Origin of the sequence: Tardiphaga sp. 42S5, assembly GCF_034044155.1 — a bacterium.
GTDB classification, from domain to species: domain Bacteria; phylum Pseudomonadota; class Alphaproteobacteria; order Rhizobiales; family Xanthobacteraceae; genus Tardiphaga; species Tardiphaga robiniae.
The window spans coordinates 2,501-115,381 of sequence record NZ_CP139027.1 but is presented as its reverse complement, the minus strand read 5'-3'; the positions used below and the strand labels follow the sequence as shown (position 1 = coordinate 115,381).

Annotated in this window: 104 protein-coding genes, 3 tRNA genes, 2 rRNA genes, 1 pseudogene and 1 riboswitch (2 of these 111 only partly in view); of the genes and pseudogenes, 63 read left to right on the top strand and 47 right to left on the bottom strand. The window is 61.8% G+C overall.

The genetic code is table 11. From position 1 onward, the window contains the following. Positions 1 to 247: the 3' portion of a tRNA-dihydrouridine synthase gene (locus tag SFY93_RS00555; protein ID WP_320445675.1), read on the top strand. It extends 800 nt beyond the left edge of the window; the window shows 247 of its 1,047 coding nt (coding positions 801-1,047); the start codon falls outside the window, past its left edge; its stop codon occupies positions 245 to 247. On the opposite strand, the gene SFY93_RS00550 is transcribed toward SFY93_RS00555, so the two are convergent. Further along, positions 244 to 1,065 (bottom strand): IclR family transcriptional regulator, encoded by an 822-nt coding sequence (locus tag SFY93_RS00550; protein WP_320445674.1) that lies wholly within the window; start codon positions 1,063 to 1,065, stop codon positions 244 to 246. The two genes, SFY93_RS00555 and SFY93_RS00550, sit on opposite strands and share 4 nt — an antisense overlap. Positions 1,066 to 1,282: 217 nt before the next feature. Here SFY93_RS00550 and SFY93_RS00545 point away from each other — a divergent pair, with 217 nt between their 5' ends. The 14 genes from SFY93_RS00545 (at position 1,283) to SFY93_RS00480 (ending at position 15,637) form a co-directional block, all read left to right on the top strand. Next, positions 1,283 to 2,224, top strand: coding sequence for a DUF6282 family protein (locus tag SFY93_RS00545; RefSeq protein ID WP_320445673.1), 942 nt, complete (start codon positions 1,283 to 1,285; stop codon positions 2,222 to 2,224). Positions 2,225 to 2,303: 79 nt separating this feature from the next. Continuing rightward, positions 2,304 to 3,203 (top strand): cupin domain-containing protein, encoded by a 900-nt coding sequence (locus SFY93_RS00540; protein ID WP_320445672.1) that lies wholly within the window; start codon positions 2,304 to 2,306, stop codon positions 3,201 to 3,203. Between the two features lie 39 nt (positions 3,204 to 3,242). Then, positions 3,243 to 4,007 carry an HpcH/HpaI aldolase family protein gene (locus tag SFY93_RS00535; RefSeq protein WP_320445671.1) on the top strand — a complete coding sequence of 255 codons (765 nt, stop codon included), beginning with the start codon at positions 3,243 to 3,245 and terminating at the stop codon, positions 4,005 to 4,007. Positions 4,008 to 4,074: 67 nt separating this feature from the next. Continuing rightward, on the top strand, positions 4,075 to 5,226 hold the full coding sequence (locus tag SFY93_RS00530; protein WP_320445670.1) for an ABC transporter substrate-binding protein: 1,152 nt from the start codon (positions 4,075 to 4,077) through the stop codon (positions 5,224 to 5,226). A gap of 5 nt (positions 5,227 to 5,231) precedes the next feature. Continuing rightward, the gene (locus SFY93_RS00525; RefSeq protein ID WP_320445669.1) at positions 5,232 to 5,951 is read left to right on the top strand and encodes an ABC transporter ATP-binding protein; all 720 of its coding nucleotides are present in this window, start codon (positions 5,232 to 5,234) and stop codon (positions 5,949 to 5,951) included. Then, complete coding sequence (locus SFY93_RS00520) at positions 5,923 to 6,906, top strand: branched-chain amino acid ABC transporter permease (protein ID WP_320445668.1); 984 nt, start codon at positions 5,923 to 5,925, stop codon at positions 6,904 to 6,906. The genes SFY93_RS00525 and SFY93_RS00520 overlap by 29 nt, the downstream gene beginning before the upstream one ends. Before the next feature lie 2 nt (positions 6,907 to 6,908). Next, positions 6,909 to 7,682 carry an ABC transporter ATP-binding protein gene (locus tag SFY93_RS00515; protein ID WP_320445667.1) on the top strand — a complete coding sequence of 258 codons (774 nt, stop codon included), beginning with the start codon at positions 6,909 to 6,911 and terminating at the stop codon, positions 7,680 to 7,682. Further along, positions 7,675 to 8,562 (top strand): branched-chain amino acid ABC transporter permease, encoded by an 888-nt coding sequence (locus tag SFY93_RS00510; RefSeq protein WP_120286760.1) that lies wholly within the window; start codon positions 7,675 to 7,677, stop codon positions 8,560 to 8,562. The genes SFY93_RS00515 and SFY93_RS00510 overlap by 8 nt, the downstream gene beginning before the upstream one ends. Positions 8,563 to 8,592: 30 nt before the next feature. Further along, complete coding sequence (locus tag SFY93_RS00505; protein ID WP_320445666.1) at positions 8,593 to 9,105, top strand: NAD(P)H-dependent oxidoreductase; 513 nt, start codon at positions 8,593 to 8,595, stop codon at positions 9,103 to 9,105. A gap of 181 nt (positions 9,106 to 9,286) precedes the next feature. Next, positions 9,287 to 10,057 (top strand): SDR family NAD(P)-dependent oxidoreductase, encoded by a 771-nt coding sequence (locus tag SFY93_RS00500; RefSeq protein ID WP_320445665.1) that lies wholly within the window; start codon positions 9,287 to 9,289, stop codon positions 10,055 to 10,057. A 500-nt stretch (positions 10,058 to 10,557) separates the two neighbouring features. Beyond that, positions 10,558 to 12,084: a porin gene (locus SFY93_RS00495; protein WP_320445664.1), complete on the top strand. Its 1,527-nt coding sequence runs from the start codon at positions 10,558 to 10,560 to the stop codon at positions 12,082 to 12,084. A 223-nt stretch (positions 12,085 to 12,307) separates the two neighbouring features. Further along, positions 12,308 to 13,276, top strand: a complete 969-nt coding sequence (locus SFY93_RS00490; protein ID WP_320445663.1) for a Bug family tripartite tricarboxylate transporter substrate binding protein — start codon at positions 12,308 to 12,310, stop codon at positions 13,274 to 13,276. Between the two features lie 94 nt (positions 13,277 to 13,370). Continuing rightward, positions 13,371 to 14,132, top strand: a complete 762-nt coding sequence (locus SFY93_RS00485; protein WP_320447656.1) for an SDR family NAD(P)-dependent oxidoreductase — start codon at positions 13,371 to 13,373, stop codon at positions 14,130 to 14,132. Between the two features lie 89 nt (positions 14,133 to 14,221). Continuing rightward, positions 14,222 to 15,637 carry an aldehyde dehydrogenase family protein gene (locus tag SFY93_RS00480; protein WP_320445662.1) on the top strand — a complete coding sequence of 472 codons (1,416 nt, stop codon included), beginning with the start codon at positions 14,222 to 14,224 and terminating at the stop codon, positions 15,635 to 15,637. A 680-nt stretch (positions 15,638 to 16,317) separates the two neighbouring features. Here the strand turns inward: SFY93_RS00480 and SFY93_RS00475 are convergent. The 9 genes from SFY93_RS00475 to SFY93_RS00435 form a co-directional block, all read right to left on the bottom strand. Next, positions 16,318 to 17,358 (bottom strand): DUF1254 domain-containing protein, encoded by a 1,041-nt coding sequence (locus SFY93_RS00475; RefSeq protein WP_414717025.1) that lies wholly within the window; start codon positions 17,356 to 17,358, stop codon positions 16,318 to 16,320. Between the two features lie 189 nt (positions 17,359 to 17,547). Next, on the bottom strand, positions 17,548 to 18,402 hold the full coding sequence (locus SFY93_RS00470) for a hypothetical protein (protein WP_320445660.1): 855 nt from the start codon (positions 18,400 to 18,402) through the stop codon (positions 17,548 to 17,550). A gap of 70 nt (positions 18,403 to 18,472) precedes the next feature. After that, the gene (locus SFY93_RS00465) at positions 18,473 to 19,294 is read right to left on the bottom strand and encodes an acid phosphatase (RefSeq protein ID WP_320445659.1); all 822 of its coding nucleotides are present in this window, start codon (positions 19,292 to 19,294) and stop codon (positions 18,473 to 18,475) included. A 608-nt stretch (positions 19,295 to 19,902) separates the two neighbouring features. Further along, a complete protein-coding gene (locus tag SFY93_RS00460) occupies positions 19,903 to 20,982 on the bottom strand; it encodes a SphA family protein (RefSeq protein ID WP_320445658.1) in 1,080 nt (359 codons plus the stop codon). Between the two features lie 263 nt (positions 20,983 to 21,245). Then, positions 21,246 to 21,569: a hypothetical protein gene (locus SFY93_RS00455; protein ID WP_414717022.1), complete on the bottom strand. Its 324-nt coding sequence runs from the start codon at positions 21,567 to 21,569 to the stop codon at positions 21,246 to 21,248. Beyond that, positions 21,566 to 22,387: a DUF2092 domain-containing protein gene (locus SFY93_RS00450; RefSeq protein ID WP_320445657.1), complete on the bottom strand. Its 822-nt coding sequence runs from the start codon at positions 22,385 to 22,387 to the stop codon at positions 21,566 to 21,568. Before SFY93_RS00450 ends, SFY93_RS00455 begins: the two co-directional genes overlap by 4 nt. A gap of 65 nt (positions 22,388 to 22,452) precedes the next feature. Further along, entirely contained in the window at positions 22,453 to 22,797 is a 345-nt protein-coding gene (locus SFY93_RS00445) for an HdeA/HdeB family chaperone (RefSeq protein WP_320445656.1), read from the bottom strand. 132 nt (positions 22,798 to 22,929) lie between these two features. Then, positions 22,930 to 25,317, bottom strand: a complete 2,388-nt coding sequence (locus SFY93_RS00440; RefSeq protein WP_320445655.1) for an arylsulfatase — start codon at positions 25,315 to 25,317, stop codon at positions 22,930 to 22,932. Continuing rightward, complete coding sequence (locus SFY93_RS00435; protein WP_320445654.1) at positions 25,310 to 26,236, bottom strand: formylglycine-generating enzyme family protein; 927 nt, start codon at positions 26,234 to 26,236, stop codon at positions 25,310 to 25,312. Before SFY93_RS00435 ends, SFY93_RS00440 begins: the two co-directional genes overlap by 8 nt. Positions 26,237 to 26,681: 445 nt before the next feature. Here SFY93_RS00435 and SFY93_RS00430 point away from each other — a divergent pair, with 445 nt between their 5' ends. Further along, positions 26,682 to 27,683, top strand: a complete 1,002-nt coding sequence (locus SFY93_RS00430; RefSeq protein ID WP_320445653.1) for a helix-turn-helix transcriptional regulator — start codon at positions 26,682 to 26,684, stop codon at positions 27,681 to 27,683. A gap of 452 nt (positions 27,684 to 28,135) precedes the next feature. Here SFY93_RS00430 and SFY93_RS00425 read toward each other — a convergent pair whose 3' ends face one another. Genes SFY93_RS00425 through SFY93_RS00405 form a run of 5 tightly spaced genes read right to left on the bottom strand, consistent with a single transcriptional unit; the run spans position 28,136 to position 34,039 of the window. Then, positions 28,136 to 30,616 carry a glycoside hydrolase family 2 protein gene (locus SFY93_RS00425; protein ID WP_320445652.1) on the bottom strand — a complete coding sequence of 827 codons (2,481 nt, stop codon included), beginning with the start codon at positions 30,614 to 30,616 and terminating at the stop codon, positions 28,136 to 28,138. Between the two features lie 33 nt (positions 30,617 to 30,649). Then, positions 30,650 to 31,642, bottom strand: coding sequence for a DUF1839 family protein (locus SFY93_RS00420; RefSeq protein ID WP_320445651.1), 993 nt, complete (start codon positions 31,640 to 31,642; stop codon positions 30,650 to 30,652). 3 nt (positions 31,643 to 31,645) lie between these two features. Next, on the bottom strand, positions 31,646 to 32,554 hold the full coding sequence (locus tag SFY93_RS00415; RefSeq protein ID WP_320447654.1) for an amino acid--[acyl-carrier-protein] ligase: 909 nt from the start codon (positions 32,552 to 32,554) through the stop codon (positions 31,646 to 31,648). Positions 32,555 to 32,580: 26 nt separating this feature from the next. Next, positions 32,581 to 33,789 carry an acyl-CoA dehydrogenase family protein gene (locus tag SFY93_RS00410; protein WP_320445650.1) on the bottom strand — a complete coding sequence of 403 codons (1,209 nt, stop codon included), beginning with the start codon at positions 33,787 to 33,789 and terminating at the stop codon, positions 32,581 to 32,583. Between the two features lie 4 nt (positions 33,790 to 33,793). Then, positions 33,794 to 34,039: an acyl carrier protein gene (locus SFY93_RS00405; RefSeq protein ID WP_184511818.1), complete on the bottom strand. Its 246-nt coding sequence runs from the start codon at positions 34,037 to 34,039 to the stop codon at positions 33,794 to 33,796. Between the two features lie 169 nt (positions 34,040 to 34,208). Here SFY93_RS00405 and SFY93_RS00400 point away from each other — a divergent pair, with 169 nt between their 5' ends. The 4 genes and pseudogenes from SFY93_RS00400 to SFY93_RS00385 all read left to right on the top strand — a co-directional run. Beyond that, complete coding sequence (locus tag SFY93_RS00400; protein ID WP_320445649.1) at positions 34,209 to 34,334, top strand: hypothetical protein; 126 nt, start codon at positions 34,209 to 34,211, stop codon at positions 34,332 to 34,334. Between the two features lie 197 nt (positions 34,335 to 34,531). Then, positions 34,532 to 36,337: a serine aminopeptidase domain-containing protein gene (locus SFY93_RS00395; RefSeq protein WP_320445648.1), complete on the top strand. Its 1,806-nt coding sequence runs from the start codon at positions 34,532 to 34,534 to the stop codon at positions 36,335 to 36,337. 994 nt (positions 36,338 to 37,331) lie between these two features. Continuing rightward, positions 37,332 to 38,524 (top strand): IS3 family transposase gene (locus SFY93_RS00390; protein ID WP_320444660.1). Its coding sequence is split into 2 segments (ribosomal slippage): positions 37,332 to 37,593 and positions 37,593 to 38,524, totalling 1,194 coding nucleotides; the frame shifts between segments, so codons are not numbered across the junction. 21 nt (positions 38,525 to 38,545) lie between these two features. Continuing rightward, positions 38,546 to 39,359 (top strand): annotated as a pseudogene (locus tag SFY93_RS00385) (DUF3363 domain-containing protein); the annotation flags it as partial. A gap of 256 nt (positions 39,360 to 39,615) precedes the next feature. On the opposite strand, the gene SFY93_RS00380 reads toward SFY93_RS00385, so the two are convergent. The 3 genes from SFY93_RS00380 to SFY93_RS00370 form a co-directional block, all read right to left on the bottom strand. Next, positions 39,616 to 40,560: a tyrosine-type recombinase/integrase gene (locus SFY93_RS00380; RefSeq protein ID WP_320445647.1), complete on the bottom strand. Its 945-nt coding sequence runs from the start codon at positions 40,558 to 40,560 to the stop codon at positions 39,616 to 39,618. 1 nt (position 40,561) lies between these two features. Continuing rightward, a complete protein-coding gene (locus SFY93_RS00375; RefSeq protein WP_320445646.1) occupies positions 40,562 to 40,984 on the bottom strand; it encodes an Arm DNA-binding domain-containing protein in 423 nt (140 codons plus the stop codon). A 210-nt stretch (positions 40,985 to 41,194) separates the two neighbouring features. Then, positions 41,195 to 41,279: transfer RNA gene (locus SFY93_RS00370), tRNA-Leu, on the bottom strand. A 177-nt stretch (positions 41,280 to 41,456) separates the two neighbouring features. Here SFY93_RS00370 and SFY93_RS00365 point away from each other — a divergent pair. Continuing rightward, positions 41,457 to 41,996, top strand: a complete 540-nt coding sequence (locus SFY93_RS00365; protein WP_320445645.1) for a disulfide bond formation protein B — start codon at positions 41,457 to 41,459, stop codon at positions 41,994 to 41,996. A gap of 31 nt (positions 41,997 to 42,027) precedes the next feature. Here SFY93_RS00365 and SFY93_RS00360 read toward each other — a convergent pair whose 3' ends face one another. From SFY93_RS00360 to SFY93_RS00350, 3 genes are all read right to left on the bottom strand, one after another. Further along, entirely contained in the window at positions 42,028 to 44,298 is a 2,271-nt protein-coding gene (locus SFY93_RS00360; RefSeq protein WP_320445644.1) for a TonB-dependent siderophore receptor, read from the bottom strand. A gap of 187 nt (positions 44,299 to 44,485) precedes the next feature. After that, entirely contained in the window at positions 44,486 to 45,550 is a 1,065-nt protein-coding gene (locus tag SFY93_RS00355; RefSeq protein ID WP_320445643.1) for an AbrB family protein, read from the bottom strand. Positions 45,551 to 45,665: 115 nt separating this feature from the next. Continuing rightward, a complete protein-coding gene (locus tag SFY93_RS00350) occupies positions 45,666 to 45,941 on the bottom strand; it encodes a PsiF family protein (protein WP_089267649.1) in 276 nt (91 codons plus the stop codon). A gap of 195 nt (positions 45,942 to 46,136) precedes the next feature. On the opposite strand from SFY93_RS00350, the gene SFY93_RS00345 reads away from it, so the two are divergent. The 5 genes from SFY93_RS00345 (at position 46,137) to SFY93_RS00325 (ending at position 49,498) form a co-directional block, all read left to right on the top strand. Continuing rightward, complete coding sequence (locus tag SFY93_RS00345) at positions 46,137 to 46,658, top strand: hypothetical protein (protein WP_320445642.1); 522 nt, start codon at positions 46,137 to 46,139, stop codon at positions 46,656 to 46,658. A 78-nt stretch (positions 46,659 to 46,736) separates the two neighbouring features. Further along, positions 46,737 to 47,120 (top strand): CidA/LrgA family protein, encoded by a 384-nt coding sequence (locus tag SFY93_RS00340; RefSeq protein WP_320445641.1) that lies wholly within the window; start codon positions 46,737 to 46,739, stop codon positions 47,118 to 47,120. After that, entirely contained in the window at positions 47,120 to 47,842 is a 723-nt protein-coding gene (locus SFY93_RS00335; protein ID WP_093757426.1) for an LrgB family protein, read from the top strand. Before SFY93_RS00340 ends, SFY93_RS00335 begins: the two co-directional genes overlap by 1 nt. A gap of 165 nt (positions 47,843 to 48,007) precedes the next feature. Next, positions 48,008 to 48,787 carry a sulfite exporter TauE/SafE family protein gene (locus SFY93_RS00330; protein ID WP_068729255.1) on the top strand — a complete coding sequence of 260 codons (780 nt, stop codon included), beginning with the start codon at positions 48,008 to 48,010 and terminating at the stop codon, positions 48,785 to 48,787. Between the two features lie 33 nt (positions 48,788 to 48,820). Next, on the top strand, positions 48,821 to 49,498 hold the full coding sequence (locus SFY93_RS00325) for a DsbA family protein (protein ID WP_320445640.1): 678 nt from the start codon (positions 48,821 to 48,823) through the stop codon (positions 49,496 to 49,498). A gap of 90 nt (positions 49,499 to 49,588) precedes the next feature. On the opposite strand, the gene SFY93_RS00320 is transcribed toward SFY93_RS00325, so the two are convergent. Beyond that, on the bottom strand, positions 49,589 to 49,804 hold the full coding sequence (locus tag SFY93_RS00320) for a hypothetical protein (protein WP_320445639.1): 216 nt from the start codon (positions 49,802 to 49,804) through the stop codon (positions 49,589 to 49,591). A 135-nt stretch (positions 49,805 to 49,939) separates the two neighbouring features. On the opposite strand from SFY93_RS00320, the gene SFY93_RS00315 reads away from it, so the two are divergent. Then, entirely contained in the window at positions 49,940 to 50,596 is a 657-nt protein-coding gene (locus SFY93_RS00315) for a DNA-3-methyladenine glycosylase family protein (protein WP_320445638.1), read from the top strand. Between the two features lie 38 nt (positions 50,597 to 50,634). Here SFY93_RS00315 and SFY93_RS00310 read toward each other — a convergent pair whose 3' ends face one another. Next, positions 50,635 to 51,054, bottom strand: a complete 420-nt coding sequence (locus SFY93_RS00310; protein ID WP_120287264.1) for a winged helix-turn-helix transcriptional regulator — start codon at positions 51,052 to 51,054, stop codon at positions 50,635 to 50,637. 74 nt (positions 51,055 to 51,128) lie between these two features. Here SFY93_RS00310 and SFY93_RS00305 point away from each other — a divergent pair, with 74 nt between their 5' ends. After that, positions 51,129 to 51,920 carry an SDR family oxidoreductase gene (locus tag SFY93_RS00305; protein WP_320445637.1) on the top strand — a complete coding sequence of 264 codons (792 nt, stop codon included), beginning with the start codon at positions 51,129 to 51,131 and terminating at the stop codon, positions 51,918 to 51,920. A 168-nt stretch (positions 51,921 to 52,088) separates the two neighbouring features. After that, positions 52,089 to 53,120 carry a DUF2855 family protein gene (locus SFY93_RS00300; RefSeq protein ID WP_414717126.1) on the top strand — a complete coding sequence of 344 codons (1,032 nt, stop codon included), beginning with the start codon at positions 52,089 to 52,091 and terminating at the stop codon, positions 53,118 to 53,120. 10 nt (positions 53,121 to 53,130) lie between these two features. Here SFY93_RS00300 and SFY93_RS00295 read toward each other — a convergent pair whose 3' ends face one another. Beyond that, positions 53,131 to 54,885 (bottom strand): chloride channel protein, encoded by a 1,755-nt coding sequence (locus SFY93_RS00295; protein WP_320445635.1) that lies wholly within the window; start codon positions 54,883 to 54,885, stop codon positions 53,131 to 53,133. A 221-nt stretch (positions 54,886 to 55,106) separates the two neighbouring features. Between SFY93_RS00295 and SFY93_RS00290 the strand changes: the two genes are divergently transcribed. Next, on the top strand, positions 55,107 to 55,664 hold the full coding sequence (locus tag SFY93_RS00290) for an HNH endonuclease (protein WP_089267641.1): 558 nt from the start codon (positions 55,107 to 55,109) through the stop codon (positions 55,662 to 55,664). A 32-nt stretch (positions 55,665 to 55,696) separates the two neighbouring features. Here SFY93_RS00290 and SFY93_RS00285 read toward each other — a convergent pair whose 3' ends face one another. Genes SFY93_RS00285 through SFY93_RS00270 form a run of 4 tightly spaced genes read right to left on the bottom strand, consistent with a single transcriptional unit; the run spans position 55,697 to position 59,256 of the window. Next, positions 55,697 to 56,674 (bottom strand): Bug family tripartite tricarboxylate transporter substrate binding protein, encoded by a 978-nt coding sequence (locus SFY93_RS00285; protein ID WP_320445634.1) that lies wholly within the window; start codon positions 56,672 to 56,674, stop codon positions 55,697 to 55,699. Positions 56,675 to 56,731: 57 nt separating this feature from the next. Continuing rightward, on the bottom strand, positions 56,732 to 57,628 hold the full coding sequence (locus SFY93_RS00280) for a polysaccharide deacetylase family protein (RefSeq protein WP_320445633.1): 897 nt from the start codon (positions 57,626 to 57,628) through the stop codon (positions 56,732 to 56,734). A 36-nt stretch (positions 57,629 to 57,664) separates the two neighbouring features. Further along, positions 57,665 to 58,564 (bottom strand): fumarylacetoacetate hydrolase family protein, encoded by a 900-nt coding sequence (locus SFY93_RS00275; RefSeq protein ID WP_320445632.1) that lies wholly within the window; start codon positions 58,562 to 58,564, stop codon positions 57,665 to 57,667. Further along, positions 58,561 to 59,256, bottom strand: a complete 696-nt coding sequence (locus SFY93_RS00270; protein ID WP_320445631.1) for a GntR family transcriptional regulator — start codon at positions 59,254 to 59,256, stop codon at positions 58,561 to 58,563. Before SFY93_RS00270 ends, SFY93_RS00275 begins: the two co-directional genes overlap by 4 nt. 215 nt (positions 59,257 to 59,471) lie before the next feature. On the opposite strand from SFY93_RS00270, the gene SFY93_RS00265 reads away from it, so the two are divergent. Then, on the top strand, positions 59,472 to 60,548 hold the full coding sequence (locus tag SFY93_RS00265; RefSeq protein ID WP_320445630.1) for an alpha/beta hydrolase family protein: 1,077 nt from the start codon (positions 59,472 to 59,474) through the stop codon (positions 60,546 to 60,548). 101 nt (positions 60,549 to 60,649) lie between these two features. After that, positions 60,650 to 61,621: a S1C family serine protease gene (locus SFY93_RS00260; RefSeq protein ID WP_120287257.1), complete on the top strand. Its 972-nt coding sequence runs from the start codon at positions 60,650 to 60,652 to the stop codon at positions 61,619 to 61,621. Positions 61,622 to 61,707: 86 nt separating this feature from the next. Here the strand turns inward: SFY93_RS00260 and SFY93_RS00255 are convergent, their stop codons facing one another. From SFY93_RS00255 to SFY93_RS00240, 4 genes are all read right to left on the bottom strand, one after another. Next, a complete protein-coding gene (locus SFY93_RS00255; RefSeq protein ID WP_320445629.1) occupies positions 61,708 to 62,670 on the bottom strand; it encodes a DUF1775 domain-containing protein in 963 nt (320 codons plus the stop codon). A 44-nt stretch (positions 62,671 to 62,714) separates the two neighbouring features. Further along, the gene (locus tag SFY93_RS00250) at positions 62,715 to 64,916 is read right to left on the bottom strand and encodes a TonB-dependent receptor family protein (RefSeq protein ID WP_320445628.1); all 2,202 of its coding nucleotides are present in this window, start codon (positions 64,914 to 64,916) and stop codon (positions 62,715 to 62,717) included. A 70-nt stretch (positions 64,917 to 64,986) separates the two neighbouring features. Further along, on the bottom strand, positions 64,987 to 65,370 hold the full coding sequence (locus tag SFY93_RS00245) for a DUF2946 family protein (protein WP_320445627.1): 384 nt from the start codon (positions 65,368 to 65,370) through the stop codon (positions 64,987 to 64,989). Between the two features lie 77 nt (positions 65,371 to 65,447). After that, positions 65,448 to 66,335 (bottom strand): cation diffusion facilitator family transporter, encoded by an 888-nt coding sequence (locus tag SFY93_RS00240; protein WP_320445626.1) that lies wholly within the window; start codon positions 66,333 to 66,335, stop codon positions 65,448 to 65,450. 653 nt (positions 66,336 to 66,988) lie between these two features. Here SFY93_RS00240 and SFY93_RS00235 point away from each other — a divergent pair. Further along, the gene (locus tag SFY93_RS00235) at positions 66,989 to 67,573 is read left to right on the top strand and encodes a L,D-transpeptidase (protein WP_320445625.1); all 585 of its coding nucleotides are present in this window, start codon (positions 66,989 to 66,991) and stop codon (positions 67,571 to 67,573) included. Positions 67,574 to 67,737: 164 nt separating this feature from the next. After that, entirely contained in the window at positions 67,738 to 68,799 is a 1,062-nt protein-coding gene (locus tag SFY93_RS00230) for a DUF2252 family protein (protein ID WP_320445624.1), read from the top strand. Between the two features lie 21 nt (positions 68,800 to 68,820). Here the strand turns inward: SFY93_RS00230 and SFY93_RS00225 are convergent, their stop codons facing one another. Beyond that, the gene (locus SFY93_RS00225; protein WP_320445623.1) at positions 68,821 to 69,561 is read right to left on the bottom strand and encodes an SDR family oxidoreductase; all 741 of its coding nucleotides are present in this window, start codon (positions 69,559 to 69,561) and stop codon (positions 68,821 to 68,823) included. Between the two features lie 125 nt (positions 69,562 to 69,686). Here SFY93_RS00225 and SFY93_RS00220 point away from each other — a divergent pair, with 125 nt between their 5' ends. From SFY93_RS00220 to SFY93_RS00210, 3 genes are all read left to right on the top strand, one after another. Next, positions 69,687 to 70,592, top strand: coding sequence for a LysR family transcriptional regulator (locus tag SFY93_RS00220; RefSeq protein WP_320445622.1), 906 nt, complete (start codon positions 69,687 to 69,689; stop codon positions 70,590 to 70,592). After that, a complete protein-coding gene (gene gluQRS / locus SFY93_RS00215) occupies positions 70,589 to 71,479 on the top strand; it encodes a tRNA glutamyl-Q(34) synthetase GluQRS (RefSeq protein WP_320445621.1) in 891 nt (296 codons plus the stop codon). Before SFY93_RS00220 ends, gluQRS begins: the two co-directional genes overlap by 4 nt. Positions 71,480 to 71,569: 90 nt before the next feature. Beyond that, entirely contained in the window at positions 71,570 to 72,832 is a 1,263-nt protein-coding gene (locus SFY93_RS00210; RefSeq protein WP_320445620.1) for an ATP-binding protein, read from the top strand. Here the strand turns inward: SFY93_RS00210 and SFY93_RS00205 are convergent. Beyond that, positions 72,759 to 73,619 carry a YihY/virulence factor BrkB family protein gene (locus SFY93_RS00205; protein WP_210269064.1) on the bottom strand — a complete coding sequence of 287 codons (861 nt, stop codon included), beginning with the start codon at positions 73,617 to 73,619 and terminating at the stop codon, positions 72,759 to 72,761. The genes SFY93_RS00210 and SFY93_RS00205 overlap by 74 nt on opposite strands. A gap of 199 nt (positions 73,620 to 73,818) precedes the next feature. Here SFY93_RS00205 and SFY93_RS00200 point away from each other — a divergent pair, with 199 nt between their 5' ends. From SFY93_RS00200 to SFY93_RS00180, 5 genes are all read left to right on the top strand, one after another. Further along, positions 73,819 to 74,013 carry a twin transmembrane helix small protein gene (locus tag SFY93_RS00200; protein ID WP_068730376.1) on the top strand — a complete coding sequence of 65 codons (195 nt, stop codon included), beginning with the start codon at positions 73,819 to 73,821 and terminating at the stop codon, positions 74,011 to 74,013. Between the two features lie 33 nt (positions 74,014 to 74,046). Continuing rightward, positions 74,047 to 74,619 (top strand): cob(I)yrinic acid a,c-diamide adenosyltransferase, encoded by a 573-nt coding sequence (locus SFY93_RS00195; RefSeq protein ID WP_068729209.1) that lies wholly within the window; start codon positions 74,047 to 74,049, stop codon positions 74,617 to 74,619. A 138-nt stretch (positions 74,620 to 74,757) separates the two neighbouring features. Beyond that, complete coding sequence (locus SFY93_RS00190) at positions 74,758 to 75,507, top strand: electron transfer flavoprotein subunit beta/FixA family protein (protein WP_093757405.1); 750 nt, start codon at positions 74,758 to 74,760, stop codon at positions 75,505 to 75,507. After that, positions 75,507 to 76,442, top strand: coding sequence for an electron transfer flavoprotein subunit alpha/FixB family protein (locus SFY93_RS00185; RefSeq protein ID WP_089267623.1), 936 nt, complete (start codon positions 75,507 to 75,509; stop codon positions 76,440 to 76,442). The genes SFY93_RS00190 and SFY93_RS00185 overlap by 1 nt, the downstream gene beginning before the upstream one ends. 167 nt (positions 76,443 to 76,609) lie before the next feature. Beyond that, on the top strand, positions 76,610 to 77,491 hold the full coding sequence (locus SFY93_RS00180) for a 3-hydroxybutyryl-CoA dehydrogenase (protein ID WP_089267834.1): 882 nt from the start codon (positions 76,610 to 76,612) through the stop codon (positions 77,489 to 77,491). A gap of 256 nt (positions 77,492 to 77,747) precedes the next feature. Here the strand turns inward: SFY93_RS00180 and SFY93_RS00175 are convergent, their stop codons facing one another. Continuing rightward, the gene (locus SFY93_RS00175) at positions 77,748 to 78,131 is read right to left on the bottom strand and encodes a tautomerase family protein (RefSeq protein WP_231079059.1); all 384 of its coding nucleotides are present in this window, start codon (positions 78,129 to 78,131) and stop codon (positions 77,748 to 77,750) included. Between the two features lie 109 nt (positions 78,132 to 78,240). On the opposite strand from SFY93_RS00175, the gene SFY93_RS00170 reads away from it, so the two are divergent. Together SFY93_RS00170 and SFY93_RS00165 are read left to right on the top strand one after the other, a co-directional pair. Continuing rightward, entirely contained in the window at positions 78,241 to 79,092 is an 852-nt protein-coding gene (locus SFY93_RS00170) for a LysR family transcriptional regulator (RefSeq protein ID WP_320445619.1), read from the top strand. Between the two features lie 72 nt (positions 79,093 to 79,164). Beyond that, on the top strand, positions 79,165 to 79,359 hold the full coding sequence (locus tag SFY93_RS00165) for a putative motility protein (RefSeq protein WP_093757402.1): 195 nt from the start codon (positions 79,165 to 79,167) through the stop codon (positions 79,357 to 79,359). Here the strand turns inward: SFY93_RS00165 and SFY93_RS00160 are convergent. Beyond that, a complete protein-coding gene (locus SFY93_RS00160) occupies positions 79,356 to 80,345 on the bottom strand; it encodes an AraC family transcriptional regulator (protein ID WP_320445618.1) in 990 nt (329 codons plus the stop codon). The genes SFY93_RS00165 and SFY93_RS00160 overlap by 4 nt on opposite strands. Positions 80,346 to 80,413: 68 nt before the next feature. Between SFY93_RS00160 and SFY93_RS00155 the strand changes: the two genes are divergently transcribed. Further along, a complete protein-coding gene (locus tag SFY93_RS00155) occupies positions 80,414 to 81,628 on the top strand; it encodes an MFS transporter (RefSeq protein WP_309942803.1) in 1,215 nt (404 codons plus the stop codon). Positions 81,629 to 81,669: 41 nt separating this feature from the next. Here the strand turns inward: SFY93_RS00155 and SFY93_RS00150 are convergent, their stop codons facing one another. The 3 genes from SFY93_RS00150 to tlpA form a co-directional block, all read right to left on the bottom strand. After that, the gene (locus SFY93_RS00150; protein WP_089267617.1) at positions 81,670 to 82,047 is read right to left on the bottom strand and encodes a VOC family protein; all 378 of its coding nucleotides are present in this window, start codon (positions 82,045 to 82,047) and stop codon (positions 81,670 to 81,672) included. Positions 82,048 to 82,066: 19 nt separating this feature from the next. Then, positions 82,067 to 82,426 carry a DUF1428 domain-containing protein gene (locus tag SFY93_RS00145; protein ID WP_089267616.1) on the bottom strand — a complete coding sequence of 120 codons (360 nt, stop codon included), beginning with the start codon at positions 82,424 to 82,426 and terminating at the stop codon, positions 82,067 to 82,069. A gap of 151 nt (positions 82,427 to 82,577) precedes the next feature. After that, positions 82,578 to 83,252, bottom strand: a complete 675-nt coding sequence (tlpA, locus tag SFY93_RS00140) for a thiol:disulfide interchange protein TlpA (protein ID WP_246297386.1) — start codon at positions 83,250 to 83,252, stop codon at positions 82,578 to 82,580. 141 nt (positions 83,253 to 83,393) lie between these two features. Here tlpA and argH point away from each other — a divergent pair, with 141 nt between their 5' ends. The 4 genes from argH to SFY93_RS00120 all read left to right on the top strand — a co-directional run bounded on the left by argH (position 83,394) and on the right by SFY93_RS00120 (position 89,384). Next, on the top strand, positions 83,394 to 84,791 hold the full coding sequence (argH, locus tag SFY93_RS00135; protein ID WP_320447653.1) for an argininosuccinate lyase: 1,398 nt from the start codon (positions 83,394 to 83,396) through the stop codon (positions 84,789 to 84,791). Positions 84,792 to 84,883: 92 nt separating this feature from the next. Then, complete coding sequence (lptM, locus tag SFY93_RS00130) at positions 84,884 to 85,168, top strand: LPS translocon maturation chaperone LptM (protein ID WP_175365989.1); 285 nt, start codon at positions 84,884 to 84,886, stop codon at positions 85,166 to 85,168. Between the two features lie 6 nt (positions 85,169 to 85,174). Beyond that, entirely contained in the window at positions 85,175 to 86,440 is a 1,266-nt protein-coding gene (gene lysA, locus SFY93_RS00125; RefSeq protein ID WP_089267614.1) for a diaminopimelate decarboxylase, read from the top strand. Positions 86,441 to 86,762: 322 nt separating this feature from the next. Continuing rightward, positions 86,763 to 89,384 carry a TIGR02302 family protein gene (locus tag SFY93_RS00120; protein ID WP_320445617.1) on the top strand — a complete coding sequence of 874 codons (2,622 nt, stop codon included), beginning with the start codon at positions 86,763 to 86,765 and terminating at the stop codon, positions 89,382 to 89,384. 175 nt (positions 89,385 to 89,559) lie between these two features. Here the strand turns inward: SFY93_RS00120 and SFY93_RS00115 are convergent, their stop codons facing one another. Together SFY93_RS00115 and SFY93_RS00110 are read right to left on the bottom strand one after the other, a co-directional pair. After that, positions 89,560 to 89,937, bottom strand: coding sequence for a response regulator (locus tag SFY93_RS00115; RefSeq protein ID WP_093757395.1), 378 nt, complete (start codon positions 89,935 to 89,937; stop codon positions 89,560 to 89,562). A gap of 15 nt (positions 89,938 to 89,952) precedes the next feature. Next, positions 89,953 to 90,816, bottom strand: coding sequence for an MJ0042-type zinc finger domain-containing protein (locus SFY93_RS00110; protein ID WP_320445616.1), 864 nt, complete (start codon positions 90,814 to 90,816; stop codon positions 89,953 to 89,955). A 128-nt stretch (positions 90,817 to 90,944) separates the two neighbouring features. On the opposite strand from SFY93_RS00110, the gene ftsE reads away from it, so the two are divergent. From ftsE to SFY93_RS00090, 4 genes are all read left to right on the top strand, one after another. Continuing rightward, entirely contained in the window at positions 90,945 to 91,604 is a 660-nt protein-coding gene (ftsE, locus tag SFY93_RS00105; RefSeq protein ID WP_068729180.1) for a cell division ATP-binding protein FtsE, read from the top strand. After that, a complete protein-coding gene (locus SFY93_RS00100; protein WP_320445615.1) occupies positions 91,597 to 92,568 on the top strand; it encodes a cell division protein FtsX in 972 nt (323 codons plus the stop codon). Before ftsE ends, SFY93_RS00100 begins: the two co-directional genes overlap by 8 nt. An 80-nt stretch (positions 92,569 to 92,648) precedes the next feature. After that, positions 92,649 to 93,374: a YdcF family protein gene (locus SFY93_RS00095; protein WP_093757394.1), complete on the top strand. Its 726-nt coding sequence runs from the start codon at positions 92,649 to 92,651 to the stop codon at positions 93,372 to 93,374. 26 nt (positions 93,375 to 93,400) lie between these two features. Then, entirely contained in the window at positions 93,401 to 94,174 is a 774-nt protein-coding gene (locus SFY93_RS00090) for a lysophospholipid acyltransferase family protein (RefSeq protein ID WP_120287238.1), read from the top strand. A 7-nt stretch (positions 94,175 to 94,181) separates the two neighbouring features. On the opposite strand, the gene SFY93_RS00085 is transcribed toward SFY93_RS00090, so the two are convergent. Then, the gene (locus SFY93_RS00085) at positions 94,182 to 94,739 is read right to left on the bottom strand and encodes a gamma-glutamylcyclotransferase (protein WP_089267609.1); all 558 of its coding nucleotides are present in this window, start codon (positions 94,737 to 94,739) and stop codon (positions 94,182 to 94,184) included. 127 nt (positions 94,740 to 94,866) lie between these two features. Here SFY93_RS00085 and SFY93_RS00080 point away from each other — a divergent pair, with 127 nt between their 5' ends. Next, positions 94,867 to 96,057 (top strand): DUF2125 domain-containing protein, encoded by a 1,191-nt coding sequence (locus SFY93_RS00080; protein ID WP_320445614.1) that lies wholly within the window; start codon positions 94,867 to 94,869, stop codon positions 96,055 to 96,057. Positions 96,058 to 96,296: 239 nt separating this feature from the next. On the opposite strand, the gene SFY93_RS00075 is transcribed toward SFY93_RS00080, so the two are convergent. From SFY93_RS00075 to SFY93_RS00065, 3 genes are read right to left on the bottom strand one after another with little or no spacing between them, the layout of a single operon-like run. Next, positions 96,297 to 97,235: a prephenate/arogenate dehydrogenase family protein gene (locus SFY93_RS00075; protein ID WP_315843993.1), complete on the bottom strand. Its 939-nt coding sequence runs from the start codon at positions 97,233 to 97,235 to the stop codon at positions 96,297 to 96,299. A gap of 1 nt (position 97,236) precedes the next feature. Further along, the gene (hisC, locus tag SFY93_RS00070; protein WP_093757389.1) at positions 97,237 to 98,340 is read right to left on the bottom strand and encodes a histidinol-phosphate transaminase; all 1,104 of its coding nucleotides are present in this window, start codon (positions 98,338 to 98,340) and stop codon (positions 97,237 to 97,239) included. A 26-nt stretch (positions 98,341 to 98,366) separates the two neighbouring features. Beyond that, on the bottom strand, positions 98,367 to 99,218 hold the full coding sequence (locus SFY93_RS00065; protein WP_093757388.1) for a chorismate mutase: 852 nt from the start codon (positions 99,216 to 99,218) through the stop codon (positions 98,367 to 98,369). Between the two features lie 202 nt (positions 99,219 to 99,420). After that, a riboswitch (SAM riboswitch) is annotated at positions 99,421 to 99,500 on the top strand. Positions 99,501 to 99,587: 87 nt separating this feature from the next. On the opposite strand from SFY93_RS00065, the gene metX reads away from it, so the two are divergent. The 3 genes from metX (at position 99,588) to SFY93_RS00050 (ending at position 102,465) form a co-directional block, all read left to right on the top strand. After that, positions 99,588 to 100,790 carry a homoserine O-acetyltransferase MetX gene (gene metX, locus SFY93_RS00060; protein WP_315843990.1) on the top strand — a complete coding sequence of 401 codons (1,203 nt, stop codon included), beginning with the start codon at positions 99,588 to 99,590 and terminating at the stop codon, positions 100,788 to 100,790. A gap of 2 nt (positions 100,791 to 100,792) precedes the next feature. After that, positions 100,793 to 101,479, top strand: a complete 687-nt coding sequence (gene metW / locus SFY93_RS00055; protein WP_231079073.1) for a methionine biosynthesis protein MetW — start codon at positions 100,793 to 100,795, stop codon at positions 101,477 to 101,479. A gap of 341 nt (positions 101,480 to 101,820) precedes the next feature. After that, the gene (locus tag SFY93_RS00050) at positions 101,821 to 102,465 is read left to right on the top strand and encodes a TIGR02594 family protein (protein ID WP_068729161.1); all 645 of its coding nucleotides are present in this window, start codon (positions 101,821 to 101,823) and stop codon (positions 102,463 to 102,465) included. Between the two features lie 6 nt (positions 102,466 to 102,471). Here SFY93_RS00050 and SFY93_RS00045 read toward each other — a convergent pair whose 3' ends face one another. Further along, positions 102,472 to 103,245: an MOSC domain-containing protein gene (locus SFY93_RS00045; protein WP_320445613.1), complete on the bottom strand. Its 774-nt coding sequence runs from the start codon at positions 103,243 to 103,245 to the stop codon at positions 102,472 to 102,474. A gap of 231 nt (positions 103,246 to 103,476) precedes the next feature. On the opposite strand from SFY93_RS00045, the gene clpB reads away from it, so the two are divergent. Further along, on the top strand, positions 103,477 to 106,113 hold the full coding sequence (gene clpB / locus SFY93_RS00040) for an ATP-dependent chaperone ClpB (RefSeq protein ID WP_320445612.1): 2,637 nt from the start codon (positions 103,477 to 103,479) through the stop codon (positions 106,111 to 106,113). Between the two features lie 72 nt (positions 106,114 to 106,185). Next, positions 106,186 to 106,824 carry a Rossmann-fold NAD(P)-binding domain-containing protein gene (locus tag SFY93_RS00035; protein ID WP_320445611.1) on the top strand — a complete coding sequence of 213 codons (639 nt, stop codon included), beginning with the start codon at positions 106,186 to 106,188 and terminating at the stop codon, positions 106,822 to 106,824. Positions 106,825 to 106,920: 96 nt separating this feature from the next. Here the strand turns inward: SFY93_RS00035 and SFY93_RS00030 are convergent, their stop codons facing one another. Further along, positions 106,921 to 108,984, bottom strand: coding sequence for a M23 family metallopeptidase (locus SFY93_RS00030; protein WP_320445610.1), 2,064 nt, complete (start codon positions 108,982 to 108,984; stop codon positions 106,921 to 106,923). An 836-nt stretch (positions 108,985 to 109,820) separates the two neighbouring features. Between SFY93_RS00030 and SFY93_RS00025 the strand changes: the two genes are divergently transcribed. The 4 genes from SFY93_RS00025 to SFY93_RS00010 form a co-directional block, all read left to right on the top strand. After that, positions 109,821 to 111,307, top strand: a 16S ribosomal RNA gene (locus SFY93_RS00025). Positions 111,308 to 111,508: 201 nt separating this feature from the next. Beyond that, positions 111,509 to 111,585: transfer RNA gene (locus SFY93_RS00020), tRNA-Ile, on the top strand. Positions 111,586 to 111,694: 109 nt separating this feature from the next. Next, a tRNA-Ala gene (locus tag SFY93_RS00015) sits at positions 111,695 to 111,770 on the top strand. A 457-nt stretch (positions 111,771 to 112,227) separates the two neighbouring features. Beyond that, positions 112,228 to 112,881, top strand: a 23S ribosomal RNA gene (locus SFY93_RS00010) (it continues 2,166 nt past the right edge of the window). The 16S and 23S rRNA genes sit together here with 2 tRNA genes alongside, the layout of an rRNA operon.

Genomic DNA, 112,881 nt, shown 5'->3' with positions numbered 1-112,881 from the left:
ACGCACCGGTCTCGATGTCGCGCGCATGATGCTCGCCGGCGCCAGCGCGGTGGAGATGGCGTCTGCGGTGATGCTGCGCGGCGCGGCCGTGCTGTCATCCGCGTTGGATGAACTCGACGCTTACCTGCGCGGCAAGCGGATGACCGCCGCCGAACTGGTTGGCAGGGCTGCAGACCAGCGCAAGTCATTCGCCGACATGCCGCTGCGCACCGACAACTGGAGAAAATACATTGCCGATCAGCTTTAACGCGGGCGCGCCGTCCGTGCGCTGCGCTTGACGGGTGGTGGTTGATGAGCGCCGCGGCCGTGCCCGAGCTTGTGCGAGATCTGGCGTGCCGCCTCGATGAGCTGGGCGACGTCGGACGGCCGTGTCTTCTCCGGCAGGACCTGGATCGACGCCACGATGGCGACCGAGGCGATGCAGGCATCCTGCGCGTCGAAGATCGGCGCGGCCACCGCATTCATCCCGATCAAGCTCTGCTCGGGGGCCGTGGCAAAACCAAGACGCACGATCTCCAGATATTCCTGTTCGAGCTTACGGACGGACACGATGGTCTTGTCGGTGAAACGCTGCAAGGGCTGCGCAAGGACGCGCGCCCTCATGGGGCTGGGGGCGAACGCCAACAGGACCTTTCCTTGCGCCGACCCATGGAAGGTCAATTCGCTGCCCGGGCGAACGCCGAGTTCAATCGCCGCCGTCCCCGACAGCTTGTGCAGGATCAACGCGCCGCGCGGCGTCATTTCGGAGAGCACGACGAAATGACCAAGGGCATCACGCAACTGCCGCATTGGTCCTTCCGCGAGCTGGATGAGATCCGCATCCGGCGCATGCCGGGCGAGCAACCGGCCCTTCGGACCGATGCTGTAGCGCGAGGTGCTGGAGTTCTGCGTGAGATACCCGCGGTCGACCAGCGTCTGCAGATGTCGATGCACCGATCCCTTCGTCATGCCCAGACGGTCGGAGATCTGCGTCACGCCCAGTTCATCGTCGGAGAATGCAACGGCTTCCAGTACGTCGATGGCCAGTTGCACGGAGTGGACGCCGGTTGATGCTGAATCGCTCATCGTTTCTCAATTTCGTGTTCGCTTGTGCTGAACAACGTAGCGAACTGGAATGCAAGTGCAATGTGATTGATGCGTTGAGCGTCGCGGGCATATGCCCCGAAACTATTGACACGACCGTGCGCTGACCACTATCTTTAAATGAAACGACGTTCCGCTCTCGCGAACGTCAACGAAATCGACAGTCTTCAAGGCAGTCGGGATAAAGTGCGGTGAGGGAATGACAGAGATAACTGACCCCAAGGTCGAGGCGCGCATCGACGCGTTGCTGAAGGGGGCGATTGATCCGCATGTGCATAGCGGGCCGTCCATCGCACCGCGCGGCATCGACCACGTCACGTTGCTTCAGCAGGCCTCAGAGGCGGGTTTCGCCGCGGTCGTCACCAAGGATCACGACTACAGCGGCGTCATGACGGCCGAGTTGATCCGGCAGCACTTTCCCGAGTTGAAGACAAAGATCTATTCCAGCATCGTGCTCAATAATGTGGTGGGCGGTCTCAATCCCTACGCGGTTGAGCACACCGCTGCGCTGGGTGGCAGGATCGTCTGGCTTCCCACGCTGGCCGCCGCAAACCATCTGCGATGGCAGGCGTCGGCTCAATGGGTGCACCCGGCCTCCACCGAGCGGATGCGACCGGTTACCGCCATTCCGGTGCTGAACGACGACAAGTCGGTACGCGACGACATGAAGGAAATTCTCGATATCGTCGCGCGCAACGACATGGTGCTGGCCAGCGGCCACCTGCATGTCAGCGAGACCTGGGTGATCTTCGAAGAGGCGCAACGCCGGGGCGTCAAGCGTCTGGTGTTCACTCATCCGGAGGACATCGTCGACGCGTCGTTGAATGACGTCAAAGGTATCGCAGCGATGGGCGCCTTCGTCGAGCACTCGCTCTGCATGTTCCTCGACGGCTGCAAGTTCAAGAGCCGCGAGGCCGAGGACCTGCGCGACCAGATCGAGGCTGCGGGTGTGGAGCAGACGATGCTGTGCTCCGACCTTGGCCAGACCGGAACCTTCAGCCCGCTCGACGGATTCCGCCGCGGCATCAGACTTTGCATGGATCTGGGCTACGACGACGATCAGATCCGCAAGATGGTCTCCGGCAACACCGCGCGCGCGCTTGGCATCGAAGCGGATGTAGCTGCGGCGCGGGCCAGTTAGCCTTCCGGACAAGATACAGGCTCAGGCCGGCGCATCGTGAAACGCCGGCTCCCAGAATTGACACCAAGGGAGATTCCACATGTACGACACCACCGATCCGAGGGCCAAGCTTGCGCCCGCAGCCGCAGGCGCCGCGCCGGCAGGTCCTTTCGGTCAGGCCGAATATCTCCGCTTCTACGACGAGCCGCCGCAGGAGGATGGGCCGTCAGGCAGGAGCTGGTATGGGCGCGGGCAGAACTTCCTACTCGTGCATACGGAGGGAAAAGCCGGCGGTGTGCTGGCGCGTGAGGAGCAGCCGGACGAATACGCCGTGCTGTTGTCCGACCCCAAGGTGGCCGTGGAGATCACCACGGCGGAGGGCACGAAGCGCGTCAACGGCCGGTCGCTGGCCTTCGTGCCGCCAGGACGGTCAAGCATCAAGATCATTGAAGCCGGCAAGATCGTTCGCATCTTCACCACGCGGTCGGAGGATCTTGCGGCGAAATGCGCCAATGCAGCATCATATGCCACGGCCAAGCCCTACGTCGCACCGCTGGAGTCGTGGCCCGCGCCGAAAGATGGCTTTCGTCTGCGCGTCTACAGCCTCGACGTGCCGCCGGAGCCGGGCCGCTTCGGTCGTATCTGGCGCTGCACCACCATCATGGTGAACTATCTCGACGGCTATAACGGCCCCCGCGATCCCAGCAAACTGTCGCCGCATCATCACGACGATTTCGAGCAGTGCTCGCTCGCGGTTGAAGGGGAGTTCATTCACCATCTGCGCTGGCCCTGGACGATCAACAAGAAGAACTGGCGCAAGGACGATCACGAACTGTGCAAGACCCCGTCCATCGCAGTCATTCCGCCCCCCTCGATCCACACAACCGAGGCCTGTGGGAGTGACTTCAACCAGCTCGTCGACATCTTCTGTCCGCCGCGGCTCGACTTCTCGCAGAAGCCCGGCTGGATTCTGAACGCCGATGAATATCCGATGCCGTAACCGGCAGTCCACCCAGCAACGGCAACAGGATTATCAAAGATGACAACTGCTTCCACATTCCGGCAGCGCATGCTTGGCGGCCAGAAACTTGTCGGCACGTTTCTGAAGACACCGACCGGTCACGGCACCGAAATCCTCGGCGATATCGGCTATGATTTCGTCGTGATCGATCAGGAGCACGGTCCATTCGATCGCACCAGCAGCGACATCGCGCTGATGGCTGCGCGGGCAACCGACACGCCGGCGCTAGTTCGGGTGCCGGGACCGGAGGCCATTCTCTCGGTGCTGGATTGCGGCGCCACCGGCGTCCTGGTGCCCCATGTGAAGAGCGCGGCCTATGCGCGCGAGGTGGCAGCAATGTTGCGCTATCGCGGTGGCAGCCGCGGCTTTGCGACCAGCACGCGTGCGGGTCGCTATTCCGGCATACCGATGTGGCGACACATTGCGGATTCGGATGCCCGGATGGTGTTCGTAGCCCAGATCGAGGATCCGGTGGCGCTGGACGAGATTGACGCCATCGCCGCCGTCGACGGCGTCGACTCGGTGTTTATCGGGCGGGGCGACCTGACCGCGGCCTTTGGCGATGAATCGAAGGATCCGCCCGATGTGTTGCGCGCAGTCGAACGCATCTCGGAGGCAGCACGCAAGGCCAACAAGCCGATCAGCGTCTATGTTGGCAATGCGAGCGAGGCCGCCTGGCTGAATTCGCTCGGCGCCAACGTCTTCGTGCTCTCGTCGGATCAGGGCTTTCTGCGCCAGGCGGCGACTGCCGCCCTGCGCGATGTCCGGGACAAGGTTGGATGAGCACGCGTTAGATCGATCAATCTGCAATCAGCGCTCAAGCTGAAAAAACAGACAGGGGGACGGAGACATGAGACCACACAAGGCGTCAATTTGCGCCACGCTGTTCGCGCTCGCGCTGGCACTGCCGGCGTCAGCGCAGCAGACGATCAAGATCGGATCGTCGCTGGGTTTGACGGGATACGGGTCGGCGACCGACGGTCACTGGCGTGACGGGATGCAGATCGCCATTGAGGCGGTCAATGCGCAAGGCGGCGTCCTGGGCAAGAAGCTCGAACTGGTGATCGAAGACAACAAGTCGACGCCGCAGCAGGCAGTGGTCGTCTATCGGAAAATGATGACAGACGACAAGGTCACCGCCTTCGACAGCGGCTGCATCTCGGCCGGCAACTTTGCCGCCGCGAGCTTCGTCTCCAGAGCCAAGTTGCCGATGTTTCTCTGTTCCATTCTGCCGCGCCAGCCGGACGAGCAGAAGTGGGCCTTCCAGTTCCTGCCGCCACCCAAATTCGAGGTGGATGCGCGCTATCAGTATCTCAAGGACAAGACCGATATCCGTAAGGTCGGAATCCTCTCCGATCCGAGCCCGTACAGCCTGTTGATGCGCGGCCTAGCGGAAAAGGGCGCCGAGGAATTCGGACTGACCGTCGTGGCCAATGAGTCCTACCAGCAGGACGACGCCGACTTCAGCGTTCAGATCGGGCGCATCAATGCGGCTGGCGCCGGGGCGATCATCATGCTGGGGCAAGGCAATGCGGTGGTAACCGTCGTCAACAACATCCGCAGCCTCGGCCTGACCAAGATGCTGATGCTGGGCAGTATCAACGAGCTCGATATTCTGCTCTCGGCGGGCAAGGTGCTTGGCGACCAGTATCTGGTCCCGTCGCCGCTTATTCAGGTGGCAGCCGACGACATCAAGGTCATCACGGATCCCGCCGCCCGCGCGGCCGCGGAGCCGTTCGTCAAGGCGATGAAGGCGAAGTTCGGCAAGTCCGACAACGCGCAGGCCTCGCGCGCCTGGGACTCGATCATGATGATGGCTGCCGCCATGAAGAAGGCGAATTCGACCGATGGGACGGCCGTACGCGATGCGTTCGAGAAACTCGGCCATTACGACGGTGCGGGCGCGTCCTACGACTTCAGCGCGGAGAACCATATCGGGATTATCAAGAATCCCTACGTGATCGCCTCCGTGAAGGACGGCGTTCTGGTTCTCAAGAAGTGACGGCGATGGCGGACATTGTCCCCCTGATCGCTGTCCGCGATCTGACGGCCCGCTACGGTCATATCGAAGCGCTGCGGTCGACCGCGCTCCATGTGGCGCCCGGTGAGTTCGTGACCATTCTGGGACCGAACGGAGCCGGCAAGACCACCTTGCTTCGCGCCGTCACGCGGCTGATCGCCAGCACCGGGCAGATTGTGTTCAACGGCCGGGATGTCACTCATCTATGCACCCATGAGCTGGCCGGGCTCGGTATCATCATGGTGCAGGAAGGGCGGGGCCTGTTCGGTGACATGAGCGTGCGGGAGAATCTGCAACTCGGCGCCTACAAACTGTCCGGACCGCAGGCCCACAGCGAGCGGCAGCTGGAGAAGGTGTTCTCCCTGTTTCCACGGCTGCGCGAGCGTATCGACCAGACCGCATCGTCCATGTCCGGCGGCGAGCAGCAGATGCTGGCTGTCGGCCGGGCACTGATGGCCGATCCAAAACTGCTCATTCTCGACGAGCCGTCGCTCGGCCTTGCGCCGCGCGTCGCTTCCGAAATCCTGTCGACGCTCGGCGCCCTCAACAAGGAGGGTCTGGGTATCTTGCTGGTCGAGCAGAAAGCGCCGCTGGCGCTCAAGCTCGCCCAGCGCGTTTACATTCTTGCCTCTGGAAGCGTTCGGGCCGAGTTGCCGACGCACGAGATTGAATCGCACCATGACCTTGCTCGCTATTACTTCACCTAAGCCGGTTGCGCGTCTCGACCGGTTCTCCATCGGCCTGCTTGGGGCAGGCGCGCTGCTGTTTGTCGCCGTGCTGATCTATGGCGGCTATCTGCTGACGGTGATGCAGCTCGCGATGATCTATGGCATCTTCTGCCTCGGATTGAATTTCTTCATGGGCTATACGGGGCAGGCCTCGTTCGGCCAGAACGCCTTCGCCTGCATCGGCGGCTATGGCAGCGCCATTCTCTGTGTGCAGTACAACTGGGAGCCTGCGCTTGCCCTGATCGCCTCGATGGGCGTGGCGGGAATAGCCGCGCTGGTGATCGGCTATCCGACGCTGCGTCTGCGCGGCCACTATCTCGCGATGGCGACCTTCGCGCTGGGCCTCATTACCTATGACATCTCGGTCCAGTGGACCAGCCTGACCCAGGGCTATATGGGCTATGCCGGCATTCCACCGCTCGGCATCGGCAGCCTGACCGTCGAGGACGAACGGCTGAAGCTGCTCTGCCTCGGTGGGCTGCTGCTTGTCGGTTTCTGGATCTCGCAGCGCCTGCGCGATTCACGTTTCGGCCGCGGACTGCGCGCCATTTCCGGAAGCGAGAATGGCGCCGCTGCGCTCGGCATTCGCATTTCCCGCTTCAAGCTCATCGCCTTCGTCATCGCCGGATTGTATGCGTCGGCCGCTGGATCGCTGTTCGCGCATACGGTCGGCTTCATCAGTCCCGAAGTGTTCGGCCCGCAGATGGTCATCGTGACCTTCACGATGCTCTATGTCGGAGGCGTCGGCACGCTGATCGGTCCGGTCGTCGGCGCCATTGTTGCATCTCTGCTGCCGGAAATCTTCCGCAGCACCGGCCGCTTCCAGGACATAGCCTACGCGCTGGTGTTGCTGTTGATGCTGATCTATGCGCCCAAGGGCCTGTCGGCACTCGGTGGACTGTTTCGCCCGCGCAAAGACAAAGGGGAGGCGTGAGCATGGCTCTCCTCAAGGTCAAAGGTCTGACCAAGCGTTTCGGCGGGTTGCTTGCCAATAACGAGATCGACCTCGACGTGCCGCAAGGCAGCCTGTTCGCGGTCATCGGCCCGAATGGCGCGGGCAAGACGACATTCTTCAGCATGATCTCCGGCTTCCTCAATTCGACCTCGGGAAGCATCGCCTTCGACGGCCACGACATCACGCGCATGCGCCAGGATCAGATCGCCGCTATGGGGTTGATCCGGACGTTTCAGCTCGTGCAGCTGTTCAAGGGCATGTCCGTCGCCGAGAATGTCGAGGTCGGTTGCCACCTCGCGACCCGCGGGGGCGTCGCCGCGGCACTGCTGCGGCCATCCTGGTTTCGCCGGCAGGAAGCCGAGGTTCACGAGCGGGCGCGCGAACTGCTCGATTTCGTCGGGCTTGGCGCGCAGGCCGATCTCGATGCCGAATTGCTGCCCTATGGTCAACAACGACTGCTCGAAGTCGCACGCGCGCTCGCATCCAAGCCGCGGCTGCTACTGCTCGACGAGCCCGCCGCCGGTCTCAATACGCAGGAGACCGACGCGCTCGCGCACATCATCCAGAAGATCAACCGCCAAGGCACCACGGTGCTGCTGATCGAACACGATGTCGGTCTGGTCACACGGATCGCGCACCGGATTGCGGTGCTCGATTTCGGACGAAAGATCGCCGAAGGCACGCCGGACGAAATCAAGGTCCATCCCGAAGTCATTGCCGCCTATCTCGGCGTAGAGGAGGCAGCCAATGCCTAGCGCAGTCGAACTCGTTCAGAGTCTGGTCAACGGCGTCGGTATCGGACTGATCTACGGACTGGTCGCGATCGGATTTTGCGTCATCTACAATGCCAGCGGTATCGTCAATTTCGCGCAGGGCGTGTTCGTCATGCTCGGCGGCATGTTCGCACATACGCTGCTGACGCAATTCGGCCTGCCGATCTATGTCTCGGCGGTGCTGTCGACAATCCTGGTCGCGGGCATCGGCGTTCTCGTCCAGATCACCATCATCAATCCGATGTGGCGTCGCAAAGCGCCGCTGTTCGCGATCATTCTCGCGACTCTGGCTATCCAGCTTCTGATCGAACAGGTCGTCATTCTCACGCTGGGCGATCAGCCGCGGACCTACCCTGAATTCACATCCGGCGGGCCGTTGAAGATCGGGCCGATCGCGATCGGCTATCAGTTGTTCTGGGTGCTCGGCTGCGGCGCCCTGATGGTGTTCGCTCTGACGCAATTCTTCAACCGCACGCGGATGGGACGCGCTTTGCGGGCCTGTTCGCAGAACCGCGAGGCCGCCGCATTGCTCGGCATTCCCGTCGAGCGCATGCTGATCGTGTCCTTCGCACTCAGTGCAGCGCTGGGCGCCGCCGCCGGCATTCTCATCACGCCAACGCAATATACGGCGTACAGCGTCGGAGGGCCGTTCGGCATCAACGGCTTCATCGCGGCGATCATCGGGGGCTTCGGCAGTGCGCCGGCGGCGCTGATCGGCGGCATCTTCCTTGGCGTCATCCAGTCCGGTGCCATCGTGTTCTTCGGCGCGGGCTTCAAGAACATCGTGGCGCTGACGGTGCTGCTCATCGTGCTGCTGTTTTTCCCCAGTGGGTTGTTCGCCGGCCGGGCCAAGAGCGCCTGATCCAATGATGTCGCTTGTGAGAGTATCGCGATGAACGTCCTGATGATCTATGCGCATCCCGAGCCGACCTCCTTCACGGGTGCCCTGAAGGATGCCGGTGTCGCGACATTGCGGCAGGCCGGCCACGCGGTCGTGGTGTCCGATCTGTATGCCGAACGGTTCGATCCGGTCGCCGGCCGACACGACTTCAATGCCGTGGCGGACGCGGAACGTTTTCACTATCAGACCGAACAGGCCCATGCGCACGGCACCGGCGGTTTCGCGGCCGACCTCGTGCGTGAGCAGCAGCGCCTTCGCGACGCCGATCTTGTCGTCTGGCTCTACCCGATCTGGTGGGGCGGCATGCCGGCCATTCTGAAGGGCTGGTTCGACCGCGTCCTTGCCTTTGGCTTCGCCTATGCCGATGGCCGCCGCTTCGACAGCGGCTTCTTTCCCGACAAGCGCGGTCTGCTGTGCCTCAGCACCGGCGGCACCCGGCAACGGTTCTCGGTTGGCGACGCTTATGGCGTATCCAGACTGTGCTGTGGCCGGCACAGCGCCTGATGATCGAGTATCTTGGCATGACAGCTCTTGAACCGTTCGTCGCTTACGCAGCGCCGCGCGTGGATGCTGAAGGCCGCGAAGTGTATCTGAGGCAATGGAGCCTGCGATTGCAAAAGGCAGTCGAAGACATAGCGCCGCACGCCGGCATCGCAGCAGTAACTCCCACGGAAACAGCCAGGTCATGAGCACCAGCGATCAAGGGCGGCCCGACCGGGATTCGTTGAGCAACAAGGTCGTGCTGGTCACGGGCGGGTCGCGCGGGATGGGAGCTGCGATCGCACGGCGTTTTGCCGGCGCGGGCTGTCGTGTGGCGATCGGCTACCGCAATGAGTCCGCGGCGGCGCATGCGGTACTCGGTGATATCGCCCAGTTGGGGGCACAAGGCATCGGCGTTGCCGGTGACATTTCCAATCCCGACGATGCACGGGCGATGGTCGCACAGGTCATTGCGCGGTTCGGGCATCTCGACATTCTGGTGAACTGCGCCGGTATTGCGGAATATCGGCAGTTCGAGGCGGTCGACCCCGAGCTGTTCCGCGCCACCTTCGATACCAATGTCCTCGGCACGATCGTTGTTATTCAGGCGGCGCTCCCGCATCTGACCGCGCCGGGAGGACGGATCATCAATTTCTCCTCCGCACTCGCTACCCGGCCGATCCCGACCACCTCGATCTATGCGGCCTCCAAGGCGGCGGTTGCTGCCCTGTCGCATGCGCTCGCCAAGGAATTCGGCCCGCGCGGGATCACAGTCAACACGATCGCGCCCGGCGTGATCGAGACCGATATGACGACGCAGATCCTGGCCGAGCGCGGCGCAGGGATCGCGGCGATGACGCCGCTCGGTCGCATCGGGCAGACCGACGACATCGCCGGTGTTGCGCTATTCCTCGCGTCGCCGGAGGCGAAATGGCTCACCGGGCGGACGATCATCGCCGATGGCGGAGTGAGCTGACGGAGCGCGCCAAACAGCAGTCCGCATCCGCTGCGGGATCGAACGACGCCGGTTCGACAATAGTTCGGCGGCATTCATACGTCGACCATAGATGCGCTGCCCTACACGCCCAATGATATCGCCGCGCGCGCGAGCCGCAGCGCGCGGCATCTTGCGGAGCGACTCACTAAATCGATCGCCGGCAATGCCGCAGCGAGGCGATACGATACGAGCTCCATTGGCGGGCTCGCGATCATCGTTCTCGACGTGCGGCGCGCATGCGTTTTGATAGTTGTTCGCGATGACGAAACGACGCCCTTCATTTGTGCGTCAATGCAACGCGAATGACACACTCCGTTCATCATTGACCAGGAATTCGCCGCCGTCGTTGACAGACTGATCATCGCATCAATATCTTATATCAAAACAGCGTTACGCCATCGCGAACAAACAGTGCGAACCGGCGATGCGCGGCGAAGTAAGATTTCACTGAGGAAACGAAGGCAGTTCGGAGGGCGATAATGACGACGACTATCAAGACTCTTGTTCTCGGCTCGGCGGCAGGGATGCTGGCGATCGGCGGTGCACACGCAGCCGATCTTCCTGTGAAGGCCAAGGCGGTCGAGTATGTGAAGATCTGCTCACTTTACGGCGCAGGCTTCTATTACATCTCGGGCACCGACACCTGCATTAAGATCGGCGGTGCACTTCGCATCGATACCGCGTTCAATGCCGCGAGCAACTATGACGTGCCGTACTGGTTCGGCGGCGCTGGCGGCAACAATCTTTACACGAAGGATTATTTCAACACCAAGCCGCGCCTGACGCTGACCACCGATACGCGCACGGCGACCGAATATGGTCTCCTTCGCACATTCTCCAACATTCATTTCGACTTCGCACAGGGACGTGAAAGTATCGCCGGCGGCTTCGTCGAAGTAGACTTCGCGTTCATCCAGTTCGCAGGTTTCACCTTCGGCAAGGCCGTCTCGCAATTCGACCCGCAATGGGCGCTCGCCAAGCCGACCATTGCGTCCGGTTTCTTCGCGGGCTCCAACAATGCGACGGGCATTCCGCAGCTGGCCTATACGGCGTCGTTCGGTAACGGCGTCTCCGGCACCATCTCGCTCGAGAACGCGTCGCCCTATCGCAATGCCGGCCTGTGGAACGTGAACACGTTCATCGTGGCGCCCGGTGCCTCGCAGTTCACCGGTGCATTCTATGGCTCGTCGTCGAACACGTTCCTCGGTAATGCCGCCGGCGGCAACCATATGCCGGACGTCGTCGGCAACCTGCGCCTCGATCAGGCATGGGGCACGCTGCATTTCGCTGCAGCCCTTCATCAGGCGACGGCGCAATACTACACCAATGAACCCTCCGGCCACCCTGACGATGCCTATGGCTTCGCCGTGAGCGGCGCCGTCGAGTTCAAGAACCTGCCAACCGGCGCGGGCGACAGCCTAAAGCTGGAAGCCTCCTACGCCAAGGGCGCCGCGAAATACGTCTTCGCGGGCACCGTCGATACGCTGGGCGGCGGGCGGTTCGCCAAGTTTGATGGCAACACCGTCGGCTTCGGCTACGTTCTCGATGGCATCTATGCGCCCGGCGGCCAGATCGTGCAGAGCTCGGCCTGGGAAGTCAGCGGCTTCTTCGAGCATTACTGGAACCCCGCGTGGCGCACCTCTCTGTTCGCCAACTACAGCCATATCTCTTACGGCGACGCGGGCAACGCTCTGTTGGCAGGGGCATTCGCCTCGACCACGCGGGGCTTCGGCACCAGTTCGTCCTCGGCGGCGGCTTCGTCCGCCGGCGTTCTGTCCGGGACCAGCAACAACTTCGACTTTGCCACCACGCAGGTCGGCACCAGAACAGCCTGGACGCCCGTTCAGAATCTGACGCTCTCGGCGGAATTCATCTACAGCCGCATGGATCAGAGCCTGGGTGGCACCTACACCGGCAACGTCGTGGGCAAGCCAGCCGGCACATCCTACGCCGTGCGCGATCAGAACCTCTACAACGGCGCGGTTCAGATCCTGCGGTCGTTCTGAGCCTGATCGACCACCGGGTCGGTGTTGAAAACAAGAGCCCCCGGCAGACGTGCCGGGGAACTGTTCACGCAAGCGCGTGAGCGAGCCATGCCGTACAGCGGAACGGCGGCACATTCCGCAACTTCGATAGCGGTTTGATTGTAGGACATCGAACAGGGAAAGCGCTGCGGAAGATGGCGCTGAACAAGTGGGCACAGCCTGCATCTTAAAAATCGGAGGAAACATGCGTGCATTGCTAGTCGGCCTGTGCGGTCTCGTGCTCGCCCTGACGCCCATTCACAACGCCGCCGCGCAAGGATGGCCGGAACGGACCGTCACCATGATCGTGCCGTTTCCGGCAGGATCCGCCGTCGATACGCTCGCGCGCGCGGTCGGCCAGGCACTGAGCGAGGCGCTCGGCAAGCAGTTCATCGTCGATAATCGTGCGGGGGCAGGCGGTAGCATTGGCGGTGCGGCCGTGGCCAAGGCGAGCGCTGACGGCTACACGCTTCTGTTCGGCACGCCTGCGCCGATTGCGCTCAACAAGCTGATGTATAAGGGGCTGGCCTATGATTCCGAAAAGGATTTCACGCCGGTCGTTCTCGTCGCTAAGTCCCCGCTCATCGTGACCGCGCGCGCCGACTTTCCAGCGAAGACGTTCGAAGAGCTGATCGCTTATGCGAAGCAGAACCCCGACAAGGTCAATGTGGGACATCCCGGCAACGGCACGCTCGGACACATCACGTCGGAACTGGTGCAGAGGTCCGTCGGCGTCAAGATGACCAACGTGCCGTATCGCGGCACATCACCGCTGATGACAGATTTGCTCGGTGGTCAGATCGATATCGTCATCGACTTCATGCCGACCTATGTACCGCTGGTCACCTCCGGAAAAGTTCAGGCGCTTGCCGTCACGACCAGCCAGCGGGCCGCGCAACTGCCGGCCGTGCCCACAGTGCAGGAGACGGGCTTCAAGGGCTTCGAGGCTTCAGCGTGGTACGCCATGGTCGCGCCGATCGGGACGTCGCCCGAGATCATCGCCAAGTTGAACAGCATCGTGAACAGCTTTCTTCAGAGTGAAAAGGGAAAGGCTATTCTCGGGCAGAATGCATTGCTGGGCGTCGGTGGATCGCCGGACGATCTCAAGGCATTCGTCGCGGCCGAACTCGCCAAGTGGCGCCCGGTAATCGAGGCGGCAAAAATTGCAATGTAGCAAGAGCGAGGCCGGCACCGCGCAGTGCAGTGTTATCCTGCTTGTGCTGGTCCGGGCTCGTCGTCTGACGATCGGGAGTGATTGAGTGACCGACATGATCCGCATCGATGTTCCCGCGCTATCGACTCCCACAGTGGCGCTCGTCACCGGCGGCGGCAGCGGGATTGGCAAGGCGACAGCGGCGCGCCTCGCCGCCAGCGGATCGGCTGTCGTGGTCGGCTACAACAGCCGCAAGGAGCTGGCGGAAGATGTCGTGAGCGGGCTGCAGGGTACCGGGCATCTCGCTCTGCGTATCGCGATCGACGATCCATCCTCTATCGCCGAAGCCGCGGCGCGGGTGGAGAAGGAGTATGGCCGGCTCGATGTACTGGTCAATTGTGGAGGCGCCACGACGCCAGTGCCCGCCAACGATCTTGACGCACTGACCGACGAGATCTTCGACTGGACCGTGACCGTCAACCTGCGGGGGCCTTTCGCTATGGTGCGCGCTTTCCGTCCATTGCTCGAGCGCGGCAGCGGCGCTGCCATTGTGAACATTTCGTCCATTGCCGCCCGCACCGGGCTGGGAAGCAGCCTCGCTTATCTCTCCGCCAAGGCGGGCGTCGACGCGTTGACGATCGCGCTCGCGAAAGTGCTCGCACCCAAAATCCGGGTGTTTTCCATTTCGCCGGCCGGCGTGGATACGGATTTCGTCGCCGGCCGGACGCGGGAACAGTTGCAGCGGGTCGCCGAAAAACTCCCGCTTGCCCGCATCACGACGCCCGACGATGTCGCAAGAGCGGTGATGGCCTGCATCGTCAGCCTGACGAGCTCGACGGGGATCATCGTGCCCGTGGATGAGGGCAGGCACCTCTAAAGCACTCAGCGGCGGGAGTTGCGGCGAGATAGACGGCGGGGCCGCGAGCTCCAAACACAATGGCTATGTAGGCGTTACGGATGGAGAAGATGGACAAGCTGAAGTTCTATATCGACGGCGCCTGGGTGGATCCCGTCACACCGTCAACTCTTGAAGTTTTCAATCCTGCGACGGAGGAGGCCTTCGCGCGGATCAGCCTGGGCTCCCGCCGGGATGTGGACCGGGCCGCGCAGGCCGCCCGCCGCGCCTTCGCGACATATTCCGAAGTGAGCGTGAAAGATCGCCTCGTCTATCTTCAGAAGATCATCGAGGGATTCAGGGCACGTCTGCCGGAACTGGCGCGGATGATGACGCTGGAAATGGGATCACCGATCACCTTTGCGACGGAGCGTCAGGCGACCGTTGCGCTGTTTCATTTCGAGGAAGCTGCGCGCGTGCTTGCGGACTACAGGTTCGAAGAACCGATGGGAGGCGGGGTCGTTCGTCGCGAGCCGATCGGCATCTGCGGCCTGATCACGCCTTGGAACTGGCCGTTGAACCAGGTGGCGTCCAAGGTTGCGCCGGCGCTGGCGGCCGGCTGCACGGTCATTCTCAAGCCCAGCGAGATCGCGCCGCTCAGCTCCATGTTGTTCGCCGAGATTGTGCATGAGGCCGGCATCCCGCCGGGTGTGTTCAATGTGGTGAATGGCGATGGTCCGACGGTGGGCGAGGCGATCGCCGCCCATATCGAGATCGACATGGTGTCGTTCACCGGATCGACAACGGCCGGCGTCCGGGTGGCCAAGCTGGCGGCGGACACCGTCAAGCGCGTCGCGCAGGAGCTGGGCGGCAAGTCCGCCAATATCATCCTTCCGGATGCCGATCTGAAAGCTGCCGTGATACAGGGCGTTCACGCCTGCTACACAAATGCAGGCCAGAATTGCCAGTCGCCCACGCGCATGCTGATTCCCCGCGCGCAGCGCGACGCAGCCTTCGCCGCGGCAAGCGAAGCCGTCGGCAGCATCCGTCTTGGCGATCCGCTCGATCCGGCGTCCACCATGGGCCCCTTGGTGAGCCAGTCACAGTTCGAGAAAGTGCAAGACCTGATCCAGTCCGGAATCGACGAGGGCGCGACCTTGGTAACGGGTGGAACGGGCCGGCCGGCGGGGCTCAATCGCGGATATTACGTTCGTCCCACCGTGTTCGGCGATGTGACGTCGCAAATGAGAATTGCGCGCGAGGAGGTGTTCGGTCCTGTGCTGTCCATCATGAGCTATGATAGCGAGGACGAGGCCGTCGAGATCGCCAATGATACGCCGTTCGGATTGGCGGGATTCGTGCAATCGCGCGACCGCACCCGCGCGCGTGCCGTCGCCAATCGCATCCGCGCAGGACGTGTTTACCTCAACGGCGCCGCGTTCGACCGCAGCCTTCCATTTGGCGGATACAAGCAATCCGGAAATGGGCGCGAGTTCGGGGTTTTCGGCTTCGAAGAATATCTGGAGGTCAAAGCGATCATTGGGTAGCGAAGCCGGCTTCGCCCTCAAAACACGATAGCGGTTCGCCGCAACTAGTCCGCCACGAGGCTGTCGTAGCTCTCGCGGCGCCGCGGTCGCGCGCTTCCTCCAAGTTGGCGCGCGGCCGCACATTTCTTCCCGCGGGGAAAGTTGGGCTTCGACTTTGAGCCCGTGCCCCGCAAATTGGCCGGGTCAGGTCATACGGCCTAAAGGACTAGAGGTGACCTGTGGGCGGCTCTTGGCGGATTGTGTTGAAAAAGTCCTTTTTGACTGATGATTGAAGAATCCCAGGACCGCTCGTGCGTCTCGCGAGTTAGGATGTGAGGAACCTCATCGGCTAATGTAAAAGCGACCATCGGCGCTCGCATCGATTCGACAGCGTCTTGCAGTCGCGGAGGTCGCCAACAGGTGACACATGCTCGATTTTGGAAGTCGTTCGATTTTCGACTTTTTCAACAGTACCGGCGCAAAGCGGACGTCGTTCCGTCAAGGTGCGGACGCGTCCGAACCGACTCAATTCATAACGGCGTGGTGTGCGTGCGGGGAAAAGTCGCCGCGCGAGGCGCCCCGTCAGTCTGGATGTAGCGAACCAGTTCTCTAAGACGGATCGATTGTCCCGTTACAGTCGTATTTTGTCTATCGCTTTGTCCGCGCGCGCCCTCGCCAGGTCGCCGCATGCCCGATAAGTCTCAGTTTAAAGGCTTGGCCTCCGGAAGTTTCCACTTGCCGCTAACGATGGGCTGTTCAGGGCGATAAAGCCGTATGGTGTAGTTCCAGCCCTCAACGATCGGCAGGCAGTTCGGGATCTTGCCGTCACAGCCGCCGAACTGGACTTTGACCGAGCCGTCCGCATTTTTCTTCGCGGTGATGTTGTTGATCGAATAGGCATTGTAGGCGTTTTTCTCGAAGAAGCCTTTTGCGTTGTAGACGCTGATCGACCAGAAAGCCTTCACCGGCACGGTCTTTGGCACATCGAGGGTGTAGACCGTTTTGCCGTCGTTCTTCGCGGGAGTGAAACTCGGATACATGGCGTCCTTTTCCGGAATGCCACCCCAACCGGAGGCCGTGCCAATCAAGTGCTGGATCGGATCGACCTGGCCATGGGCTCCAAATGCACCGTGATACGACGTCTGATATTTTGCCAGCGCGAGCAGCGCATTGCGGATGTCGGTTAGCTTCTCCTGATCCCAGTTTGGAAGGTCCAGCGTGCCTGTCTTCTTCTGGCTGACCTTGATGGCATCCTGAAGTTTGTGGACCTCGGCGAGATCCTTTGGATCGTTGGGATCAACCAGCGTTCGGACAGCGACAAAGGCGTATCGCGTACCAACTGATTTCTGCGTCAGCGTCACCGGCTTCGTGCCATAGGCGACGATTGGCAGGTAGTGGTCCTGATCGACCACCATCATCGACATATAGCGCTTGCCCGTGTCGGGCAGCGAGAGCGTTACGGGCCCGCCAGCAAGATCAAACACCGCAAATGAGTACAGCGTATCCCGGTTCATTCGGATCACCGCTTGTCTGTCGATGGATACAGGCTCCCGCGAGTGCTGGAATTTGCCGAGTCCGCCGATGGCCGTTGCATTCACCGCGAGGTAGCGGTCGGTCTCGGCGCGGGCAAAATTATCGACGGTGACAGGCAGTTTGCCGTCCAGAGCCTGGGCGAACGCTCCTCCGGCCAGCGCGACCGAAGCCAATGCGAAACCAATCCCAACCGAGCGAAACATCGACATACCTCTTCATTCAATCTGACTGGCGACGCAGGGGGCATTCCACAGGCGCGGCACCTTGAAGCTTAAATGCCATCCAAGCGATCAACGCGTAATCGGTAGGCACTGCCTCCGAGCGTTTCGAGCATCTCGGATCACTTGTCTTGCCATTTCGCGCCAATGGACATCCGACCCCGCGTGGGGGGGCGCTGGCTAGTTCTGCGTCAGATAAAGCGGCGTCCTGAACGTCAATTGATAAGACGGCAGCGGGATCCATTGGATCTGCACCATCAAACCGAACAAGCGATTGTCGTTGTCGTCCATTCGGTCGAGGTCAAGGCGTAGGACGGGCTGGGTAAAGGGCTGGATCAGCGTTCGGTTCAGGAGTTCAACGCCGCCGAATGATTGCACGCCGACGCGGGCGGACGCTTTCCAGTTGCTCGGCCACTGATAGTAGCCACCGGCATATCCGATCATGCCCGGACGGACCTCCGCCGAGGCGCTTTGGATCGCGACGCGGGTGTCCTGGAAGCCAAGGAGAAGTCCCCTCGTCTGATCCTCGTCCAATGCATAGTCGAACTCGATGACGTTGTTGAAATTCGTCGTCGCGAACGGTCCACTCGGCAGCGATTGAGTGATGGTCGATTGCACGGTGATGGTGGGGAGCATGCCGCCGTTTTGTCTGTAGATATCGGCCTGAAAGCCAACGTTCCAGCTCGCGACGTCGATATCCGTCCAGCCGCCGAGTGGCATCGTGTTTGCGTTCACGGAAACACCGCCATAGACCGACACCCGATCGTTTAAGTCGACGGTCAGCGGGATATCGACCGTGACCGCGTGCACCGTCGGCAATTTTATATGGGTCGGCACGGTCGACGGCGTGTGACCGGCCGCAAGGGCGATCGCCCCCAGAACTGAAAACAGCGACGTGTTGCCGAAACCGATTCCGATCGCGCCGCCGGGGGCTGTCGCATAGGTGGTGCGGAGATCCAGATAGACGCTTGGCGCGGTGAATTGGGTCACCTGATCGGTGTCGTCCTTGCCGAAGGCAGCATCGGTCGCGCCCAAGCAAACGGCGCAAACCAGAAGCCATCCATAAATCGGTCGAAGACGCCGGCTGCTCAAGGTCAAGGCCCGCTTATTGCGTGGACAAGGCAGTTGTCTCGGCCGCACAAACCGGCGCAGCGCGCCTCGCCTTTGCTACCTTCACCTCCACCTTCGCAGCTTTGAGCTCGGCAAGGAAGGTCACGTTGGTCTGCAACCGCGAGACAGTCGCCGCTCCCATGATGCGGCCCGCATCGACATCGCTCTGCCAATGCGCATCGCAGATCACGCGGCTCTGGCCGAAAGCGATGCCGCGCGTGAACAACTCATTGGAGCGCTCGGGATTGATCTGCGCGAAGACGAGGGCCCATCCCCAGCCCGCAGCCGTGTGGCCCGACGGATAGGAGCCATCCCCTCGCAGGATCGCTTCCTGATCCGCCCGGCATGTGGCTTCGCTGTGAACGACGAAGGGGCGGGTGCGGTTGTACTTGTTCTTCACGCCATAGGTCGACAGGCCGAAGTCGGACAGCATCTTCTGCATCATGGCATAGAGGCGCGGGGTCTGTTCCTTGTCGATCTTGATCCCCATCGCGCAGGAAAAATTATTGGCGGCCTGCGGGAAAGTAAGATCGGCGTCGGCGGAGGCCTGCTTCCAGCGGTCGGTGCCGCGCAGGGGGAGCGTTGCCTTGCGTGCTTCTTCGTCCCTGGCAAGCGCGGCCGAATCCTGCTCGGGGGGCGCACCGAGCAGGACCAGGCTGTTCGGCAGCTCGGACGGCTTCAGATAACCGGGCGCTATCTTGAAATGGGGATCGGTGACCTTCGATTGGGCTTCGTTCGATTGCGCGACGGCCTGCCCGCAAATCAAAAGCAGCACGAAGATGGATGCGCCTGCGGATCGAACCAGGTTTGCGGTCATGGATAGTCCCTATTCATTTCAAGAGTGCGGGGATCATCAGGCGACTGAGTTTCCTCGAATGCGGGTTCCCGCCATCTGACCGAGCCGCCCCTTAGAAGGTAAGTCAGAGCCGCCGATCAAAAACGGTAGGTTGCTGCAATGATCAGTGCTCTGAACATGGTTGCCACCTGACTTTTTCGGCACAACCAGTTGCCCCGTGAAAAAGCAATCGAAGCGGAGGCGGTAAAGATTGTGGTTCCAGTTTAATTGTCGGAATCCTTGGGAAGGCAGAAGCAAAGCCGGGTCGGTGCCGACGTTCCGTGGAGCGGATTGTTCGCGGACGCCGATGCCTGCGTCCGGCCCGATTGCCTCTGATCGACAGGCGAATCCTATCCGGTCATTTCGTGCAGACGAAGGCCAACCGTCTTGCCACTTCGCGCCAATCGCGACCGGTCAAGCCATTTAGTGATCTCTACGTCCCGCTGATGTGTGCTCCATAAACGGCGGCATTGAGTTCTTCGAAATTTGTGAGCCGGTGTGTCCTGACTGATATGCCCGTCATCAATCCTATCCATCGTTCCTCAGAACATCGACAAAGAACAAGCCTGGAGGCTTCCCAGTTGAAGGAGCTAGAATTTGGTTTTTATCGAGCGCCCATCGGCGAGCGCCATTGCATTGGTATCCAACGCGACGGGCACAGACACGGTAAAGTATCCGGCAGTGCCTTCCATGCGGTTCACGGCATCGAATTCACGATAGATTTTCAGGCGCGTTGAAATCGGGAGCTTCCCGACCTCGAACGTGTACCCAATCGAGCCGCCGAGTGCGATGACACGACCTTCAAAGGCGCCCAGCCTCGCGCCTGTTCCGGAGTCCGCCGTCAGTTGCTGGTAATAGTAACCGACGAGCCCGAGCGTGAATTCCTTGGTGATGTATTTGGTTGCTGCCCATTCGAGGTGGAATTCATCGCCACTCTTGTAGTCGGTCGCCGTGTTGGTCTGGTTGAAGGTGACGCCCACCGCGGCGGAGAGATCCCAGCCAATGGCAGAATCTAGCCATGTGAAAGTGCCGAAGACGTCGAGCGCGGGTCTGTTCAGCGAGGCGTTCGACAGTTGACCGGCGACATACGTTCCGGACGGGATCACACCGCCGACGCCGAGCTGCCAGTGAAAATTGCCCGACTGCCACCCGACAAAGGACTGGAGGAAGAAGTCGCCGAGGTTAGCATTCTTGTCCGTCACGCCGACACCGATCGGCCCGAAGCGCGGCGAGTTCACCAGCAGATTTGCATTCACGCGCGGCTCACCAACGGGCACCGTCAACGAGAATGCGAGATTGCCGCCGAGAATCTTGGCAGGTGTAACCCAGAGTGTTGTTGGCAATTCGATCCAGCTCTGGGCCGAGACATCTGCAACGAGAAGACCACCGGTCGGCAGAGTTCGACCGCCGCTGAGTTTGCCGTCGTAATAATAGAAGTCGTTCTGAAAGAAGACGCCGGGCGGCGGCGTAATGCCTGCGCCGGTTGCGTGTGACCCGAGGAGGGAGACACTTACGCCGCCCTCGGCTGCTATGACTGGCGTTTGTGACCAGCACAGCATGGCGCTGGCAGCGACCGTCATCGTCAAAGAGAAGCGCATCAACAAACTCCGCGTAGCAAAACAGCACAAATCAAAACTGGATCGACATACGCGCAAATCGATATTCGTCACACCGAATTCCCGCGCTACTTACATTATTCGCAGGGTGTTGCGTTTACATCGAAAGCTACACCACGCTAAGGGACCCGATCTTAAATCGGGCCATTCCAGCACAAACGCATTCGCTCTGAGACGGGATGCGTCAAAAAGCTGGAGCGCTTTCCGATGGGAACGCGCTCCAGCATTTTCAGGAACGTTGAGAACACCGTAGCAGTCACTGTTCGACGTGGATCGACAACAACGGCCTGCTGAAAGAGCTCTCGGTCTGAGTGCGATCAGTAGCACCGGTTATAGATTCGGCCGTAGGCGTCGACCGCCTGAACGCAAGCGGGTGGCGCGGCGACGACGGCTGCACCCGCAACTGCTCCGCCTACGATGGCTCCACCAACGACGGCTCCACCCACGATGGCTCGGCGCGTCGTTCGCCGTGCGACGCCGGCGTAACTCAGGGGTGTGAGCGGAGCTCCGATAAGTGCCTCCGCCGAGGTCATGAAGGTACCGCCACGCGTGAACGACGCCTGTTCGCTGACCGACAGACACAGGATGGCCATGCTCGTTCCGAGGGCGATTTTCAGCAGCTTGCTTTTCAATCCAGTCATTTCTTCTCTCCGCTGGGGCTGATTCCTGGGGGAATCTCATCGATATGGCCGAGATCCTGAAGCTCGCGCTTCTTCATGTCTGCGCTCGGCTTGAAAGAGAATGCATCGGTAGTGGTATCGGGGCTCGTTTTCCAGCTGCTAATTCGGAGCGTGTACTGAGGCGCGCCTGTCACCGTTTTGGTGGTGATGATGTATTTGCGCGGAATCGGCGTCGCGCCTGGTTCTATCCAGATCTGCCAGTCGGCATCCGGCGTACGGAAAGCCAGGTGTTCACACTCATGGCCGTCGATGACGCCTCTGCCGATATGCTTGGCGTCATAGACTCCATCCATCAAGGCTGCATAGGAATTGGCGAGAAGAAGATCGGCACCCGGCGCCTCGATGCCGGACTTGTCACGAATGCGGTCGACAAGCTGGTCGATCGTACCGGGGGCTGGCATCTGCCCGTAGACTTTGCGGGCATGATCGGAAACGGTGAAATTGGCGCCATCGTAGACGAGCTCAACGTCGGCGTAGCCGCCGGTCCGTGTCACGCGGAGCTTGTCCGGCCGATGGAGGGTGAGTTGCCCGGAACTGGCAAACTGAATCTTCTGCATGTCCGGGGTCATGATCTCGATATCGGAATCGTACGATATCGAAACATTCTTTTGATTCGCGATGTAGTCGGACATCGCGCGCAGGATCGATGCAGCATCATCCGCGTGGGCAGCGCCAGCTCCGATGCATGTCGCAGATAAACCCGACGCGATCAGGAGTGTGGCAACAGAGCGGATCGAACGGCGCGCCGCATTCAAGGGCGTTCTGGATTGGCTTTTCAAGAGATGATTCCTGTTAATTGTTAGTTAGCTGGGCCGACAAGTCGGAATGATGGGGAGACCAACATTCATTTGGCAGTGCGGACCTTTTCAGCCTTCAGAAGAACATCGATGGCCTTGATGATCGTCGTGCCTTGATTGGCCTTGCAGTAGACGATCAATTCGTGAATGCCTTCTCGAACTCTAGGCAAGTTGATGGAAGACTTCTTTCCGAGGCCATTGTACCAACCGCTGTACCAAACGCCGAGAAAGTTCGCGTCTTCCTGATACGTTCCGGCAAGTTGCGCGCAAGTCAGCTTCTGCACGTTGATGTAACCATCCGCATCGGCATAGGCCTTCAGTTCGGTTTGGGCTTGAGCCGAGCCCAGCGGTACTGCGCACGCAACAGCAAGAACAAAAGCAAGTTGCTTCATAATTGAACGTTCCTTTCGAGATTCAGCAGGCGTTATCTGCAGGGGTAGTGAAGTTCGCTCTCGACCGGGAGCAGCGAACACCTTCGATCTCCGCTCCCAGTCGACGATTACTCGACGTGGTCAAACGACCACTCAGTTCAGATACTCAACCCGTAGACGATTGATCTTTCCGTTGAACGCAAATGGCTTGCGGTCGAAATACGCGAGCGAGACGGGGGAATAGCTGTCCCGGCCGACGTCGAAGGCATCGTTGGCGGTAAAGCTACCTGGTGCCGCGCGTGGGACACGGCCCTTGCTGACTTCTTTGCCGTCAACGCGGACGACGATGTCGAGAGACGCGGGGCGGGCGCCGCTGGCCTTGCGCGTTGTTTCGACCTCGATCTTGACCTTCCCGGTCGGGAGCGGGGCTGACGTCTCCAGCTGCGTCCGTTCGATCTCGAACAGATTATACTCGTAGTGGAGCTTCCCGTCCTCGACCCACAGGGCGATGCCGCCCGAGACGGCGCCAAGCGCGTAGAGCACGCCCTTCGAGCCGGGCTGTAGATCCGCATCGATGGTGACGAGGTTGCTACGCGATCCGAGCTTCGGCGCGGTGAACTCGGGAACGCCGACGACCTCCTGCGTGAAGCTGAACGACTTGGCGGGATTGGACGGTGCGTCCTCCGGGTGGAAGATCGCGGACCATAGCGCGCCGCCCACCGGATAGACCTTATTATCTTTCGCGCTTACCTCGAAAGCCTTCTTCAGCTCGTCGAGCTTGCCAGGATTGGCGGCGGCGACGTCCTTCGCCTGCGAAAAATCCTTCCTGAGATCATGGAGTTCCCAGACATCGTTCTTCGGCGACCATGTCATGATCGAGGGATCGACGCCCGCTTGCCAAGGCGCTCTCGGCCCGAATGTCGAGGCGATCCACCCGTCCTTGTAGTAGGCGCGACTCCCCATGACCTCGAAATACTGCTCTTTCTTGTGGTCCGGTGCCGTCGGGGACACGAAGGAATAGGTCATGCTGGTGCCGTCGAGCGGATCCTGGCTGACGCTGTCGACGAGCTTCGGCGGCGTGATGCGCAGGATGTCGTAGATCGTCGGCACGATATCGTTGACGTGATGGAATTGCGGACGCGGCGTCTTGTCCGCCTTGATCTTGCTCGGCCAGGAAACGGCGAGCGGCGTGCGGGTGCCGCCAAAATGCGCGGCGATCAGCTTTGTCGACCGATGGGGCGTGGAGCCGGCCCAGGCCCAGCCGGCATGGTACATGTTGTCCACCTTGGGCGACCCGAGCATGTCCAGGCCGCCGAGCTCGTTCATGGTGCGGATATGGTCCTTGATCTCGGACGGAATACCGTTCTGCGCCAGGAGCTCGCTGATCGTGCCGTTCTGGCCTTCCGCGCTCGAGCCGTTATCGCCCCAGATGTAGAAGACGAGCGTGTTGTCGCGGATGCCGAGTTCGTCCAAAGCATCGATCAATCGGCCGGCCTGCGCATCGGCGTGTTCGGTATATCCGGCGAACACTTCCATGAGCCGACGCTGAAATGGCTTTTCGTCCTCGGGAATGTCAGCCCATGCGGCCAGCGTCTTCGGCCGCGGCGTCAGCTCGGTGTCCTTCGGAATCCAGCCGAGTTCCCTCTGGCGGGCGAAGACGCGTTCGCGCATGACGTCCCAGCCTTCGTCGAACTTGCCCTTATATTTGTCCGCCCAGTCCTTGAAGATGTGATGCGGGCCATGGGAGGCGCCGGGGGCCCAATACATGAAGAAGGGCCGATCCGGCGTCAGCGCGCGGACCTGCTTCATCCATGAGACGGCCTTGTCGGTCATGTCTTCGGTGAAGTGGTACTCCTTCTTCCCTTCGGACGGATTCACCCGGACTGTGTTTTCGACGACCGCAGGCTCCCATTGCGAGGATTCTCCGGCAAGGAAACCGTAGAAGTAGTTGAAGCCGATCCCCTGGCCGGCCGGCCAGTTCGTATAGGGGCCGACCGCCGTGGTCTCGTTGGCCGGCGTGTTGTGCCATTTTCCGAAGGCGCTCGTCGCATAACCGTAATAGCCGAGGACCTTCGCCGCGGTCGCCGATGTGCGCGGGATCCGGCCAGAATAGCCGTCCCAGTCGTTCGCCAGTTCGGTGATCTGGCCGGAGCCGACGCGATGGTGATTGCGCCCGGTCAGCAGGGCCGCGCGGGTGGGTGAGCACATCGCGGCATTGTGGAAGCGGTTATAGGTGATCCCGTCTCCGGCAACGCGGCTCAGCGTCCGTGTATCGATCACGCCGCCGAAGGTGCTCGGAAGCGCCGGACCGACGTCGTCAAGCATGATCACGACGATGTTCGGCGCGTTGGCCGGGAGATGCGACTTCACCGGCAGGGGGCTGTAGGTCGACTCCGCGATCGTCGGTCCGGCTTTGCTCCCTGAGGGCTTCGGCGGAAACGGCAGCGTTTCCTGGGCGACAGCAGACGTTGCCAACAACAGGAGAGTCGTGCTCACGCCCAACCAGCGTGCCCTGAGATGGTTATTAAGAGGCTTATTCATTCGATTCTCCGTTTCGAACAATGCATCTGAACCCGACATGACTTGTCGAAGTATCGATTGCTTCTGGATGGCGAGCTGCAGGCCGATAGCGGCGGCAATAATTCGGAGCGCATAGATGCGAGCCGCCTTTGAGGACCTTCCGCGGGATTTTTATTTCGGGAAGACATGGATCGTAGCTGGCTGACTCATGCCCGCCGCGAGGATTGCTGGGCACGCAGCAAGCTTTCGTCGTGTCTGCTTCGTGCTGCGCGGAGTACCAGTCGGACGTCCACTCCCAGACGTTTCCGATCATGTCGTAGAGGCCGTATCCGTTAGGTGGAAAAGCCTTCACAGGCGACGTGCGGGCGTATCCGTCCTGGTTATGATTGACTGTCGGAAACGACCCTTGCCAGGTATTGGCCATATGCCGGCCATCGGGGATGAGCTCCGATCCCCATGCGAATTCGGCCTGTTCGAGGCCTCCTCTGGCGGCGAACTCCCACTCGGCTTCTGTAGGAAGATCCTTGCCCTTCCATCGTGCGTAGGCCAGCGCGTCCTGGTGGGTGACGTGGACGACAGGATGATCATCTCGTCCCTCGATGCTGCTAACCAGACCATAGGGACGGCGCCAGTTGGCACCCTCGAGAAACGACCACCACTGCGACCAGTCATCGAGACCGACACGCCCGGTCGGCTCGCGAAAAACCAGCGAGCCCGCATACAACATCTCCGGCAATATGCCGGGATAGTCTTTTGGATCGGGCACGGATTCGGCAACCGTGCGATATCCGGTTGCGGCCACGAACTCGGCAAACTGAGTATTGGTGACGGGAGTCTCGTCAATGAAGAACCCATCGACACTGACGCGGTGAGCCGGCCTCTCTTCGGGGTAGTGCCGATCCGAACCCATCCAGAACGTTCCGGCACTCACGAAGATCATGCCGTCTCGCACACGCTCCGATCGCAAATCCGTCTGAGCCGTTTCGGCGCAGGTCAGCGTTCTCAATATGGTGGTTCCAGTTTACTTGTCGGATTCATTGGGAAGGTGGAAGCAAAGCCGGGCCGGTGCCGACGTTCCGTGGGCGGAATCTCTAGGGAAGCCGGGGCCTGCGCCCGGCCCGGTTGCCTTCCGATTGACAGGCGAACCCTGTCCGGATCATTTCGTGCAGACGAAGGCCCGTGGTCTTGCCACTTCGCGCCAATCGCAACCGATCAGGTCATTTGCAGGTGACTTCTTGCCGCATGCACACGACGCGGCGACCGCTGCAATTCAAGGCCGACAGGTGCCGGCAAGAGAACGGTGACATTCTCCGAGCTTGCCAGTAGCGATTCCAATGAAATTGTGGCTGATGCAAAGTGCCTACTGATGATCGCGACGAGACCCAATGGCTAACATCCCTTTGACGCGCTGCCAGTTTCTTCTGCCCTTCGTCGGGATTCTCGATGAGACCGGTGCGCCGACGAGTTCGCTCCTGACCAAGTTTCGGCTTCCGTCGTCTCTGGTCGACAAGAGCGATCTCTATGTCCCGCTGATGCCGGCCATCCGTTTCATGGAAACCGCCCGGAGAAGCCAGGGCATTGAAGAATTCGGCTTCCTGGCCAGCCAGCGGCTGCATTTCTCCCATATGCGGGAGAAAACGCGGGCCCTGATCGCGCACTCCCCGACATTGCTCGTTGCGCTGCGGCACGCCTGCACATGGGCGCCGCGGGAGGATACGATCCTGAGCATGTGGATCGAGCACGATGACGATCACGTGCGGATCTGCAGCAGGCTCGCCGGGACAAACGGGCTCCTGCATATGGAGCACCCGCAATGGATCCAGAACATTTTCCCCATACACATCGTTCGGCAGTTCGCAGGGCCGGACTGGATGCCGGCGACGATCGCCTTCGAAGCGCGCTACACGCCGAGTTCTGCAACGCAGTCCTTGTGGCCCAATGTGCGATTTCTGTCAGGCCAGCATGCCGCGTGGATCGACGTGCCGATCTCACACCTCAGTTTCTCGAACCACCGGAAAGACGTGAGCCCTGCGCCGCATGATCACGAGGACGGCCCTTCCGGCTACGACATCGTTGAGCTGCTGAAACTGATGCTGCCGTCCTATCTGGACGACGGAATTCCGGCTCTTGCTGAAGTCGCTGAAATGGCGGGCGTCAGCACACGCAGCTTTCAGCGCAAGCTCGCGCATGTGGGCCTGAGCTATTCTGATCTGCTCGACACCGTCAGATATGAGAATGCGAGCAAGCTTTTGCGTGACACCAATTCCAAGATTATCGATATCGCATTTTCTTCCGGCTACACGGATCCGGCACACTTCAGCCGCGCCTTCCGCCGAATTTCCGGTGTGACGCCGCGCCGGTTTCGCGAGCAATCGCGATCTGGATAAGGTGCATATTATCTGGGCGTTTCGCGCCCGAAGGATAATGGCAACGGCTATCATCAAAGCGCGACCGACGCCCTGATTCCTATTTGGTCAGGAAAGATGCTTGTTTGCCGTCGGATTTTCTCGGCCGTTAACGTGATGGACGCTCCGATCTGGCCCTTCAGCCACTGGACGAAAGTTCCCACCTTGCGTCTGAACCGCGGCGGCTGCCTGATTCACAGCGAACAATGTCCGGTACTGGCGCAAAGGAGACGCTAGTAGTGCTGGTCATCCATGGGACCGGTCTTGGCTTCCAATTCGATGTCATTCGCACAGATGCCCAGTTCCTGAATAACGTTTCCGCTCGCGGCCGGTCGAGGCTTGAAGGAGCACCTGGCGGCTGCTGGCGGTACAAATTTTCGGATGAAACCTCTTGGCTGAGAACTGGATGCCGACACCAATGGACCAATGCGAAGTCAGTATTCGACTTCAGTTAGCAGAGTGAGCGCAGAAACTCTCCCCGATGGGCGCAAATGGTGGGCCGAACGCACGCGCGGTGCCAAGCGCACGATCTTGCGATGCCCGAACGCTAAATGGAAATAATTGTCGTCGGGCAGGAATTTGTTGTCCGCGATTTCAACAAAACGCGTCGCCGTGACGGCTTGCAGGTCGAGAAAGAAACCGGCGTCGTCTTCACCAAGCACCACGCCAATCGTCTGGTCAACCGCCGACGTCGGGGGGCAAAGAAAATGAAAGGCCTCTCGAGGTTGATCGGAGTCCTCGGCTGCGAACGTTGCATGCACGGTGTCATGCGCGGCTGGCCCAAAGCGATAGCAGTGACCGGCGTCGAAGAACCGGTCGAACATCTCGAACGCCCCGAATGAAAGCCCGGCATGCGGTGCGATGGTCACATTGCGCACCGCTTCGATCACCGGCGTCTTGCCGTCTCTCAGGCAACGCAAGGTCAATTTGCCGGTGGCGGCCCGCGGCGTGTCGTTGACGAGATGCAGATTGAGCCCGTTGGTGCCTTCGTCAGTGATCGACAAGCGCAGCGGCTGCGAGGCGCGGCGCAGGGCGTAGAAGGCCGATTTCGGACGGCCGTCGGAATCCAGCAGGCCCCAGCCTGCGCCGGGCCGCAGATCGCGCCACAGCCATATCAGTGCGCCAGCCGTAGTGGAGGCTGGACGGCGCCATTCGTCGATCGTCCGTTCGATGACCTCGGCTGTGATCGCGCGCGATAGCTGGCGCCAGCGCTTGGGTTCGCTGGAGCGCAGGCTGCGGCCGTCTTCGTTCCACAGCGCCTGAAGATAATGCTCGCGCACATCGTCGAAATCCCAAGACGCGCCTCCGTCGCGCGGGACGCCGGCGAGCCAGCGTTCCGGATTGCTGACAGGATCGAGCCGATGGCTAGCGAAGTGACGATCGTCCGGCAGGTTGGCGAAAGCGAGACACTCGGAGGCAAAGCGGACATTGGCGCGGCGCGCATCGTCGAGGGGCCGCAAATATGCGCCAACGCCGTAATAATGCGACGGGCCTGCCTCGGCCACGAAGGGCAGGGCGCCGCCCGACGGCGAACCCGGCACATAGGCGACGTGGCTGAAGCCTGCCAGAACCTCGGGAATGACGGTTTCCGCCAGCGGGACGTCGCGCATTTCGCGCGGCAGGCCCATCATCGCAGCTTGCTGACCAACCTCACTGCCGCCTGATATCACGACCAATGACGGCGACGCGCTCAAGCGGCTAACGACTGTCGTGATTTCGCTGCGGATGACTTCAGCAAAGGCCACATCCGACGGGTAATCAAAATTGGCCATCATGACGTCCTGCCAGACCATGATGCCGAGCCGGTCGCAGAGGTAGTGGAAATCCGGGGTCTCATAGACCATGGTCCCGCTGAGACGGACCATGTTGAGGCCAGCACCTTGCACCAGGCCAAGGTCCCGCGCGTAATCCGCCTCGGATGCCTGCAGGCTGACCACGTCGATCGGCGTCCAGCATGCGCCGCGGCAAAAAATGCGGACGCCGTTCACATGCAGGGTGAAGCCATGTCCGTCCGGCCCGCGGTCGACCGCGATCCGGCGAAATCCAACCTCGCCGACATCGATCCGGACGGCACCGATGTCGATGGTCACCACATGGAGCGTCGGGCTACCATGGGTGTGAGGCCACCACAGCTCCACATCGGGGATCCGCAGTGTGCCCTGCCAACGCGCTGCACCGGCCGGCGGCGCTTCCGTATCGAGCGGCCTCAGCAGCGCCTCCGCCCCGGCGCAGTGCAGGACCGGCGTCACGCCTTCGGCCACTCCCGACAGATCGAGCGCGAGCGTCAGAACGCCTTCGGTGTCGTCGAGCCGGCTGCGCAGATCGACATTGTCGGCGCGAACAATTCCCTCTTCGATCAGCAGCACAGACCGGTATGGGCCGGCCACATCGACGGGCGGGCACCATCCGGGCATGTGCCCGATCAGCGTGGTGCGCAGGAACCGCAGCCGTGGCTCCTCGATCATCATCGTTTTCCAGCGTGGCCGAGGACCTTTCGTTCCTGCCAACGCGCCGCGGAGGCTCCTGAAGGCGATATGCATCCAATGCTCACCGCCGAGCACAATCTCGGCCTCATACGGCTCGAACATCGAGCTCCCGGTCAGGATGAGCCTGCCATCGAGGAAAACCTCGGCGAATGTGGCGAGGCCCTCGAACCGCAGCTTGCGCCTGCCGTTTCCACTGACCCGGAGCCGGTACCAGACGTCCTTGTCATGCAGCGGCTGAGCGTCAATGAGGCTCCATTGCCCGAGGGCCCGCAGCGCGCCCGAGACCGTTCCAGGGACGATCGCGGGCAACCAGACGGCTTCACTCAACCCGCTGGGCTCCTGCCATGCGTGAGGGAGCGACAGCGTCAGTTCCCAGCCGCTGTCGAGCGGCTGAACCTTGCGTCCCGTCATGGCGCGGATGTCGGTCATGGCAATCAACAGGCCGATCAGGTCACAGAGAAATCATGCCGCGGCGCCGCGAACCGCGAAACTGTTCATGAGGCTGTCGAGGGCGATATCGTAGTGGGTCGCGAGCTGGCGGATGGTATCCGCCACATCCGGAACCTTGCCGCGGGCTGAGGCGCGGGCGAATTGAAACTGCATGATCTTGGTGCCGCCGGCGATCGCCTCCGCGGCCAGCCTGGCGCGCTCCAGCGCCGGGTCACCGTGCTCCTGTAACCACGCCAGATAGGTCGCGAGCAGTTCGAAATTCGCACCGGCCTGACGTAATGTACTGAAGGCGTAGGTGTGAAACCACTCGGGAGGCCGTCCAATCAGCCGGCCGATGTCGGCACCGATCACGTCGCCCCATGCGGTAAATGGATTCCGCGCCGGACGGCGACGCAGGTGCTGCGCCAGCAACGTGCGAGACATCTCGATCTGCTTATGGGCAGAAGACGCCGGACCGAACTTGATGAATTCGACGTAAGGGAAAAGCGGCAGGCCGTTGTCACGCACAGGCCGTAACAGCGCCTCGAAGTCTTCGCCTTCGAGACGGAAGTATCCGCCATTGTGAAAGTAATCGAGCCGGCGGTCGACCGAATCCAGGACGTTGACGCCGATGGTCGTTTTGCTGTGACTGTGACGATAGGTGATGCCGCGGGTATCCGGCAGGTAGTAAGAATCGACCTCGATCAGCGGCAGACGGCCCCGCGTCAACTGCACGCGCGCGTGATCTTCCAGCTGATCGAAGATCGCGAGCTCCAGAATCTCGACGCCGTACAACAGCGCGAGATCGGCGGCTGGGATCTTGAAAAACGTGAACTGGTCGCCCTCGTAATCCTGCGCGACCGTGAAAGCCAGCGCCGCCCGGGGATCATGCCCGCGTCGGGCCAGTACTTCGATCAGCAGATCGACGTAGCAGTTCGTCTCAGGCCAGTTGCGCGCAGGATCATGCAGCCCGTGACGAACATAGGTTGCGGGATCCAGTCCATCGATGGCGCAGGCCGTTTGCAAGGCCTAGCCCCACAGCACGCGGCGGACATCCGCGGGCCACGCGTCGACCTTGGTGCCGTGGTGACGGAACAGCGCCAGCGCCGTCCGCTCCAGGCCGAAGCCGACGCAGGCGGAGTGCGCGACCTCGCCGTCCGCGAAGTGCATGCCCCACAGGCTGCCGAAATGGTTCTGGTGATAGTTGAACGACAGACACGCCGTCGGATCTTCATCGCTCGCGACTGGAATTAGCAACTCAAATTTCAGACCCTGGTCGCGCTGACTCGACGCCATGACGCGGCCAGTGCGCCCGAAGAACGGATCGTTGGCCACATCGATAACGCAAGGCAGGCCCAACGAAGCGATAAGCTTTTCGCCGCGCTCGAGCCAAGTGGCCCGGAAAGATGTCACTTCGTCGGCCGTGCCGATGCGGACGAATTCGCGCATCCGGAACAGCTGCATCCGCGCCGGATCCTTCGAGGGCTCATGGCGGAAGCAGTATGACTTGAGATCGAACAGCCGACCGCCTTCCGGCACCGGACCTTCCGCCGCGACAGTAGGATAAAGCGGGTAGCAGGCAGCCGGCGTCAGCGCGACTTCCGTCGCATCCTGCATCTCGGTCCAGTCTTCGCCCCGCTCGATCATGCCGACGAGCTTGGCATGGTCGGCGTTATCGCCCATGAAAGAGTGGACGCAGCCGGCCAATTGCGGAAAGCTCTTCAGGTAACCGGCTTTCACAAGATTCTTGCGTGGCATGCCTGGCGGAAAATGAATCCGCGTCGCCTGATCGCCGACGGCTATTTTCGTCACCGCGGCTTCGAACCCGTCGATGACCTCTTCGAACACACCGGCGCGGCCATAGAGGCCATCGACGCCGGTCCTGATCAGAATCGACTCGTCGAACAGGGCGTCGAGAAATGCTTCCGGACTTTGCATGGCTTTAACAGGCGCGTTCATCACCATTACTCCAGATCTGAGTCAAATCGGCTCGCGACCACGAGGCCAGCGGTGTTGGCGAGGATGCGATCGTTAGCCACCATCAGCGGCGCCGACAGCACATCCCTGAGATGGCGGCCGACCGAGAATGGACCGTCGTTGCGATAGCCGGCGATGCCCGTCACCATCAGCGCTTCACGTACGATGTCGACGGCCATGGTCGAAGCCATGACCTTAAGATTGTTCATTTCGATCGCGAGATTGATCGAGCTGAGATCGTCTTCGTTGCGCTTCGCAGTCTCGAACCGATTAATATGGGCGACGAGCGTGGACTTGAACGTCTGCAATTTGGCGGTGGCCTCGGTCAGTCGAGCCGCGCCTGGGAGCGGCCCCGCGAAATCGGACGGCACGCGCCGCGCCGTTGCTCGAACCGAGGCGTGCGCACGCGACAAAGCATCGGTCGCGATCCCGAACCAGACGCTCGCCCACAGCACATGCGCGGTGGCCAGCATGGACTGCACTGCGATCTCGTGGAACGGCTTCGGAAAGATCTGATCGACTCCGGCCGTTGCCGTCAGCAGGAAACCCTCGGAGCAGGTGGCGCGCATGCCGAGCGTATTCCACTCAGCGGTGCGCTGAAGTTGATAGTCGCCACGCCGCAGCGCGATCAGGACCTGATCGGACCCGATCGACGCCGGACCGCGCCGCGCGGTCGCCATGATGATATCGGCTTCCGCGGCATAAGACAGGACACTTGCCTGCTTTGTCAGCGAAACCCGATCACCCGTCGTCTCGATCGCGCAATTCGATATCCGCAGATCGCCGCCGATGCCAGCCTCCGTGGTCGACGACGCGATCAGTAGCTGCTTGACAGCTACATCGCGCATGAGCGCGCGATGATATTCGGTTTGCATCCCATGGGCGACCAGGCTCGATAGCTTGATCTGATGCATGGCGTAAATCATGCCGCTGGCGCCGCACGCGCCCGCGAGAATCGCGCAAAGATTGGCAATCTTGCGCAATTCCAATTCCTGGCCACCAAGACTTCTAGGTACCATCAAGCCGAGCATCTCGTTACGACGAAGAGCTTCGAATGTCTGCGCTGGAAACGTCGCGGTTAGGTCCGCAAGAGCGGCATTTGGCGAAGCAACCTCGATGGCAACCCGCCGCATCGCGTCACGCCAGGACACGGCTTCGGGCACGTCAATGCCTTGCTTCACCGCGTTCGGGATCATGACCCTAGACTTTCTCAGAGACGAGCTGTTCGACAGCAGCAATCAACCCACCAAGCGTCGCAAATGTCTTTCGAGTCAGCAGACTGTTTGGAAATTCGATATCGAATTCTTCCTCGATGGCCATCATCAGCTGAACTGAACCGAACGATGTCATGCCCGCATCGAACAGATTGTCCTGGTCGGATAAGCCATCGACTGGAACGGGAAGTAGGTTCAGCGATCCGACAATGGTGCGGACACGGTCACGCATGAAGTTTCTCCAACGCTACAAAAAGTCCATCGCTTCGCCAGGGGATGCGAGCGGCTCATAGTGATATGGACGAGTTATCAATCAAAGGTGGAGAGGATCGTAATAAGCCTCAAATGCAAAAGACCGTTCCGGCGTCAAGCTTAACGAAATGAAGATATAATCACGCAAAATGGACGCTTTCGTCGATCCTGGCGCGGTTGCTGCGGTCGCGATTATTGGTCGGGTGCTTTCGAGCAACGGCGTCGATATCAAGATCAGCGGGTTCAAGTCGATCGCGCGAGATAGCGAACCATGATTAGCAAATAGCTAACTATCGGCGGCAATGTACCGCGCCGAGTACACGTTAATGATGGTACACGATATCGAATGGCACCTTCGTCGCCCCTGAGTTAAGAAATTGGCATCCGGCAAGGGCGACTGCTTAGCAGCGAAAATATCCATTTGCTGGCGCCATTCGGCTAACGAACAGAAAACTGTAATAGTTTCAAGATCATGACATCCCGATATGGCGCACCTGTAACGTTTGATAATTTCGGCGGCTTTTATCACGCGGGCTGTATTGACCGATGCGGGCGCAAGGCGGTGCTGCTGCTCGCACCGGTCGGATATGAGGAATTGTGTAACCGAGCCACATGGAGTGCTTTGGCCGAGTACATTGCCGCGGCAGGTCATGCATGCCTTAGATTCGATTATCCCGGCACGGCAGATGCAATCGATCTCGCTGCCGACCCCGAAGGCATCTCTGACTGGTTTGTTGCTGCCCGTCAGTGCGTTGCATTCTTGCGGGAATACAATCCAGGCATCGAACTCGTTCTGGTCGGACAAGGTCTTGGCGCTAGTCTGGCCGCCCAACTCGGAACCGAGCTACCCGACGTCGCAGCTACGATCATGATGGCGCCGGTCGTCAAAGGCCGCGCCTATCTTCGTGAACTTCAGGCCTGGTCGCGCATGCTGACCGACGGGATGGGTATCGGGCCCGACCCGTCTGACAACGGCTACAGCGTCGCTGGCATTCCACTGGCAAGCAGCCGCGCCGCAGCCATCAAAACTATCGATCTTACTCGGACAACTGAGCCTCCCGCCGCACGGGTCCTTTTGGTTGAGCGCAGTCAAATGTCCCGCGACAGCTCAATCGGCAACCACCTGAAGACGCTCGGAGCCGATGTTTCGTCCATCGACTACGAGGGGTATGAAAATATCCTGCAAAATCCAAGTTTGGCTGGTCCACAGCTCGGTACGCTGACACGCATCGTGTCATGGATCGACAATCTCGGGCATTCTCCAATCGCGGGCGCCAACTGTTCTGCCAAAGTGGTAGGGCCCGCACGGCCAATCGTCGGACCTCACTATGAGGAGTTACCGGTTCGGTTTGGGCCAGACGAGCGGCTCTTCGGAGTCTTCTGTCGGCCGCTCGGTCGAAGGCCTTCAGCTATCGCAGTGCTCGCCAATTCGGGGCGCGACTATCACATCGGCTGGGGTCGCGCGGCAGTAGAGCAGGCTCGCGCCCTCGCGGAGCGCGGGATCGCTTCGTTGAGAATCGACGCCGGCGGTATAGGCGACAGTGCGGCGTCGGCATGCGCGCCGGCCGAAGTACTTTATTCGGAAGAGCAAACTGCTGACCTGCGTTACGCGATCGACTATGTAGAGAAGCTCGATGCCGGCCCGATCGCCTTGGTAGGACGCTGCAGTGGTGCTTATGCCGCGTTCCAGGCTGCGGTGCAAGATGTGCGCGTTCGCAATGTCATCGCCATCAATATCATGCGTTTTGTCTGGGACCCACGGGAAACCGTCGCTGAAGCCTTGTTATCTGCCCATCGCACCATCGGCGGGTCTGTTGCGATGTTGTTTAGCAAGCGAAGCCTGAGACGACTACTGTCAGGCAATTTGCGCGTCAAAGCTCCGGTTATCTTTTTCTCCAAACGCCTTCTTCGAACTGTCTCATTGATAGTCAGCCACATCCCGGGCCGGGCCGGCCAGAAGCTCTACAGCGAGGGTCATCGCCGTTTCCAAATTCTCGAAAGTCGCGGCGTTCGTCTAGCGATGTTATTTTCGGAAGGAGATCACGCGCTGGGCGAATTCCGCACGTATATGGGAAGAAGAGGTGCGCGGCTACGCCGCTATCCGAAGGCTTCGGTTTCGATAATCCCTGATGCCGACCACGATTTCACCCACTCGGCGGCGCGCGCGCGACTAACGAGCGCCCTGTGCGACGTGCTCGCGGCGCCTTCGTCACCGCCATCCCGCGAACAGCACCGTCAGGCTTCCAAGTTTCCCTCGAGATCTCTCTTGCGCCGCTAACGTTTCTCGACTGCTTTGCAGTGCCTCACCTCTCTCAGCGAGCAGTCGAGGATTATTACAAAGCGATATCCCAGGGACATCTCAGTCAGGATGATCTGGTGCGGCCTCAGGTCGGGCGCGGCTATGCCTATCTTAGCCTAGCGGTCTCCATCTTGAACGGATAGACCAGACAGACAATGCAGTCCGTAACTACGAAGCTGCCTTAAAACTGAAGCCATTAGGCAGCGTGCTTGCAAAGAAATTGCGGGCCATGACAGCAAATGAATCGATTCCAACTAGCGTCGACTTAGTCAGCAGCAGCATAGCAGTAGGAAAGCATCGACCTTGAATTTACTACTGACCTTCGTCTCTGCATGATCGACCTCCATCTTTATGAGACACGTAAACTGGTGTCGATCAAACTGGTAACAGTTCACGCACGCGTTTGTGCGTTGACGCTTGGTAAAGATTGTGCCGGCGCCACCGATTTGTGTCGGTCTGATGAAATCTAATGCCGGTACTACAATTCTTTATCGGTTATTCACCGCGCCGTCCGATTGAGAGCTGCATGCCTGCCGCGCTCTTGACGAAGCCGTGCGACTACCTCTCATTGCGGAATGAAGCGATGATCCGCGATCGTGATGATGCTTAATGCGGGATGATCACGCTCTAACAATAGAAATTTTCTAAAGGGACGTGACATGCCTGCCTCCGCTCCACTTCCATACTCAACAGTAGTATCGTTAAGTGCTTTCGACATGATCGACAGCATGGGAACCAATACAAACATCGCTTATCAGATTGGAGGGACAACGGCCGCAGATTTACCAAATAGGGATGGTGAGATCGAGCTAATTAACGCGTTAAAATATCTCGGCATCCATCACATTCGTAATGCTGGCTTGGACGTGAATCCAAACGAGAACGCAGGCACTTCCTATGGCCTCCCCCCTGAGAAGTGGTCCGGTTTGAGAGTTAGAGTTTCGGCTATTTTGGGCTTTGAAAGGAGCACGGAATGGCACGGAAACACTACACGGCAGAGCAGATCATCGGGATGTTGCGCGAAGCTGAGGTTCGGCTTTCACAGGGTGAGAAGACCGGTGCGATCTGCCGCAGCCTCGGGATATCGGAGCAGAGTTACTACCGCTGGCGTCGTGAGTATGGCGGTCTGAAGATGACCCAGGCAGCACGGCTGAAAGCGTTGGAGAAGGAGAACGCGCGGCTCAGGAAAGCGGTCTCCAATCTGACGCTGGACGCGCTGATCCTGAAGGAAGTCGTCGAGGGAAAGTACTGAGCCCTTCCCGACGTCGTGCTGGCGTAGCCCATGTCTGTGCGGCGCTCGGTGTGTCCGAGCGTCGTGCATGTCGTGTGACTGGCCAGCACCGCTCGACCCCGCGCCGGCGTTTGCAGCCACGATCCGATGAGAAGCGCCTGACGGCGGATATCGTCCGGCTGGCTTCGAACTATGGTCGCTATGGCTATCGCCGCATCACAGCCCTGCTTCGTCAGGAAGGCTGGACGGTAAATGCCAAGCGGGTGGAGCGCATCTGGCGTCGAGAGGGGCTGAAAGTGCCGCACCGACAGCCGAAACGTGGCCGTCTATGGCTGAACGATGGATCGTGTGTTCGACTGCGTCCACGCTATCGCGGTCACGTCTGGAGCTATGACTTCGTGGCTGACCGCACCCACGACGGCAAGGCCTTCCGCATGCTGACGGTGATCGATGAGTTCAGCCGTGAGTGCTTGGCGATCCACGTCCAGCGTCAGATCCGAAGCGACGACGTGCTGGCGGTGTTGACCGATCTGTTCGCTCGGCATGGTCCGCCGGCGCATATCCGGTCAGACAATGGCGCCGAATTTACCGCCATTACTGTTCGCGAATGGCTGGGCCGCATCGGCGTCAAGACGCTCTACATCGAGCCAGGATCACCTTGGGAGAATGGATACTGCGAGAGCTTCAACGGCAAGCTTCGCGACGAACTGCTCAACGGGGAAATCTTCTACACACTGAAGGAGGCTCAGATCCTGATCGAGAACTGGCGGCAGCACTACAACACGATCAGGCCGCACAGCTCACTCGGCTATGTACCGCCGACACCGCAAGCCATCTTGCCTCGTGCGGCCAGCATCCTCTACGCTCCACCACGCTCAGCCAATCTCGGCGACTACAACCGCCGGAGCTCTAACTTATCCAGCGGACCTCCCTAATGGGGCAGGCCAGTCGCCGCATCCGCCGCAGACCTCGTGATCTCGCGAGACTACATCAGCCAGGGCCTGCGCTCGCGCGCCAAGGAATTGGGGTCTATCGAGCTTGGTCCGAAGCCCGAGCACGAGATCCGCAACGCCCTGAAAAAGGAAATCGTGGCCGAACGCTGAACGCGGCTCGACGTCGAGATCCGCCTGGCCGCCGATGAGACCGGCGCCATCGACCTGCGTCTCGAAAATCCCGGCGCGGCCGACCCCGAAATCCGCCGCCTGATGATCGGGCGGCTCCAGCGCCTGGAAAAGATGGGCCTTGCCGCGCCTGCCGGCCCCGGTGAATGGATGATCGGACTAGAGGCCGAGCGCAACCTTCGCGGTCTCGGCATGCGCGGCGACATCATCAAGACGATGCACCACGCCTCTACAGAGCGCGGGGAGGCCCGCGGTGTTGCCGACTATGTAATCGATAGTGAGAAGCCGGGATCGCCGATCGTCGGCCGGCTGGTCGACAGGGGGACTCCATGACGAGCTGACGGGCGAGACCTATGCCGTGATCGATGGCACGGACGGACGTGCCCACCACGTTCGCTTCCGAGGCATCGAGGCGTTCGAGCACGCGCCGCCCATCGGAGGGATCGTCGAGGTCCGCCGCTTCGGAGGCCCGGACGGTGCGCGCCCGACGTTAGTGCTCGCCAACCGTTCCGATCTTGACCTCAATCAGCAGGTTACCGCGTCAGGTGCGACCTGGATCGACCATCGTCTCGTCGAGCGCGATCCGATGCCGCTCGCCATGGGCGGGTTTGGTCGCGAAGCGCGCGACGCCATTCAGGCTCGTCTTGAAGATTGTTCTCTTCGACAACGACGCCCGACCAGACGGTATCGATAAGTTGGTCCTTTGACACCAGCTCGCCGTCGGCTTGCACAAGCACCCAAGAGGACATCGAAGGCGCGCGTGTTGATGTCGACCTTTGCGCCCTCGCGCAAGAGTAGGCGTAATCTCGGGAAAATGCTGTAGCGTCCAGCGGTCAATCTGCGCCGAAGTGTCAGACCCGGCGCGCGTAGCTGTGGCGTTCACCTAGGCGGAAAAGCGCAGAGCATCAGGCATGCGTGCCGCGCCTTATCGGCATTACCTTCTTGGGATCGAGCCAGTGGTCGATCCGATCAGCCCAATGCTGCATCAGCTTCGTGCGCGAGCCGATTAGCGCGAGCGGTCCGTGCTTCTTGTAGAGCCCTTCCACAGTCGAGTTATCGAGATGCGCGAGCTGCAGCTCGACGACATCGCCATCCCAAGCCTTGGCGTCCTTGATCTCTTCGTGGTGAGACAGGGTCGAGAAGGTGGTCCGAAATCCGTGGGCACAATGATCAGTCTTTGTGTCAATGCCAAGCAGCCGCAAGCGCTTGTTGAGCGTGTTGTTGGAGAGCGGTGAGTCCTTCGAACAGGAAAACGCGTACCGACGATGGCCGGTCAGCTTCTGAACGCTGCGCAGGATTGCGAGTGCCTGTCGCGACAAAGGGACGACATGGTCCCAGCCGGTCTTCATTTTGGCGGGTGGAATAGTCCAGCGTGCGGCATCCCAGTCGACCTCGCTCCACTCCATTTCATTGACCATGCCGGGGCGGGGAATGGTGAGCGCATCGAAGCGCAAGGCAAGGCCAACAACGTCATTAAATCTCGCTCTCGTCCACGGGGCGCTGATGAGCTTGAAGACGTGCGTCACGTCGCGCGGTTCGGTGACGCCGGGACGTGGCGTCGAGATGTTGGCAATCATCTGCCCATTCAGGTTGCGGAATGGATTGTAGCCGTCTCCTTCGACATCGGCATAGTCGCAGATTTGCTCACCGATGCTGCGCACACGGTCCCGGGTTTCCAGCTTTCCCTCGGCTTCGTATGAACGCATGAAAGCGAGTACGTCCGGACGCTTGATGTCCTGCCTGTTTAGCTTGCCAAAGCGATCCTTGACGTAGCCTACGCGCAGCTCGAGCACCTCGATGGTCTTGGGATCGCGCACCGCGACGATCCTGCCGCGTTTGACTTTCTCCACCTTACTTCTTCGCGAGCCACTCGTCGGCCCATTGCTCGAAAGGCCGGGCGGCCGCCTGCCTGTGCTTGTCGAGCTGCTTCTCGGTGCTCGGGTCTTTGCCTTCCTTGAGCAGATCTTTGGCTTTGTCGCGCTCGCGCCGCGCGTCTGCGAGCGAGAACGTGCCATCTCTGCCGTTGCCGTAAGGGCCGATGGAGTAGGTTTTTTGACGGCTGTAGAAGCGATAGCTCATCCGCCAGAGCTTGGATGCAGCGTTGCCTGGCCTGCTTTTGTCCGGGGTGACGAAGAGGTAGAGACCGCCGCCGGTCACGTCGGAAATCTTGGCGGGGCTCCACGCGCCCTTGTCGAATTTCGGTCGGGCGGAGCGGCAGTCGACGTCGGTCCTGATCTGCTTGGGGGTAGCGCACGCGCCGTCGTTCTTGGCCATCTGCTCAATTCCCTCGTTCGGAATAGCGAATTTCGCCGTAAACGTTTGTTCTCCCGATACCAACAAAAATACCAACAAATCGGACGGCTGGGATGGGACGAGAACAAACGGTGTCGAACAGCAAAGTACGCTGAAGTGCCTATTTTCAAGGGTTTCCGAGCACTGCGCGGACGGTTGCGAACGCTTTAGAACGGGCTTGAACAGCCTAGTTGGTGCCCCTGGCCGGAATCGAACCAGCACTCCTTGCGGAACTCGATTTTGAGTCGAGCGCGTCTACCAATTCCGCCACAGGGGCCTTCGGACGCCGGCCGGAGACCGGGGGCGCGAAGCGGGCGGAATATAGCGGGCGCGGGCGGCGGGTCAACCTGCGGTTTGGCCGATAGAGCCGCCGCGCACACTCCAGTGTGATCGGGGCCGCCTCGACAGGGTGCGTGCCCCGGGATAGGACGCAACAGCCACTCCGGAGAGCACCGTGACTGCCCAGACCGCACACACTTCCACGCCCGCGTCCGGGTCGTCGAACCCGGCGCTGGTCGCCGCACTGGCGGTCGGCCTGATTGCATTGGCGACGCTGGCGGGGGCCTGGTTCTTCCAGCTGGTGCTGGATATCCGGCCGTGCCCGCTCTGCCTCGAACAGCGCTATGCCTATTATCTCGCGATCCCGCTGGCGGTGCTGGTGGCGATTGTTGCCGCCAGGGACGCGCCGCGCGGCCTGGTTGTGACCGGCCTCGTTGTGCTGGCGCTGGCGGCGCTCGCCAATGCGGTGCTCGGCGGTTATCACGCCGGCGTCGAATGGACATTCTGGCAGGGTCCGACGGACTGTTCGGGTCCGGTGGTCGATCTCGGCAAGGCGGGCAGCCTGCTGGAGCGCCTCGACACCGTGAAGGTGATTCGCTGCGACGAGGTGCAGTGGCGTTTCCTGGGCCTGTCGCTGGCCGGCTACAATGTGCTGATCTCGCTGGCGATGGCGGCGATCGCACTGTGGGGCGCCGGCAAGACCGCACGGCGCTGATCCGCCGCCGGTCCTGCCCGCTGGGGCACCGCTACCAGCGATAGCGCAGCATACCGATCACTGTGCGACCCTGGCTCAAATAGCAGTAGCCGGAATTGCAGACCGCAACCTGTTCGTCGGCGACGTTGTTGGCGTTGATTGAGGCCTGATAGCCCGTAAACTTCGGTCCAAGCTTGGCGAAATCGTAACGCGCGGCCAGATCGAACAGCGTATAGCCGTTGTTGCGTGAGGTGTTGTCGTTCGACGTCCAGGTCGCGTCGATGTAACGGACACCGGCACCGAGACCTAAGCCCTCGAGCGAACCGTTCAGGAAGGTGTAGTTCATCCAGCTCGATGCGGTGTGCTTCGGCGTCACCGCAGGGGTCTTGCCGAGTTCCGACGCGATCGAGCTCCTGGTGATTTCTGCGTCGGAATAGGTGTAGGCCGTCACCGTTTCGAGTTCCGGCGTGAGCCGTGCGCGTGCCTCGAATTCGAAGCCCTGCACGCGGATCTCGCCGACCGAGGCGTAATAGGCGATGCCGTTGACATAGCCGGCGAGCTTGGCGGCGTTCTTCTCCTTGAGGTCGTAGATCGACGCCGTGAGCAGCACATCGGGCCGTGGCTGATACTTCACGCCGCCTTCGATTTGTTCGCCTTCGGATGGCGCCAGCACGATGCCGTCGAGGCCGAGTGAGGTCTCCGGCTGGAATGAGGTCGCATAGCTCACATAGGGCGCGATGCCGTTCTCGAAGTGATAGAGCAGGCCGGCGCTGTAGGAGAACGCGTTGTCGTTGCGCGCGCCTGTGACGGCGCCCGTATAGGAATTGATTTGCGTGCGATCGGTCCAGTCCTGACGGCCGCTGACCGACAGGTGCCAGTTGCCGAGTCGCATCTGGTCCTGCAGATAGACGCCGACCTGTTCCTGCGTCGAACGCGAACCGGACGTATAATCCGGGGTTGGCCCTGCAATGCCGTAGACGGGATTCAGGATGTTGAGCGCATAGCCGGGATTCACCGCGCCCAGGCCGAGCTTGAAGTCCCAGGTATTGTGATCGTAATTCACGCCGAACAGTGTGCGGTGGACGACCGGGCCGGTGGCGAAGTCGGCCTGCAGCGCATTGTCGGTTTGCCAGCTCGTCTGGTCATCGCCGACGGCTACGGCACCGCGGTCATAGACGGTCGATGTTGGCGTCGCGAAGCTGCCGCTGACATAGCGCGATTCCGCATGCAGCACGCCGAACCGCGTGTGCTGGCGGAACGTGAAGACGTCGTCGAAGCGGTGCTCGAGCTTGTAGCCAACCTGCGCCTGCTGCTGCCGCAGATAGTCGTATTTCGGATCGCTCGATCGCAGCTTGATGGTCGCGCCGTTGACGTTCACCAGCTGGCCGTCGCGATTGAGCATGGCGACGCTGGCGTCGGTTTCGTCCTTCTGCAAGATGGCATAGCCGGTCAGCGTGGTGTCGATGGTCGGTCGCCAGGTGATCGATGGCGCCAGCATCAGCCGCTCATCGGCGATGTCGTAATTGGTCTCGCCGGCGCGGCCGAGGCCCACCAGGCGGTACAGCAGCGACTTGTCGGAACTGGCACCGCCGATGTCGAACGCCGTTTGCATGCGGCCATAGGTGCCGCCTTCTAATGAAATCTCGTTGACCTGATTCTCGACCGGGAATTTCGATCGGCGATCGACGAGGCCGCCGGGGACGGACTGTCCATAGAGCACGGCAGCCGGGCCCTTGATCACCTCGACGCTGTTAAGCTGATAGGGTTCGGTCCGGAATGTGGTGAAGCCGGAGGGGAACTGCTTCAGTCCGTCGCGGAAGTCGCCGAGCGTCGTCGTCGAGAAGCCGCGGACATAGATCTGATCGAAACGCGGATCGTAGCCGAAGCCGCCGGTGGTGACGCCGGCTGTGTAACGAACCGCCTCCGGAATGCTGGTGACGCCGCGATCATCGAGTTCCTTGCGGTCGATGACGCTCACCGAACGCGGCGTATCGATCAGCGGCGTATTCGTCTTCGACGCCGAACTAGCCTGACCTGCGACATAGCTGTTGTTGTCGGCGCTATAGATGCGCTCATTAACCGATGGCGCGGGTGAAATCTGCGGTGTCGTCGTGCGTGTGCGCCGTGTTGCGCGTGCCGATGTCTGAGATCTCGTTGCTGTCGTGCTGCGTGCGCGCTGCTGGGGCTGCGGAGCATCCACCGTGACTGGCGGCAGGCTGGCCTGCGCGAATGCGTCACGCGGAAGTTCGATTGCCAATGCCATCACACTGACGGTGCAAAGCAGTGCAGTCTGCTTCGTCGATTTTCTTGTTCTCAATTTCATTTCAACGCCTCGATGATACTGGTCACGCCAGCTTGATCGAGCGTCTAACTTGATTGGTTCTGTGACGCACTACGATGCGCGGTAGAATATATCTAGACCTTGCAACGCAGGCATCTGCGTCGCTGCAAGGCGCTCACATCGTTAGACCGATTCTATTATTTCGATCGATGTCTGCGACGACTGAAGATCAATCGTCGATATCGTCCTGCGCCTTGCCGAACAGATGCACGATGCCGGGCGTGACGATCGAGACATAGATGAAGCGCGACAGATGATGCGCGCCGACGAACACCGGATCGATATGCAGCGTCAGCGCCAGTGCGAGCATGGCGTCCATGGCGCCGGGCGCGAAAGCGACGACGACATCGCTCAGTTTCACAGTCGTGGTCAGCGCGATGATCGTCACGAACACGGCCGAGATCGCGATGGCGACCGCGAATGAGCCGAGCGCCGCCCAGACGTGGCTGAGAATAGTGCGCGGCGAGATCTTGCCGAAGCGCGAGCCGATGAGGCTGCCGATGCCGACGAGAGCCGTGATATAGGCCCATTGCGGCAGCGTGCCGTGGACCCAGCCGGTGCCATGCAACACCGATGAGGCCATCATCGCGCCGAACATCCAGCTTGCTGGAAATTTGATCCAGCGCATGAACAGCGCGACGGCGACGGCCGCAGCGGCGAGTTCGGCAAGCGCCAGCGGCGAGGCTTCCGGTCCGCGCGATGGCAGCGGGCCGTGACCCATCAGGCCAGTGGCGGCGAGCAGCAGCGGGACCATGCCGGTCAGGATGATGACGCGAAAAATCTGCACGACGGCGATGCCCGGCACGTCGGCATTGCGCTCGGTGGCCAGCATGATGATCTGCGACAGCGCACCGGGGCTGCCAGCCAGCAGCGCGGAGGTGCGGTCCCAGCCATGGACGCGCTGCAGATAGATGCTGCTGCCGAAGGTGGCGCAGAACGTGGCCAGCGCCAGCAGTGCGATGGTCACCGGATAGGCGCTGAGATTGTGCACCATCTCCGGCGACACCATCGAGCCGAGCGACAGGCCCAGTGTCATCAGGATGACATGGGCCATCGGCTGCGGCAGGCCCACCGGGCGTCCGAGGATGCCGTAAGCGGCGACCGCAATCATCGCGCCGGAGATCAGCCCGCCCGGCAATTCCGCCCAATAGAATAGCGCGCCGCCGGTCGTGCCGATGACGAGGGTCTCAAGGGTGGTGCGGATCTGAAGGGAGCTGGGAAGAGAGATGGCCATTTGCACAGAAAGCTGAAGGAGCCCGCTTTATGGCAAAGTCCGCACCTGTCGACAAATGCAGTGTGGTCTACCTGTCCCTCGCTTTCCGGGCGAGGGACAGGCGGATGACGAGAGTTTAGTTCGGTTTCGTGGTCTTCTTGCATTCCGAACGGAATTTACGGCGCTCGGTGCCATGCAGGCCCTTGGCGTCGGCCTGTTTCGAACATTCGAGTGACGCTGCGGTGCGTGGTTTCTCGGCTGTCTTGTCCGCAGGCGCCATCTTCTCGGCGGGGGCCGCCTTGGCGGGCGCAGTCTTGGTTGCCGCCGGCGCAGGTGTCTGAGCGGTGGCCGCGCCGACCAGGAGGAAGGAGGCGACGGCAGCGGTAGCTAGGCTGGAAGCGAATCGGATCATGGCAGCACCTCGAATTGAACAGGGAGGACAGGGTGGGCGCGCCGGGCTGAACGGCAGGTGAATGAGTTGAAATATATCTGACAGTGCGATCACGATAATTTTTCGCGGGGAGCTGCGATGTCGTTGCCACATGCAGCGGTAGCGATAGGATGCCGTCGTCTACTTTTACTTTGTGTAGCAAAGGGAGAGAATGCCATGACAATGCCCGTCAAATTTGCCTGCGCGATTGCAATGTCCAGTTTTGCTCTGCTCGCCTTCAGTCCGGCCCATGCACTCACCGCGACTGAATGCAGTGCAAAATATCAGGCGGCCAAGACCGCCGGCACGCTGAACGGCCAGAAATGGAATGACTTCCGCAAAGCCGAATGCGGGACCGATGCCGCTGCGACGACGCCCGCCGCTGCGCCTGCTGCAACCGCGGCGCCGAAGGCTGCCGAAGCCAAACCTGCTGAAGCCAAGCCCGCGGCGGCTCCCAAACCTGCTGCAGCCCCCAAGCCGGCAGCGACGACAGCTGCGGCTCCGGCAGGCCCTGCCACCTTCCCGTCGGTGGTCGATCCGAAATACGCCAAGGAGACGGCTGGCAAGGCGCGGATGCACACCTGCGTGGATCAGTACAATGCCAACAAGGCCGCGAATGCCAATGGCGGCATGAAGTGGATCGAAAAAGGCGGCGGCTACTACAGCGAATGCACCAAGAAGCTGAAGGGTGCCGCCTGATCGGATCAGCCGCGCGCTGGGGTTGATCGACATCAGTTGCTTCGCGGGCGATAACGATCCGTCACCCGCGGAGTCCCCATGATTGCCAGTCTTTCCCTGATCCTGCTGTGCCAACTCGCCGGCGAGATTGCCGTGCGCGCTTTTGCATGGCCGGTGCCCGGCCCGGTGCTCGGCATGCTGTTGCTGCTCGTCCTGTTGTTGCTGCGTGACCGTGCCGTGCTGTTCGCGCAGGGGCCGCTGCAGGGCGGCGGCGTGGAGAATGCCGCGAGGGGCCTGCTCGCGCATCTGTCGCTGATGTTCATTCCAGCCGGTGTCGGCGTGGTGCAGAAGCTCGATCTGCTGGCCGAGCATGGCACCGCCATCGTCGGCGTTCTGGCGATTTCGGTGGTGATCACGCTGCTGGTGACGGTGGCGACGTTCCTCATCATCAGCCGGGTCATGACACGCGGGCGGAGCGCGTGATGACCGCCAATCCGTTCTCACTCTGGGTCTATCTCTCGCAGCAGCCGCTGCTCTGGCTGACCGTGACGCTGCTGGTCTATGCGACGGCCGATGCGCTGTCGCTGGCGACCGGCCGGCATCCATTCGCCAATCCGGTGTTCCACTCGATGTGGATCATCGCCGTGTTCCTGCTGCTGACCGGGACGTCCTACACGACCTATTTCAGCGGTGCGCAATTCGTGCACTTCCTGCTCGGTCCGGCGACCGTGGCGCTCGCGGTGCCACTCTATGAGAATCGCAAGGTCGTGGCGGCAGCGATCGTGCCGATGCTCGCCGCGCTGGTGGTCGGCTGTGCCACGGCGATCGTCTCGGTCGTGTTGCTCGCAAAGGCCTTCGGCCTGCCGAACAACGTGGTGCTGTCGCTGGCGCCGAAGTCGGTCACCGCCGGCGTCGCCATGGGCATCAGCGAGTCGCTCGGCGCTGACGCGTCGCTGACCGCCGTGGCCGTGGTGCTCACAGGCATCATGGGGGCGATCATCGTCACGCCGATGATGAACCGCATGGGCATCACCGATTATCGCGCCCGCGGCTTTGCCGTCGGCCTTGCCTCGCACGGCATCGGCACCGCACGGGCTTTTCAGGTGGATGCCGTGGCCGGCGTCTTTGCGGGCATTGCCATGAGCCTGAATGCGCTGGTGACCTCTCTGCTGGTTCCGCTTGCCGTTACCCTGCTGGTGCGCTGATGGTCACGACAGCGTTTTCCCGGCAGGCGGATTTGTGATGCCGGCTGCATGGAGCCGCGCCGGAAAGGTCATTATGGTCACGCCGTTGCGCGCATGATCCGAACAAGTGGACACTGATTTTTTCGAAAGATCATGCTCAGATGAGAAGATGAGAATCAGCCGTTCATGATGACTGTGATGCAGGGGGCGCTCGGCCTGGCTTCGGGCGCACTGGTCGGCTTCTCGCTCGGCCTGGTTGGTGGCGGCGGCTCGATCCTCGCTGTGCCGCTGATGGTCTATGTCGTCGGCGTGCCTGAGCCGCATGTCGCGATCGGCACCAGCGCCATTGCGGTCGCGGCCAATGCGGCGGTCAATCTCGGCAATCATGCGCGTGGCGGCAATGTGCACTGGTCCTGCGCGCTGGTGTTTGCTGCTGCAGGAATCGCCGGTGCGCTCGGAGGCTCGATTCTCGGCAAGCAGGTGGACGGGCAGAATTTGCTGGCGCTGTTCGCGGTCCTGATGCTGGTGATCGCCGTGCTGATGCTGAAGACGCGCGCCCAAGTCGGCGAGCACCGGGTTGAGATCAGCATGTCGAACACGCCTTCGCTGCTTGCGCTGGGTCTTGTCACCGGCGCGCTGTCCGGCTTCTTCGGAATCGGTGGCGGCTTTCTGATCGTGCCGGCGCTGATGGCGGCCACGGGCATGTCGATCATGAGTGCGATCTCGTCATCGCTGGTGGCGGTCACCGCATTCGGTCTCACCACGGCATCGAGCTATGCCTGGTCCGGGCTGATCTCCTGGAAACTTGCGCTGGTGTTCATTCTGGGTGGTCTGCTCGGCGGACTGTTGGGAACCAGCCTGGCGCGGCATCTGTCGCTGCGGCGGGGCGCGTTGAATACCGTTTTTGCGTCTATCATTATCGTCGTGGCGCTCTATATGTTGGCCCGCAACATCTACATCACCTGAGCGCTGGCGCATGATGCGTCTTCGGAGAACATCATGACCGCCGCAACCCGCGAGACCTCGAAGACCGCCACGACGCGCCGCGCTGCGCTCGGGCTTTTCGGTGGCGCCATGCTGCTCGGCGCCTCCGGCAAGGTGCTCGCGGCATCTGGTGCCGCCAAAGACGAAGACGTCCTTAACGAAGCCGCGGTACTCCGCGATCCGGACATCCCGGCCGCAGGTAACCCGAAGGGCGACATCACCATCGTCGAATATTTCGACTACCAATGCCCCTATTGCCGCAAGATCGCCCCCGACCTGCGCGCCTTGGTGAAGGAAGACGGCAAGGTTCGCTTGGTATCGAAGGATTGGCCGATCCTGGGGCCGGTGTCGGTCTATGCGGCCCGTCTCGTGCTCGCTGCCAGATACCAGAACAAGTTCATCGAGGCGCAGGACGCCCTGATCAGCCTCGATACCAAACTGACCGAGGCGATCGCGCGTGATCGGCTCGCCAAGGCCGGTATCGATGTCGATCGCGCCGTCGCCGATCTGCAGAAAAATCAGGATGCGATCGTTGCCAAGCTGAAGCAGATCGATGAGCAGGCGACGGCTTTCGGCTTCAACGGAACGCCATCCTTTATCGTCGGCAAGTTCCGCATTCCCGGCCCGATCACCAAAGAACAATTCGTTCTCGCGATCGCCGATGCGCGTAAGGCCGCGGCTGCGAAGAAGTAAAAGTCGGCACGTTCAAGACAGAAAAATGCCCCCGCTCATCGGCGAGGGCATCTTTGATCGGCGTAACCAGTCTTCTCGTTGCTGATGTGCTTACGACTTCACCTGCGAGGTGAGCTTGGCCCAATCCTGCTTGGTGCGCGTCTTCAGTGCTTCCCACTCATTGGCAGCAACATCCCAGTTGACGATCGTCCGGCGCTCCTGCGCCGTCTGGCCGTTCGCCACTGACGAGGTCGACATCGAATCGTAGATGTAAACGCCGATGCACAGGATCAGTGCACCCAGGATCATTCCAAAAAACGTCCGCATAGCGGTAGCCTCCATTGAACCCAAACAACGCGACGTCCGGGGCTTTGGTTCCCGGTTGCATGGTGCGCTATTGCCGCAGCGCATTCATTGGCAGCATTGATCTTGCGGTCACGCCGTGGTGATCCTTGGGGGATCATGACCGTTCATCTTACCGATCAATCCGTGCTCGACGACGCCGTTATGGAGCTGGTGAAGCTCGACCCGCGGCTGAAACCGATCCTGGCCATGGCCGGGATGCCGGCGCTGCGGCAACGCGCGCCGGGCTTCGAAGGGCTTGCGCAGATCGTCTGCGGGCAGCAGGTCTCGGTGGCATCGGCTTCGGCGATCTGGGGCCGCGTCTCCGGCGCCTTCTCGCCATTCGATCATCATGCCATCCGCAAGGCGCGCACCGATCGTCTGGGTCGGCTTGGCCTGTCGGCGGCGAAGATCAAGACGCTGAAAGCGCTGGCGCGTGAACTCGTCGAGGAGCGGTTGAATCTCGATGTGCTCGCCGAGGAAGACGCCGACGCCGCGCATAACACGCTGGTCGCATTGCACGGCATCGGTCCGTGGACGGCCGACGTCTATCTGCTGTTTTGTCTCGGCCATGGCGACGCATGGCCGGCGGGCGATGTCGCCATTCAGGAATCGATCAAGGTCGGGCTCGGTCTCAAGGAGCGGCCGACCGTGAAGCAGATGGCGCCGCTGGCAGAACCATGGCGTCCGCTGCGCGGTGCGGCGGCGCATCTGTGGTGGGCTTACTATCACGCCATCAAGAAGCGCGAAGGTGTGATCGGCAAACCGGCGAGGTGAACACGTCGCGGGCCGCGGCATCGACTGCGCGGGCCAGGCTATTCCTCGGCAGGAGGCAAGGTGGATGTCCCTATGGCAGATACTGCGGCGTCGGACGCTGGCTTCCATACGAACCATGTGAGCAGTGCGTCGAGCGAAGGGCAAAGAGATTCGCCCCAATCCGTTAGCGCATATTCAACCTTCGGCGGCACCTGCGCATGCACGACGCGTCGAACAATGCCGTCGGCCTCGAGCTGCCGCAATTGCTGCGCGAGCATCTTCTGCGAGGCCGCAGGGATTGCGCGTTCGAGTTCAGAGAAGCGCAAAATTCGGCCGCCGAACAGACGAAACAGGATTTCCAGCTTCCAGCGTCCGCCGATCATCTTCAGCGACTGCTCGATCCCGTCCGATGCGGTCGTCGCAGTCCACGGTTCCTTACCTGGAGGTAAGCCCCCCACTTTCTCGTGCGTTCTTGTCATTCGGCAAACATATCCGCATTTCCCTCGCAGACAATGTGCCGCGCTGTGCGGATGTGAAAATGAGGAACTGGACGATGACAAATCATCAGGCGGGCGGCGAACTCGCTGGCAAGCGGGCGCTCGTGACCGGTGGGACCAAAGGTATTGGTGCAGCCGTCGTCGCGTGTCTGCTGGCACAGGGTGCAGTGGTGCTCACGACAGCGCGCAACAGGCCGGCCGGCATGCCGGACCATACCGGCTTCGTCGTTGCTGACGTTGCCACCGCCGACGGGTGCACGGCGCTCGCCGACGCGGTCCTGAAGAGCCTCGGTGGCATCGATATCATTGTCCACGTGGTTGGCGGGTCGTCCGCGTCTGCGGGCGGTTTCGCAAAGCTTGATGACGCCGCCTGGCAGCGCGCAATGGACCTGAATCTCTATGCTGCCGTCCGACTGGATCGCGCTCTGTTGCCGTCGATGCTGGAGCAGAAATCCGGCGTGATCATTCATGTCACTTCGATCCAGCGTGTGCTGCCGTTGCACGATGCCACGATGGCCTACGCGGCAGCGAAAGCGGCACTCGGAAACTACAGCAAGGCGCTATCAAAGGAAGTTGGCCCGAAAGGCATCCGCGTGGTGCGCGTCTCGCCGGGCTGGGTGGAAACCGAGGCCGCCGTCGGGCTGGTGCAGACGATCGCCGACGAGAACAGCACCGATTATGAGGGCGCGCAGAGAATGCTGATGGATTCGCTCGGCGGTATTCCGCTCGGACGTCCGGCCAGGCCGCACGAAGTCGGGGACCTCGTGGCATTTCTGGCATCGCCGCGCGCGGCGTCAATCACCGGTGCCGAATTCGTGATCGACGGCGGCACGGTTCCCACGGTGTAGTCGAACAGTGTTTGAAACGGACGTTGTTTTAAACAACTTCGCTGTCGCAAAACAGACATCGCGCGCAGGAATGATCGCAGCAGCAAAGCGCTGCAGAGTTCGAACATGAGCACGTATACGCAATTCAATATTTCCAAGACTGATTTTGAAAGTACGACGCTTCGACAGATGTCGCTGCCGAGGCTCGACGAACTATCCGACGACTGCCTTCTAGTTGAGGTCGAACGCTTCGCCTTCACCGCCAACAATATCACTTATGCGATGCTGGGCGATGTCATGAAATACTGGCAGTTGTTCAAGGCGCCTGACGGCTTCGGCAACATTCCGGTCTGGGGTTTTGGCAGGGTGATCGCGTCGATGCACCCGCAGATCGCCGAAGGCGAGCGGCTGTTCGGCTATTTCCCGATGGCCTCGCATCTGGTGATCGAGGCCGCGGATGTCAGCAAGCGCGGCCTGCGCGACGGCGCGGCGCATCGGCAGGGCGTGGCGCCGGTCTACAATGCCTATGCGCGGGTGACCGATGATCCGGCCTTTGCCGGGCGCAATGGCGACTATCAGGCGCTGCTGCGGCCGCTCTTCATGCTCTCGTTCCTGGTCGATGATTTTCTCGCCGAGGAGGCCTTTTTCGGTGCACGCACTGTCATTCTCTCCAGTGCTTCCAGCAAGACAGCCTTCGGTCTCGCGGATCTGCTGCACAGCAAGCGCAAGCCGGTTCGTGTGATCGGACTCACATCAACGGGCAACGCCGATTTCGTGCGGTCGCTCGGCTGCTACGACGATGTCGTGCTCTACGATCATATCGATACGCTGCCCGCCGATCAGCCGGTGGCCTTCGTCGATATGGCCGGGAATGCCGACCTGCGCGGCCGGCTGCATCGGCATCTCAAGGACAAACTCGTCTATAGCGGGCGCGTCGGGCTCACCCATCAGGACGCAGCGGTGGATGAGGAGCTTCCCGGCGCCAAGCCCGCATGGTTCTTCGCGCCCGATCAGATCCGCAAGCGCGCGAAGGAATGGGGGCCGGGCGGCATCGATAGCCGGTTCAACGCGGCGTGGTCTCGATTCCTGCCGCTGCTGGAACAGTCGCTCACGGTTGCCGAGAGCCGTGGCCCTGTCGCCGTCGAGAATATCTATCGCGATACACTGGCCGGCCGGGTGCCGCCCGATCAGGGGCATATGCTGTCGCTCGCGGACGGCTAACGGCGGACCATCACATCTCGCCGAGGGCTTCGCGGCGGCGCTGCTCGGACTCTTCGGCGTAGCGCCGTGTCGCGTGGGCTTCCGAGAGCGTGCCGAGCACGCGATGGCTTTCGGCCTCGACCACCGCCAGCGATTCCGCTTCGGCGCCCTCGAATACCACCATGGCGTCGCGGATGTTCATGTCCGGATGCAGGACGACGTCGCGACAATGCAGCAGGCTGTCGAGCCGGAACGCCGTCACGTCAGGCGAATGCGCTTCAGCGACGATGGCGAGGCCGACATAGCGGCCTTCGGGATCGACGGCGACGACTTGGGTCTTCGAGCCGAGCGGGAACTTCTCGCGGAATTCGTCGAGCGGCATGGTGGAGTCGACGGTCGGGACGTCCGGGCGCAGTAGACGCTTGACGGTGAGATCGCGGATCCAGCCCACGTCGGCGGCGCTGCGGATGGTCTCGCCGCGCAGATGCAGGCGCCACGTGGCGAAGGAGTAGCCGAACAGCTCGCGCGTCAGCTGGGTGGAGATGATGACGGCCACCAGCACCGCAGTGGTGAGCCAGAGATTGCCGGTGGATTCGAGTGCGATGAACGACATGGTGAGCGGGCCGCCGATCACCGAGGCCGACAGCGCGCTCATGCCGATGATCGTGTAGACGGCGGGATCGATGGTGAAGCCGGCGCCGATCGCATTGAAGCCGACCGCGAACAGATGGCCGCCGAGCGCGCCGAGAAACAGCGTGGCAAAAAACAGACCGCCACGAAAACCGGTGCCGAGCGAGACGATCGAGGCGAGCGTTTTCAGCGCCATCACGAAGGCCACCAATGCGACCGGATAGGCCGTCATGCCGCCGAAATGCAGCGCGCCGTGTCCGGATGCCATGACCTGCGGCGTCAGCAGCGCCATCAAGCCGACCAGCAGGCCGCCCAGCGCTGGGCGCAACGGCGGCCACAATTTGATTTTGGTGAGCAGCGCTTCGGTCCAGGCGACGACGCGCATGATGCCGATGCCGAAGGTCGCGGCGAACACGCCGAGCAAGGCCGCCACTGCGAGATCGTGACCGAGCACGTCGCCGAACCGGCCGGCAACGACGCCAAGCGACAACGGATCGAAGGCATGGGCTACGAAATAGCCAATTACTGCGGCGATGCCGACCGGCATCAGGCTCGCCGATGTGTAGCCGCCGATCACCAGTTCAAAGGCATAGAATGCGCCGGCCAGCGGCGCACCGAATGCGCCGGCAATGGCAGCTGCCGCACCGCAGCCGACCATCACGCGCTGGTCGCCGCGACGCAGGTGGAAGGCGCGCCCGATGGAGGCACCGAGCCCGCTGGCGAGCTGGGTGTAGCCGGCCTCGAGGCCGACCGAGGCTCCGACGCCGCTGGACCACACGGTTTGCAGCGCTACGATGATGCTGCCGCGGAACGACATCCGCCCCCCATGGAGCGCGTTGGCCTCGATGGGGTCGACCTCGCGGGCCGGTCGCCAGCGCAAAAGCCACAGGAAGGCGACGCCCAGCAGCAGCCCGCCAAAGGTGGGAACCAGAATCGCGCGCACCGGATCAATCCAGAACTGGCTGGAGAGCCGCTGGCCCCATTCCAGATTGAACAACACGGCGTGAAGGACACTGACCGCAGCGCTCATGGCGGCCACCACGAGACCGCCGATCACGCCGATCAGCGCTGCCAGAATCGCAAGGCTGGTTTCATGCGCACGGACAAAGGCGCGCAGCCGTTGCGGGGCCTCGAGATAGCGGGAGGAAGGGACCATCGGGCAGCGTCCGGTATTTGCGGCCGCGAACCGGGCGCGCGCCACGGGGTTTAGCGGCAGGCGCTGCGACAGACCACCCGCAGTTCCCAGAAAAGCGACCCAACGCGGCGCTTTTGTGAGGGGATAAGGTCTGCCCTATGCCCTTCACAACCCTGTCACGCTGCCTGTAGTATGTGGAGACAGGTTGCTTCGCAGCCATATGTGGGGGTCAGGAGCGTTACTTGAACGCACATGTCTCGCAAGGCGGTTGGCCGGTTCTGGTCCTCAATGCGGACTTCCGGCCGCTGAGTTACTACCCACTGTCGCTGTGGTCGTGGCAAGACGCGATCAAGGCAGTGTTTCTCGACCGTGTGAATATCGTAGAGCACTACGATCACGCGGTGCGGAGTCCTTCGTTCGAATTTCAGCTGCCCAGCGTGGTGTCGCTGAAGTCGTTCGTGAAGCCGACGACGCATCCCGCCTTCACCCGGTTCAACGTTTTCCTGCGCGACCGCTTCTCCTGCCAGTATTGCGGCTCGCATGACGATCTGACCTTCGATCATATCATTCCACGCTCCAAGGGCGGCCAGACCACCTGGGAGAACGTTGTTGCGGCCTGTTCGCCTTGCAATCTGCGCAAGGGCAACATGACCACGCAGCAGGCGCGCATGTTCCCGCGCCAAACGGCGTTCGCGCCGACGGTGCACCAGCTGCATCGCAACGGCCGGCTGTTTCCGCCGAACTATCTGCACGGCAGCTGGCTGGACTATCTCTATTGGGATACGGAACTGGATCCGTAGGGGCGTCGGGCGCTACTACTACGCCTAGGTCGCTATTCCTGCTTCAGCTCGAGCTTGCGGATGATATCGCCCCATTTGGTGATCTCTCCGCGCACATAGGTCTGGGAGTCGGTCACAGAACCGCCAACAGCCGCGAAGCCGATGCGGTCGAATTGTTCGCGAACACCTGCATCTGCAAGCGTCTTGTTCACGTCGGCGTTGAGCTTGTCGATGATTGCCTGCGGCGTCTTGGCCGGCACCAGGAATGCCACCCAGGTTGCATCCTCGTCGTCACTCAGTCCGAGCTCGCGCGCGGTCGGGACATCCGGAAGCGATGGCATGCGCTCGCGGCTTGTCACGGCCAGCGCCTTGACCTGTTTGCCCTTCACCAGCTCCATCGCCGCGGGCAAGGCGACACTGGCCAGAGGCGTGTGACCGCCCATCACCGCATTTAGCGCGGGACCTGCACCCGTGAACGGCGCATGCACGATGTTGGCCTTGGCGTTGAGCCTGAATATTTTTTCGGCCGACAGATGCGGCGTGGTGCCGACACCGGCGGTGCCATAAGTGAAGTTTTCCTTGGCGGCAGAGGCGATCACCTCGCGCAGGGTCGATGCTGTGAGACTAGGCGCGCCGACGATCAGATTGGGCGTGGTCGCCGCGACCACCACGGTCTTGAATTCGTCCGGCGAATAACCGGCCTTTGCCGACAGGCTCGGATTGACGGCGAATGCGCTTGTCGTCACCAGCACGGTATAGCCGTTGGGTTCGGCCCTTGCAGCCGCGGCAGCCGCGATATTGCCACCGGCGCCACCGCGATTCTCGATAACGACGGGTTCGCGCCACAGGTCGTTCAGTTTCTGTCCGACAATGCGCGCGATGATATCGGCGGGGCCGCCCGGCGCGAAAGCGACGAGCAGGCGCACCGGCTGCGCCGGGTAGGGCTGTTGGGCGACGGCGGGACCGATCGCCGTCAGCAGCGCAGCGGTGATCACGACCGCGCTGGATGCGCGCTTGAAGAAGTGCGTCATGAGATTCCTCCTCGATGTTTTTTTGGGAGGCTTTTGCGCCTCCTCAACGGGTGTGGTTCAGAACACCTCGTCCTTGAACCACCGGCCCTGCGCCAGCGCGTATTCGGCAATCTCCATACGCGTGCCGATCCAGACATCGTCGCGCTTGCGCGCCAGCTTGATCATGGCGTCGTAAACCCACGCGCCTGCGGGCCGACCGAACACATGGGTATGCGCGGTGACATCGAGCATGAACGGTGCCGCGTCGGCCTGGTTTGCATTGTCGAGGATGGCGCGGAACTGGTCGATCAGCGTCGCCGGCGCATTGCCGTAGCGGATGCTGTGCGGCAGATCGTTCACGTCCATCGTCAGCGGAATGCCGACGATGCGCTGCTCCGGCGCATCTTTCTGCGTGATAATCGAGGGCAGGTCGTCGTCATTGCAGTCGCCGAACCAGACATAGCCTTCCTCAGCGAGCAGCTTTGGCGAAATCAGGCTTCCGGTGCCTCGTGGGCTGATCCATCCTTTCGGACGTTCACCGGTGACGGCGGCGATGAGGTCACCGGTGCGGCGGATATTGGCGCGCTCACCGGCCTCGTCGAAATAGACCGGGATGACATCCATGCCATAGGAATGCGCCACGATCTCGTGACCAGCGGTATGAAGCTCCTTCAGCACGGTCGGGTGGGTTTCGGCCAGCACGCCGTTGACCATGATGCTGGTCTTCACATCGTTCGCGGCAGCGATGCGCGTGAGGCGCTGGATGCCGCGCACGGCGCCGTAGCTTGCCCAGGAATGTGCGTTGGTATCGAAAAAGCCGGGCTGCAACACGTTGCCCATCGGCCCGATGCCCGGCGCCTTGCCGGACGACCAGGCTTCGTAGGCCAGGTTGAAGACGATGCCGATGCGTGCACCATTCGGCCAGCGAAAGTCCGACGTCGCGCGCTGCACGCGAAGTGTCCGGGAATCACTCATGTTGTTGTCCTTGTTTTTGGCGAGTGCGGTGCCGTGTCAGGCCACGATGCTGTTGGACAGGATGCCGATGCCTTCGATCTCGGCTGTGACGCGATCCCCCTTGAGCAGGAAGCGCGGCGGCGTCATCGCATAGCCGACCCCGGACGGAGTTCCGGTGGCGATCACGTCTCCGGGCTCCAGCGTGAGACCGCGCGTCAGATGTTCGATGATGGCCGGAATATCGAAGATCATGCGGCTGGTGCGGCTGTCCTGGCGTACCTCGCCATTGACCGTGCTGAAGATCCTGATGTCGGCAACATTCGGCAGCGCGGACGCATGGACCACAACCGGCCCGAACGGGCAGGAGCGATCGAGGCCCTTGCCTTTGAACCACTGGCCGTAACGGCGTTGCATGTCGCGGCCGGTGATATCGTTGATGATCGAATAGCCAAACACATGATCGAAGGCGTTTTGTGCGGAAATGTTGCTGCCAGGCTTGCCGATGATGACGGCGAGCTCGACCTCGTAATCGAGCTGTTCGGTGACATTGGCATGCTGCGGAACGGTTTCACCTGAAGCGATCACGGCGGTCGGCGGTTTGGTGAAGAATTCCGGCACGCTCGGCAGCGGGGCGGGCGCTTTGCCCTGCGCGCGCATGCCTTCGTCGATATGGTCCTTGTAGTTGCGGCCAACGCAGAAAACGTTCTTTTTCGGCCGCGGAATCGGTGCCATCAGCGTCAGCGATGTCCGCGCAACAAGGTTCGCGGCATTCGCGGTGGATGCGAGATCACGCACGATGGCGAGCCCCGCTTCGCCGGCTTCGGCGAGATCGCCGACATGGCGCGGCGCGGAGGCCTGGCCTGCACCCGGCCACGCCTTTGTCAGATCGAGAACATTGTCATCGATCAAGAGGCCCAGATGCGATCCGTCTGCGGCTGCAAAAGTGAGGAAGATCATGGTGTGGTCTCATTCTGTTCGGGGAGGTCAAATTCTTTCAGCGATGCCGCTGCCTGATCGCGCAGCAAACGGACATGCCGTCGCGCGAGTATTTCCGCGCGGTCGGGGTCGCGCTGTGCGATCGCGTCGATGATGTCATGGTGCTCATGAAACGATTGCGAGCCGCGATTGAGACGCTCGATGAAGCGCAGTCCCGCCATTTTCAGATGGCCGAATGAGTCCCATGTTTTGCCGAGCAGGGCGTTGCCGCTCTCTTTGATCATCAGCGCATGAAAGGCAGTGTTGGCAGCGGCATATTCGGCGGGGCGTGCCAGCGCTCCGGCTTCATCGAAATCGGCGAACACGGCCCGCAGGCGGGGCGCGACATCATTCGCACCGTTGAGGGCCACTTCGCGTGCTGCCAGACCTTCCAGCATTTCCCGGATCGACAGCCATTCGAGATATTCCGGCAGCGATGTCGGCATCAGCCGTGCGCCGCGGCGCGGGCGAAACGTGATCAGCCCTTCCTGCTCAAGCCTGCGCATGGCCTCACGTACGGGCGTCCGACTGACCCCGAGCTCTGCCGCAAGCTCCTCTTCTCGAAGCCGCAAGGGGGCCGTGAGGCCGGCCGCGCGCACCCCCAGCCGAACTTTCAAGGCCGTATAGACCTCGTCTCTCAAATAGGGCCTGGCGGCGATCGGGCTGATGCTCATGAATTTTGTATATGTATACAAAATCGAGAAGTCTATGGTATTTCAATGTTGCGGCGCAGCGATTGTGCCGGATGTGAGTGATCTGGATGATCGGTAACTGGGGCTGACAAATCTCGCCGGGCGCAGATGGCCGCTTTGCCGTCGTATCAGTATGGTCTCTGGCCTCTCGCTCGGTCCCGGGTTGATGGGGCCAAACGATTTGCCCGGAGCTTCCGATGAGCGACATAGTCGTCGACGATATCGTTGTTCTGCTGCCGCCCCTGCTGCAGTCGCTCGAGGCGCTGCAATTTGTTGCGCGCAATCTGCATCCGCCGACTTTCGGTGCCGTCATGGAAGCGGTGGGCGAGCCTGATCAGGCGCTCAAGGCGGTGCGCGCAGAGCTCAACGTATGGCCGGATGATTTTAGCGATCTGCGGGCACATCTCGATGCGGCGAGCGACGCGGCGCTGACAGCCTTTACCGGCTTGCGCGCGGCCCAGCAGCCCGGCGGCGATCTGCCGATGGTGTTTCGTGCATTGCGCCACGCCACGCGCGCGCAGGAATCGCTTTATGCCACGGTGGCGCGGCTGCCGCCTGTGAGTACGTTCTTTCTTCCGCCTGACATGCGCGAGAACACGGCACTGCTTGAACGACTGGCATTGCCTTCGGCAGAGAACACCGGCGTCATTCATGATGGCGAGCCCGGACGTCGCGGCGGTTTCTCGATGTATGTGCCGGAAACCTACACGCCGGATCGTGCCTGGCCGCTGGTGATGGCGTTGCATGGCGGCAGCGGCAACGGCCGGGCTTTCCTGTGGAGCTGGCTGGCCGATGCGCGTAGCTCTGGCGCGATTCTCGTCGCGCCGACGGCGATCGGCAGCACCTGGGCGCTGATGGGCGACGATGCGGATACGCCGAATCTTTCGCGCATTCTTGAACTGGTGCAGTCGCGCTGGCATATCGATCTCGCGCAGCTCCTGCTGACCGGCATGAGCGATGGCGGCACCTTCTGCTATGTCAGCGGCCTCCGCGCCGAGTCGCCCTTCACCCATCTGGCGCCGGTGGCCTCGACCTTCCATCCGCTGATGGCGCAGTTTGCCGATGCAGATCGCCTGCGCGGCCTGCCGATCCATCTCGTTCATGGCCGTCTCGACTGGATGTTTCCGGTGCAGACCGCGCGCGAGGCACAGCAGGCGCTCACGATCGCCGGCGCCGATGTCACCTATCGCGAGATCGACGATCTCAGCCACTGCTATCCGCGCGAGGTCAATGCGGTGCTGCTGGCGTGGCTCGCAAAACGTCCCGGTGCGTAACCAAACGCCGCAGGGCCGCTAAGTTCACAGGCTGGACTTCCACGTCCGCGATCGGTTCTTATATGGCGGGGGCTACCCATCCCGGACAAAGGAGATTTTGCATGCCTTCACTGACCGAGTGGAAAGTGCCCCCGGGTGTGCAGCCGCGTGCTGAGGATTACGGATTCGACCTCGAGCAGGCGCTGGAGGCGGTGGTTGGCCTGCATTGCATCATCCCGGAAGATGCTTTCACGGCAGATACGCTCGGCACCGAGCGCGCCGGCAATGGCGTGCTGATCGGCGACGGCCTTATTCTCACCATCGGCTATCTCATCACCGAGGCCGAAACGATCTGGGTGCATCTCGGCGACGGCCGCGTGGTGCAGGGTACGGCGCTGGGCGTCGATCAGGAAAGCGGTTTCGGACTCGTGCAGGCGCTCGGCGAGATCGACATTGCGCCGCTGCCGCTCGGTGAGTCGGCGAGCGCGAAGATTGGCGATCGCGTGGTGGTCGGCGGCGTTGGCGGACGCACGCGGTCCGTGGCCGGGAAGATCGCCGCGACACAGGAATTCGCCGGCTATTGGGAATACCTGCTCGACGACGCGATTTTCACGCATCCGGCGCATCCGAACTGGGGCGGTGCCGCCCTGATCAACGCCAAGGGCGAGTTGATCGGCATTGGCTCGCTACAGATCGAGCGCGAGCATGGCGGCAAGAACGAACATCTCAACATGGTCGTGCCGATCGATCTGCTGAAGCCGGTCCTCGACGATCTCAAGACCTATGGTCGTGCCAACAAGCCGCCGCGGCCGTGGCTCGGGCTGTATGCCGCCGAGGTCGAGGACAAGGTCGTCGTGGTCGGGATCGCCAGGAAGGGGCCCGCGGCCCGGGCTGAGCTCAAGACCGGCGACGTGATTCTTGCCGTCAACGGTGAGGAGGTATCCGATTCCGTCGAATTCTATCGCGCACTCTGGGCGCTCGGTCCGGCCGGTGTCGACGTGCCGCTGACGCTCTATCGCGGTGGCGATACATTCGATGTCGAATTGGTATCGACGGACCGCTCCAAGATGCTGAAAGCTCCCCGGCTGCACTAACGCCACGATACACACGACCCAATCGCGGCCTTGTCGTAGACATCAGGCGCACCGCAACATGTGCGGTGCGCAGCGTCTCGACGTGATCAGTGCGCGTGTCCGCCACCCGCCGGTGCCGAGGCGCCGACGGCGTTGACGTCGAGCTCGACATCCACCTTGCCGGCTTTCTCGAATTGTAGCTGGACTTTCACCTTGTCGCCTTTGGCGAACGGCTTGGCGAGATCCATCAGCATCAAGTGATAGCCGCCGGGCTCGAGCTTCACGGTGGCGCCGGGCTTGATCTCGAGCCCCTCATTGAGCGGACGCATCTTCATCACGCCATCGGTCACGCTCATCTCATGCACTTCGATGCGGCTGCCGCCGGTGAATGTGCCCCCCAGGAGTTTGTCGCTGGTCTTGCCGTTGTTGGTGATGGTGAGATAGCCGCCGGCCACCTTGGCCGCGGGCGGTGTGGCACGCGTCCAGGGCGTCATGATCATCAGGTCGCCCGTATGAACCATGCCGGTCATCTGCGCCATTGCATCGTGTGGTGATGCCGCGGCAAGGCGCACGGCCGGCGCGGGTGATTTCAGGCTGTGCGGGTCCTGTCCTGCAGCCGGGATCTGCGCCCAGTCTTCCGAACCCTGCTCGCAGCTCTGCAATGTCGGCAGATACAACGGTGCATCGGCCTTCAATGCGGCAGGCAGATAGGCCGAGAATACGAACTCGTCATAGAAGTCGTTGTCGAGCTTCCCGGTCCAGGTGATTTCCTTGACGCCCTCCGACGCCTTCATGCCGTGCATGAAATCGTAGGACTGCGCATAGGCGCCTTTCTTCACGGCGATGGTCCAGCCCGGCTTCGGCATTGGCTTCACCGCGATCATGCCTTCGGGAATCTGCACGGTGATCTTCGTCGTTGGCGAGGCACCGCAGCCATGCGGCACGGCGAGCACCGCGCGATAGGAGCCGCCGACCGTGGCCGGGCCGCTCTGCACGAAGACATGGGCATAAGCAGGCGATGCCACTGCGCCCAGCGCAGTGAGAAGCAACAGCATGGAGCGGTTGGTCATGGAACGTCCTTTCGTGGATTGAAGCATAGCGGAATTCGTCATCTTCACCACCTCGCCTTGACGCCGGCATAGATGGCGCGGCCGGTGCCGGGTTCGAACAGCGGCGATGTCGCGGTGGCCTGATTGAGAATGCTGGCGGAGGCGATGTAACGGGTGTCGAGCACGTTGCGCGCTTCGATATAGCCCGAATATGTGCCGCCATTATCGACGCCGGCTTTCAGGCCGAGCAGCGCATAGGGTTCGGTCTTCAGCGTATTGGCGCTGTCGACATAGTAAGCTTCCGGCACCCATTCGACATTGGGGCCGAGATAGAAGCCGTTGGCGTGCTTGTAGAGCAGTTCCGCGCGCAGATAGTGCCGCGGCGCGCCCGGCAGCAGATTGTTGCCGAAAGTCGCGTCATTGTCGAAGCGGAAGTCGTTGAACGTGTAGGCCATGTTGAGCCAGAGCTTGTCTGGCTGTGGACCTGCGTCGAACATGCCCTTGAACACGGCGATGCCGAGACCGGCCTCGATGCCCTGATGGATGGTGCGATCCGCATTGGTGACGTTGCAATTGCCGAAGGCGCTGTAAATACATTGCAATTCGTCGGTAATGTTAGCGCGATAGCCCGTCAATTCCCATGTCAGGTCTGGCCGTCGTCCACGGGTGCCGATTTCATAGGTCGTCGCACGCTGTGGCCGGATGCTGGTGAAGGGAATCGTCGGGATGCCCGGGCCGTTCGAACTCTCGCCGAAGCTCGGGACTTCGGCACTGCGCGAGATATTCGCGTAAGCCTGCCAGGTCGGATCGATGTTCCAGAGCAATCCGCCCTTAGGGCTCCACAGGTTGAATTCGGTCGAGCCTGATCCGTCGACCCCATTGGGCTTCAAACGATCCTGTCTGTCGCGCGTCGCATAAAGGAATTGCGTGCCACCAATGACAGCGACAGTCGGCAGGAAATAGAACGAATTCTCAGCATAGACCGAGGTGTTCTTCGATCGATCGATGGACGAGAATGTCAGCGCGCCCTTCTGGCCCGCGACATTGACATACTGGTTGTTGTCGATCCTGCCGTTGATCACATTGACGCCGGCGACAAACACGTTGCGATAGCCGCCGATATTGCGGTCGTCGGTGACCTTCGCGAAGCCGCCATAGTCCTGATAGCTGTAGTCCAGATACTGGAAGATCGGATGCATCAGGTGCCGATCGACGCCGAAGACGCCAAAGTCGATCGTAGTATTGTCGAGCCGGATGGTGGTTTTGTTGGCGAGGCGCACCGTGTCGATATTGCGCTGCTGATCACCGGTGAGGTTGCTGGCCGCCGCGGTGGTTGGCGAATTCAGCGCGCTGTCTTTGCTGACCGAGCCGGGAATGCGCTGCCGCACGCTGTTGGCATTGAGATAGAAGCGGGTCTCGAAGTCCGGCGAGAACTGGTAGCCGACATTGCCGCTGACGCGTGTTGCCTCGCCATTGCTGTGATCGCGGAAGCCATCGGCGGATTGCGTCGAGGCCGTGATGAAACCGTCCCACGGACCATTGGCGCCGCCGGTGTTGGCTTGCAGGCGACGGAAGCCGAAGGCGCCCATGTCGACCGACGCGCCGTTCGCGAAAGGATCGCGGCCGGTGGGCGTCACGAAATTGATCGCGCCGCCGAGCGAATTGGCGCCGAAGCGCAATGCGTTGCCGCCCTTGAACACCTCGACATATTTATAGGCGGTCGGGTCGATCTCCTGGAAATCGCCATAGCCGTCGGCGGTGTTGATCGGGATGCCGTCCATATAGAGTTGCACGCCGCGCAGATGGAAATTACGCGACAGGCTCGATCCGCGGATCGACAGGCGGGTGTCGTCGCCCCATTTCGGCTGCGCGAACACGCCCGGCACATAATCGAGCACGTCCTTGATGGTGTTCGACGGCGTCGACGTTCGCCACGCATCCGCTGTCACCAGCGCGACGCCGCCGGGCGTCTGCTGGACCTCGCGGAGTGCCTGCTGCGCGGTGAGCACCGTAAGGGCCCCTGGGACGGTCGGGGCCTGCGCGCCGACAGATGCTGGCGTTGCCGCAGGGGTGCTGCGGGCCGTACGGGCGTTTGGCGCCACGTTGCGTGGCTTGCGCGTGGCTGCAGCGCGCTGCTGGGCGGGTGCATCGACGGTAACCGCCGGAAGCGATGTTGAAAGGGCCGATTGGGCCGACACCGCGCCTGGAATGAGCGCGGCCGCGGATGCGAGCAGGACGCTGCGCAGCCGCATGGAAACGGATAGCATGGGGAAAACTCCACCGGGATTGAACTGAGCAACGCGCGCGCTGATGCGCGGCGTCTGACGGCGTGGAACGTCAGCTCAGGCGCGGCGGCGCGCGGGCCCGGTGGTCGGAGGTTGCTGCTTCCACAACGATGCGATCGTCGAGGGCGGCAACGGGAGCGATCGCGATGGCGATACGCGAGACGAGGAAAGTGGCGGAGGCAGGCGGGGCACCCGGCGCATGGGTGCCGACGCAGACCGGGCAATGCACCGCAGGTGCGCCTGACGTCTTGCCGGTGTCATCAGGGAATGCGGCAAGGTCGGGATGGGTGAGGCAGAGCTCGAAGCCTGCGGCCTGCGCAGTCGGCGATATCGCGGCGAGCAACAGGCTGGACAGCACGACATTGAGCACAAGCGCATAGGCAGCGGCCAAAGATGCCACGGCCCCAAACCAGCGTTTGCGCGAAACATGTGTCACGGGAACGATCCTCGCCTCCCGATTAACACGGGGGCGGAACCTGTCAAAGCCGTTCGTGGAGCGAAGTCACCCGAAATCTAGAGAACGACGATGCCGGAATGCTTGGCCTTGTCGTCGGGTTCGACATGGATGGTGATCAGCGCTTCGCCGATCTCCTGACGGATCGCGGTCTCGAGCTTGTCGCAAATGTCGTGCGCGGCGCTCACGGTGGTCGATCCTGCCACCACCAGATGGAAATCGATAAAGGTCATGCTGCCGGCGCGGCGGGTGCGCAGGTCATGCGCCTCGATCGCGCCGTCGGCATGGGCCGATATGGTCTGCTTGATACTCGCGAGCATGGCTGGCGGAATGGCCTCGTCCATCAATCCGCTGAGCGATTCCTTCATCAGGCCCCAGCCGGCCCACAGGATGTTGAGCGCGACGAGCGCCGCAAGGATCGGATCGAGAATGGCGATGCCCGACAGTGCCGCTACTCCGACGCCGCCGAGAACACCGATTGAAGAATACACGTCGGACAGCAAATGGCGGCCGTCTGCTGCCAGGGCAGGCGAGCGGTGGATGCGACCTTGCCTGATCAGCACCCATGCCCAACCTGCATTGATGACGCTTGCCGCTGCGTTGACGAGTAGTCCGACCCAGGGGGCTTCGACGAGGCGCGGCGTCAGATAGCTTTGATAGGCTTCGCGCAGGATCAGGATCGCGGCGAGCACGATCAGTACGCCTTCGAGCACGGCCGAGAAATATTCAGCCTTATGGTGCCCGTAGGGATGATCGTCGTCTGCCGGTTTCGCGCTCAGCGTGGTCGCAAGCAAAACAACGATGGCTGTCACGACATTAACGATGCTTTCAATCGCATCGGACAGCAGTGCGACGCTGCCAGTCAGATAATAGGCGGCGTATTTCATACCGAGGACCAGCAGGCCAACGGCAATGCTGCCTTGCGCAAGACTGCGAACGCTTGTCATCTGAAAATCTCGTTGGGGTAACGCGAAGTCTCACGCGGCTGTGTGCTCTAATATGCCGATCAGAACGATGCAAGCCGTGAAATCCAGCTGCAAGTGCTTCGCATTATAAGGCGCGTGGACTTCGTCGAGCAGGTCGTCCTTCCAATGGACATGATATCGATCTCGTCATGCGCGTGGCGTTTGTAGCGGTCGTCCGCGCATTGATAGTTGCGGGACGACATCGTGCTGGATCGTGTCGTCATGGCGTGGTCCTCAATGTCGCCGGTCTCAACAAGGCCGGTGAGACCCATGGTGGAGTGTTCCGGCCCGCTTCGGCGGGCATCGCTGCTGCGGTTCCGTGGGAAGGCTCGCGCTGCGCGCCGGCCGACCCTCAAAGGCGATCGATCAACCTGAGGTTATTCGTGAGCCTGCGCGGCTGTGGCGCGATCACCACAGCGGCGCGCAAAGTGCAGTCCAGAGCTGTTCCATGAGCGAAATGACACGCTGTTGAGCCTGATTTGATCGCTCAGCCCTGTATGAGGTGCGGGTCGTCCGGGTTGGACGCGTTGCAGCAAGGGTTGGGAATGACAGGTTTTGGTGGATCACGCGGGCTGCGCCTTCTGGCGCTTTTGATGTTGCCCGCTGTGTTGGCAGGATGTGCAAGCAGCGGGGGGATGATGTCGTCCACCGGCTTTGGCGGTCCGTCCGCCAGCTATGCCGAGTTGAATGACGGCGGGCACACGCTGCCGGCCATCGACGTCTCCGGAATCGATTCGGCGATGCTGCGTCAGCGCGTCGCTTACCGCACCAAGGAGCCCGCAGGCACCATCGTGGTCGATACGGCCGCACGGCATCTCTATCTCGTGGAAGGCGACGGCAAGGCGATGCGCTATGGCATCGGCGTCGGCAAGGCCGGCCTCGCTTTCGCCGGCGCTGCGGTGATCAAGCGCAAGGCCGAGTGGCCGCACTGGAGCCCGACGGAAAACATGATGAACCGCGAACCCGCGCGCTACCGCAAGATGGCGGGCGGCATGGAGGGCGGTATCGATAATCCGCTCGGGCCGCGCGCGATGTATCTCTATCAGGGCGACCGCGACACCATGTTCCGCATTCACGGCACCACCGAGCCCGAGACCATCGGCCACGCCGTCTCAAGCGGCTGCATCCGGCTGATGAATCAGGACATCGTCGATCTCTATAATCGCGTGAAGATCGGCAGCCGCGTGGTGGTGATCCAGAGCGGCCGCGCCGAGTCCTGAGACGCATCTTCGACCGAGAATTCAAAACGCCGGGTGTCTCTGATACCCGGCGTTTTGCGTTCGGCGCTACGAATTTTGCCGTAGCCGGTTTCGTTGCACCGTCTTATGGTGCATCCTGAATTCAATACATCTTTTGATTGTTTTTGAGCGACCGCGAGGCCTAGATGTCTTTTCGCGAAGATAACAGCGCGTATGAGGGTTGGCTGCGTGGCCAGTGCGACGTCGTGGAAAAGGACCTCAGGCTCAAACACAGGCTGATGCGGGAGGACTCCTTCGTCTTTTTGCGTGGCACGTATTTTCGGTGGGCAAGGAAGATCGAAGACCTCTGCCCGACATTATGCGATGCGCCGCATGTCCTGTGCGTCGGCGACGTCCATCTCGAAAACTACGGCACCTGGCGGGACGCCGAAGGGCGGCTGGTCTGGGGCATCAACGATTTCGATGAGGCGGCGAAGATGCCGTATCTGTTCGATCTCGTTCGTCTTACGACCAGCGCGCTGCTTGCGCCGGGCATGAGGCTTGGGAGAGCGCCAATCTCGCGTGCCATTCTCGCCGGCTACCGCAAGGGTCTGGCCGATCCCCATCCGGCTTTATTGGATCAACGCGAATTCTGGATGCGGCCCTATGCCGTTCGCGTGCGCAAGAAGCCGGCGAAGTTCTGGAACGAGGTGAAGAAGTATCCGACCGCCAAGCCGCCTGCAAAGGTCGTCCAGGCACTGAAAAAGTCGCTGAAGGGCGCAACGATCGAGAGATTTGGCAGCCGCGTCGCGGGCACCGGCGGCCTCGGCCGGCCACGATACGTGGCCGTCGCCACTGCGGAAGGCGGTTTCTGCCTGAGGGAGGCAAAAGCGCTCGTCCCTTCGGCATGGCTTTGGGCACATGGTAGCAAGTCGAGCATTTCGCATCTTCACGCCTTGGCGTTTGGACGCTATCGCGCGCCGGATCCGTTTCTGGCCATTGACGGCAAGTTCGTGATCCGCCGGCTGGCGCCGGATTCCCGCAAGATTGAACTCGGCAAGAGTCCGGGCGCCGAGCTGGCCAAGCTGACCACGCAGCTATTGAATGCGATGGGGCAGGATCTCGCTGCCATTCATGTCGCGAGCAAGATCGGCGCAAAAGCGCTGCGCGCCGATCTCAGGAAGCGCCCTCCGGGATGGCTCGGAAAAGCCGCCAAGACCATGTCAGAACTGGTGGAGAGCGACTACCGCGGCTGGAAGAAGAAATGACGCGCGGCAGTCGCTCCGATCTCACACAAGCCCGCCATTGGCGCGCAGCACTTGGGCGTTGATCCAGCCGCCTTCAGGTCCGACCAGGAAAGCAACGGCATTGGCGATGTCCTCGGGTGTGCCGAGACGCTCCATTGGCGTCGCCTTGGCGAAACGCTCGATCAGTTCCGGTGACTTGCCATTGAGGAACAGGTCGGTTGCGGTCGGGCCGGGTGCGATGGCGTTCACGGTAATCGAGCGGCCCCGCATCTCCTTGGCCATGATACCCGTCATGGTTTCGACCGCAGCCTTGGTGGCGGCATAGATGCCGTAGCTCTCGAGCTTGGTGCCAACGACTCCCGTGGAGAAGTTCACAACCCTGCCCCCGTCGCGCAGCCGCTTGGCGGCTTCGCGCATAGTGTTGAAGGTGCCTTTCAGATTGACCGCGATTTGTTGGTCGAACGATGCGTCGTCGGCGTCGGCGAATTTCGCGAGCTTCATGATGCCGGCATTGTTGATCAGCACGTCGATGCCGCCAAAGGCGGTCTCCGCTGCATCGAACATCCCGCGCACAGCGGCGGGATCGCTGACATCGGCCTTGGCGGTAAGCGCGCGGCCACCCGCGGCTTCGATCTTTTGTGCGACGGCCTCGGCCAGCGCGGCATTGCCGGAGTAATTGACGATGACCGTGAAGCCGTCGCGGCCCAGCCGCTCGGCGATGGCTGCACCGATGCCGCGGGATGCGCCCGTCACGATGGCTACCTTGCTGGATTGGTTGGTCATTTCGCTTCTCCTCGATAAGACGGCCGACTGGCAGCGCCGTTCTGATGGGAGAAATCTAGACAGTTTCACTTTCCGGATAATGATGCATTATCTGGCATCACAATCCGGATTTAGCGAACAAAGAGATGGACCGTTTCGAGACGATGCGGGTGTTTACCCGGGTGGTGGAGCGGCGCAGCTTTACGGCGGCAGCCGAAGATCTAGGTCTGCCGCGGTCGACCGTCACCGACGCCGTGAAGCAGATCGAGGCGCGGCTCGGCGTGCGACTGCTCGAGCGCACCACGCGGCTGGTGCGACCGACGCTGGACGGCGAGGCCTATCACCAGCGCTGCCTGACGCTGATTGCCGATCTTGAAGACGCCGAAAGCGCGTTCTGCGGGGCCAAGCCCAAGGGGCCGCTGCGGGTGGATATGAATGGCACGCTGGCGCGTAATTTCGTGCTGCCGCATCTGCCGGACTTTCTCGCCGAATATCCTGATATCCAACTCTATCTCAGCGAGGGCGACCGGCTGGTTGACCTGATCCGCGAGGGCATCGACTGCGTGGTGCGTGTCGGGGAGCTCCGCGACAGCGATATGGTGGCGCGGCGGCTGACCATGATGGACGAAGTCACCTGCGCCGCGCCGTCCTATCTCGCGCGCATGGGCGTGCCTTTGTCCATCGATGCGCTCGAAGGCCATCGCATGGTCGGCTATCACTCCTCGGCGACGGGCGCAGTGCTGCCGCTGGAATTTCAGGACAGCGGCGCGCTGCGTCTTGTCTCCTTGCGGGTGGCGATCACGGTGAACAGCGCGGAAAATTACGTGGCCATGGCGAAACTCGGCTTCGGCCTGGTGCAGGTGCCGCACTATCGGATCAAGGGCGAACTCGCCGATGGCACGCTGGTCGAGGTGCTGCCGCAACATCCGCCGACGCCGTCGCCCGTGTCGCTGCTCTATCCGCGCAATCGCCAGCTCTCGCCGCGGGTGCGTGTGTTCATGGACTGGCTGACGCGTGCTTTCGCGCGCGACCTGATCCAGGCAAACCTGTGATGGCCCCTGTTTTTCGCTTCGCGCCCAGCCCCAACGGCTATCTGCATCTCGGCCATGCCTATTCGGCGCTGCTGAATTTCGATCTGGCGCGTGAGGCCGGTGGCCGGTTGCTGCTGCGGATCGAGGATATCGATGCCACGCGCTGCCGGCCGGAATTCGAGGCGGCGATCTACGAGGATCTTGCTTGGCTCGGCATCGCCTGGGAGATGCCGGTACGGCGACAGTCGCAGCATTTCGCCGACTACCGCGCCGCGACCGAGCGGCTCGCCGCCATGGGACTGCTCTATCCGAGCTTCGAGAGCCGCACCGAGATCGCGCGCATGATCGCGGCCGAAGAAGCGAAAGGCTCATGGCCGCGCGATCCCGACGGTGCGCCTCTCTATCCAGGCATTGCCAGATCGTTGTCGCCGCAGGCTGTCGCCGAACTCAAACGGGCAGATGCCCCGATGGCGCTGCGGCTCGATATGGCCAGAGCCATTGCGGCCAGTGGTTCGCTCGCATGGACCGAGCAGGGCGCAGGCCCGAGTGGCGAGACCGGAGCCGTTGTCGCGCAACCGGATGCCTGGGGTGACGTGATCCTGGCCCGCAAGGAAACGCCGACCAGCTATCATCTCTCGGTCGTCATCGACGATGCGCTGCAGGGCGTGACCCATGTGGTGCGCGGCCAGGATCTGTTCTGGTCGACCAGCGTGCACCGGCTGTTGCAGCAACTGCTCGGCCTGCCGCAACCGGTCTATCGGCACCACCCACTGGTGCGCGATGGCACCGGCGCAAAACTGTCGAAATCGACCGACTCCACCAGCCTGCGGGAGTTGCGGGCCGGGGGCACTACACCAGCGGATATCCGCCGCATGGTCGGGCTACCTGACCCGTCTGCCGCAAGTTAGCCGCAAGAAATTCGCAAGCCGGACCAGGCCCGCGGCGTGACTCCGCGCGCCCCGCCGTGGCATGGTGCCGCCGGGACAGGTGGGCATCATATGGCGCTGACATCGCGCTCTCCGCGCAAGATGCGGACGCGCACCAAGCAAACGCTGAAAAAACGCGTGGCCAAGAAGCGTGCGGCGAAGAAGCCTGCATCGAAGCCACGCGCCAAGCGCAGGTCCCCGCGTGCCGATGCGATGGTGGAAACCGCGCTGGCGGTGTTCGCCCATGAGGTGCGCACGCCGCTGACCGGCATTCTTGCGGTCAGTGATCTGCTGGCCACCTCCGATCTCGATGAACGTGAGCGACGCTGGGTCGAGACGATCAAGGCTGGCGCCGAACATCTGGCGGGTCTCGCGACATTGTTCGTCGATGCGGCGCGCAGCAGCAAATCCAGATTCGAACTGCGGCAGGATTTCTTCGATCTGCGCGCGCTTGCCCGCAACATCGGCGACTCGCTCGCGGGTCGCGCGGCTGCCAAGGGGCTGCTGTCGCGGGTCGCGATCTCCGACAGACTGCCGGTGTTCGTGGTCGGCGATCCCGTGCGGCTGCGCGCGGCGCTGGAAAATCTGATCGACAATGCGGTGAAATTTACCGAACAGGGCAATGTGGCGCTGAAGGTCTCGCCCGTGCGTATGGCCGGCAAGGTCGGCGTATCCTTCACCGTCTCCGATAGCGGCATCGGGCTCACGCTCGCCGAGATCAAGCGGCTGTTCAAACCGTTCTCGCAGGCCAATGTGTCGATCGCATCGCGTTTTGGCGGTGCCGGCCTCGGCCTGTCGTCGGTGAAGCAACTCGCGCGCGCGATGGGTGGCGACATCACTGTGGCGCAGAGCCGCGGTGGTGGGACAGTGTTCACGCTGACGGTCGGCCTCGACAAGACGAGCGGTCCGATCGCCATCATGTCGAGCGCCGATGATGCTGCTTTTGCGCCGGGAGAAACGCTGCGGGTCTTGAGCGTTGAGGACAATCCGTTTGGTCGCGTCGTGCTCAATGCCATTCTCACTGAACTCGGCCATCAGGCCGAGTTCATCGGTCGTGGCGAAGCAGCGGCGGAGCGCGTCGCGCAGGGCACGTTCGATGCGGTGCTCATGGACATGGTGCTGCCGGGTATCGACGGCGTCGAGGCGATCCGGCAGATCCGTGCGCTGAAGGCGCCGCATGGCCGCGTCGCGATCATTGGGGTGTCCGGTCGCAGTGAAGATGAAGCCGCATCGCGTCAGGCGGGCGCCGACGCGTTTCTGATCAAACCGGTGTCTCCGCGGGCGCTAGCGACTGCGCTGCTTGAAGCGAGACGCCGTGGGGCAGCCGCGACTTGATGATGGCGGCATTCAGTTCGCCGCCGAACACGAAGATCGCCGCAATAAAGTACAGAAACACCAGCGCGATAATCACCGATGCCAGGCCGGCATACATCGTCACGTAATTGTTGGCGAAGCGCGCGAGATAGAGGCCGAAGCCGATACCCGAGGCCAGCGACGCCAGCATCGTGAAGATGATGCCCGGCAGGATCTGGCTGAAGGTGCGGCGGCCTGCCGGCAGCCACACATGGAGGATGAACAATGCGATCACCATCGCGACGATGGTGATGCCGTAACGCGCCACCGTCAGCAGCCGCTCGTTGTTCTCGACCATCAGCGGGACATAGCGCCTCACGATTTCCAGCATCAGCGGGCCGAGCACGATCAGGAACGCCATGGCGAGCGCGGTGACGGCAGCGACCAGCGTGTAGCCGATCGACTCCAGCCGCAGCCAGTACCAGCGCCGCAGCTCGATCACCGAGTATGCGCGGTTCAGGGCAACGCGCAGGCTCTCGACGCCGTTGGAGGCGAAATACACTGCGAGCACGAGACCGATGGTGAGCGCGTCGCCGCGGGTGGTGGTCAGCACGTCGTGGATCTGCGAGGACAGGGCGCCGGCCACCTGATCGGGCCAGACCTCCAGCAGCAGGCCGACGGCCTGATCGGCGAGATTCTTGGAGCCGAAAAAGCCGGCCAGCGAGGCCAGCACGATCAGGAACGGAAACAGCGCCATCAGGGTGGAGAGGGCGATATGGCTGGCGATCGCCCAGCCGTCATCGGCAAGAAACGTATAGAAGGCGTCCATCACAACATCGTAGACGGTGCGTATCTGCCCCACGTGCCACCTGGTTCGGGATCGGCCCGGCAAATCACCGGCCCTCATGTTAGCTTCTGATATCTAACGCGAAAAAGCCAGATCGTTGCATTGCGGCGCGCGCGTGACCGCCGCGCCATTTTGACGACTGACGATAGCGCAGCCTGTGACGCAGTGTTATGTAGCCGATATGACATCAACGCTCAGCAACATTATCCTCCCCATCGCGGTCGGCGCCGTTGCGCTGGTCCTGCTGCTCGGCCTGTTCAACATGATGCGCGGCGGCTCGCCGGATCGCTCGCAGAAGCTGATGCGGTGGCGCGTGGTGCTACAATTCGTCGCCATTATCCTCACTATGGCCACCGTCTGGGCGATGGGCCGCTGACGCAAATTCCTTAACTGGCTCTGGATCAATTCGATGGTCGTTCTCAACCGCATCTACACCCGCACCGGCGATGACGGCACGACAGCTCTCGGCACCGGCGAGCGTCGGCCGAAATATGATCTCCGCGTCAGCGCCTATGGAACCGTGGATGAGACCAATGCGGCGATCGGCGTGGTGCGGCTGCATCTCGCCCATGCGCGGTCCTTGGATGCGATGCTCGGGCTGATCCAGAACGATCTGTTCGATCTCGGGGCTGATCTCGCGGTTCCGCAGCGCGAGGGCAAGGCCGAACGGCTGCGCCTGCTGGCGAGTCAGGTCGAGCGGTTGGAGAACGATATTGACATGCTCAACGCGCCGCTGGCCGATCTGACCTCGTTTGTTTTGCCTGGCGGAACACCGGCGGCCGCTCACCTCCATGTAGCCCGGACGATCTGCCGTCGTGCGGAACGGATCATGGTGGAACTCGCCGCTCAGCCCGATGAGCCGGTCTCGGATGCTGGTATCCAGTATATGAACCGGCTGTCGGACTTCCTGTTCGTCGCCAGCCGCTCGCAGAACGACAATGGTGCGGGCGATGTGCTCTGGGTGCCCGGCCAGAACCGGTAATTTCGGCTAAATCGGCTGGCCTAGAGACATTCGATTTTAGGGTCTGGCGCGTTGACCCCGTGTGGCAGGGGCTTTAGGTTCCGCGCCCAAGCTTCCGAGCAAGCTCTGAAACAATAAAACTCACACGAAAGAGGATCGATGAAGGTTCTGGTCGCGGTCAAACGGGTGGTCGATTACAACGTCAAGGTTCGCGTCAAGAGCGACGGATCGGGCGTCGAACTGTCCAACGTCAAGATGTCGATGAATCCGTTCGACGAAATCGCTGTCGAGGAAGCCCTGCGCCTGAAAGAGGCCGGCAAGGCAACCGAAGTGGTGGTGGTGTCGATCGGCCCCGCACAGGCGTCCGAAACCCTCCGCACCGGCCTCGCGATGGGCGCGGACCGTGGCATCCTCGTCAAGGTTGACGGCACCGTCGAGCCGCTCGCCGTGGCGAAGATCCTCAAGGCTGTCGCCGATGAGGAAAAGCCCGGCCTGGTGATCCTCGGCAAACAGGCGATCGACGACGACGCCAACCAGACCGGCCAGATGCTGGCTGCGCTGCTTGGCTGGCCGCAGGCGACCTTCGCCAACAAGCTCGTCATCGAGGGCGACGACGTCACCGTGACCCGTGAAGTCGATGGCGGTCTGCAAACCGTCAAGCTCAAGGGACCGGCGATCGTTACCACCGATCTTCGTCTGAACGAGCCGCGCTACGCATCGCTGCCGAACATCATGAAGGCGAAGAAGAAGCCGATCGACGAGAAGACCGCCGATGGTTACGGCGTCGATATCTCTCCGCGTCTCGAGATCATCAAGACCAGCGAACCGGGCGGCCGCAAGGCCGGCGTCAAGGTCAAGGACGTCGCCGAACTGGTATCGAAACTCAAGACTGAAGCCGGGGTGCTCTAATGCCGACATTGCTGCTTGCCGATCACGACAACGCCACCCTGAAGGATTCCACCAACAAGGCGCTCACCGCTGCCACCCAGATCGGCGGCGAGGTGCACATCCTCGTTGCCGGCCAGAATGCGAAGCCGGCCGCGGAAGCTGCCGCCAAGCTGCAGGGCGTCACCAAGGTACTGCTCGCCGACGACGCGTCCTATGCCCACGACCTCGCCGAGCCGCTGGCCGCGCTGATCGTGTCGCTGGCCCCTGCCTATGACGTGCTGATCGCCGCTGCGACCACGCGCTCGAAGAACGTGATGCCGCGCGTCGCCGCCCTGCTCGACGTGATGCAGGTGTCGGAAATCACCAAGGTGATTGCGCCCGACACCTATGAGCGTCCGATCTATGCCGGTAACGCGATCCAGACCGTAAAGTCCAAGGACGCCAAGAAGGTCATTACGGTGCGTACCTCGACCTTCGGTGCAGCCGGTGAAGGCGGCAGCGCGGCGGTGGAAGACGCCAAGACGGCCGAGAATCCGGGTTTGTCGACCTTCGTCGGCGAGGACATGGCCAAGAGCGATCGTCCGGAACTGACCTCGGCGAAGATCATCGTGTCCGGTGGCCGTGCCATGCAGAGCCGCGAGAACTTTGCCAAATACATCGAGCCGCTCGCCGACAAGCTCGGCGCCGGTGTCGGCGCCTCGCGCGCCGCGGTGGATGCCGGTTATGCCCCGAACGACTGGCAGGTCGGCCAGACCGGCAAGGTCGTGGCTCCGGAGCTGTATATCGCCATCGGCATTTCCGGCGCGATCCAGCATCTCGCCGGCATGAAGGACTCCAAGGTGATCGTCGCGATCAACAAGGACGAAGACGCGCCGATCTTCCAGGTCGCCGATTACGGCCTGGTCGCCGACCTCTACCAGGCCGTGCCGGAGCTGACCGAAGCACTCGGCAAGTAGAGGCCCGCCAGGCAAGGATTTGGCAAATAAGGCCTTGCTGAATTAGGGCTTTGCGCCTCAATTAACGACATCGGCCGGAGTGACTGACTCCGGCCGATATTTTATGTAAAGATAGCTCTCCGAACGCGGCAAGCGCGGGCGGCGTGTTCCCAGAGATGACAAGCAAGATGGCGGTTATGATCAAGAAAGTCGGCGTGATCGGCTCAGGCCAGATGGGCAATGGCATTGCGCATGTGGCTGCATTGGGCGGCCTCGAAGTTGTGCTGAACGATGTCTCTGCCGACCGCCTGAAGTCCGCCATGGCGACGATCAACGGCAACCTGTCGCGTCAGGTGTCGAAGAAGGTCATCACCGAGGATGCACGCAAGGCCGCGCTGGATCGCATCACCTCGTCGGACACGATGGACGGCCTTGCCGATTGCGATCTCGTGATCGAATCCGCCGTCGAGAAGGAAGAGATCAAGCGCAAGATCTTCCACGATCTCTGCGCCGTGCTGAAGCCGGAGGCAATCATCGCCTCCAACACATCGTCGATCTCGATCACGCGCCTCGCCGCGTCGACCGACCGTCCCGAAAAGTTCATCGGCATTCACTTCATGAATCCGGTGCCGTTGATGGAGCTGGTCGAACTGATCCGCGGCATTGCCACCGATGACGCGACCTTCGATGCGTCCAAGGACTTCGTCACGAGGCTCGGCAAGCAGATCGCCGTCTCGGAAGATTTCCCGGCCTTCATCGTCAACCGCATTCTGTTGCCGATGATCAACGAGGCGATCTACACGCTGTATGAAGGTGTCGGCAATGTCGAAGCCATCGATGCTGCGATGAAGCTCGGTGCGCATCACCCGATGGGCCCCCTCGAACTCGCCGACTTCATCGGCCTCGATACGTGCCTGTCGATCATGCAAGTGCTGCATGAAGGCCTCGCCGACTCCAAGTATCGGCCGTGCCCGCTGCTGGTGAAATATGTCGAAGCCGGCTGGCTCGGTCGCAAGACCCAGCGCGGTTTCTATGACTATCGCGGCGAGAAGCCGATCCCGACGCGCTAAGCTTCGCGCGCTGTCCGTTATAGTAAGATTTCGTCATGGCCGGGCTTGTCCCGGCCATCCACGTTTTTGTGGCCAGCAAAATAAGACGTGGATGCCCGCGACATCTAGCGAAGCCGCGCCTCGCGCGGGCATGACGGAGTGCCTGGTTAGATGAGAGCCCGCATCAAGCTCACCGTCGCCGGTACCATCCCGACGATCATCGCCATGCCCATCCCGACTCCGCACAGATGCGCCATCAATGTCTCGCGCTGCGTAATCATGTCACGTACTGCGCCACGCCATTGCCGAACGACCAGTTCTCCGGCAGCACCTCGACGAGGTTGATGAAGACGTCTTCGGGCCGCAGGCCCGGTCTGTCAGTCAACTTCTCGACGATCCGTTTGTAGAGCGCCTGCTTCTGCTCACGCGGACGGGTGTTGCTCACCGTCAACTGGATGATGACGAGGTCATCGGTCCGGCGAATGCCGAGATAATTCGGATCATAGATGAAAGTGCCATCCTCGTGCTCCGAGATGGTGACGAAACGGTCGCCCTCCGGGACGTTGAAGGTCTCGCGCAGCGCCTGGTAGACGCCTTCGGCGATCGCCTCCCGATAGGCGGCGGGCTTGCCCTTCTTCAGTGAAATGCGAACCAGCGGCATGGTGGTCTCCTGTCGTTCAAATCCGATGCAGCAAACCTAATCCCATATTGATCATTGGAAAATCGTATGAAATAATATTTCAATGATGTCATATTGAAATGATTGGCCGATGAAAGCGCTCGATATCGAGGCCGTGCAGGCCTTCGTGCTGGTGGCCGATCTCACCAGCTTCACCCGCGCCGCCGAGGCGATGGGAAGCACGCAGTCGGCGATCAGCCTGAAGATCAAGCGGCTGGAAAGCGGGCTTGGCAAGCGCCTGCTGGAGCGAACGCCGCGGCTGGTGCGCCTGTCGGCGGAGGGGGCGGCTTTTCTGGCCTCCGCGCGAAATCTCGTCGCGGCGCATCAGTCGGCCATTGGCTCATTCGCTGCGGAGCGGCGGCGTCTCGTGGTGGGGATCAGCCATCATCTCGTCGGCGCCGATCTTGCCGACGTATTGAAACGCATGAGCGCGACCGATCCGTCCCTGGTGATCGAATTGCGGATCGAGTCATCACGTGTCCTGCTGTCGGCCTATGACGCTGGCGATCTCGACGCGGCGATCGTGTTGCGGGTCGACAGGCGACGTGGTGACGGCGAGGTCTTGATGGAAGAACCATTTGGCTGGATGGGCACACTGGATTTTCGGCACGCGCCCGGTGAGCCGCTGCGACTCGCGGCGCAGTCCGCGCCATGTACGGTCCGTTCGGCGGCGATTGTGGCGCTCGATGGGGCTGGCATTCCGTGGACCGAAGCCTTCGTTGGCGGCGGCGTTGCGACCATCGGCGCGGCGATCTCCGCCGGTCTCGCTGTTGGTGCGCTGGTCCGCCGTGTTGCTCCCGCCGGCAGCATCGATCTCGGCCCGCGCCTCGGTCTGCCGAAATTGCAGGATGCCGAGACGATGCTGCATTCCAGCCTCACCGATGCGCGGGCGCGCGGCGCGCTGCGCACGCTGGGTGCGGCATTTCGGGCGAATGCCGGCTGATTGTTGCACCAGGTCAACATTCGTTAACCCCGCACCGCTATACCGGCGCTACGACGTTACGGAGTGTTTCTGATGGATATGGCTTTGGTTGCCAGCGCGCTTGCCATGAAGGCAGCGGGAACGCAGCAGCAGATTTCGACCTCGATCATGAAGTCGAATGCCGACATGGAAAAGAACACTGTGCTCACGCTGCTCGGTGGCGCACAGCAGGCATCGCAGGCCAATCTCGGCGCGGGCGTCGGCGGCAACGTCGATATCGCCGCCTAAGGCGCTGTCGAAGCTGGCCGCTCGCCGCTAGAGGCAGCAGTCAGTGTCGCGCGAAAATGGCTGGGCGGCGCGCCAATGATGCGCTTGAAGGCACGGCTGAACGCTGCTTCCGATTCATAGCCAAGCCGGCGTGCGACGACCGCGATCTTCAGGCGGTCGCGAGTGAGCCACTGCTTTGCTTCCTGCATCCGCAATTGCGCGACGTAACGGGCCGGTGTTTGGCCGACGACATTGGCGAAGCGCAACGCAAATGCCGAGCGTGATGCATGCATGACGTTCGCCAGCGCCTCGACGGTCCAATCCCTGGTCGGGTCGCGATGGATCGCGGCGAGAACCCGCCCGATACCGGGATCGCGCGCTGCTGCGACCCAACCGGCAGAGCCGCAGCCCTTCTCCACCCAGTTGCGGATCAGTGCAGCGGCGACGACATCGGCCAGCCGCGTCAGCATGCCGCCGGCACCGACGCGATCCAGCGCCAGTTCGGACGTCATGGCCTCGAGCAGATGCGGGATGGCGGGCTCGTCGGTGGCAAGTTCGTGCATCTGCATCAGCTCAGGCATCATCAGCAGTAACGGATGCTGGCTATCGAGGTTGAAGGTCATGCCGGCGCCGAACAGCACGGTTTCTTCGCCATTGCTGTTGCCGCCGCTGCAGGTGTCGAGGATGCCGCAGCACACCGGTTCGAACTGGCAATTCTCGACCGGTGCCGGGAAGGCATCGGGCGAGCTCGCCAACGCATGTTCCGCGCCGCGCGGCAGCAAGACGGCATCGCCTGGTTCAAGGCGGACCCACGCGTTATCCACAGTTCGCAGCCAGCAGCCGCGTTCGGCGACGAAGTGGAATTGCGCCTTCGGCCGTGCCGGGAATACCAGCCCCCATGGCTCGGTCATGCGGCAGCGGACGTAATCGACGCCCTCAATCTTCAAGCCCCGGAGCATTTCAGTCAGGGGGTGAGTGGCGACAGTTGTGGACGAATGATCAAGCATTGAGGGTTTTCTAGCATGGAAACTCCAGGAGGTCACCTCCATCTCCGGGGTCCCTGCTGGAGACTGCCATGACTGATTCCGCCACTGCTGCACTTGATGCCGATGTTTCTCCCGTAACCACTGAGCGGACGGACGCGGCCTGGGCGGCTGTTGTCTCCTTGATGCTTGGCGCCTTCAGCCAGGTCACTGCTGAATTCCTGCCGGCCAGCCTGCTCACGCCGATCGCTACCGATCTCGGTGTCTCGGTCGGCGCTGCCGGGCAGGTGGTGACGGCGACCTCCCTTGTCGGGATCATCGCCGGACTTGCGACGGCCATTGTGACACGCGCCATGGATCGCCGCGTCGTCCTGTGGTCGCTCACGGTGCTGCTGATCGTGTCCAATCTGCTGTCGGCTACCGCGAGCAATCTTCCAATCCTGTTGCTTGCCCGCGTGCTGCTCGGCATCAGCCTCAGCGGTTTTTGGGCAATGGCAACGGCCACCGCGATGCGGCTTGTTCCGGCGGAGGCGCTGCCGCGCGCGATCTCGCTGATTTTCAGTGGCGTTTCGATCGCCACCGTCAGCGCTGCGCCCATCGGTGCATATCTTGGAGATCTGTGGGGCTGGCGGAACGTGTTCTTGCTGGCTGCCGCTGTCGGCGCCGTCGTGCTCGTCTTTCAGGTGCTGACGCTGCCGCGCTTGCCGCCGCTCACATCACCGGATGTGCGCACGCTGTTCGTACTGATGCGTCGGCCCAGTGTCCGGCTTGTGATGATCGCAATCGCCGTCAGCATCTCGGGCCACTTCGCCGGATTCACTTACGTCCGGCATTTCCTCGAACAAGTGCCGCAGCTTCCGGTCACGGCGATCTCGCTCGTCCTGCTGGCTTATGGCGTTGGCGGTTTCTTCGGCAATTTCGCGGGCGGGGTGCTTGTCGCCCGCAGTGCGAAACTTGCGATCGTCACGGGATCTGCGGCGATCGCCGTGCTCGCGCTGGTGCTGTTTGTCTTTGGCGCTTCGGGCCTTGTCGCGGGCATCGCAGTTGGCCTCTGGGGTTTTGCCTTCGGTGTGCTGCCGGTTGGCTTCCAGACATGGATGGTGCGGGTCGCATCAGACGAAGCCGAATCTGCGGGCGGCCTGCTCGTCTCGGCTTTCCAGGTCGCGATCACGGTTGGCGCAGTCGTTGGCGGCATTCTGGTCGACGGTTTCGGCCCGTTCGGTGCCGTTGGTTATCTCGCAGCGGCGACACTGGCGGGCGCGCTGCTCGTGTTGCTGTCGCGCAGCGGCGGCGAAGTGCCGGCATGAAGCGCGAAGGGAGGCAGCAGCCTACTGCCTCCCGGCTTCTCTTACGCGACCGGTGTGATCCAGCCGATCCCGGCACCGCCGGGCTGCAGCAGGATTGCGAGCCGGCCGACATCGGGAATGTCGAATACCGGCCGCATCAGCGTCGCGCCGGCCGCGACGGCTTTCTTCACACGCGCATCGACATCGTCGACCGCGAGATACGGCATCCAGCCATCGGGTACATTCTCGTAGCCCGGGCCTTCCGCGTGGAAGATGCCGCCGACCGGCACATTGTCCATCATTGCGATCCAGTAGATGCCGCCGCCCGCCAGCTTCTTGGCCTGATAGGTCCAGCCGATGGTCTCCTGATAGAAGGCTTTCGCGCGCTCGGGATCGCGCGTCACGAATTCATTCCAGTTGAAATGACCGTGCGGCGTCATGGCGTCCTCCGTTGTTGCGTCAGACTGAAACCAGCGTCTTGAAGCCACCATAGATCATGCGCTTGGCATCGAACGGCATCGCCTTCGGATCCATCATCTTGGCGAGGCGCGGATCCTTCATCACTTTGGCGTTGATGCGGTCGCGATCTTTGCGCGTCTTGTAGATGATATAGGAAAACACAACGGTCTCGTCGGGTTTCAGTTTCACGCTGCGCGGGAACGATGTCCATTTGCCGACGCTGACGTCATCGGCGACACATTCCTGATAGTCGAGTGCGCCGTATTCGCGCCAGATTTTGCCGGCCTTGCGCGCGATGGCGGCATAGGCTTTCAGCTTCTTCTTCGGCACCGGAACGAGGAATCCGTCGATATAGGCCATTGGTCGTTTCTCCCTGCTGTCATGCGTCGGCGCCGGGCGCGTGGCCCGGTTGTTTTCAAGACGAACGCAATTGCGTTCATCCGACAGCATTCTGGAGAATTTTGCGATCCGCGCAGGCGGCCGTATGTCGCAGTTGTCTGTGCCGTGGTCTTCAGAAACTGGCCGCGGCGGGCTTCACCGCCGCTTTCAGCAGCTTGATGGCATCTTCACTGTCCCATTCGGCGGGGCCGGCGATGGTCGCGATCTCGCAGCCCTTGCCATCGATCAGCACCGAGGTCGGCATACCCAGTGCACGGCCGATGCCCTTGAGGTCCTGGAACACCTTGGCTGAGGTGTCGGTGAAATAATCCAGCCGGTTGAGGCCGCCGTCTTTCAGAAAGGCCTTCGGCTTCTCGGCGTCGCGGGTGTCGATATTGATCGCAACGACCTGGAAATCCGGGCCGCCGAGCTTGGTCTCGAGGTTGTTCAGCGCCGGCATTTCCTTGCGGCAGGGCACGCACCAGGTGGCCCACAGGTTCACCAGCACCGTCCGGCCGCGCCAGTCGGACAGCTTCTTTTCCTGGCCGTCGGCATCCCTGAAAGCGAGGTCCGGCAGTTTCAGCGGCGTCCTGGCCATGGTCAGGCCGGCGACTTCGCCGCGCGCCAGCGGCTCGATCTTCTTCGACAGTGCGATGGCCGGCGCGCAGGTCGGATCGCCCGGCGCAGCCTGCTGCCGCAGCCGATCCATATTGGATACCGCGGCAAAGCCGATCACGGCGCCCACGAGCACCGCGCCGAGCACGATCAGGCGGCGTTTGGCCGGACGGGGGGCAGGCTGGTCGGGCATAGGGTTTGTCATTCGGTCTCAGTTAGGGCTATGCAACGGTTGGCGACGGACGATCCGTCGGCTGCGGTTAAAGATGAGTGACAATTCATGGCTTCGCGCAAGGGCAACGGCAAGTCCAGCAATGACGGTAAGGGCTCCAATGTGAGCAACAAGATGTGGGGCGGGCTGTTCGATGAAAGCCCCGACGCCATCATGGAGGAAATCAATGTCTCCATCGACGTCGATCGCCACCTCTATGCCCAGGACATTACCGCGTCCAAGGCCCATGCTGCGATGCTTGCCAGGCAAGGGATTATCACCGCGAAAGATGCGAAAAATATCGCAGGCGGTCTAGACACGATCCTGTCAGAGATCACCAAGGGGGCGTTCACATTCAAGCGGGCGCTCGAAGACATTCACATGAATGTGGAGAGCCGACTTGGCGAGCTGATCGGGCCGGCCTCCGGCCGCCTGCATACCGCGCGTTCGCGCAACGACCAGGTTGCGACCGATTTCCGCCTGTTCGTGCGCGATACCATCGACGAGATCGATGCGGCCTTCGCGTCGCTGCAGCGGGCACTCGTCGATCGCGCGCTGGAACATGCCGACACGGTGATGCCCGGATTCACCCATCTGCAAACCGCGCAGCCGGTGACTTTCGGCCATCATCTGCTGGCCTATGTGGAAATGGTGTCGCGGGATCGCGGCCGCTTCGCCGATGCGCGCAAGCGCCTCAATGAAAGCCCGCTCGGCGCCGCTGCGCTGGCCGGTACCTCATTCCCGATCGATCGCCATGCCACAGCCAAGGCGCTGGGCTTCGATCGCCCGATGGCGAATTCGCTCGATGCGGTGTCGGATCGCGACTTTGTGCTGGAGACACTGTCGGCGGCCTCCATCGCCGCCGTGCATCTGTCGCGCTTCGCCGAGGAGATCGTGATCTGGACCTCGCCGCTGGTCGGTCTCGTCAGGCTTTCGGACAAGTTCACCACCGGCTCCTCGATCATGCCGCAGAAGCGCAATCCGGATGCGGCCGAACTGGTCCGCGCCAAGACCGGCCGCGTGATCGGCTCGCTCACCGGATTGTTGATTGTCATGAAGGGCCTGCCGCTGGCCTATCAGAAGGACATGCAGGAGGACAAAGCGGGCGCGATGGAAGCCTATTCGGCGCTATCGCTGGCGATCCGCGCGATTGCCGGCATGGTCCGCGATCTCGTGCCCAATGAGGAGCGCATGAAGCTTGCTGCCGGCGAGGGCTATGCCACCGCCACCGATCTGGCGGACTGGCTGGTACGGACGCTGAAAATGCCGTTCCGCGAGGCGCATCACGTCACCGGCCGGATCGTCGGCGTCGCCACCAAGAAGGGCGTGGCGTTGCACGAGCTCGACCTGAAGGAAATGCAGGCGGTGGAACCGAAGATCACGGCAGAAGTGATGAAGGTGCTGTCGGTGGAATCGTCGGTGAAGAGCCGGGTCAGCTATGGCGGCACGGCGCCGAAGAATGTGACGTCGCAGGCGAAGGCCTGGCTCAAGCGACTGGAAAAAGAGCGGAAATTGGGCTGATCGGGCTTGGCGTGCGAAAATTCAATGGATTTCGGGGTCTCGCCAGAGCGCGGCAATCTTTGTATGGTGCGCCCGCATTTGGGGATTTAGCTGTGACTCGTCCGACCCGCCCTGCGTCCGCGCGATGGGCCATTCTCGTTCTGACCGTTTCTGCTTTGGCGCTGGCTGGCTGCGGCCGTAAAGGCGGCCTCGATCTGCCGCCACAGGCGTCCGCACAGCCGATGGGCACCGGCGCACCGGCGGCGGATCCCGATGCACAGTCGGCTGCCAATAAGGGCAGGGACGTGTTCGCGCCCTCGAACGGTGTCGATGAGGGCCCGCCGGCAGCGACCCGTGGTCGCAAGAAGCCGTTCCTGCTCGATCCGATCCTGGACTAACTCGCCATGCGCCATTTCGACTATCGCAACGGCGTGCTGCACGCCGAAGGCGTTGATATTGCCGAAATGGCGGACGCCGTCGGCACGCCATTCTATTGCTATTCGACCGCCACGCTGGAGCGGCACTACCGCGTCTTTACCGAGGCCTTTGCCGATACCAAGGCCCTCGTCTGCTACGCCATGAAGGCGAATTCCAACCAGTCGGTGCTGCGCACGCTGGCCAAGCTCGGCGCGGGCGCTGACGTGGTCTCCGGTGGTGAATTGAAGCGCGCGCTCGCCGCCGGCATTCCGCCGAAGAAGATCGTGTTTTCCGGCGTCGGCAAGACGGCGGATGAACTGCGGCTGGCGCTCGATGAAGACATTCTCTGCCTCAATATCGAGTCGGAACCCGAGCTCGCATTGCTGTCGGAGATCGCCAGCGAGACCGGCCGTACAGCGCGGATCTCGATCCGCGTGAATCCCGATGTCGATTCCGGCACGCATGCCAAGATCTCCACCGGCAAGTCCGAAAACAAGTTCGGCATTCCCATCAGCAAGGCACGCGAAGTCTATGCCCGCGCCGCGAAACTACCGGGCATTGAGGTCACCGGCGTCGATATGCATATCGGCAGCCAGATCACCGATCTCGCCCCGATGGAGCAGGCATTTCGCATCCTGGCCGATTTCGTCACCGTGCTGCGCAACGACGGCCACACGATTTCGCATGTCGATTTCGGCGGCGGTCTCGGCATTCCCTACTACGAGGACCGCGCCGCGCCGCCGGAGCCGATGGCCTACGCGGCCATGGTCAAGCGCGTGACGCATAATCTCGGCTGCACGCTGATGTTCGAGCCCGGCCGGATGATCGTCGGCAATGCCGGCATTCTCGTTGCGCGCGTGATCCATGTGAAGCATGGCGACGGCAAGACCTTCGTCATCATCGATGCAGCCATGAACGATCTGATCCGGCCGACTCTGTACGAGGCCTATCACGAGATCCTGCCGGTAGCGGCGCCCGCACCCGGTGCGAAGCTCGCGGCCGTCGATGTGGTCGGCCCGGTCTGCGAGACCGGCGATTATCTGGCGCTGGACCGCAAGCTGCCGGAGCTGAAGTCCGGCGATTTGCTCGCGATCATGACCGCCGGCGCCTATGGCGCCGTGCAGGCCGGGACCTACAACACCCGCGCGCTGGTCCCGGAAGTGCTGGTGAAGGACGATCAGTATGCGGTGGTCCGCCCGCGGATCGAGGTCGAGCAGCTGATCGCCATGGACAAGGCCGCGCCCTGGCTGTGACTCTTGTCCCTCCCCCAAGCGGCGTAGCCGCGCAGCGGGGAGGGTGGATCGACCGCACGGCGGTCGAGACGGGTGGGGTATATCCTCACGCTCTGCGCCTGCGGAGGCACCCACCCCGGCCTATCGGCCGACCCTCCCCACTGCGCTTCGCTTGGGGGAGGGATGCCACTACCATCGGTGTGCTCCTGCCTCACGCCTTCGTGACCCCAATCGCCCCGAATCGACTTAGGCTCAGGCTTTGCATGTGCACGGATGGCCCTCGTGCCATGCCTCATTGCCGCCGCCGTGCTAGTGTGTCGTGCGGTAACATCGGAGATCGTCGTTGAACGCTGCGCCCCCCGACCGACCACAACCCCCACACGATCCAAATGCCGATCGTCAGGCGGCGGCGCAGCTTCAGCTGGCGCAGGCGCTGCAGCGCGCCCGGGTGGCGATTGCCTGGGAGCGGGGCTGGCCGCATCTGGCCCGGCTGCTCAGCGTCGTCGGGTTGTTTCTGGTGGCGTCTTGGGCCGGTCTGTGGCTGACGCTTCCCTTCACTGCGCGTGCAATCGGTCTTGCGTTGTTCGTCATCGCTGCGCTGGCGACGCTCGTTCCTCTCCTGAAGTTTCGCTGGCCGTCGCGTGAAGAGGGCTTGTCGCGCCTCGATCGCGGCACCGGCATTGCACATCGCCCCGCAACGGCGCTGACCGACACGCTGTCGTCGCAGGACCCGATGGCCCGGGCGCTGTGGCTGGTTCAGCGCGAGCGTACGCTGGCCTCGCTCAAGAAAATCCGCGCTGGCCTACCGTCGCCGCGCCTCGCGATCCATGACCCCTGGGCGCTGCGTGCCATCGTGGTCGTGCTGCTGTTCGCCACCTGGTTTGCCGCCAGCGGTGAACGCGGCGCGCGCATCATGGCGGCGTTCGACTGGAACGGCGTGCTGGCGCCGGCGAATGTGCGCGTCGACGCCTGGATCACGCCGCCGCCTTACACCGGCAAGCCGCCGATCATCCTGTCTGCCGCCAATAAGGATGCGTCCACGGCCGATGCCGCTGCATTGCCGGTGCCGTCGGGCTCGACGCTGATCGTGCGCTCCAGCGGTGGTGCGCTTGATGTCGTTCTCACCGGCGGTGTCGCTGACGTGGCGCCGTCGGCGGAAGCCCCGAAGGGCACCAACGAAAAGCATTTCACCATCATGTCTGACGGGACAGCACATGTCCGTGCGCCGTCCGGCCAGCCGCTTTGGAAGTTCACGGCAACGGGTGATCGTCCGCCGACCATCGCGCTCGCCAAGGACCCCGAGCGTCAGGCCCGCGGTTCGCTGCAGATGTCCTACAAGATCGAGGACGACTACGGCGTTACCGAAGCCCATGCGCAATTCGCGGCGCGTCCCGCCGAGACCAAGGATGGCATCAAGGAAGTCGCGAAGCCGCGGCCGCTGTTCGATGCGCCGTCCTTCGCGCTGGTGCTGCCAAATGCGCGCACGCGCAACGGTGTCGGCCAGACCGTCAAGGATCTCAGCGAGGATCCCTATGCCGGCGCCGATGTCACGCTGACGCTGACCGCGAAGGATGAAGCTGGCAACGAGGGCAAGAGCGAGCCGTTCAACATGCGCCTGCCGGAGCGGCTGTTCACCAAGCCGCTGCCACGCGCGCTGATCGAACAGCGCCGTATCCTGGCACTCGACGCCAATCAGCGCGGCCAGGTCTCCTTCGCGCTGCAGGCCCTGATGATCGCGCCGGAAGCTTTCACGCCGGAAGCCGGTCAGTATCTCGGGTTGCGCAGTGTTGCCACCCAGATCGAACGCGCCCGCACCGACGCGGCCCTGAAAGAAGTCGTCGCCAGCCTGTGGGCGCTCGCCGTCACCATCGAGGACGGCGACATCACCGATGTCGACAAGGCGCTGAAGGCGGCGCAGGACGCGCTGAAGCAGGCGCTGGAGCGCGGCGCCAGCGACGAGGAGATCAAGAAGCTCACCGAGAACCTGCGTGCGGCGCTGGACAATTTCCTGAAGCAGCTCGCCGAGCAGATGAAGCAGAATCCGCAGCAGCTGGCGCGTCCGCTCGACAAGAACACCAAGGTGATGCGGCAGCAGGACCTCAACAACATGATCGAGCGCATGGAGCGGCTGTCGCGCTCCGGCGACAAGGATGCCGCCAAGCAACTGCTCGAACAGATGCAGCAGATGCTGGAAAACCTGCAGATGGCACAGCCCGGCCAGTCCGGTGACAGCGAGATGGATCAGGCGATGAACGAGCTTGGGGACATGATCCGCAAGCAGCAGCAGCTTCGCGACAAGACCTTCAAGCAGGGCCAGGATCAGCGCAACGAGCGCCGCCGCGGCAAGCAGGGCGAGCAGGGTATGGGCGATCTGCAGCAGGATCAGCAGAATCTGCGCGACCGCCTCAAGCAGCTGCAGGATCAACTCGCCAAGCAGGGCATGGGTCAGGGTCAGAAGGGCCAAAAAGGACAGCAGGGGCAAAAAGGCCAGCAGGGCCAGCAAGGGCAGGGCCAAGGTCAAGGCGGCGACGATCAGGCGGACGCCGATGGTGACGGCGACGGTGATGGTCTTGGCGATGCCGACAGTGCCATGGGCGATGCCGGCGGCCAGCTTGGCGAGGGCAATGCCGATGGCGCTGTGGGTTCGCAGGGCAAGGCACTCGATGCGCTTCGCAAGGGTGCACAGAAGCTCGCGCAGGCCATGCAGCAGGGCGAGGGCGAAGGCCAGAACGACGGCCCCGGCAACAATCCCGGCCGCCAGCAGAGCGGTGGCCGGCAAAGCGATCCGCTCGGGCGTCCGCTGCGTGGCCGCGAACTCGGCGACGATCTCACGGTGAAGATTCCCGGCGAGATCGACGTGCAGCGCGTGCGGAGAATCCTGGAAGAGCTGCGTCGTCGCCTCGGGGATACGACCCGGCCGCAGCTTGAGCTGGATTACATCGAGCGGCTGCTGAAGGATTATTGAGGAGCGCGCGTTAGGCGCTGTGCAGTCTACCCGGCTACGCACCCGTCATTCCGGGGCGAAACGCGACGCCGAAGGCGGCGGGGAGCGAACCCGGAATCTTGAGATGGGATGAACACTTCGGGATTCCGGGTTCGCGTGCGCAAAGATGCGCCCGCGCCCCGGAATGACGCGGGAGCTATCCCTTGTTCTTCACTGCCAGTGCGTCCGCCACCGCAGTGCGGATATCCGCCACCGAAAACGGCTTCGTCACCACATCGTGCACGATCGCATTCAGCCCGGTCGCGCGTTCGCGCTGGTCGGCGTAACCGGTCATCAGCAGGATCGTGAGGTCGGGGAAATCACGTGCAGCGGAGAGCGCCAGCGCGATGCCGTCCATGATGGGCATCTTGATGTCGGTCAGCAGCAGGTCGAATGCGCCGCCCTGCTCAGTAAGGATCTCCAGCGCCTCGGCACCGTCTTCGGCCGTGACGATCTCATGGCCATCCATGGCGATGGCGCGGCCGACCAGCAGCCGCATCGATTCTTCGTCATCTGCAATCAGGATACGCGCCACGACAACTCCTCAGACTTACGCGCCGGCGACGTCGCGCTTGGTGAAGAAGCGCACATCGATACTGCGGCCCTCGGCCGGCGGAGAGGCCAGCCGCGATCGAAACCATGTCTTGTCGCCGGGATTGAGGCCGGGCTGCTCGAGCACGGCGTTCCAGCCATATATTTCAGTCCCCTTCTCGTCGCGTACCACGAAACGCAGGCGCGGCAATGCGGTGGGGATGCGGGTCTCTGACACGATCAGGCCCTCGATGAGCAAGACCGACTTGCCATCGACGGTCTCGGTGGTGACCTTGACGTCCTTGAAGGCAAGGCCGCGCACATTCACGTCGAGGCCGACCGCCTGATAGAAGGTCGCGGTCTGCGGCATCAGCTTGACCAGATCGACGCGCCAGATCACCAGTGCGAGCAACAGCGACGCCATGGCCGCGGTAGCGATCGGCAAACTGTGCCTCGGCATGACGAACAGGCGTGGCAGCGACGGCACGAAACGGCGGAGCGCCGCGAAGCGCGACGGCGGGGTGGCCCGCATCGCGGCCACCGCGTCGTGCTGCGCCAGCGTGGCCCAGTCGGCCTCCTCGGTACGATTATTGGCATCGACCGGCCAGTCGGCCGAGATCGACGGGCTTTCGACCACCGGAACGTTCGGCGCCGAGGCGTCGTCGTCCTCGGTCACGCCCCAGGCGCTCATATCCTCGTTCGGATCGGGCTCGCTGGCCTTCGCCGCCATGGCGGGAACACGGGCTTCGGCACGGGAGAGGTCCTCCGGCCGCGCCAGCCAGACTTCCTTGCAGCGGGCGCAGCGCACCGTCCGTCCGGCATCGCCGAACGTGGCCGGGTTCACGGCGTAGGACGTCGTGCAATTGGGGCAAACGATATGCATGGAGCCGATAGCCGATGACATGGCCGGCAGGCTACAAGACGACCGTTAACGAATCGGAAACCATAACGGCCGCACAAGCAATTGACCGTCTTTTTGAGGCTTTTTGAACCCATCGAACGGAGCTGAATGTGGTCCGGTTCGAAAATGTTGGTTTGCGCTACGGGCTTGGCCCGGAGATTCTGCGCGACCTCAATTTCCAGATCCCTGCGCATTCGTTCCAGTTCCTGACCGGTCCCTCCGGCGCCGGCAAGACCTCGCTGCTGCGCCTGCTGTTCCTGTCGCTGCGGCCGACCCGCGGGCTGGTCAATCTGTTCGGCCAGGATATCTCGCTGCTCGGCAAGGACGAGATCGCCGACTTGCGCAAACGCATCGGTATCGTGCTGCAGGATTTCCGCCTGCTCGACCACATGACGACGTATGAGAATGTCGCGCTGCCGTTTCGGGTGATGGGGCGTGAGGAGTCCAGCTATCGGCGCGAGGTCATCGATCTCCTGAAATGGGTCGGGCTCGGCGATCGCATGGATGCGCTGCCGCCGATCCTGTCGGGCGGCGAGAAGCAGCGCGCTGCCATTGCGCGCGCGGTGATCGCACGGCCCATGCTGCTGCTGGCGGATGAGCCGACGGGTAACGTCGATCCGACGCTGGGCCGGCGTCTGCTGCGGCTGTTCATCGAACTCAACAAGTCCGGCACCGCGGTGATTATCGCGACCCACGATATTACATTGATGGATCAATACGACGCGCGGCGCATGGTGCTGCATCAAGGCCGGCTGCATATCTATGAGTAGAATCGGCGAAGAACACGGCCCGCTGATGGACCTCGGCACCGATCGCCCGCAGGTCCCGGCAAAGGCGCGCAATGCATCCCCGATCGTGCCGCGCGGCTCGATCGCCGGCCGCGCGCTGGTCGCCGTCGTCGCTATCATGACGTTCCTCGCCTCCATCACCACGGGCGCAGTGCTGCTGATCAGCGCCTCGGCGTCGGAGTGGCAATCGGAAGTCGCCAGCGAAATCACCATCCAGGTGAAGCCGCAGGGCGGCCGCGATCTCGACCGCGATACGCAGGCGGTGACCGACGCCATTCGCGGGCAGCCGGGGATTGTCGAGGTGCAGCCCTATAGCAGGGAGCAATCGGCGCAGTTGCTGGAGCCGTGGCTCGGCACGGGACTGTCGCTCGACGAGCTGCCGGTACCGCGCGTCATCATTGCACGTGTCGCGCCGGGGACGGCGCTCGATATCGTTGGCTTGCGCAAGCGGGTGACGCAGGCTGTGCCCTCGGCCAGCGTTGACGATCATCGCGCCTGGGTCGAGCGGATGCGGTCGATGACATCGGCAACGGTGCTGGCCGGGCTTGGCATCCTTGCGCTCGTTATTATCGCTACCATTATCTCTGTATCCTTTGCGACGCGCGGCGCGATGGCGGCAAACCGGCCGATCGTCGAGGTGCTGCATTTCGTCGGCGCCGGCGACCGCTATATCGCTAATCGCTTCTTCCGCCACTTTCTGCGGCTTGGCCTGCAGGGCGGTATCATTGGCGGCGGTGCCGCGATGCTGATGTTCGGGTTTTCCGAGTCGATCGCGAGCTGGTTTTCCGGCACGCCGGTGGGCGACCAGTTCGCTGCATTGCTGGGGACGTTCTCGCTGCGGTCGTCAGGCTATCTCGCGGTGGCAGGGCAGGCGCTGTTGATAGCAGGAATTACCGCCTGGGCGTCGCGCCGCACATTGTTCTCGACGCTGAACGACATCGAGTAACGCGTCAGGCACAGGCGATGGCATCGCCAAGGCGCCGAAAAATACCTAAGATTGCTGCCAAAGGACCAAACGCCAGACCGATGACCTTGCTCGACGACCAGAACACCACGGAGATGCCCGTTGCCGCGCCACCGCGGCGGCGCGTCATCCGTGCGGCACTCGTGGTCGCGTTTGCACTGTCTTTCATGGTCGGCGCCATCGGCTTCGTTGCGTTTCTTGCGCAACTCCGAAGTGGCGAATTGAAGCCATCCGCCAATGCCGACGGCATCGTGGTCCTGACCGGCGGATCGTCGCGCGTCGCGGATGCGCTCGAACTGCTCGCCAACGGTTTCGGCAAACGGTTGCTGATCTCCGGCGTGCATCCGACCAATGGCGCCGCCAATATCTCGCGCACGCTGCCGGACAGCCAGCGGCTGCTGGATTGCTGCGTCGATCTCGATCGCTCCGCCGTCAACACCCGCAGCAACGCGGTGGAGACCAAACGCTGGGTCCATGAGCGCGGCTTCAAGTCGCTGATCGTGGTGACCTCGAATTATCACATGCCGCGCGCGATCGTCGAAATGTCACATGAGATGCCGGATATCGAGCTGATCCCGTTCTCGGTGATTGGCGACAAATGGCGTGACGAGCCGTGGTGGACCAGTGGCCCGACGCTGCGGTTGCTGCTATCGGAATATGTCAAATATCTCGCGGCCGAAGCGCGGGTGCGGCTGGCGAATATCGGCATTGATCTGATGCCGGATTCCGGCAGCGACCAGCAGAGCGACGCGCCGCAGCGCCGGCCGGCCACGGCGTCTGCGAATTGAACTGCAATTGAGCTGATCGGAACACTATGACTTCGATATTCGTGCGTTCGTTGATCTACAACGTGCTGTTCTATGTGCTGCTGGTGTTCTGGATCCTGGTGGCGATTCCAACCTTCGTGATGCCGCCGCGCGCCTTCATGGCGATCGCGAAAGCGTGGGCGACCAGCAGCATCTGGCTGATGCGTATCGTCTGCAACACCAGGGTCGATTATCGCGGTCTCGAGAAAATTCCGGCGGGGCCGCTGGTGGTCGCCTCGAAACATCAATCGATGTGGGAGACCTTCGCGCTGATGCCGTTCTTTGACCGGCCGCTGTTCATCTACAAGCGCGAGCTCGGGCAGATTCCGTTCTTTGGCTGGTACCTGAAGAAGTCGAAGATGATCGGCGTCGATCGCGATGGCGGTGCGCGTTCGCTCATCGATATGGCCAAGCGCGCCACCGAGGAAATCCAGCTCGGCCGTCAGCTCATTATCTTTCCCGAAGGCACGCGTCGGCCTGTCGAGGCACCACCGGATTACAAACCGGGTGTCGCGCAGATCTACGCCAAATCCGGCGCGCCGTGTCTGCCGGTGGCGCTGAATTCCGGCCTGTTCTGGCCGCGCCGCACCTTCCTGCGCTATCCCGGCACGCTGGTGGTGGAGTTTCTCGATCCGTTGCCGGCCGGCCTGCCCCGCAAGGAATTCATCGCGGCGATCAGCACGTCGATCGAAGCCGCCACCGATCGTATCGTTGCGGAGGCGCGCGCGGAGCAGGCGACGATCTTCGGGCGCGTGCCGAATGTGGCGGTGAAAGAGAGCTAGCGCTTGATCACTCGTGCAGCATGGCCGCGAGCTGATGCAGCTGCGCGTCGCGAAAACCTTCGGCCTCGATGGCCTTCACGGTCGACAGCACGTAATCGCGGTTCAGCCCGGAACGCCCGTGGCCCTGCCGCACGAAGTGCAATTGCTCGCTGAGGCTCAGGCGCCCTGCATATTGCACATGGCCGCGATCGACCACATAGGCCAGCGCGCTGACGCGGGTGCGCTCCACGTCATCCAGCCAGACCGAGCGCATGACCTCGCGATAGACATGGGTGGTCTGCTCGCGCTCCCTGAGATAGGCGATGGTGTCATGGCGCAGCTTGGCCGCCACGCGAAAGGCAATGCCGCGGCAGGCGCCGCCGCGGTCCAGGCCGAGCACGAGGCCGGGCTTTTCCGGCGTGCCGCGGTGATCAAAGGAATAGACGCAGAGCGCCCGATGTTCGCCGATCAGCCGGGCCGGGACCTGTTCGATGAACTCGAAGCCCGGCCGCCACATCAGCGAGCCATAGCCGAACACCCAGAGATCGCTGTCGGAATCGGGCTCGGCGGTGATTTTCGCGGTCATCCTGCCGACCTAGCAGAAACCTTGGGCCCGGGCGATCTTGATTTCCTGCAATGTGGCCCTGCGACGACAGGATAACCCCATGAAAGGGATCGCCGATTTGACAAAATCATGCGATCTACGTCCCGCCATGTCCGAATATGCACAGCCCACCCAGCGCCGCCTCTGGCCGATTTTCATCCTGCCTGTCATCATCGTCGTCCTTGCGGCGGCGTGGAGCGGCTTCTGGTTCTATGCCGCGTCCAAGGTCGACGAAAACGTCGATATCTGGCGCGCCCGAGAGGCCGCGGCTGGCCGCGTCTATGATTGCGCCAACCGTTCGGTCTCCGGCTTCCCGTTCCGGCTCGAAGTCCGCTGCAGCGGTGTCAGCGTTTCGCTGACCTCGCAAACGGCCACCCAGAATGCGACGCAGGTGCCGATCACCGCGAAGCTCGGTGAGATCGTCGTGGTTGCGCAGATTTACACGCCGCGGCTTCTGGTCGCCGAATTCACCGCGCCGGCTGTCCTGTCCGATCGCGGCCAGCCGGCAATGGTGATGAATTGGGGCTCCGCGCGCAGCAGCATCACCGGTCTCCCGGGTACGCCTGACAGCGCCGACATCGTGTTCGACGACGTGTCGCTCGACCGCTTCGCCGGCTCGGTGCAGGCGCCGACCGCACGTGCCAAACAGGTTGAACTGCATGGCCGCACGGTAGCGAATTCGAAGCCGGACAAGCCGGTGATCGAGACAGCCCTGCAGATCAGGAGCGGCAGCATTGCCGATGTTCATCCGATCCTCGCCGCGCCCTTCGACGCCGATATCCGCGCGTTGCTCAGCGGACTCAAGGATGTCGCGCCCAAGTCTTGGCCGCAGCGTTTCCGCGAGCTTCAGGCTGCAGGTGGACGCGTCGAGATCGTGCAGTCGCGCGTCCAGCAGGGCGAGATCATCTCGCTGGCAACGGGCTCGCTCGGTCTGACCGCCGCGGGCAATCTCGACGGCGAATTGCAGATGACCGTGGCGGGGCTGGACAAGGCTATCGCCGCCCTCGGGATCGACAAGTTGCTGGAGATGGGTGTGCCTCAGGAGGCGCTGGATCGCATTGCGCCCGGCGTGAAATCGCAGGACGTCAACAACATCCTCGGTGCGCTGGATCGCGCGATTCCCGGTCTCGGCAATGTCGTGCGCAAGAATGCCGGCAGCGGCCTTGCCGCGGGCGTCAATTCGATCGGGACCGCGGCTGTCTTGGAAGGCAAAGCGGCGCGGTCGTTCCCGCTGAAATTTGTCGATGGCGCGGTGTTCCTCGGGCCGCTGCGCGTGGCGCAGATCCCGCCGTTGTTTTAAGGGCCAGTTTCTCGCTTCCCCTCTCCCCCAGCGCAGCGTAGCTGCGCGCCGCGGGAGAGGGTGGATCGAACCGCAAAGCGGTTCGAGACGGGAGAGGGGCAGCAGAACTCCATCTCACCCCTCTTCCGGCACGGACTTCGTCCGCGCCACCTTCTCCCGCAAGGGGAGAAGGGAAGAAGGGAAGAAGGGAAGAAGGGAAGAAGGGAAGAAGGGAAGAAGGGAAGAAGGGAAGAAGAGCCTCAATCCTTCTTCGTCAGCGCCTGATGCTTGCGCCCGAAGTCCGGTGCCGCTTCATCCTGACCGATGCTGACGATGCCGCGGCGGATCGCGCGGGTGCGGGTGAAGTGCTCGAACAGCGCATCGCCATCGTCGCGGCGGATCGCACGGGTCAGTTTCGACAGGTCTTCCTGGAAGGTGCCGAGCATTTCCAGCACTGCGTCCTTGTTGGCGAGGAACACGTCACGCCACATGGTCGGGTCTGATGCTGCGATACGGGTGAAATCGCGGAAACCGCCCGCGGAGAACTTCAGCACTTCCGACCTCGTGACGTCTTCGAGCTCGTCGGCCGTGCCTACGATTGTATAAGCGATCAGATGCGGCAGATGGCTGGTGACCGCGAGCACCAGATCGTGATGCGCGGCCTGCATGATCTCGACATTGGCGCCCAATGCAGCCCAGAAGCCGGTGAGCTTCTCGACGGCCGCGGGATCCGCGCCCTCAGGCGGCGTCAGAATGCACCAGCGATTGCTGAACAATTCGGCGAAGCCGGAATCCGGACCGGAGTTTTCCGTGCCGGCGACCGGATGCGCGGGAATGAAGTGGATATTGTCCGGTAGATATTCCGACATCGCGTGCAGCACGGAGGCTTTCACCGAACCGACGTCGGACACGATCGCGCCGGGCGAAAGATGCGCCGCGATACTTTTCGCAACGTCGCCCGCCACGCCGACGGGGACGCAGGCGATGACCAGATCGGCATCCTTGACGGCGCTGGCATTGTCGTCGGCGATGCGGTCGGCGAGCTTGATTTCCACGGCGCGTGCACGCACGGCCGCCGAATTGTCGGTGGCAACGAGTTCACCGGCAAGGCCGAGCTGCTGGATGCCGCGCGCCAGCGACGAGCCGATCAGGCCAAGCCCGATCAGCGCGATACGTTTGAAGGGCGGCGTGGCGCTCACGTCATTGCCCCGAATTCGATGCCATGAATTCACGCAGCGTCTCGATCACCAGCCTGTTGGCTTCCTCGGTGCCGATGGTCATGCGCAGCGAGTTCGGCAGGCCGTAATTGGTCACGGCGCGCAGCACCAGCCCGCGCCTGGTCAGGAACGCATCGGCATCTGCTGCGGTCTTGCCGGTCGCCGGAAAATGCATCAGCAAGAAATTGGCCACGCTTGGCGTCACCTCGATGCCGAGCTTGGTGATTTCCTCGGTCAGGATGCCGATCCACTTGGCGGTGTATGTGCGCGACATCTCGACATGGCCGGTGTCCTCGATCGCCCCCACCGCGGCCATCATCGCCGGCGCCGAGACGTTGAACGGCCCACGAATCCGGTTCATCGCATCGACGATGTGCGCCGGGCCGAACATCCAGCCGATCCGCAAGGCGGCCAAGCCGTGCACCTTCGAGAAGGTGTAGGTGGCGACAGTATTCTCGGTGGTCTTCGCCAGCTCCAGGCCGTTGTCGTAGTCGCCCTTGGTCACGTAGTCCCAGTATGCGGCGTCGAGCACCAGCAGCACGTGCTCCGGCAGGCCGGCGCGCAGGCGCTTGATCTCGGAGGACGGCAGATAGGTGCCAGTCGGGTTGTTCGGGTTCGCCAGCCACACCAGCTTGGTGCGCGGCGTGACGCAGTTCAGGATCGCGTCGACGTTGCAGGTGAAGTTAGTTTCCGGAGCGACCACATTGGTGGCGCCGTTCGCCTGGGTGGCGATCGGGTAGACCAGGAAGCCGTGTGCGGTCGAAATCGCCTCGTCGCCGGGGCCGAGATAGACATGCGCAATCAGGTTGAGAATTTCATCGGAGCCGGCGCCACAGATTATCTGCGCGGGATCGAGGCCGAAGCGGTGGCCTAGCGCCTCGCGCAGCACCTTCGACGTGCCTTCCGGATAATCCTCGAGATGCGCGACAGCGGTGGCGAAGGCGTCCTTGGCGCGCGCCGACGGACCGAACGGGGTCTCGTTGGCCGAGAGCTTGTAGGTCTTGCGGCCGGGCTCCACCACCGGGCTCTTGCCAGGGGTGTAGGGCGCGATATCGAGAATGCCGGGCTTCGGCACAGGACGGGACATCTTCAACTCCAGAACGTCAGATTGGCTTACGAACGCGGTGCGTCGCTGGCGGCCACGGTATAGCGGGTTGCGTGGCTGCCGACGAGAGCCGTGGAGCGCACCGAGGCGCCGGCTTCGATCAGCGCCGACTTGATCTTGTCGAGGCTGGAGGCTCTCGTGATCGAGATCAGCAGCGCCGCGCCGTCAAAGGCGGTATCCGGCACGGCGACGATTTCGGCCAGCGGCGACAGCGCACGCGCGGTCTCGGCATTCCAGCCGGACACCCGCACGCTCCACATCTCGACCTCGGTCACCATGGCGCTGTCAGCAACGCGCGACACCACGAACACCGGCAATGCGGCCGGATGGTCGGCGCGTTCGATGAACGGCAGGCGCGCGATGATCTTCGGCGCGCCCTGGGCTTCCAGCGGGATCCACCACGGCGTGCGGCTGGACGTCGCCGAGACCAGCGCGAGATCGCCCTTGGACTTGGCCACGGCCTCGACCGCTGCGGCGGCGCTGAAATGCGCGACGTAGGGCACCGTGAAGCCGAAATGAAAGCGCGCGGAATCTCGCATAGCGCTCTCGCCGAGCGACAGATCCGCATGCACCGAGAACGGCGCCTGAACGTAAGTGAAAGTCGAGATGATCACCCGCCAGATGCTCTCGACGGTGTCGATCGGCAGGATGCCGCGATGGCGCTGCACCAGACGGCGCATCATGTCGGCCTCGCGCGCCGGCCGAAAGGCCGAGCCGACCTCCTGGGTCTGCTTCACCGAAATCAGCCGGTCGATGATGTCGCCGCGCTGCATCAACAGGGCGTGAACCTGCGCGTCGATGCTGTCGATCTCTTTGCGCAGTTCATCCAGCGAGGGCGGGGCGGGTGGTAATTTCGACATGTTCAAAACCTTCGGGACGGGAGGCGTGATAGGTCCCGTCGAGCTTGCCGGGCCGGCTCCGGGGAGCCGGCGGGCACGGCCATTGATTAGGTAAGACGGTGCCGGAAAGCAAAGAAAACATGGAAGATTTGGCCGCAGGGCAGTTGGGCAATTTGACCGGGGGATGCCCATATTGACGGCAGGCGGGTGTGGGACTAGTTTCTGGTTCTTCCGTGGTCATTTGAGCCGGCCGGCTTGCAGCCACGTTAAACAACTCGCTAAACAGGCCGGGGACAGTTTGATCCCGGCCGAGCTATTTGTTCAGGCCGGGTTTTTTATGGCCTGATTCCGGTTTTGGTTTGAGAACCTCCTGAGGAGGCCGGTATCAAGATGGTAAATGTCGAACTGGTGAAGAGTCCGGTTGTCCGCCCCGATGAGCGTGGACATGAAGCCGATCATCCGACCTCGCTGGTCGCGGGTTTTGGCATGGATCAGCCGCTGCGGCTCGATTGCGGCATCGACCTCGCCCCGTTCCAGATCGCCTATCAGACCTACGGAACTCTCAACGCCGACAAATCCAATGCCATCCTGGTCTGCCACGCTTTGACCGGCGACCAGCACGTCGCCAATATCAATCCGATCACCGGCAAGCCCGGCTGGTGGCAGACGCTGGTCGGCCCCGGCAAGGCACTCGATACCGAACGCTACTTCATCATCTGTTCGAACGTGCTCGGCGGCTGCATGGGCTCGACCGGTCCGGCCTCGACCAATCCCGCCACTGGCAAGATCTGGGGACTGGATTTTCCGGTCATCACCATTCCCGACATGGTGCGTGCGCAGGCGATGCTGATCGACAGTCTCGGTATCGGTCAGTTGTTTTGCGTCGTCGGCGGCTCCATGGGCGGTATGCAGACGCTGCAATGGACCGCGGCCTATCCGGAGCGGGTGTTCTCCGCGCTGGCGGTTGCCTGCAGCACGCGGCACTCGGCGCAGAATATCGCGTTCCATGAGTTGGGCCGCCAGGCTGTCATGGCCGATCCCGATTGGCGGGGCGGGCGCTACTTCGAGGAAGGCACACATCCGCATCGCGGCCTCGGCGTCGCGCGGATGGCCGCGCATATCACCTATCTGTCGGATGCCGCCTTGCACCGCAAGTTCGGCCGCCGCATGCAGGACAGGGAGTTGCCGACATTCTCCTTCGATGCGGATTTTCAGGTCGAGAGCTATCTGCGCTATCAGGGCTCGTCCTTCGTCGAGCGCTTCGATGCCAACTCCTATCTCTATCTGACGCGTGCGATGGACTATTTCGATATCGCAGCCGACCACAACGGCAAGCTTGCGGAAGCGTTTCGCGATACGCAGACGCGTTTCTGTCTGATGTCGTTCACATCAGACTGGCTGTTCCCGACGGCAGAATCGCGCGACGTCGTGCATGCGCTGAATGCCGGCGGCGTCCGCGTGTCCTTTGCGGAGATCGAAACCGACAAGGGTCATGATGCCTTCCTGCTCGACGTGCCCGAGTTCCTCGATATCGCCGGTGCATTCCTGAACTCCGCAGCTTCCGTGCGCGGCCTGCCTGTTACGGGGACATAGAGATGGCGTTTCCACAACAGACCTTGCCGCTGAATTCTGCGGTGGCGACGCCGGCGCCGCGCGGCACGCAGGACTATCGCGGCGATCACCTCCTGGTCGCGGAGATGATCAAGCCGGGCTCGAAGGTGCTCGACGTGGGCTGCGGCGATGGCGATCTGCTGCAATTGCTGGAAAGCCGCGGCATTGACGGCCGCGGCATCGAATTGTCGCGCGAGGGCGTCAACCGCTGTGTCGGCAAAGGCCTCGCAGTGGTGCAGGGCGACGCCGATACGGACTTGATCAACTATCCCGACGATGCGTTCGACTACGTGATCCTGTCGCAGACGCTGCAGGCGACGCGGCAGCCGCGCGTCGTGCTGGAAAATCTGCTGCGCATCGGCCGCAGCGCGATCGTGTCGTTTCCGAATTTCGGCTTCTGGAAAATGCGCGTGCAGTTGCTTGTCGGCGGACGCATGCCACGTACGGAGAATCTGCCGGCGACGTGGTACGACACGCCGAACATTCACTTCTGCACCATCAAGGACTTCGTGCAGCTGTGCGACGAGATCAACGTGAAGATGGAGCGGGCCGTTGCGCTCGATCTCTATGGCCGTCCGCTGCGCCTCAATGCGCCGTGGTGGTTCTGGAACATGTTCGGGGAGCAGGGCGTTTTCCTGCTGAGCCGCGCGAGTAAATCGGCGCAACCCTGATCGCGTGTAGATTTCTGCCTGATGGAAACAGAAATACCGCATTCCATGCGGCTTTTCACGCCGTGTGTCGGCCTGCGATACACGCCAAAGATGTGAGTAAAAGCTAATTCGAATAGGTAATATAAGCGCACATTCTGTCGAATGGGTGGCTGCTATGTCTATACGTATGGCGTCCGTTGAAGTTGAAGCGATTCACTCCGACGTCGCCGTTAAAAAATCGTCACTTGAACCGTTCTAGGTCTTGTTATCGCCATACCAACTTCGTTACCACGCCCGTCCCGATTGTTGGCCCGCGTATTTGGGCCGATGGGGTTCGGGGGTGTTAAGAGGAAAAATTCGGTATGGTTCAGTTCTTTGCGTATCGCCGTGCACTTCGCATCTCGGCTCTTGCGGTGTGTTCGGCGGCAGTTCTCGCGTCAGTCTCTCCCGCGTCGGCACGTCCTCATCACGGCGCTTCGCGTCATTCGCACCACGTCGGCAAGTACACACACAGCACGCGTCATCACGTCCGGCATCGCGCGCGGTATGCACGGCGCAGTGCCCGAGTCGAACAGCAGGCGCCTTCGTTCGGCGACTCCACAAATTTCAATAACGCCAATGCAAGCATGAACCAGCCTTCCGGCGGCTTCGGCGGTTCAGGCATCGTCGATGCAGCGCGCAGCTTCATCGGCCGCGGCAATCCGACCGCCCGCGGTCGTTTGTGGTGCGCAGCGTTCATGAACCTCGTATTGAAGCGCACCGGCCATCAAGGCACCGGGTCTGATATGGCGCGCTCGTTCTCGAGCTATGGCCAGCGCATCTCCGGTCCGCAGGTCGGCGCCATCGCCGTGATGTCGCGCGGTCGTCGCGGCGGTCATGTCGGTGTCGTCTCGGGCGTCGATGCCAAGGGCAACCCGATCATCGTCTCCGGCAATCACGGCAACCGCGTCGCCGAGTCGGTGTATTCGCGTGGTCGCGTTTACGCCTACGTGATGCCGACGAGCTGAGCTCGTCTATTCTTCGACGACGATCTTGTCGCCGGCGGTGATCCTGCCGCCGGTGATGACCTCAGCGTAAATTCCGCAATCGGCGTGACCGTAGGTCTGCAGCAGCGTTTTCGGAATCGTCAAATCCCGCGCGGCCGTATCCGGATCAACATTGGTCGCTGCACAGCGGACGATGCGCTTCACCACTTTGAGCCGGGTGCTGCCGATGGCGAGCGTCCGGTCGATCAGCTCGAATTCATGCCAGGCTGGCCAGCCCGCTACATGCAGGTTGCCGCGAAAGCGCAGCGGATGCACCGTCTGCCCGGCTGCCTTTTCGAGATCTTTGACGCTGGCAAGGTTGATGATCGACACCACCTTGCGCGGCACGTCCGAAAAGCTATGGCCGTCCGCGAACAGCACCTTGGGTGGTCCGCGCAATTCATCGGCAAAATTTGCAGCGAAGAACGCTTCGATCTCCGCACGTCCTTCGGCCGTCTGCAGATCGGCTCGCGCTGCCTCCACATTGTCCTGCCGGATCGTCAGCGTATGGCTGGCGTCGTCGTAGTGGCTGCGGAGCGCCGCCAGGCGCTCGTTGCGCATCAGCATCAGAAACTGGGTCTTGGGAAAATATTGCGGTGCTGCCGGGTCGAACCCGATCGGGCCGTTCTCGATGGCATAGCTCCGGTCGGCCGGCAGGGTCTGGCCGGGCTTCAGCGTGACTTCTTCCAGCGGCTCGGGCGTCAGGCCCTTCACGGGATAGCGGTAGATGCTGGCAACGCTGGCGTAAGACTGTTCTGGCATGGTTCCGGTCTTAAGAGATTTGGGCCCGCGGCGCCATCGCCTGGCCGATTGGAATTTTATGCGGACCCCTTCCGTTTCGGGAACTGGCTGCCCACATTTGCATCAAGCTGGTTTTGACGCCAGCGACGACTGCGGCCGGTTGACCACCATCAATGCGGCCCGCGGAAACCCAATGAAGATGCCCTATCCGTGCTTTCGAGGCGGACAGGGCAGGCCGAGGGACAACACACAATGAATATTGAGAAATACACCGAACGGGTGCGCGGCTTTATCCAGTCGGCGCAGTCGCTGGCCGTGCGCGAGGGCCATCAGCAATTCTCGCCGCTGCACATTCTGAAAGTTCTGCTGGACGACAGCGAAGGTCTGGCCGGCGGCCTGATCGACCGCGCCGGCGGCAACTCCCGCGCCATCCTGAAGGCGACGGAAACCGAGCTGGGCAAGATGCCCAAGGTCTCGGGCGCCGGGGCCGGGCAGGTCTATCTGGCGCCGGCAACTGCGCGCGCCTTCGATGCCGCCGAAAAGGCCGCCGAAAAGGCCGGCGACAGTTTCGTCACCGTGGAGCGGCTGCTGCTTGCGCTGGCGCTCGACAAGGACTCCGAAGCCGGCAGCCTGCTCAACAAGGGCGGCGTCACTCCGCAAAATCTCAATGCCGCGATCAATGCGCTGCGCAAGGGCCGCACGGCGGACAGCGCCACGGCCGAAAACGCTTATGACGCGCTGAAGAAATATGCCCGCGACCTGACCCAGGCCGCGCGGGATGGCAAGCTCGACCCGGTGATCGGCCGCGACGAAGAAATCCGCCGCACCATCCAGGTGCTGTCGCGGCGGACCAAGAACAATCCGGTGCTAATCGGCGAGCCCGGCGTCGGCAAGACCGCCATCGTTGAAGGTCTCGCGCTGCGCATCCTCAATGGCGACGTGCCAGAGAGCCTGAAGGACAAGAGCCTGCTGTCGCTCGATCTCGGTGCGCTCATCGCCGGCGCGAAATATCGCGGCGAGTTCGAGGAGCGGCTGAAGGCTGTGCTCGGCGAGGTCACTTCGGCCGAGGGCGGCATCATCCTGTTCATCGACGAAATGCATCAGCTGATCGGCGCCGGCAAGGGCGATGGCGCAATGGATGCGTCGAACCTGCTGAAGCCTGCGCTCGCCCGCGGCGAACTGCATTGCATCGGCGCCACCACGCTCGACGAATATCGTAAGCATGTGGAGAAGGACGCGGCGCTGGCGCGGCGCTTCCAGCCGATCTTCGTGGCCGAGCCGACGGTGGAAGACACCGTCTCGATCCTGCGCGGCCTCAAGGACAAATACGAACAGCATCACGGCGTCCGCATCACGGATAGCGCGCTGGTCGCTGCCGTCACGCTGTCGAACCGCTACATCACCGATCGCTTCCTGCCGGACAAAGCCATCGACCTGATGGACGAGGCTTCGGCGCGATTGAAGATGCAGGTCGATTCCAAGCCCGAAGAACTCGACTCGATGGACCGCGAGATCATCCGGCTCAAGATCGAGCAGGAGGCGCTTGGCAAGGAAACCGATGCCGGCTCGAAGAGCAGGCTCGAAACGCTCAAGAAGGAACTCGCCGAGCTCGAAGAGAAATCGGCAGCGCTCACCCAGCGCTGGTCGGCCGAGAAGAACAAGTTGTCGAATGCGCAGAAGCTCAAGAGCGAGCTCGACGGCTTGCGCCTCGAACTGGCCGAAGCACAGCGCCGCGGCGAATATCAACGCGCCGGTGAGCTGGCCTATGGCCGGATTCCCGACCTTGAAAAGCGGCTGGCCGATATCGAAGCCAACGAGAATTCCGAGATGATGGAAGAGGCGGTCACCGCCAATCACATCGCGCAGGTTGTTTCGCGCTGGACCGGCGTGCCGGTCGACAAGATGCTCGAAGGCGAGAAGGACAAGCTGTTGCGGATGGAGCTGAGCCTCGGCGAGCGCGTCGTCGGCCAGGCCGAAGCCGTGCGTGCGGTGGCGACGGCAGTCCGCCGTTCGCGTGCCGGTCTGCAGGATCCCAATCGGCCGATCGGCTCGTTCATGTTCCTCGGCCCCACCGGCGTCGGCAAGACCGAGCTGACCAAGGCGCTGGCGTCGTATCTGTTTGACGATGACACCGCGATGGTTCGTCTCGACATGTCCGAATATATGGAGAAGCACTCGGTCTCACGCCTGATCGGCGCGCCTCCGGGCTATGTCGGCTATGATGAGGGCGGCGCGCTCACCGAAGCCGTGCGGCGGCGGCCCTATCAGGTCGTGCTGTTCGACGAGGTCGAGAAGGCGCATCCGGATGTGTTCAACGTGCTGCTGCAGGTGCTCGACGACGGCCGCCTGACCGATGGCCAGGGCCGCACCGTCGATTTCCGCAACACGCTGATCATCATGACGTCGAATCTCGGTTCGGAATTCCTGGTCAACCAGCCCGAGGGCGAGGATACGTCAGCGGTGCGCGAACTGGTGATGGGCAATGTCCGCGCCCATTTCCGGCCGGAATTTCTCAACCGCGTCGACGAGATCATTCTGTTCCATCGCCTGCAGAAGAGCGAAATGGGCCGGATCGTCCAGATCCAGTTCGCGCGGCTCACCAAGCTGCTGGAAGATCGCAAGATCACGCTGGTGCTGCACGACGATGCGCGCGACTGGCTCGCCGACAAGGGCTGGGATCCCGCCTACGGCGCCCGCCCCCTGAAACGCGTGATCCAGCGCAACGTCCAGGATCCGCTGGCCGAGATGATCCTCGCCGGCGACGTCAAGGACGGCGACCATGTCGACATAAGCACCGCCGGCAACGTCCTGACCTTCAACGGCAAGCCGGCCCGGACCGCGGAGATCGCCGAGTTCGAGGCGCCGGTGCCGAAGCGGCAGCTGAACTGACGGCGCGGGTTTAAACGCAACGAAACGGCCTGAACCTCACGGTTCAGGCCGTTTCCACGTCGGAGAAAGATCATGACCCGCATCCTCGTCGCCGGCGCTACCGGCCTTGTCGGTCGCCATGTTATCGCCAATGCGCTTGCCGACAGTCGGATCACGCGCATCGTTGCACCGACGCGGCGGCCGCTCGAGGCACATGCGAAGCTCGACAACCCGCTGGTCGATTTCGACCGGTTACCAGCCGAGGCCGACTGGTGGGACGTCGATGGTGCGATCTGTGCACTCGGCTCGACGCGCGCCAAGGCCGGCTCGGATCAGGCGTTTCGCGTTGTGGATTATGATTACCCGCTCGAAGTCGCGCGGCTGGCGTGCAAGCACGGCGCTAGCCGTTTCGCGCTCAATTCGTCGGTGGGTGCCAATGCGCGCTCAAAGCTGCTTTATCCGCGTACCAAAGGCGAAGTAGAGGAAGCGCTGAAGGCAATGGGCTTTTCGTCTTTGACGATTGTGCGGCCGGGCCTGATCGGCGGTGATCGCGACGAATTCCGGCTGGGCGAGCACGTCGCGGCGGCGGTGCTCGGTGTGCTGGGTCCAGTTCTGCCGCGCAGCTACCGGATCAGCCCCGCCGACAAGATCGCCGATGCATTGATCGAGGCGGCTGTAACCGGCGCGCCTGGTGTTCACCTGATCGGGTCTGCAGAGCTCGCTGCGGATTGATCGCCGGACCTCAGCGTCCCTTTTGCCACTATCCCGAGTGTCCCCTGGCCCACGCGGCGTTGGTCTGACGCTCAGAACAAGGCGAAAAATACGAATCTAGCGGCTGGTCGTCGGCCGTGCTGGTGGCACCGCGCCGGTCACGCCTGCGTCGGACACGCGGGCGCCGGGGCCACGCATGGTCATCTGGGCGTCGATCCGGTCACGTTCCTTCTCGAAGCCGGCCATGATCGGCCCTTCGAGCGAGCGGCCGCGCGGCAGTTTCACGCGCATCGGATCGACGAAGCGGCCGTTGACCAGAATTTCGTAGTGAACGTGGGCGCCGGTGGACATGCCGGTCGAACCGACGAAGCCGATGACCTGGCCCTGCCGCACGCGCTTGCCAGGCTCCATGCCCTTGGCAAAGGCCGACATATGACCGTAGGCGGTCTCGTAGCCGTTATTGTGCTTGATGCGGATATATTTGCCGTAGCCGCCTTCCCAGGCGGCCTTTTCGATCACGCCGTTGCCGGATGCGAAAATCGGGGTGCCGTAGGGTGTCGACCAGTCCACGCCGGTATGCATCTTGGTGTAGCCGAGGATCGGGTGGCGGCGTCCGCCGAAGCCCGAACGCATGATGGCGTTATTGACGGGTTTGCGGACCAGGAACTTCTTCGCGCTCTTGCCGGTCTCGTCATAGTAGTCGACGACCGAGTCGTCGGTGGTCAGGAAGCGATAGTATTTCTTGGTTTCGCCGCCCACCGTAAGCGAAGCGAACAGCACTTCGGTCTTTTCGGTGATGGTGGCGCCTTCGTCTTCGCCGGCGAAGAACACGTCGAAGGAGTCGCCAGGCTGTACTTTGCGCTGGAAATCCACGTCGTAGGAGTAGATCCGGATCATGTCCTCGATGACGGTGGCCGGGACCTTGTTGCGCAGCGCTGTCTCGTAAATGCTCTGATAGAGCCGCACGCCGGTGCCGTCATCCTCCTCGTCATCATCCGATGCGCTTGGCGCTTCGGCGACGGTGTTCATGCTGGAGACATCGACGGCGACGTATTTGCCGAGATCGGAGAGGGCGGCGACCGCCTCGATGGTGGAGTCGTTGGCGACGATCACGCGATACGGCTGCAAGCGCTGGCCAGGTCCGGCCGGCGACATCAGGATTCGAACTTTCTGGCCTTCCTTCAGTCCGCCGTCGCGGCCGCGGGCACCCAGCGTAGTGGCGATCGCCTTGGCTTCCTCGGGCATCGCGCCCTGGTCGCGCAGGATGGTCAGGATGGTATCGCCCTTCTTGACGATATGGATACGCTCGCCATTGGGGTTGCCGCCGGTCGCCTGATCCTTGGTCTTGGCCAGCAGCGTGACGTTTTCCGGCACGATACGGGTTTCGAAGCCCGCATAAGGATCGGCCGTGGTCCCTTCGGCGGCATAGGCCATCTTCATGTCGGGCTGTCCGCCGATATCGCCGGTGGCGCTGGCGACCGTCGTGTAGCGAACGCCGGTATTGCCGCGCCAGTTGGAGGCGTCGCGCACGCGCATCAGGACTTCATCGATGGCAACACTCGCGCCGATCTTGGCTTTCGGCAGTACCTGACCGAGATCGCGGGTGACGAAGGAGACTTCGGCATCGGGCTCGACGGCATTCGGATTGACCGCGGTGTCGTCGCTGTTCGGAGCGGGGCTGCCGACATCGGTCAGCAGGCGCTGTGCATTGAAGGGCGGGATCTTGGCGCTGAGATCGCTGGTCGCCATCGCCAGATTGCCGGAAATCCGGATGAAGGGCCGCACGCGCATGACGTCGCGATTGCCGACGCGGGTGACGGTGGAGACTTTGAGTACCTGGCGCGCGGCGGAAGAGTCGCTCGGCGGCGGCAGGCGGTCGGACTTATGCAGGCTTGCTTGTTTGTCGGTGGCACTGAAGGCGCCGCGTAGAGCGCCTTCGACACGCTCCGGTACCTTGGCAAAGGTCATCTCGCCGTCAAGCGACGCAAAAACGGCGCCGCCGATCAGAGCCGCGCCGCAGAGACCTGTGAGGATAGTACCACTGAACCATTGTACCGAGACGCGGCGACGATCGATGACTGCGGCTTCGGAGCCATCAACGGATAGCGGCGGCTCGTGGCCGAGATCAATCATCCCGGTCTCACGATTATAGGCGCCACCGCGTGACAGTCCGTGATTCAAGCCGACATCCCCCGAATTCCCAGCATCATGCGAAGAGTCTTCCCCAAGCACATCGCATCGACGGTCGAACAGTGCGCGCCAAAATGCTGGCCGAATGGACGAACGTCAATGCTGCAAACTCTTTCGCTGTGTTCTCTTTGGCCCAAAAGCGCACTGCGATGACGCAGCTCGTTCTTTCGAGAGACCGTTGGGCCCAGATCCGGTTCGACCACCCCCAAAAAGTTTCAGAGGCGACGCAGAATCTTTGCACAAGGCATGCTCAGAACGTCGGAGGAATGTGGCTCTTGTACGGCGTCACCCCTGTAAAACCTACGCTTTTTGGGCCCTGGAGCGTCCTCCACAGCACGTGACGATTTTCTGACGAATGGCGTTGACAGTTTCGGGTGAGGGGGCCTATAACCCGGCCACTGAGCGCAGCGGCGCCGGGGCCTACCAGCCCGGGCGGTTGTTCGTGTCTCGGAAGCTCATCACCGCGAAGAGTGTTTCAGTGGCCGATAGGTGTCGGCTGCTGATCTGTTGTCGGGTGATTGAGTGACAAGATTTTCTCCCTTTTGGGGAGATTGACGCATCTGCGTCGGGCTGTTTGACAAGTTAAATTGAAGAAAGAGAAACGTGGACGGCGGAGTCCTTGCGGGTCTCGTTCGATGGGAGCTTCGGCTTCTTGAGACGGGGCCGGACGAAAGACTTCGGCGGTACACGTTTTGAACAAAGGTTAACACCATCGTTGTTAGCGCTGTGAAGCGCGGACAGCAGATTGGCTGAATTTCGGTTTGGTCGATTTAGTATGGTGGGACCTCGTCAATACGTTGTGATCAGCTGGTTTAAAGTTTCAAGTCCAACTTGAGAGTTTGATCCTGGCTCAGAGCGAACGCTGGCGGCAGGCTTAACACATGCAAGTCGAACGGGCGTAGCAATACGTCAGTGGCAGACGGGTGAGTAACGCGTGGGAACATACCTCTTGGTTCGGAACAACACAGGGAAACTTGTGCTAATACCGGATAAGCCCTTACGGGGAAAGATTTATCGCCGAGAGATTGGCCCGCGTCTGATTAGCTAGTTGGTGGGGTAAAGGCCTACCAAGGCGACGATCAGTAGCTGGTCTGAGAGGATGATCAGCCACATTGGGACTGAGACACGGCCCAAACTCCTACGGGAGGCAGCAGTGGGGAATATTGGACAATGGGCGCAAGCCTGATCCAGCCATGCCGCGTGAGTGATGAAGGCCCTAGGGTTGTAAAGCTCTTTTGTACGGGAAGATAATGACGGTACCGTAAGAATAAGCCCCGGCTAACTTCGTGCCAGCAGCCGCGGTAATACGAAGGGGGCTAGCGTTGCTCGGAATCACTGGGCGTAAAGGGTGCGTAGGCGGGTTTTTAAGTCAGAGGTGAAATCCTGGAGCTCAACTCCAGAACTGCCTTTGATACTGAAAGTCTTGAGTATGGGAGAGGTGAGTGGAACTGCGAGTGTAGAGGTGAAATTCGTAGATATTCGCAAGAACACCAGTGGCGAAGGCGGCTCACTGGCCCATAACTGACGCTGAGGCACGAAAGCGTGGGGAGCAAACAGGATTAGATACCCTGGTAGTCCACGCCGTAAACGATGAATGCCAGCCGTTAGTGGGTTTACTCACTAGTGGCGCAGCTAACGCTTTAAGCATTCCGCCTGGGGAGTACGGTCGCAAGATTAAAACTCAAAGGAATTGACGGGGGCCCGCACAAGCGGTGGAGCATGTGGTTTAATTCGACGCAACGCGCAGAACCTTACCAGCCCTTGACATGTCTATGACCGGTACCAGAGATGGAACCTTCCCTTCGGGGCATAGAGCACAGGTGCTGCATGGCTGTCGTCAGCTCGTGTCGTGAGATGTTGGGTTAAGTCCCGCAACGAGCGCAACCCCCGTCCTTAGTTGCTACCATTTAGTTGAGCACTCTAAGGAGACTGCCGGTGATAAGCCGCGAGGAAGGTGGGGATGACGTCAAGTCCTCATGGCCCTTACGGGCTGGGCTACACACGTGCTACAATGGCGGTGACAATGGGATGCAAAAGGGCGACCTCTCGCAAATCTCAAAAAGCCGTCTCAGTTCGGATTGGGCTCTGCAACTCGAGCCCATGAAGTTGGAATCGCTAGTAATCGTGGATCAGCATGCCACGGTGAATACGTTCCCGGGCCTTGTACACACCGCCCGTCACACCATGGGAGTTGGTTCTACCTGAAGGCAGTGCGCTAACCGCAAGGGGGCAGCTGACCACGGTAGGGTCAGCGACTGGGGTGAAGTCGTAACAAGGTAGCCGTAGGGGAACCTGCGGCTGGATCACCTCCTTTCTAAGGATGGTTCTTCAGATGCTTGCATCTATCGAACCTCTTTTGAAACATCAGTGGCCAGACATTGGATCAATGTTTGAGCTGCATAGGCGGGACACCGCCGTCTTCGTTTCTCTTTCTTCGCGGACGAACACACGCTGGGGCGTGCTTGGTCGTGCACCCGGCGAAAGCTGGTGCCACAAGCAGAGCCCTTTGTTGTTAGGGCTTGTAGCTCAGTTGGTTAGAGCGCGCGCTTGATAAGCGTGAGGTCGGAAGTTCAAGTCTTCCCAGGCCCACCATATTTGCGCGCTTTGCTTTCAAGGCTGCTGCTCACGTCACGACATCACATGCGCAAGCATCGCATCTGCAAAACGCGAACTACAGCGTTGAGCATTCGTCTTCTGGAACGGGGGCATAGCTCAGCTGGGAGAGCGCGTGCTTTGCAAGCATGAGGTCGTCGGTTCGATCCCGTCTGCCTCCACCAGAAACTTCTGATGGATGGCGACGTTGAGATCGTAACAAACATTCAGTGTGTTCAGACAGTGCGCGCCACATGGGCAGCGCCTGATTTAGTCCGCGGTATAACTTCGCTTGTCGGTCTTACGAGATCGACTGCGGGATTTATGACATCGTAAAGAGGAGATCGTTCCGAGGTTCGGATCTGCAAGCAATTGCGGGTGCCGTAATCATAATCTCCAGGAATTGAGTGCGAACGCTTTGCTTGCAAAGCTTCCGCATCTTTATTCCTTTTCAACGAAGCTTGACCGCCTCGTTGTCGGTTCGATCTTACGAAGCAAACTGGTCTTTCTAAATCATATCCAGCTGCATGAAGTGCGCACGGCTTGACGGCCGGCGTGCGGATTTTGCGTTTCCAATTCGTTGGTTGCGCAAAGCAGCATGCAGCAAACTCTGCCGAGTGTGTGGATATTGATAATGAGAGCAATCAAGTGTCTTAAGGGTATTCGGTGGATGCCTTGGCAATGAGAGGCGATGAAGGACGTGCTACGCTGCGATAAGCTATGGGGAGCCGCGAAGAGGCTTTGATCCATAGATTTCCGAATGGGGAAACCCACCTTCGATAGCCGAAACTCTAAGGTCATCACGACGTAAGTCGGGGTGGTTTTGGATTTTCGGTTATCAGTTGAAGGTATGAGACTCCTGAATACATAGGGGGTTTCAAGCGAACCCGGGGAACTGAAACATCTAAGTACCCGGAGGAAAGGACATCAACAGAGACTCCGTTAGTAGTGGCGAGCGAACGCGGACCAGGCCAGTGGCATATCAAAGACAACCGGAACCAGTCAGGAAAGCTGGACCTCAGAGGGTGATAGTCCCGTACGGGTAATGCAATGATATGTCCTTGAGTAAGGCGGGACACGTGAAATCCTGTCTGAACGTGGGGGGACCACCCTCCAAGCCTAAGTACTCCTCATTGACCGATAGCGAACTAGTACCGTGAGGGAAAGGTGAAAAGCACCCCGACGAGGGGAGTGAAATAGACCTGAAACCGGATACCTACAAACAGACGGAGCCCAAGATACGTTCTGGGTGACGTCGTACCTTTTGTATTATGGGCCAGCGACTTAATTTAACGA

What these genes read in the sequence shown, in the direction of transcription:
- SFY93_RS00485 (WP_320447656.1), top strand. Translation starts at nt 13,371, where the DNA reads ATGATCCGCATCGATGTTCCCGCGCTATCGACTCCCACAGTGGCGCTC.
- SFY93_RS00435 (WP_320445654.1), bottom strand. Translation starts at nt 26,236, where the DNA reads ATGATCTTCGTGAGTGCCGGAACGTTCTGGATGGGTTCGGATCGGCAC.
- SFY93_RS00190 (WP_093757405.1), top strand. Translation starts at nt 74,758, where the DNA reads ATGAAGGTTCTGGTCGCGGTCAAACGGGTGGTCGATTACAACGTCAAG.
- lysA (WP_089267614.1), top strand. Translation starts at nt 85,175, where the DNA reads ATGCGCCATTTCGACTATCGCAACGGCGTGCTGCACGCCGAAGGCGTT.
- SFY93_RS00520 (WP_320445668.1), top strand. Translation starts at nt 5,923, where the DNA reads ATGACCTTGCTCGCTATTACTTCACCTAAGCCGGTTGCGCGTCTCGAC.
- SFY93_RS00500 (WP_320445665.1), top strand. Translation starts at nt 9,287, where the DNA reads ATGAGCACCAGCGATCAAGGGCGGCCCGACCGGGATTCGTTGAGCAAC.
- SFY93_RS00050 (WP_068729161.1), top strand. Translation starts at nt 101,821, where the DNA reads ATGGTTCAGTTCTTTGCGTATCGCCGTGCACTTCGCATCTCGGCTCTT.
- SFY93_RS00260 (WP_120287257.1), top strand. Translation starts at nt 60,650, where the DNA reads ATGCCTTCACTGACCGAGTGGAAAGTGCCCCCGGGTGTGCAGCCGCGT.
- SFY93_RS00455 (WP_414717022.1), bottom strand. Translation starts at nt 21,569, where the DNA reads ATGACTGGATTGAAAAGCAAGCTGCTGAAAATCGCCCTCGGAACGAGC.
- SFY93_RS00535 (WP_320445671.1), top strand. Translation starts at nt 3,243, where the DNA reads ATGACAACTGCTTCCACATTCCGGCAGCGCATGCTTGGCGGCCAGAAA.
- SFY93_RS00545 (WP_320445673.1), top strand. Translation starts at nt 1,283, where the DNA reads ATGACAGAGATAACTGACCCCAAGGTCGAGGCGCGCATCGACGCGTTG.
- SFY93_RS00185 (WP_089267623.1), top strand. Translation starts at nt 75,507, where the DNA reads ATGCCGACATTGCTGCTTGCCGATCACGACAACGCCACCCTGAAGGAT.
- SFY93_RS00265 (WP_320445630.1), top strand. Translation starts at nt 59,472, where the DNA reads ATGAGCGACATAGTCGTCGACGATATCGTTGTTCTGCTGCCGCCCCTG.
- SFY93_RS00080 (WP_320445614.1), top strand. Translation starts at nt 94,867, where the DNA reads ATGTCCGAATATGCACAGCCCACCCAGCGCCGCCTCTGGCCGATTTTC.
- SFY93_RS00350 (WP_089267649.1), bottom strand. Translation starts at nt 45,941, where the DNA reads ATGATCCGATTCGCTTCCAGCCTAGCTACCGCTGCCGTCGCCTCCTTC.
- SFY93_RS00550 (WP_320445674.1), bottom strand. Translation starts at nt 1,065, where the DNA reads ATGAGCGATTCAGCATCAACCGGCGTCCACTCCGTGCAACTGGCCATC.
- SFY93_RS00165 (WP_093757402.1), top strand. Translation starts at nt 79,165, where the DNA reads ATGGATATGGCTTTGGTTGCCAGCGCGCTTGCCATGAAGGCAGCGGGA.
- SFY93_RS00400 (WP_320445649.1), top strand. Translation starts at nt 34,209, where the DNA reads ATGGACGCTTTCGTCGATCCTGGCGCGGTTGCTGCGGTCGCGATTATT.
- SFY93_RS00240 (WP_320445626.1), bottom strand. Translation starts at nt 66,335, where the DNA reads ATGACAAGCGTTCGCAGTCTTGCGCAAGGCAGCATTGCCGTTGGCCTG.
- SFY93_RS00360 (WP_320445644.1), bottom strand. Translation starts at nt 44,298, where the DNA reads ATGAAATTGAGAACAAGAAAATCGACGAAGCAGACTGCACTGCTTTGC.
- SFY93_RS00200 (WP_068730376.1), top strand. Translation starts at nt 73,819, where the DNA reads ATGACATCAACGCTCAGCAACATTATCCTCCCCATCGCGGTCGGCGCC.
- SFY93_RS00285 (WP_320445634.1), bottom strand. Translation starts at nt 56,674, where the DNA reads ATGACGCACTTCTTCAAGCGCGCATCCAGCGCGGTCGTGATCACCGCT.
- SFY93_RS00180 (WP_089267834.1), top strand. Translation starts at nt 76,610, where the DNA reads ATGGCGGTTATGATCAAGAAAGTCGGCGTGATCGGCTCAGGCCAGATG.
- SFY93_RS00090 (WP_120287238.1), top strand. Translation starts at nt 93,401, where the DNA reads ATGACTTCGATATTCGTGCGTTCGTTGATCTACAACGTGCTGTTCTAT.
- SFY93_RS00465 (WP_320445659.1), bottom strand. Translation starts at nt 19,294, where the DNA reads ATGACCGCAAACCTGGTTCGATCCGCAGGCGCATCCATCTTCGTGCTG.
- SFY93_RS00045 (WP_320445613.1), bottom strand. Translation starts at nt 103,245, where the DNA reads ATGCCAGAACAGTCTTACGCCAGCGTTGCCAGCATCTACCGCTATCCC.
- SFY93_RS00095 (WP_093757394.1), top strand. Translation starts at nt 92,649, where the DNA reads ATGACCTTGCTCGACGACCAGAACACCACGGAGATGCCCGTTGCCGCG.
- SFY93_RS00515 (WP_320445667.1), top strand. Translation starts at nt 6,909, where the DNA reads ATGGCTCTCCTCAAGGTCAAAGGTCTGACCAAGCGTTTCGGCGGGTTG.
- SFY93_RS00160 (WP_320445618.1), bottom strand. Translation starts at nt 80,345, where the DNA reads ATGCTTGATCATTCGTCCACAACTGTCGCCACTCACCCCCTGACTGAA.
- hisC (WP_093757389.1), bottom strand. Translation starts at nt 98,340, where the DNA reads ATGTCCCGTCCTGTGCCGAAGCCCGGCATTCTCGATATCGCGCCCTAC.
- SFY93_RS00490 (WP_320445663.1), top strand. Translation starts at nt 12,308, where the DNA reads ATGCGTGCATTGCTAGTCGGCCTGTGCGGTCTCGTGCTCGCCCTGACG.
- tlpA (WP_246297386.1), bottom strand. Translation starts at nt 83,252, where the DNA reads ATGCCCGACCAGCCTGCCCCCCGTCCGGCCAAACGCCGCCTGATCGTG.
- SFY93_RS00340 (WP_320445641.1), top strand. Translation starts at nt 46,737, where the DNA reads ATGATTGCCAGTCTTTCCCTGATCCTGCTGTGCCAACTCGCCGGCGAG.
- SFY93_RS00330 (WP_068729255.1), top strand. Translation starts at nt 48,008, where the DNA reads ATGATGACTGTGATGCAGGGGGCGCTCGGCCTGGCTTCGGGCGCACTG.
- SFY93_RS00255 (WP_320445629.1), bottom strand. Translation starts at nt 62,670, where the DNA reads ATGACCAACCGCTCCATGCTGTTGCTTCTCACTGCGCTGGGCGCAGTG.
- SFY93_RS00505 (WP_320445666.1), top strand. Translation starts at nt 8,593, where the DNA reads ATGAACGTCCTGATGATCTATGCGCATCCCGAGCCGACCTCCTTCACG.
- SFY93_RS00480 (WP_320445662.1), top strand. Translation starts at nt 14,222, where the DNA reads ATGGACAAGCTGAAGTTCTATATCGACGGCGCCTGGGTGGATCCCGTC.
- SFY93_RS00310 (WP_120287264.1), bottom strand. Translation starts at nt 51,054, where the DNA reads ATGACAAGAACGCACGAGAAAGTGGGGGGCTTACCTCCAGGTAAGGAA.
- clpB (WP_320445612.1), top strand. Translation starts at nt 103,477, where the DNA reads ATGAATATTGAGAAATACACCGAACGGGTGCGCGGCTTTATCCAGTCG.
- SFY93_RS00495 (WP_320445664.1), top strand. Translation starts at nt 10,558, where the DNA reads ATGACGACGACTATCAAGACTCTTGTTCTCGGCTCGGCGGCAGGGATG.
- SFY93_RS00225 (WP_320445623.1), bottom strand. Translation starts at nt 69,561, where the DNA reads ATGACCAACCAATCCAGCAAGGTAGCCATCGTGACGGGCGCATCCCGC.
- SFY93_RS00320 (WP_320445639.1), bottom strand. Translation starts at nt 49,804, where the DNA reads ATGCGGACGTTTTTTGGAATGATCCTGGGTGCACTGATCCTGTGCATC.
- SFY93_RS00150 (WP_089267617.1), bottom strand. Translation starts at nt 82,047, where the DNA reads ATGACGCCGCACGGTCATTTCAACTGGAATGAATTCGTGACGCGCGAT.
- SFY93_RS00220 (WP_320445622.1), top strand. Translation starts at nt 69,687, where the DNA reads ATGGACCGTTTCGAGACGATGCGGGTGTTTACCCGGGTGGTGGAGCGG.
- SFY93_RS00295 (WP_320445635.1), bottom strand. Translation starts at nt 54,885, where the DNA reads ATGGTCCCTTCCTCCCGCTATCTCGAGGCCCCGCAACGGCTGCGCGCC.
- SFY93_RS00345 (WP_320445642.1), top strand. Translation starts at nt 46,137, where the DNA reads ATGACAATGCCCGTCAAATTTGCCTGCGCGATTGCAATGTCCAGTTTT.
- SFY93_RS00440 (WP_320445655.1), bottom strand. Translation starts at nt 25,317, where the DNA reads ATGAATAAGCCTCTTAATAACCATCTCAGGGCACGCTGGTTGGGCGTG.
- SFY93_RS00210 (WP_320445620.1), top strand. Translation starts at nt 71,570, where the DNA reads ATGGCGCTGACATCGCGCTCTCCGCGCAAGATGCGGACGCGCACCAAG.
- SFY93_RS00395 (WP_320445648.1), top strand. Translation starts at nt 34,532, where the DNA reads ATGACATCCCGATATGGCGCACCTGTAACGTTTGATAATTTCGGCGGC.
- SFY93_RS00425 (WP_320445652.1), bottom strand. Translation starts at nt 30,616, where the DNA reads ATGACCGACATCCGCGCCATGACGGGACGCAAGGTTCAGCCGCTCGAC.
- SFY93_RS00085 (WP_089267609.1), bottom strand. Translation starts at nt 94,739, where the DNA reads ATGACCGCGAAAATCACCGCCGAGCCCGATTCCGACAGCGATCTCTGG.
- SFY93_RS00525 (WP_320445669.1), top strand. Translation starts at nt 5,232, where the DNA reads ATGGCGGACATTGTCCCCCTGATCGCTGTCCGCGATCTGACGGCCCGC.
- SFY93_RS00430 (WP_320445653.1), top strand. Translation starts at nt 26,682, where the DNA reads ATGGCTAACATCCCTTTGACGCGCTGCCAGTTTCTTCTGCCCTTCGTC.
- metX (WP_315843990.1), top strand. Translation starts at nt 99,588, where the DNA reads ATGGTAAATGTCGAACTGGTGAAGAGTCCGGTTGTCCGCCCCGATGAG.
- SFY93_RS00230 (WP_320445624.1), top strand. Translation starts at nt 67,738, where the DNA reads ATGTCTTTTCGCGAAGATAACAGCGCGTATGAGGGTTGGCTGCGTGGC.
- SFY93_RS00530 (WP_320445670.1), top strand. Translation starts at nt 4,075, where the DNA reads ATGAGACCACACAAGGCGTCAATTTGCGCCACGCTGTTCGCGCTCGCG.
- SFY93_RS00280 (WP_320445633.1), bottom strand. Translation starts at nt 57,628, where the DNA reads ATGAGTGATTCCCGGACACTTCGCGTGCAGCGCGCGACGTCGGACTTT.
- SFY93_RS00410 (WP_320445650.1), bottom strand. Translation starts at nt 33,789, where the DNA reads ATGATCCCGAACGCGGTGAAGCAAGGCATTGACGTGCCCGAAGCCGTG.
- SFY93_RS00315 (WP_320445638.1), top strand. Translation starts at nt 49,940, where the DNA reads ATGACCGTTCATCTTACCGATCAATCCGTGCTCGACGACGCCGTTATG.
- SFY93_RS00155 (WP_309942803.1), top strand. Translation starts at nt 80,414, where the DNA reads ATGACTGATTCCGCCACTGCTGCACTTGATGCCGATGTTTCTCCCGTA.
- SFY93_RS00175 (WP_231079059.1), bottom strand. Translation starts at nt 78,131, where the DNA reads ATGCCGCTGGTTCGCATTTCACTGAAGAAGGGCAAGCCCGCCGCCTAT.
- SFY93_RS00065 (WP_093757388.1), bottom strand. Translation starts at nt 99,218, where the DNA reads ATGTCGAAATTACCACCCGCCCCGCCCTCGCTGGATGAACTGCGCAAA.
- metW (WP_231079073.1), top strand. Translation starts at nt 100,793, where the DNA reads ATGGCGTTTCCACAACAGACCTTGCCGCTGAATTCTGCGGTGGCGACG.
- SFY93_RS00145 (WP_089267616.1), bottom strand. Translation starts at nt 82,426, where the DNA reads ATGGCCTATATCGACGGATTCCTCGTTCCGGTGCCGAAGAAGAAGCTG.
- SFY93_RS00195 (WP_068729209.1), top strand. Translation starts at nt 74,047, where the DNA reads ATGGTCGTTCTCAACCGCATCTACACCCGCACCGGCGATGACGGCACG.
- SFY93_RS00270 (WP_320445631.1), bottom strand. Translation starts at nt 59,256, where the DNA reads ATGAGCATCAGCCCGATCGCCGCCAGGCCCTATTTGAGAGACGAGGTC.
- SFY93_RS00205 (WP_210269064.1), bottom strand. Translation starts at nt 73,619, where the DNA reads ATGGACGCCTTCTATACGTTTCTTGCCGATGACGGCTGGGCGATCGCC.
- SFY93_RS00035 (WP_320445611.1), top strand. Translation starts at nt 106,186, where the DNA reads ATGACCCGCATCCTCGTCGCCGGCGCTACCGGCCTTGTCGGTCGCCAT.
- SFY93_RS00375 (WP_320445646.1), bottom strand. Translation starts at nt 40,984, where the DNA reads ATGGCCAAGAACGACGGCGCGTGCGCTACCCCCAAGCAGATCAGGACC.
- SFY93_RS00305 (WP_320445637.1), top strand. Translation starts at nt 51,129, where the DNA reads ATGACAAATCATCAGGCGGGCGGCGAACTCGCTGGCAAGCGGGCGCTC.
- SFY93_RS00335 (WP_093757426.1), top strand. Translation starts at nt 47,120, where the DNA reads ATGACCGCCAATCCGTTCTCACTCTGGGTCTATCTCTCGCAGCAGCCG.
- SFY93_RS00170 (WP_320445619.1), top strand. Translation starts at nt 78,241, where the DNA reads ATGAAAGCGCTCGATATCGAGGCCGTGCAGGCCTTCGTGCTGGTGGCC.
- SFY93_RS00510 (WP_120286760.1), top strand. Translation starts at nt 7,675, where the DNA reads ATGCCTAGCGCAGTCGAACTCGTTCAGAGTCTGGTCAACGGCGTCGGT.
- SFY93_RS00405 (WP_184511818.1), bottom strand. Translation starts at nt 34,039, where the DNA reads ATGCGTGACCGTGTCCGCACCATTGTCGGATCGCTGAACCTACTTCCC.
- SFY93_RS00415 (WP_320447654.1), bottom strand. Translation starts at nt 32,554, where the DNA reads ATGCAAAGTCCGGAAGCATTTCTCGACGCCCTGTTCGACGAGTCGATT.
- SFY93_RS00445 (WP_320445656.1), bottom strand. Translation starts at nt 22,797, where the DNA reads ATGAAGCAACTTGCTTTTGTTCTTGCTGTTGCGTGCGCAGTACCGCTG.
- SFY93_RS00325 (WP_320445640.1), top strand. Translation starts at nt 48,821, where the DNA reads ATGACCGCCGCAACCCGCGAGACCTCGAAGACCGCCACGACGCGCCGC.
- SFY93_RS00235 (WP_320445625.1), top strand. Translation starts at nt 66,989, where the DNA reads ATGATGTCGTCCACCGGCTTTGGCGGTCCGTCCGCCAGCTATGCCGAG.
- SFY93_RS00355 (WP_320445643.1), bottom strand. Translation starts at nt 45,550, where the DNA reads ATGGCCATCTCTCTTCCCAGCTCCCTTCAGATCCGCACCACCCTTGAG.
- SFY93_RS00475 (WP_414717025.1), bottom strand. Translation starts at nt 17,358, where the DNA reads ATGTCGATGTTTCGCTCGGTTGGGATTGGTTTCGCATTGGCTTCGGTC.
- SFY93_RS00110 (WP_320445616.1), bottom strand. Translation starts at nt 90,816, where the DNA reads ATGCATATCGTTTGCCCCAATTGCACGACGTCCTACGCCGTGAACCCG.
- SFY93_RS00540 (WP_320445672.1), top strand. Translation starts at nt 2,304, where the DNA reads ATGTACGACACCACCGATCCGAGGGCCAAGCTTGCGCCCGCAGCCGCA.
- SFY93_RS00100 (WP_320445615.1), top strand. Translation starts at nt 91,597, where the DNA reads ATGAGTAGAATCGGCGAAGAACACGGCCCGCTGATGGACCTCGGCACC.
- SFY93_RS00275 (WP_320445632.1), bottom strand. Translation starts at nt 58,564, where the DNA reads ATGATCTTCCTCACTTTTGCAGCCGCAGACGGATCGCATCTGGGCCTC.
- SFY93_RS00250 (WP_320445628.1), bottom strand. Translation starts at nt 64,916, where the DNA reads ATGCTATCCGTTTCCATGCGGCTGCGCAGCGTCCTGCTCGCATCCGCG.
- SFY93_RS00300 (WP_414717126.1), top strand. Translation starts at nt 52,089, where the DNA reads ATGTCGCTGCCGAGGCTCGACGAACTATCCGACGACTGCCTTCTAGTT.